Source organism: Pseudomonas zhanjiangensis (genome assembly GCF_041027545.1).
Classification (GTDB): Bacteria; Pseudomonadota; Gammaproteobacteria; order Pseudomonadales; family Pseudomonadaceae; genus Aquipseudomonas; species Aquipseudomonas zhanjiangensis.
Window position 1 is genome coordinate 1 of record NZ_JBFTEG010000014.1, and the last position, 108,399, is coordinate 108,399.

Consider the following 108,399-nt stretch of genomic DNA (forward strand, 5'->3'; position numbering starts at 1 on the left):
CATCGGCCACAACAAGGCGGCGGTGGCCCTGGCCAACAAGCTGGTACGGATCTGCTGGGCGGTGTGGTGTCACGAGCGACGTTTCAGTGGCGACTGGCAGAGCGTCAGGCCCGCCTGACGGCGGGGGTAATAAGAAGGGAATGAAGGTTTCCGGGTGGTTGTGGTGAGACGCGAGACTGTCGGAACAGGCGAGTCCTGCGACGGAGCAAGGCCGATAACAATGCTGATCTGCGTGATCGTTTGAACGCTTGGCCCCCGTCGTGCGAACTACAGAGTGGCCAGGGCGGCAACGCCCAACACAGGCCGGATATACGAATGCAACCGCACTGACGACAGGGCTGGAAAAGCTATGCTCGCCGCTTGTGGGGAGAGTCCATATATGCCTTGTTAGCAGTATTATTTCCCTGCCTTTAGTTTTGCAATGAACCCAAAGTAAGCACACACCAAAAACAAGATTGAGCACCAAACAATGGCAAAGTAAAACTTCACAGGGTTACTACTTGCGGTTACGGTTACTTCACTTCCCATAGAATTATAAGAAAAAGCACCAATAACTAATAATTTATACAAAAAAACAGCAAACGCTGCACCGAAGATACGAGCTATCAAACGTGATTTCTTATCGACAGTTTTCAATGAGTGCACCATATACTGCTAACGCCGCGCTCTGCGGCAAATTTGGAGCGCAGCGGAAAATTTGTCCGACAGCAGCGCTTTGTTAGCACTTGAAGTTTTGCCTGACACTATTAAGGTAGCTAAACTGAGTTGGGCACTTTGTCGCACCAGGCATAGCAATTGATTTAAATCCAACTACCACACCCGCGCTTGCCATGCCTAACAACAGCGGCGACATATGAATTAACGATGCCACACCTGCGGCTCCAAGGCCAACACCAATAATTCCAGAAAAATCCAAATTTATTGTATTTCGTAAATTTGTAACGACACGGCGCATACCACTTTCATTTAACACTTTATTTAAATCATTTATCGCCAGCTCTAGCTTCGCAATTTCAGTGTTCTTTGCTCTGGGAATATCTGCAGAACTAATTATTTTTTGATATATATCGTCTAAGTAGTTTCTAAACGCAATTAGCTCGTCTCTTCGTTGTACCTTGAACTCAAGGATATCCGCGAGGGGAGTATCTTCTGATGGTATAGGAAGCATCCCATAAAGCTCAAAATCAACTGCAATACCTGCATGTGATTGCGTATAAAAAGGTACGCCAGATACTTGAGCTATAGTCCAAGAACCGGGCTCATTTTTCTGATTTTCCATTAGGGCAGCTTCTTGTGCGGCAACAAAAAACTCTCCTTGGCCCGAGCTTACAGTTCCCTGGAAAACTACATTGGTCCTTTTTAAGGCCTTTGCTTTTTCCAAGTAGTCAATGTCTGGCGAAGAAATATGTATAAAGTTATTTGAGGGATAATCTATTTCATCCCAGTACATTAGATATTTTCTTAAATCCAGCGGTGACGGGTCTCCACCACATCTTATTCCTCCCGCTGGCAGCGGAGTAAAAGGGGGAGAAAGCACAATACCTTTTTTACTCATCGAGACTCCAATCTAAAGAGTGCTAACGTTTGGTTAAGGGGCGGGCTTTAGCCCGTCCCAGTGAGCGGAGCGAGCGATTTGAATACCATTTGTTAAGCGTTACTTGTTGAAGCTATTACATAATTGATAAAAGCTGAGCAACTTATTAACATAAAACGAGCATCGGCGCTTGTAAGGTTGCTTTCTTCCATGAGTGCATGACGAATACCGCCCGAATCGTTTGTATAGCCATATAGTGAACTAAACGCTGACTTTAGAGCGGGATGCATTAGACCTTTACTTTCCAAAGCCTTTAAAGCCGCCCCTAATGTAGCCTTTTCTTGGCCGCTAACGGTTCTACACAAGCTTTCAACTGCGGAAATTGATTCTTTGATCGAGTTTCTGTAGTCAGGATTTGCACGATCGCTCAGCATCGAGATTGCGGTACTCAGATGCTGTCGTACCCCGTAATAAGGTGTTGACTTGGATATTGCATCCTCAATCTCGCCAATCTCATCTGGCGAACTAATTTCAGCAATTTTTCCATCGACGAAGCGATATGCAGAGTTTTCTCTCTCAAGAAAGCTGTTGCATGCTGCAATGAAATCCGCTTTCTGTTGCTTTGGTCCGTATGCAGCAATAGATTCAATAAAGTCGTATATTTCATACCAATTAGCAGAGAAAAAATATTTTCTCAGAATTCCAAGCCCATCCCTTTCATCATAAAAGTACGTTGGTATGGTGTCGATTGGCTTCTTGAAATAATGCAACCATAGTGATGTGAACAATCCGTTTAAATTACTGCCTGAGATATAATCTGATCGCCTACCCATATCCCACTTATAGCGATCGAATTTCTCCCAGTAAAATGCCGTGAGAACACTCCATAAAGAATTCATCAATTCTTCATCAATAGAGTCGATCTGAAGTATTTTTCCTGTCGGGGTTAACCCTTTTCTTTGGGAAAATTTCAAGTCTCTCTCCGGCTTTGAGCTTAACTATTAATTAGACGACATCGCTGTCGCATAAAAGTCTGGGCCTGTCGCATAACCTGCTGGCGACACGCTTAACCTGTTGAAATTCTGGGTATCCGCCGTGAGAAACGCGACAGGCGGGGCAGGCAAACGCGACATCGGACCTTCCTTGTGAGTGCGTGATAGGCAGAAGCTAGCAGGGGGCAGGGCAGGCGTCCATGGCGCCGAGAGAAGTGCCCCCGATCGGCAGCCTAAGCTGGTGGGACGCTTCGAGCAGCGCCAATAGAGTGCCGGTACACCGCCCTGGAGTGACGGCGCAGCCCGCCAGCCATCAATCAATATCGACCATCCGGCCAGGCCGCTTAGCGGGCGTGCTCCAGGGCCCAGACCGCGGCTTCGACCCGCGAGCGCAGGCCGAGTTTGTGCAGCAGGTTCTTCACGTGCACCTTGACCGTGCCCTCGGTGATGCCCAGGCGCTTGCCGATCGCCTTGTTGCTGTGGCCGCCGGCGATCATCTTCAGCACCTGGCGCTCGCGTTCGGTGAGGTCGGCCTGGCTGGCGCCCTGGGGCGAGCGCAGGGCCTGGGCCAGCACCTGGGTCAGGCCCGGGCTGACCACCAGTGCGCCCTGCAGGGCCTCGCGCACCTGCTCGATCAGCCGTTCGGGCTCCATGTCCTTGAGCAGGTAGCCGTCGGCGCCGAAACGCATGGCGTCGCGCACGTCCTCCTCGGAATCGGACACGGTGAACAGCAGCACCTTACCGGCGAAACCCTGCTCGCGCAGGCGCTTGAGGGTTTCCACGCCGTTGAGCTGGGGCATGTTGTTGTCCAGCAGCACCAGCTGCGGCTGCAGCTGCTCGATCTGGTCCAGGGCCTGCTCGCCGTTGTTGGCCTCGCCGATGACGCTCAGGTCGTCTTCCAGCTCCAGCAACTGTCGGATGCCGCGGCGCATCATCGGGTGGTCGTCGACCAGGAACAGGGTGTGCGGGGTGGGGCTGCTCATAGCGGGGCCTCGAGTGGGTGGCTGGCCAGGAAAACCGGGCGGAAGTGGAGCTGGACGCGGGTGCCGCTCGGCGTGCGCGGGCCGATCTGCAGCTCACCGTGCAGGCTGCGCGCGCGCTCCTGCATGATGTTCAGGCCGTGGTGCTGGCGGCTGTCGAAACCCGGGGCGATGCCGCAGCCGTCGTCCTCGATCAGCAGCTCGACCTCTTCGCCGACCTGGCGCAGGTGCACCCAGGCCTGCTCGGCGCCGGCGTGGCGGGCGCAGTTGGACAGGGCCTCGCGGGCGATCTGCAGCAGGTGCACCTGTTCGGTGGCCGAGAGGCCGAAGGCCAGCGGTTCGCTTTCCAGCAGCACGCGCATGTTGCCGCGGGCGGCGAACTCCTGGGCGGTGTCGTCCATCGCCTTGTCGATGCCGCCTTCCTGGATCTGCAGGCGGAAGGTGGTCAGCAGCTCGCGCAGCTGGCGGTAGGCGCTGTTCAGGCCCTCGCGCAGCTCGTCGCTGACCTCGGTCAGCTGCTCGGCGCTCTCGCCGCGCTTGATCAGGGTCTGCAGGCGGCTGACCTGCAGCTTCATGTAGGTCAGGGCCTGGGCCAGCGAGTCGTGCAGCTCGCGGGCGATGGTGGTGCGCTCGTCGAGCAGCAGCAGGCGGTTGTCCTGTTCGCGCTGGCGTTCCAGCGACAGCGAGGTGCCGATCAGGTTGGCCAGGGCCTCGATCAGCTGGCCCTCCCAGGGCTTGGGCGCGTGGCCGTCGAGGTAGCGCGCGCGCAGCTCGCCGAGGGTGTTGCCCTGGCTGTTGATCGGGAAGCTCTGCAGGTTGGGCAGCTGCCGTTGCTCGCAGGAGGCGCAGTCGTTGCGCGAGCAGATTTCCCGCGACTGATCGCCGTGCAGGGCGATCAGGTGCTCGACCGGCTCGCTGGGGTTGCCGTGCAGGCACAGGGTCAGGCGCAGGCCGGGCAGGCGTTGCTGGAAGCTGTCGATCAGCTCGTCGAGCTGTTCGGCGTGGGCCGGCTGGCTGGCGAAGCCGCGGCTGCTCTGGTAGAGCAGTTCGAGGGCGGCGTTGGCCTGGGCCAGGCTCTGGGTCTTGTGCGCCACCCGGCTTTCCAGGGTGCGGTGGGACTCCTCGATGGCCTCGGCCATGGCGTTGAAGCTCAGGGCCATCTGCCCCAGCTCGTCCTCCGAGCGGTACGCCACGCGCGCATGCAGGTCGCCGGCGCGGAAGCGTTCGGCGGTGTCGACCAGCTCCTGCAGGGGGTTGATCACGCTGTTGTGCAGCTCGTACATGCCCACCAGCAGGATCACCACGGTCAGCAGCAGCGCCGCGCCCTGGATGCTCTGCTGCCAGCCCTGGCGCTGCTCGCTCTTCTTCTGCAGCAGGGTGACGAAGTGCTCGAGCTGCTCGACGAAGGTGTCGGCACGCCGCTGGAAGGCGCCTGCATCGCCACGGTCGAGGGCCGGGCGCATCTGCTCCTTCCACAGCATCTGGATGGCCCGGTAGGCCTGGCGCAGGGGATCGCCGGGGTGGTCGCTGACCAGGTGCTGCAGGTCGCCGCTGTCCAGGCGCCGCTGCAGGTCGTCGCGCAGGGCCAGGATCTGCGCCTCGGGCGCGCCGGCCTCCAGGTGCCAGCTCAGGCGGTAGGTGGCCATGCGCAGCGAGCCGGCGGTGTTGATGGCGGCGGCATCGTCCTCGCTGATCCAGGCGATCAGCCCGGCGCTCATCGCGCTGGACAGCGCCAGCACCGCGATCAGCACCACCGCCAGGCCGGCGCGGGCGGGGATCGAGCTTCTCAACCATTGCAGCATGGCGTACTACCCCCAAAGAGTTCGCAGGTGCCAGCGTGGCCGCCGGCGGTTCGATTGAATTACCTAAGGCACTGAAACTAAAGGACAAAATAGAGAAAAACCGGGCTACTACTTTAGTGGTAGGCGGGGCCAAGTCTAGGCGTTCGGCGCCTTCTGGCCGTTGACCTGAGTCAATTTCCGCCGGGACTTAGGCCCTAGTCTGCCGCCATGACAACCGACAGAGGACTGGTCATGGCGAGCCAAAAACTGCAGCAGGCACTGGTGCTGGGCATGAGCACCACGGCATTCACCATCTGCTTCATGGTCTGGATGATGTTTGCCGTGCTCGGCGTACCGATCAAGGAGCTCCTGCAACTCAACGAGACCCAGTTCGGCCTGCTGGCCGCCACTCCGGTGCTGACCGGCTCGCTGGTGCGCCTGCCGCTGGGCATGCTCACCGACAAGTTCGGCGGGCGCATCGTGTTCTTCGTGCTGATGCTGGCCTGCGTGCTGCCGATCTACCTGATCAGCTACGCCACCGAGTACTGGCAGTTCCTGGTCCTGGGCCTGTTCGTCGGCCTCACCGGCGGCTCCTTCTCGGTGGGCATCGCCTACGTCGCCAAGTGGTTCAGCAAGGCCAAGCAGGGCACCGCCATGGGCGTGTTCGGCGCCGGCAACGCGGGCGCGGCGCTGACCAAGTTCGTCGCCCCGGCGATCATCGCCGCCGCCAGCTGGCAGATGGTGCCCAAGGTCTACTCGGCGATCATGTTCATCACCGCGCTGCTGTTCTGGTTCTTCACCTACGAGCAGAAAGAGCACCGGGTCGCCAGCACCGTGTCCTTCTGGGATCAGCTGCGCACCCTGAGCGATCCCCACGTGTGGCGCTTCTGCCAGTACTACTCGATCGTCTTCGGCGGCTACGTGGCGCTGGCGCTGTGGATGACCAAGTACTACGTCCAGGAATACGGCTTCAGCCTGCAGAGCGCCGCCTTGCTGGCCGCCTGCTTCTCCCTGCCGGGCGGCATCCTGCGCGCCTTCGGTGGCTGGATGGCGGACAAGTGGGGCGCGCACAAGGTGACCTGGTGGGTGATGTGGGTGAGCTGGATCTGCCTGTTCCTGCTGTCCTACCCGCAGACCGAGCTGACCGTGCAGACCGTCAACGGCCCGCAGAACTTCCACATCGGCCTGAGCCCGACCCTGTTCACCGTGCTGCTGTTCGTCATCGGCATCGCCTTCGCCTTCGGCAAGGCCTCGGTATTCAAGTACATCTCCGATGACTACCCGCACAACATCGGCGCCATCTCCGGCATCGTCGGCCTGGCCGGCGGCCTCGGCGGCTTCGTCCTGCCGATCCTGTTCGGCGCCATGGTCGACCTCACCGGCGTGCGCTCCTCCTGTTTCATGCTGATGTACGGCGTGGTCTGGGTCTCCCTGATCTGGATGTACTTCAGCGAAGTTCGCAAGACCCCAATCATGGGCCAGGCCTCCCACGTCGCCGAGGGTTCCATGGCTCCCGCTTTGCTGCCCGTTGAAGGAGAAAGAGCATGACTGCAATCAAGAACCCGGCCCTCGGCCAGGGCCCCAAGGCGGGCCCGGTGATCGACGACTGGCGCCCCGAGGACCCGCACTTCTGGGCTTCGATCGGCAAGTCGGTCGCCACCCGCAACCTGTGGATCTCGATTCCCGCGCTGTTGCTGGCCTTCTCGGTGTGGATGGTCTGGAGCGCGGTGACCGTGCGCCTGAACAGCATCGGTTTCAGCTTCAGCACCGACCAGCTGTTCTGGCTGGCGGCCCTGCCCGGGCTGTCGGGCGCCACCTTCCGCATCTTCTACTCGTTCATGGTGCCGATCTTCGGCGGGCGCAAGTGGACCGCCCTGAGCACCGCCTCGTTGCTGATCCCGGCGCTGTGGATGGGCTTTGCCGTGCAGGACGTCAACACCCCCTACAGCGTGTTCGTGCTCATCGCCCTGTTGTGCGGCTTCGGCGGCGGCAACTTCGCCTCGAGCATGTCCAACATCAGCTTCTTCTATCCCAAGGCCCAGCAGGGCACCGCGCTGGGCCTGAATGCCGGCCTGGGCAACCTGGGCGTGTCGGTGATGCAGTTCTGCGTGCCGCTGGTGATCGGTGTCGGCCTGTTCGGCGCCGCCGGCGGCAATCCGCAGGAACTGGCCGACGGCAACCAGCTGTGGCTGCAGAACGCCGGTTTCATCTGGGTGCCCTTCATCGCCGCGGTGACCATCGCCGCCTGGTTCGGCATGAACGACCTGTCCAGCGCCAAGGCCTCGTTCAGCGAGCAGGCGGTGATCTTCACCCGCAAGCACAACTGGCTGATGTGCTGGCTGTACATCGCCACCTTCGGCTCCTTCATCGGCTACGCCGCCGGCTTCCCGTTGCTGATCAAGACCCAGTTCCCCGGCGTCGATCCGCTCAAGTTCGCCTTCCTCGGCCCGCTGGTCGGTGCCCTGGTGCGCCCGCTGGGCGGCTGGCTGGCGGACAAGATGGGCGGCGCCAGTGTCACCCTGTGGAACTTCGTGGTGATGATCGCGGCGGTGTTCGGCGTGCTCGCCTTCCTCCCGCAGGGCGGCGAGGGCGGCAACTTCTACGGCTTCCTGGCCATGTTCATGCTGCTGTTCATCACCACCGGCATCGGCAACGGCTCCACCTTCCGCATGATCCCGGTGATCTTCCGCACCCAGCACGAGCGCGCCAGCGCCGGGGCCTCGGCCCAGGTCAAGGAGGCGGCGATGAAGAACGCCGGCAAGGAGTCGGCCGCGGTGCTCGGCTTCAGCTCGGCGGTGGCGGCCTACGGCGCCTTCTTCATTCCCAAGTCGTTCGGCACCTCGATGGCGCTGACCGGCGGCCCGCAGATGGCCCTGTACGTGTTCATCGCCTTCTACGTCAGCTGCATCCTGCTGACCTGGTGGAGCTATGCGCGCAAGGGCGCCGAGATGCCTTGCTGAGCCATTACCGCTAATGACCGCACCGGGTGCGGGCCGCCGCCCACACCCGGCCTGAGAGGAAACAACGATGAGTCATATTCTCGACCAACTGCGCTTTTTCAACCGCAAGCAAGGCGAGTTCGCCGATGGTCATGGGGAAACCCGCATCGAGTCGCGCGACTGGGAGAACGTCTACCGTTCGCGCTGGCAGTACGACAAGATCGTGCGTTCCACCCACGGGGTGAACTGCACCGGCTCGTGCTCCTGGAAGATCTACGTGAAAAACGGCCTGATCACCTGGGAAACCCAGCAGACCGACTACCCGCGCACCCGCAACGACCTGCCCAACCACGAGCCCCGTGGCTGCCCGCGCGGCGCCAGCTACAGCTGGTACATCTACAGCGCCAACCGCCTCAAGTACCCGAAGATCCGCAAGCCGCTGCTCAAGCTGTGGCGCGAGGCGCGTCGCACCCTGGCGCCGGTCGAGGCCTGGGCGAGCATCGTCGAGGACCCGGCCAAGGCCCACAGCTACAAGAGCAAGCGCGGCATGGGCGGCTTCATCCGCTCCAGTTGGGACGAGGCCAACGAGATCATCGCCGCCGCCAACGTCTACACGGTCAAGCAGTACGGCCCGGACCGGGTGGTCGGCTTCTCGCCGATCCCGGCCATGTCGATGGTCAGCTACGCCGCCGGCAGCCGCTACCTGTCGCTGATCGGCGGGGTGTGCCTGTCCTTCTACGACTGGTACTGCGACCTGCCGCCGTCCTCGCCGCAGGTGTGGGGCGAGCAGACCGACGTGCCGGAGTCGGCCGACTGGTACAACTCCAACTACATCATCGCCTGGGGTTCCAACGTCCCGCAGACCCGTACCCCGGACGCTCACTTCTTCACCGAGGTGCGCTACAAGGGCACCAAGACCGTGGCCATCACCCCGGACTACTCCGAGGTGGCCAAGCTCACCGACCTCTGGCTCAACCCCAAGCAGGGCACCGACGCGGCGCTGGCCCAGGCGTTCAACCACGTCATCTTCAAGGAATTCCACCTCGATAAGCCGAGCGCCTACTTCACCGACTACGTGCGCCGCTACACCGACTTCCCGGTGCTGGTGCTGCTCAAGGATCACGCAGGCTCCGGAACTGAAGAGCGCAGCTACCAGCCGGATCGCTTCCTGCGCGCCGCCGACCTGGCCGGCAACCTCGGCCAGGACAACAACCCCGAGTGGAAGACCATCGCCCTGGACAGCGAAACCAACCAGCTGGTCTCGCCGCAGGGTTCGATCGGCTATCGCTGGGGCGAGAAGGGCAAGTGGAACATCGAGGCCCGCGAAGGCGGCGAGGGCCGCGAGGTCAAGCTGCAGCTGAGCCTGATCGGCGAAGAAGTCGCCGAGGTGGCCTTCCCGTACTTCGGCGGCCAGACCCACGAGCACTTCCAGCACGTCGCCGGCGAAGCGGTGCAACTGCGCCGCGTGCCGGTGCGCTCAATCACCCTGGCCGACGGCAGCCAGGCCAAGGTCGCCACCGTGTTCGACCTGTCGGCGGCGAATCTGGCCATCGACCGCGGCCTGGGCGGCGGCAACGTGGCCAAGGACTACGACGACGCCAGCGTGCCGGGCACCCCGGCCTGGCAGGAGCAGATCACCGGGGTCAGCCGCGAGAAGGCGATCCAGATCGCCCGCGAGTTCGCCGACAACGCCGACAAGACCAAGGGTCGCAGCATGATCATCGTCGGCGCGGCGATGAACCACTGGTACCACATGGACATGAACTACCGTGGCCTGATCAACATGCTGATGTTGTGCGGCTGCGTCGGCCAGACCGGTGGCGGCTGGGCCCACTACGTCGGTCAGGAAAAACTGCGTCCGCAGTGCGGCTGGCTGCCGCTGGCCTTCGGCCTGGACTGGAGCCGCCCGCCGCGGCAGATGAACGGCACCAGCTTCTTCTACGGCCACAGCTCGCAGTGGCGCCACGAGAAGATGAGCATGCACGAGGTGCTCTCGCCGCTGGCCGACAAGTCGCAGTTCCCCGAGCACGCGCTGGACTACAACATCCGCGCCGAACGCGCCGGCTGGCTGCCGAGCGCGCCGCAGCTCAACCGCAACCCGCTGCAGATCACCCGTGACGCCGCCGCCGCCGGCCTGTCGCCGGTCGACTACGTGACCCGCTCGCTGCAGGACGGCAGCCTGCGCTTCGCCTGCGAACAGCCGGACAACCCGGCCAACTTCCCGCGCAACATGTTTATCTGGCGCTCCAACCTGCTGGGCAGCTCGGGCAAGGGCCACGAGTACATGCTCAAGTACCTGCTGGGCACCAGGAACGGCGTGATGAACGAAGACCTCGGCCAGCGCGGCGGCTTCAAGCCGGGCGATGTCGAGTGGGTCGACGACGGCGCTATCGGCAAGCTCGACCTGGTCACCACCCTGGACTTCCGCATGTCCAGCACCTGCGTCTACTCGGACATCGTCTTGCCGACCGCGACCTGGTACGAAAAAGACGACATGAACACCTCCGACATGCACCCGTTCATCCACCCGCTGTCGGCGGCCATCGACCCGGCCTGGGAATCGCGTTCCGACTGGGAGATCTACAAGGGCATCGCCAAGCGCTTCTCGGCCATGGCGGTCGGGCACCTGGGCGTCGAGCACGACCTGGTCACCGTGCCGCTGCTGCACGACAGCCCCGGCGAGCTGGCCCAGCCGTTCGGCGGCAGCGACTGGAAGACAGCTGGCGAGGCGCCGGTGCCGGGCAAGAACTGCCCGAACATGACCGTGGTCGAGCGCGACTACCCGAACGTCTACAAGAAGTTCACCTCACTCGGTCCGCTGCTCGACAAGCTGGGCAACGGCGGCAAGGGCATCAACTGGAACACCGAGCACGAGGTCAAGTTCCTCGGCGAACTCAACCATAGCGTGCGCGAGGAGGGCGTGAGCAAGGGGCGGCCGCAGATCGAGTCGGCCATCGATGCGGCCGAGGTGATCCTCTCCCTGGCTCCGGAAACCAACGGCCACGTGGCGGTCAAGGCCTGGGCGGCGCTGTCCGAGTTCACCGGCCTGGACCACAGCCACCTGGCCCTGCCCAAGGAGCACGAGGCGATCCGCTTCCGCGACATCCAGGCGCAGCCGCGCAAGATCATCTCCAGCCCGACCTGGTCCGGCCTGGAAGACGAGCACGTCAGCTACAACGCCGGCTACACCAACGTCCACGAGTACATCCCGTGGCGCACCATCACCGGCCGCCAGCAGTTCTACCAGGATCACCCCTGGATGCAGGCATTCGGCGAACAGCTGATGAGCTATCGGCCGCCGATCAACACCCGCACCATCGACTACGTGAAGGGCAAGCGCGGCAACGGCAACACCGAAATCGTCCTCAACTGGATTACCCCGCACCAGAAGTGGGGCATCCACAGCACCTACAGCGACAATCTGATCATGCTCACCCTGAGCCGCGGCGGGCCGATCATCTGGCTCTCGGAGATCGACGCCAAGCGCGCCGGCATCGAGGACAACGACTGGGTCGAGTGCTTCAACGCCAACGGCGCGCTGACCGCCCGGGCGGTGGTCAGCCAGCGGGTCAAGGAGGGCATGGTGATGATGTACCACGCCCAGGAACGCATCGTGAACGTGCCGGGCAGCGAGACCACCAAGACCCGCGGCGGCCACCACAACTCGGTGACCCGCGTGGTGCTCAAGCCCACCCACATGATCGGCGGCTACGCCCAGCAGGCCTACGGCTTCAACTACTACGGCACCGTCGGCTGCAACCGCGACGAGTTCGTGGTGGTGCGCAAGATGGCCAAGGTCGACTGGCTGGACGGCAGCGACGGCGACGCCCTGCCACAACCCCTGCCACAAGATATCTGAGGATTGATGCCATGAAGATTCGTTCACCAATGGCGATAGCGCATGGTGCTTGCACCATGCCATCTCACGAGGTTCAGGTTGGGGTTCAGGTAGAGGAGTCGACACAATGAAAATTCGTTCACAAATTGGCATGGTGTTGAACCTGGACAAGTGCATCGGTTGCCACACCTGTTCGATCACCTGCAAGAACGTCTGGACCAGCCGCGAAGGCATGGAATACGCCTGGTTCAACAACGTCGAGACCAAGCCCGGGATCGGCTACCCCAAGGAATGGGAGAACCAGGACAAGTGGAAGGGCGGCTGGGTGCGCAACCCGGACGGCTCGATCAACCCGAAGATCGGGGGCAAGTTCCGCGTGCTGGCGAACATCTTCGCCAACCCGGACCTGCCCAGCATCGACGACTACTACGAGCCGTTCGACTTCGACTACCAGCACCTGCACACCGCACCCCTGGGCGAGCACCAGCCGACCGCGCGGCCGCGCTCGGTGATCAGCGGCCAGCGCATGCAGAAGATCGAATGGGGCCCGAACTGGGAGGAGATCCTCGGCACCGAGTTCGCCAAGCGGCGCAAGGACAAGAACTTCGACAAGATCCAGGCGGACATCTACGGCGAGTATGAAAACACCTTCATGATGTACCTGCCGCGCCTGTGCGAGCACTGCCTCAACCCGGCGTGCGCGGCGTCCTGCCCGAGCGGGGCGATCTACAAGCGCGAGGAGGACGGCATCGTCCTCATCGACCAGGAGAAGTGCCGCGGCTGGCGCATGTGCATCAGCGGCTGCCCGTACAAGAAGATCTACTTCAACTGGAAGAGCGGCAAATCCGAGAAGTGCATCTTCTGCTACCCGCGCATCGAGGCCGGCATGCCCACCGTCTGTTCGGAAACCTGCGTGGGCCGCATCCGCTACCTCGGCGTGCTGCTGTACGACGCCGACCGCATCCATGAGGTGGCCAGCACGCCGAACGAGCAGGACCTGTACCAGAAGCAGCTGGAGATCTTCCTCGACCCGCACGACCCCAAGGTGATCGCCCAGGCCCTGGCCGACGGCGTGCCGCAATCGGTGCTCGACGCCGCGCAGAAGTCCCCGGTGTACAAGATGGCGGTGGACTGGCAGCTGGCCCTGCCGCTGCACCCGGAATACCGCACCCTGCCGATGGTCTGGTACGTGCCGCCGCTGTCGCCGATCCAGAACGCCGCGCAAGCCGGCCAGGTCGGCATGAACGGGGTGATCCCGGATGTCGACAGCCTGCGCATACCGCTGCGCTACCTGGCCAACCTGCTCACCGCCGGCGACGAGAAGCCGGTCAAGCTGGCCCTCAAGCGCCTGCTGGCGATGCGCGCCTACAAGCGTGCCGAGCAGGTCGAGGGCGTGCAGGACCTCAAGGTGCTGGCCGAGGTCGACCTGAGCGTGGCCCAGGTCGAGGACATGTACCGCTACCTGGCCATCGCCAACTACGAAGACCGCTTCGTGGTACCCAGCGCCCACCGCGAGGACGCCATGAGCGATGCCTTCGCCGAGCGCTCCGGCTGCGGCTTCAGCTTCGGCAGCGGATGTAGTGGTGCGTCTGACACCAACATGTTCGGGGCGAAGAAGGCCAACCAGCGCGACATCCTGAAAACCGTGCAGCTGTGGGAGGACTGAGCATGCAGATTCTCAAGGTGATTTCCCTGCTGCTGGATTACCCGACCGAGCTGCTGCTCGACGGCCGTGACGAGCTGGACCAGGCCATCGCGGCCAGCCGCGAGATCAGCCCGGAGCAGCGTCAGGCGCTGCACGCGCTGCTCGAGCTGATCTGCGAACACGACCTGATGGATGGCCAGGAGCACTACGGTGCGCTGTTCGGCCGGGGTCGCTCGCTGTCGCTGCTGCTGTTCGAGCACGTGCACGGCGAGTCGCGCGATCGCGGCCAGGCCATGGTCGACATGCTGGCGCAGTACGAGGCCGCCGGCTTCGCCATCGGCGTCAAGGAGCTGCCGGACTACATCCCGCTGTACCTGGAGTTCCTCGCCACCCGCGACGACCTGGAGGCCCGCGAGGGCCTGGCCGACATCGCCCACCTGCTGGCGCTGCTGGCCACCCGCCTGGACGAGCGCGAGAGCGCCTATGCCGGCTGCTTCCGCGCGCTGCTGCAGATCGCCGGGGTGCAGCCGCAGACGGCGATGGCCGAGGTGCGCGAGCAGGTCGCCGCCGAGGTGCGCGACGACTCGCTGGAAGCCCTCGACAAGCTCTGGGAGGAGGAGGCCGTGGACTTCCTCAAGGCCGAGCAGCAGGACCGCTGCGGGGGCCAGGCCAGCGCACCGGGCAAGGTCCGCGAAGAGTCGGCGATTCCGCTGCACTGGGTCGATTTCAAACAGGATGGGTCGGCCGTCGAGCCGGTCCGGGAGGCACGTCATGTCTAAGTTGAATCTCTTGCTGTTCGGGGTTTATCCCTACATCGCCCTGGCCATCTGCCTGATCGGCAGCTGGGCGCGCTTCGACCTCTCGCAGTACAGCTGGAAGGCCGGCTCCAGCCAGCTGTTCGCCCGCAGCGCGGCCGAGCAGCGCTACATGCGCATCGCCAGCAACCTGTTCCACGTCGGCGTGCTGTTTGTCCTGGCCGGTCACTTCGTCGGCCTGCTCACGCCCGAGTCGATCTACCACCATGTCATCAGTACCGAGAACAAGCAGTTGCTGGCCATGGTCTCCGGCGGCCTGTTCGGCAGCCTGTGCCTGATCGGCCTGCTGATGCTGCTCAAGCGCCGCCTGAGCGACCCGCGCGTGCGCGCCAGCTCCAGCACCTCGGACATCATGATCCTGCTGGTGCTGCTGGCCCAGCTGGTGCTCGGCCTGCTGACCATCTTCGCCTCGACCGCCCACATGGACGGCTCGGTGATGGTCCTGCTGGCCACCTGGGCGCAGAGCCTGGTGACCCTGCAGCCGGTGGAAGCCGCGCAGGCGATCGCCTCGGTGGGGCTGATCTACAAGCTGCACGTGGTGCTCGGCGTGACCCTGTTCGTGTTGTTCCCCTTCACCCGCCTGGTGCACATCGTCAGTGCCCCGGTGTGGTACCTGGGCCGGCGCTACCAGATCGTCCGGCAGAAGGGCGTGCGCCCGGTGGCCGCGCGTCCTGTGGCGCGCCCGCAGGCCACCCCTGTGCGTCCGAGCCAGGCCCCGGCCGGTGGTTTCGCCGTGCCCGCCGCGCCGCTCAAGGAACGCTAACGCCGAAGGGTGGCGGCCGCCCTGGTGGCCGTCTCCCGCAACTATCAGCTGATCGAGGAAACCGAGATGGGATGTGGATGTGGTGGTGGCAATGCCGGGCAGGGCGGCTGCGGTGGGCAACAGGCGCCGCTCGCGCCAGCGCTCGAGGCGGCGGCGGTGCAGGAAGTGATGCCCGTGGCCCGGCCCTCGGCCGACGAGCCCGAGTCCTTTGTCGATGCAAGCGCGGCGGCGCCGTTGCTGATCGCCAGCAGCGAGCAGGACTGGCCGCGGGTGCGGGTCAACGGCGTGCTGATCAGCCCCGAGGCCATGGCCCAGGAGCTGCAGTATCACCCGGCCGAGGCGCGCGACGAGGCCATGTTCCTCGCCGCCCAAGCGTTGGTCATTCGCGAGCTGTTGCGCCAGCGCTGCAACGCCCTGGACCTCGAGATCGAGGCCGGCGCCGGCGAGAGCGAGGAAGAAGCGACGATCCGCAGCCTGATCGAGCGCGAGGTGCCGGTACCGCAGGCCGATGAAGCCGCCTGCCTGCACTACTACGAGAGCAACCTGGCGCGCTTCGTCAGCGCGCCCCTGCTGGCGGCGCGGCACATCCTGCTCGACTGCGCGCCGGACGATATCGAGGGGCGCAGCGAACGGCGCGAACAGGCCGAGGCCCTGCTGGCGCAACTGCAGCAGGAGCCGCAGCGCTTCGCCGAACTGGCCCTGGCCCATTCGGCCTGCCCGTCGAAGGAGCAGGGCGGCGCCCTGGGCCAGATCAGCAAGGGCCAGACCGTGCCGGAGTTCGAACGCCAGCTGTTTCGCCAGCCAGAAGGGCTGGTCGGCCAGCCGCTGGAAAGCCGCTACGGCTTCCACCTGGTGTTCGTCGACCAACGCATCGACGGCCTGCAACTGCCCTACCAGGCGGTGGTCCAGGATATCCGCCGCGAGCTGTACCAGCGCGTGTGGCAGAAGGCCGTGGCGCAGTACCTGCAGACCCTGGTCGGCGCCGCCGACATCCAGGGCATCCGCCTGGAGGGGGCGGCATCCCCGCTGCTGCAATAGACGTCGGGCGGAAGACGGCGAAGCCTCTTCCCCCAGAACAGAACAGGTGGATGAACCTCGTCCACCCGAAAGAGTCCCGCCATAGGAGCGACGATGACAAGCCCCCTGCAGGATGGTTTCGGCCGGCAGATCGACTACCTGCGCATGTCGGTGACCGACCGCTGCGACTTCCGCTGCGTCTACTGCATGGCCGAAGACATGCGCTTCCTGCCGCGCCAGCAGGTGCTCGGGCTCGAGGAGCTGTACCGCCTGGCGGCGCTGTTCGTCGGCCTGGGGGTGAAGAAGATCCGCCTGACCGGCGGCGAGCCGCTGGTGCGCAACGGCATCGTCGGCCTCTGTGAGCGCATCGCCGCCTTGCCCGGCCTGCGCGAGCTGGTGATGACCAGCAACGGCTCGCAACTGCGCAAGCTGGCCAAGCCCCTGGCCGCGGCCGGGGTCAAGCGCCTGAACATCAGCCTGGACAGCCTGGATGCGGGCAGGTTTCGCGGCATCACCCGCACCGGCAGCCTGCGCACCGTGCTCGACGGCATCGAGGCGGCGCGCGAGGCCGGTTTCGAGCGGATCAAGCTCAACGCGGTGGTGATGAAGGGGCGCAACTTCGACGAGGTGCTGGGCCTGGTCGACTACGCCATCGCCCGTGAGCTGGATATCAGCTTCATCGAGGAGATGCCCCTAGGCGATGTGGGCCGCTCGCGCGGCGAGTCGTTCTGCTCCAGCGAGCAGGTGCGCCAGCTGATCGCCAGCCGCCACGCGCTGCTCGACAGCGCCGAACACAGCGGCGGGCCGGCCCGCTATGTGCGCCTGAAGGACCACGCGGGCACCCGCATCGGCTTCATCTCGCCCAATTCGCACAACTTCTGCGCTACCTGCAACCGCGTGCGCCTGACCGTGGAAGGGCGACTGCTGCTGTGCCTCGGCCAGGAAAACGCCATTGACCTGCGCGCGCTGCTGCGCCGCTACCCGCTGGACGACCAGCCGTTGATCGACGCCGTGCAGCAGGCCCTGCAACGCAAGCCGTTGCGCCACGACTTCAGCCCGAGTGGCGAAGTGCAGATCCTGCGCTTCATGAACGCCAGCGGCGGCTGAACCTTATTACCCTCCCATTTGGCCGCCTTCGGGCGGCCTTTTTTTGTCGGCGCAAGCTTGCTGGCCGATGGACCCGGGTTACCTGGCCCGCCGCCCTGGCCCGGCGCAGTGCCGATAATTGAAAAACTGCGCGAGGCGCTGAGCGGGCTCGCCGCCGCCGGCCCCTGAGCAAACGCCGCCTTGCCGGCGCTGACCCGCCGAAGGCCTGCACCACGTCAGAGAGCGGCGACGGCGCAGGCGCTGGCATCCACCAACGGACCTCGCTAGGCTCGGTCGCAGAGCAGGGCGTTTAACAACAGGGAGATAGCGATGATCGATCATCTGAGCACCTACGCAACGAACTACGTGGCCACCAAGACATTCTATGAGCAGGCGTTGGCCGCCCTTGGCCACAGCCTGCAGATCGAGCTGGTTGCCGAGTGGAATCCGGCGTTTCCAACCCAGCGAATGTGCGCGTTCGGCCCCGAGGGAAAACCGGCGTTCTGGGTCATAGAGGTCAAGCAAGCCTACACGCCGAGGCATGTCGCGTTTTCCGCCGCCAGCAGGGCGGCCGTACAGGCCTTTCACCAGGCGGCCTTGGCAAGTGGCGGCAGCGATAACGGCAAGCCCGGTTTGCGCCCGCTTTACCATGAACACTACTTTGGCGCATTTGCCATAGATCCGGATGGCAACAACGTCGAAGCTGTGTGCCATTTGCCCGAAACAGGCCGCGAGTAAGCTGGCGCGCCTGGCACTTGGCTGTTCGGGCGAACAGAGCCCGCTGCGAGCCGGTCGTTCAGGCTTTCTCGCAGGAAGTAATTCGCTACGGCGACTGGCTAAGTAACGCATGCGGGATCATGGGGCAGGGCTATTTACCGGCCGGGTAACTCGACCTGCCGCCATGCTTCGCTCGAACTAGGGGACGGCCCGCGCGGGCGCAGCTACTGCAGCGCGGAGAGACGAATGCGACCGCCCTGGCGACAGGGCGGTTGCATGACTCGCTGCTTGTGGGGGGCATAGACGCGTTCTTGGGTTCAAAACCAACTCAGAATGCGCCTTTCCATTGCTCGGTGTCGATGAACCAGCGTTCCTCGTGGATTTTTCCATCCGTGAACTTGAACAGCACCGCCAACTGGGAAGCCGTCACCTTCTCGGACTTCCACTCGACAATGGAGACAACTTCATTGTCCCCTTCAATCTGACGCAATCCGGTGATTTCGAAGCCCGGAGGGAGGATGTTGCCAATACCATCTAGCGCAGCGCGAAACGCCTGCCGTCCCTGCAGCACGTCGGCCTGGCCCGGCATGACGAAGGTCATGTCCTCCACATAGTCGGCCACCAGGGTATCGAATTCTCCAGCACGAGCCGCTTCCCAACCGCGTTGTACTATATCTGCCAGGTTCATTGCTCTTATCCTTCTGTCGATAGTTAAGAAACTTGATCGCTAGCCCCAAAACAGTCTTGTTATTCTAATTTTGTACGGTTCAAGTATAGAAGCTTTTCGGTTGTGCAGAGCGTTCGTGCGTGTTGTTGTACGCGCTAATATAAACGGACTTCGACTTTGCTGGCCCCGGCAGAAAGACCAACCTCCATTAAACAGCGCTCCTCTATTTCAGATAACCCACCTTCGGTCATGCTTTGCGGAAGGATGATCAGGTGCGGCTTCCTTTTAAGAAGGCCAGTGGCGCCGATCTTTTGCAGGCCTTCTTTCAAACACTCGACGGCTGGCATAAATGTACCGATCAGCAGTCGTGTAGTAGTGAAAGGCTTTATTGCTTCAATGGTAACGGTATTTTCTTTCGCCGTTAGAAGCATTTTATTTTCAAAGATTTTTACAGTTACTTCCATGTTCGGCGGGTCTCTATGGTTAACGTAGTGATCAAGTGAATCGCAATTGATCTGGGGGCTGGTTCCCATTTTCGCGAGAGTAAAATGCCAGTGTTGACTGTAGGGCTGCCAGCGCAGAGTTCGGGCAAGGCCGGATATACGCACTAATTCACCTTGGAGAGAAGGCTTTCTCACCGCTTGAGGGAGAGTTCGTACGGTGCCTTAGGCAATCTTCCCAACAGCCATCAATACTGTCATGGCGCCTTTTGAACTGTTCATGACGAATGGTTTTTTTACTTGGATATTGATGAATTCGTTTGCGTTGAGTGCGCGTAACACCCTGTCTTCAGACAGCCCCGTCTCCGCGGCGTCATCGTCCGACAGCCAGTCAAACTGGATAAATACGCCGCCGCTTTTCAACAGTGACTTCAACAGCCCAAGCGTCGCTTCGTAGTCAGGCAAGAACCCACACACGGATGAGGCCACGATCAAGTCAAACCGATCGGCCAGGTGCGGATGGCTATCAATCAACTCCTGGCTCAAGAAGCCTGCAATGGTGGAAACATTGCCTAGGTTCTTCTCGCTCAAGAGTCTTATCATTTCTGATGAGCCATCCAGGGCAACGATGTTCTTTACTCTTGGGCTAAGAAGCCGGGTAAGGCTGCCAGTACCACAGCCAAAGTCGAACACGGATAGACCATCAACACCGATGAAATCTGAAAGCTCTGCAAACGCCTTGTTGGCATATTCTTGTACTGAGGCGTCGACATCCCAACCCTCGGCAAATTCGTCCCATTCATTGCTCATTACTGTTGCTCCTACAGGATTTCGGGTAGATCTGGTGATCGATTGAACGCTTGGTCCCCGTCGTGCGAACTACAGAGTGGCCAGGGCGGCAACGCCCAACACGGGCCGGATATACGAATGCAACCGCACTGACGACAGGACTGGAAAAGCTATTGCTCACTGCTTGTGGGGAGAGTCCATATACATTGTTAGGGCTCCACATTACTCAACCACTATTGTGTTGTCCGAAAAGGTAGCGCAAAAGGCTTCAGGCCCCGAATAATCTTGTGGTAAGAGAGATATTGAAATGGTGGAGCCATTTGAAAATCTAAGCTCAAAGCGTTGGCTTTCTTGAAATGAGACAGCGCAAACCTCTGAATTGATGATTTCTAATAGTTGTTTGCTTAGCGATACCGGGTTGAATGCGGCCAGTGTACAATCGCTAAATTGAAAGCCTGCACCATCCGCAGATACTTCAGCATCAAGCAGTTTCATGCCAACAAGCCGCTCAAGTGGGCGCATGTGGATCTCTATCGTTTGGTTAAGGGGCAGGCTTTAGCCCGTCCCAGTGAACGTAGCGTCCATATACGAGTTAGGTGCGTGCTCGATGCGGACGGAGATTAATGAAACGGCGAGATTACTCATAATGATGCTTCTATGTGCCTGACGCATTGATAAGTTGTTGGTAACGCTATTGCCTAAATAAATTTATTATTCCAGTTGTTAGGACTGATGCAAAAATTGTTGGAGCAAGCAGGAATGCATAATTCAAGTTTGGTTGGGGTTCCATAACTACACAAAATAATGTAGCTGCTAGCAGGCCAGCTGCTGCTGTTGAGGAATATAGCTTAATTTTGCTTGCTTTTCCCAACAATGCTCCATATGTGATTCCTGATGCTGCGGCGGGCAGCCAGCCAAAATAATATGAGAGTAGGCCCATGACCAAGAATATATTCAGAAATGAAGGGCTCGAAATTGAGGGGATAGAGCTTTCTGAGTCCATAAATAATGTTATGGGTATTGAAAATAGAAGCGAGCCAATAGGTGGACCTATCGCTATAAATGCTAAAACGTAGATGGCTGCTTTTCTGATGCTCATCTTATTACCTAACTATAAATAGACACCAAATGGTGCGTTTAAACGCACCATTTGGTGGATAACACTCCTTGTCGTCCTGACGGTCCTTGATCCGTTCCGAATCGGTCGCAGTAAGCGCGACAGATCCCGAGGGAAATTCGACAGGGGTGACGGCAAGCCCGGCTACCGGGCGATTCGCGCCGGCAGCGCCTCGGACGCTAACCATTTGCCAGCATTCTGTCCATCGCACGGCTGGGCTTGGCATTCTGGCGTCCCGGGTGCAGGCGCTTTGCGATCTGCGTGGGGCCCTGGAGCGGCATTTGGGGGCGCTGGCGGTTCTTGACCACAGTCAATAGCAGCCTGGCGCTTATCGCGTAACTTTCACTGCATCTTGTGTTTTGCGTAAAGAAAATGCCCATATGTAGTGTCAGGAGGTGATATGCCCAGCCCCGTAGCAGCCTTTACCCCGCAGCAACTGTGCAAGCGCGATGGCAGCATAGTCGCGTTCGATCTCGGCAAGATTCGCCAGGCGATCGCCGCCGCGGGCCAGGCCTGCGGCGAGTTAGAGCCGGCGGTGGCCGGGCAGCTGGCCGAGGCGGTGCTGGCGCGGCTGCTGGACCTGCCCAGCATCGACGTCGAACAGGTGCAGGACCGGGTCGAGCGGGTGCTGATGGAGGCCGGCTTCTATCGCACCGCGCGGGCCTATATCGTCTACCGCGAGCGCCATGGCCGGCTGCGCCGCGACCGCAAGGCGCTGGTGGATGTCGCAGCGTCGATGAACGAGTACCTGTCGCGCGAGGACTGGCGGGTGCGCGCCAACGCCAACCAGGGCTATTCCCTCGGCGGCCTGATCCTCAACGTCTCGGGCAAGGTCACCGCCAACTACTGGCTGGACGAGGTGTACAGCGAGGCGATCGGCCAGGCCCACCGCGAGGCCGACCTGCACATCCACGACCTCGACATGCTCGCCGGCTACTGCGCCGGCTGGTCGCTGCGCAGCTTGCTCAACGAGGGCTTCAACGGCATTCCCGGGCGGGTCGAGGCGGGGCCGCCCAGGCACCTGTCGAGCGCCTTGGGGCAGATGGTCAACTTCCTCGGCACCCTGCAGAACGAGTGGGCCGGGGCCCAGGCGTTCAGCTCCTTCGATACCTACCTGGCGCCCTTCGTGCGCAAGGACAACCTGGGCTTCGCCGAGGTGCGCCAGGCCATTCAGGAGTTCATCTACAACCTCAACGTGCCGTCGCGCTGGGGCACCCAGACGCCGTTCACCAACCTGACCTTCGACTGGGTCTGCCCGCAGGATCTGCGCGAGCAGATCCCCCATATCGGCGGCGAGGAGATGCCGTTCGCCTATGGCGAGCTGCAGGCGGAGATGGAGCTGATCAACCGCGCCTATATCGAGGTGATGCAGGCAGGCGACGCCATGGGCCGGGTGTTCACCTTCCCGATCCCGACCTACAACATCACCCACGACTTCCCCTGGGACAGCGAGAACGCCGACCTGCTGTTCGAGATGACCGCGCGCTATGGCCTGCCGTACTTCCAGAACTTCCTCAACTCGGACATGCAGCCCAACCAGGTGCGCTCGATGTGCTGCCGCCTGCAGCTGGACGTGCGCGAGCTGCTCAAACGCGGCGGCGGCCTGTTCGGTTCGGCCGAGCAGACCGGCTCACTGGGGGTGGTGACCATCAACTGCGCGCGCCTGGGCTACCTGTACCAGGGCGACACCCAGGGCCTGCTCAGGCGCCTGGACCAGCTGATGGAGCTGGCCAAGGAGAGCCTGGAGGTCAAGCGCAAGGTGATCCAGCACCACATGGATGCCGGCCTTTATCCTTATACCAAGCGTTACCTGGGGACTCTGCGTAATCACTTCTCGACCATCGGCGTCAACGGCCTGCACGAGATGCTGCGCAACTTCAGCGGCGACCAGGAGGGCCTGCACACCCCGGGCGGGCGGGCCTACGCGACACAGCTGCTCGACCATGTGCGGGCCACCCTGGTGCGCTTCCAGGAGGACACCGGCCACCTCTACAACCTGGAGGCCACCCCGGCGGAGGGCACCACCTACCGCTTCGCCAAGGAGGACCGCAAGCGCTACCCGGACATCCTCCAGGCCGGCAGCAGCGAGGCGCCGTACTACACCAACTCCTCGCAGTTGCCGGTGGGCTTCACTGACGACCCCTTCGAGGCCCTGGAGCTGCAGGACGAACTGCAGTGCAAGTACACCGGCGGCACCGTGCTGCACCTGTACATGGCCGAGCGGATCTCCTCGACCCAGGCCTGCAAGCAACTGGTGCGCAGCGCCCTGGGGCGCTTCCGCCTGCCGTACCTGACGATTACCCCGACTTTCTCGATCTGCCCGGTGCACGGCTACCTGGACGGCGAACACGAGTTCTGCCCGCGCTGCGATGAGGCGCTGTTGCAGAAACAGCAGGGCTGCAGCGCGCCGGCCTGTGGCTGATTGTGCGGCCCGATCGCGGCTGAAGCCGCTCCCACAGCGCCACCGATTCTGCGTTTCCCCCACAGCAAGGAGCGACACCATGCACAGCACCCAGCAACTCCCCGAAGACCAACGCCAGCGCTGCGAAGTCTGGACTCGGGTGATGGGCTATCACCGCCCGGTCACCGCCTTCAACCCGGGCAAGCAGTCCGAGCACCGCGAGCGCCAGCACTTCACCGAAGCGGCGGCGCGGGGCAGCGCCGCGTGAGCAGGGCGCTACGGGTCGGGGGCCTGGTGCCCCTGACCACCCTCGATTACCCCGGGTTGCTGGCCTGCGTGCTGTTCTGCCAGGGCTGCGCCTGGCAGTGCCGCTACTGCCACAACCCGGACCTGATGGCGGCGCGCGGCGAACAGGAGATCGCCTGGGCGCAGATCCTGGATTTTCTCCGCCGGCGCCAGGGCCTGCTCCAGGCCGTGGTCTTCAGTGGCGGCGAGGCGACCCTGCAGGGCGGCCTTGTGGCGGCGATGGAGCAGGTGCGCGAGCTGGGCTTCAAGGTCGGCCTGCACAGCGCCGGGATCAAGCCCTGGGCCTTCGCCCGGGCGGCCAAGGCGGCGGACTGGGTCGGCTTCGACATCAAGGCGCTGGCCGAGGAGGCCGAGCTGATCACCGGGGTGCGCGGCAGCGGCCAGGCCAACTGGCGCAGCCTGGAGCACCTGCTGGCCAGCGGCGCCGCCTACGAGTGCCGCACTACCGTGCACTGGCACCTGCTGGATGTGGAGCGGGTGTGGCGGATAGGCGAGCGCCTGCGCGCCTTCGGCGTCGAGCACTTCGCCGTGCAACTGGTGCGCAGCGCGCGCATGCATGACCCGACGCTGCCGCGGGTCGCGGCGCCGGTCGAGGTGGAGGATCTCTGGCAGCGCCTGGGCGAGCTGTTCCCGCACTTCGTTGTGCGCAAGGATTGATCGCGGTCAGGTGAAGGCGAGGCGCGGCGCCCTACAATGGCGCCCTGATTTCCACGCTATCAAGTGATCGAACATGGCCCAATCGCTGAGTTTCAATCGCGCCCTGGTCGAGAAGTACGATCGCCCGGGCCCGCGCTACACCTCCTATCCGACCGCGCCGCAGTTCCACCAGGCGTTCGCCATGGACGACTACTGCAGCGCCGCCGCGGCCAGCAACCAGGCGCCGCAGCCCAAGCCGCTGTCGCTGTACATCCACATCCCGTTCTGCCAGAGCCTGTGCTACTACTGCGCCTGCAACAAGATCATCACCCAGAAGACCCACCGCGCGGTGCAGTACCTCGACTACCTCAAGCGCGAGATCGCCATGCAGGCGGCGCTGTTCGACGGCTCGCGCAAGCTGACCCAGTTGCATCTGGGCGGCGGCACCCCGACCTACCTGACCAGCGAGCAGCTGGCCGAGCTGATGGACGCCCTGCACCAGGCGTTCGACATGGACGACAGCGACGCCCACGAATTCTCCATCGAGGTCGATCCGCGCACCATCAGCCCCGAACGCATCCACCAGCTGCGCGAGCTGGGCTTCAACCGCCTGAGTTTCGGCGTGCAGGATTTCGATCCCGAGGTGCAGGCGGCGGTCAACCGGGTGCAGAGCGAGGAGCAGATCTACCAGCTGGTGGCCAGCGCCCGCGAGGTGCGGTTCAAGTCGATCAGCGTCGACCTGATCTACGGCCTGCCGCTGCAGACCGTGGCCAGCTTCGACGTCACCCTGAGCAAGATCATCGCCCTGCGTCCGGATCGCATCGCCGCCTACAGCTATGCCCACCTGCCGGAACTGGTGCGCGCCCAGCGCCTGATCCGCCGCGAGGACATGCCGCCACCGGAGCGCAAGCTGGAACTGCTGGAGCTGACCATCGCCCGCCTGACCGCGGCCGGCTACGTCTATATCGGCATGGACCACTTCGCCCTGCCGGATGACGAGCTGGCCCTGGCCCGGGCCAACGGCACCCTGCAGCGCAACTTCCAGGGCTACTCGACCCATGCCGACTGCGACCTGATCGGCCTGGGCGTGTCCTCGATCGGCAAGGTCGGCGACAGCTACAGCCAGAGCGTCAAGGAACTCTCGCAGTACTACGCGCGGCTCGACCAGGGCCTGCTGCCGGTGCACCGCGGCTACCGCCTGAGCGCCGACGACCGCCTGCGTCGCGAGGTGATCAGCGACCTGATGTGCCACGGCCGGGTCGACTACGCCAAGATCGAGGCGGGCCACGGCATCGACTTCGCCGAGTATTTCGCCGAATCGCTGGCCAAACTCGACGAACAGGTCGCCGACGGCCTGGTCGAGATCCGCGACGACGCCCTGGTGCTGCTGCCCCAGGGCCAGCTGATGATGCGCAGCGTGGCCATGGCCTTCGACGCCTACCTGGGCGGAGCGCAGAAGGGCCGCTTCTCGCGCACGGTCTGAGCCAATGAGCTATTCGCTGTTACACGTGGTTCACCTGCTGGCGGCCATCGCCTTTATCGGCACACTGTTCGTCGAGGTGGTGATCCTCGCCAGAGTCAAGCCGCAGCTCGAGCCGGCGGCGGTCGGGCAGCTCGAGCAGGCCCTCGGCAAGCGCAGCCGCACGGTGCTGCACTGGGTGGTGCTGGTCGTCTACGGCGCCGGCATCGGCCTGGCCTGGCAGCACCGCCAGGCCCTGGCCGATCCCCTGGCCAGCAGCTTCGCCACCCTGCTGACGCTGAAGATCGTCCTGGCCGTCAGCGTCTTCTTAAGCTTCGGCCTGGTCGCCGTGCTGCTGCGCAGCGGCCGCATGACCCCAAGCCTGTACCGCAAGCTGCATTGGGCGGTGCTGGCGCAGATGCTCGGCATCGTCCTGCTGGCCAAGGGCATGTTCTATATCCACTGGTAGGCGGATCGGGTCCGACGCGGTTGTTCCGGTCCCGCAGCACATGCAACAGCGCTCCCGCAGTGCCTCCGGAATCTACCCGACGTGCTTCTGTAGGGTGGATGACGCTTCACCCATCCACCAATTGCGGTGGCGGTGGTGGATGAAAACAGCGTCATCCACCCTACCTGAATCCGAGGTTGCTGCTAGCAGCTTTGCCGCGGGCCGTGATGATCCCGGTCAAGTTTCGGCGGCGGCCGGGCGGGCGTGATTGGTCGCCGATTCAGGCGGTGGAAGATCCTGTGGTTTGTCCGCCGGGCTGGCTAGGGTAGGGCGTGTCCAATCCGCCGTCATCGACCGAGGTCCGCCATGCACTTTGCCTACAGCCCGCGCACCCAGGCGCTGCGTCAGCAGCTCCGCGCCTTTCTCGACCAGTACATAGTCCCGCGCATCGGCGCCTGGCATGAGGCGGTCGCCGCCGGCCAGTTCCCGGTGCCGTTCATGGCCGACCTCAAGGCCCTGGCGCGTTCCGAGGGGCTGTGGAACCTGTTCCTGCCGGCGCTGCGCGACGACGAGCCGGGCACCTGCCTGAGCAACCTGGAATACGCACCCCTGGCGGAGATCATGGGCCGGGTGCACTGGGCCTCGGAGGTGTTCAACTGCAACGCGCCGGACACCGGCAACATGGAGCTGCTGCACCTGTTCGCCACCCCGGAGCAGCGCCAGCGCTGGCTGCAGCCGCTGCTGGAAGGGGAGATCCGCTCGGCCTTCGCCATGACCGAGCCGGACGTGCCGTCCTCGGACGCCAGCAACATCCAGACCCTGATCCGCCGCGAGGGCGACGAGTACGTGATCAACGGGCGCAAGTGGTTCATCACCAACGCCTCGCACCCCGACTGCCGGCTGCTGATCGTGATGGGCAAGACCGACCCGGACGCCCCTGCGCACCAGCAGCAGAGCATGATCCTGGTGCCGTTCGACACCCCGGGGGTGCAGCTGCTGCGCAATATCCCGGTGCTCAACCACGTCGCTCCGGAGGGCCACAGCGAGCTGCTCCTGCGCGATGTGCGGGTGCCGGTCGGCAACCTGCTGGGCGAGGAGGGCGAGGGCTTCATGATGGCCCAGGCACGCCTCGGCCCGGGGCGCATCCACCACTGCATGCGTTCGATCGGCATGGCCGAGCTGGCCCTGGAACTGATGGTCGAGCGCAGCCAGGAGCGCAAGGCGTTCGGCCAGTACCTGCACCAGTACGCCAACATCGGCGACTGGATCGCCGAGTCGCGCATCGAGATCGAGCAGGCGCGGCTGCTGGTGTTGAAGACCGCCTGGATGATCGACGAAGTCGGGGCCAGGGCGGCGCGCAAGGAGATCGCCATGATCAAGGCGCTGGTGCCGGCCATGCACACCCGGGTGGTCGACCGCGCCATGCAGGTCTATGGCGCCATGGGCCTGACCCCGGACACGCCGCTGGCCGATATGTGGACCACCGGCCGCGCGCTGCGCTTCGCCGACGGTCCGGACCAGGTGCACCTGCGCAGCGTTGCGCGCATGGAGCTCAAGGCCAGCGAGGCCCAGCGCGGGGCCAGTGCCGCCTACCTGACGCCGCCCGAGAACCGCTGACGGGCGGCCTGCCGGGGCGGAAATTGTCGAGCGTGCCGGAAAGCTGATCGCGGTCAAGTCGCCGGGCAGCCCCTTGCCTGTAGAAAGACGGCATCCGCGGAGCAATCGAGCGCCGCGGCGGCCCCCGAGTGGGGGCGCTCGCGTTTCTCAGGAGGTCTGCAGTGAATGTCATCGACCGCGCTAAAGCCTTGAGCATTCCGCCCCTCTGGCGCCTCGCCTTTCGCCCGTTCTTCCTCGGCGCCAGCCTCTATGCGCTGGTCGCCATCCCCTTGTGGGTAATGGCCTGGCTCGGTCTGTTGGGCGACTGGCAGCCCAGCGGCGGCTGGCTGGCCTGGCACCGCCACGAGATGCTGTTCGGCTTTGCCATGGCGATAGTCGCGGGCTTTCTGCTCACCGCGGTGCAGACCTGGACCGGCCGGCCGGGGTTGTCCGGGCGGCCGCTGATGCTGCTGGCCGGGGTCTGGCTGGCGGCCCGGCTGGGCTGGCTGCTGGGCCTGCCGCCGGTGCTGCTGATCCCGCTGGAGCTGGCATTCCCGCTGGCCCTGGCCGCGCTGATGGCGCGCATGCTGTGGGCGGTGCGGCAGCAGCGCAACTACCCGATCGTGCTGGTGCTGAGCCTGCTGGCCGGCGCCGATGGCCTGCTGCTGAGCGGCCTGGCCGAGGGCGATGACGGCCTGCAGCGGCGCGGCGCCATGGCCGGCCTGTGGCTGGTGGCGGCGCTGATGGGGCTGATCGGCGGTCGGGTGATCCCGTTCTTCACCCAGCGCGGCCTGGGCCGGGCCGAGGCGGTCAAGCCCTGGGTCTGGCTGGACATCGCCCTGCTGGCCGGCACCGCGCTGATCGCCGTGCTCTATGCCGCCGGGGTGGCCTTGCAGGCCCAGGCGCTGCTGGCGCCGCTGTTCCTGGCTGTGGCCGGCGGCCATCTGCTGCGTCTGGCGCGTTGGTATGACCCGGGCATCTGGCGGGTGCCACTGCTCTGGTCGCTGCACCTGGCGATGCTCTGGCTGGTGGTCGCGACCCTCGGCCTTGGGCTGTGGCATGCCGGCCTGCTGGCCAGTTCCAGCCCGGCCCTGCACGGCCTGACCATCGGCGCCATGGGCGGGCTGATCCTGGCCATGATCGCCCGGGTCACCCTGGGCCATACCGGGCGGCCGCTGCAACTGCCGGCCGGCATCGGCTGGGCCTTCGTGCTGTTCAACCTCGGCGCTGTGGCGCGGGTGTTCGTCTACCCGCAGGCGCCGCTGGCGGGGCTGGCCCTGGCCGCCGGCTGCTGGAGCCTGGCCCTGGCGCTGTACGCCTGGCGCTATGCGCCCATGCTGCTGCGCGCGCGGGTCGACGGCCATCCGGGCTGAGCGCCAACCCCTGTAGCACTCACTTCCATCGGCTCAACCACCGGCGGCGGCTCCTGAGGGAGCTCCGCCCTCAGGCCCGGCTTGCGCCGGGAAAAGGAGAAAGACCATGAAAAACGAGTTCGAGGGGCGCCTGGCGGTGATCACCGGCGCCAGTTCCGGCATCGGCCTGGCCCTGTGTTCGGCCTTGCTCCAGCGCGGCGCCCGGGTGCTGACGCTGTCGCGTTCGCCGGGCGGCCTGCCGGCGCTGCGCGAGAGTCACGGCGAGCGCCTGGTTTGCCTGAGCGGCGACGTGACCAACAGCGCCGACCTGCACGCGCTGGGCCGGCGCGCCGCGCAACTGGGGCCGGTCAGCTACCTGGTGCCCAACGCCGGCATCGCCGAGCTGGCAGACGGCCTCGACCTGGGCGCCTTCGACCGCCAGTGGGCGGTCAACGGCGCTGGCGCGCTGGGTACCCTGGCGGCGCTGCGCGACGAACTGGCCAAGCCCGCTTCGGTGGTGTTCATCGGCAGCTTCCTGACCCGTTCGAGCTTCCCCGGGCTGGCCGCCTATATCGCCAGCAAGGCGGCGCTGGCCGCCCAGGCGCGCACCCTGGCGGCGGAGTTCGCGGCCCTGGATGTGCGCATCAACCTGGTCTCGCCGGGGCCGACCGCCACTGCCATCTGGGGCAGCCTGGGCCTGAGTGACGCGCAGCTGGAGGAGGTCGCCGCCGGCGTCACCCGGCGTCTGTTGCCCGGGCATTTCCTCGACGCCGCGGCGGTGGCCAATGTCATCCTGTTCCAGCTGTCGCAGGGCGCCCGCGGCGTCTATGGCCAGGACTGGGTGGTGGATAACGGCTACACCCTGACCTGAGCCCGGCCTGTGTCGGCGCGCCGGCACCGGCTCGATGGTTCAATGCAAAACTATTGCTGACAAGGAGCAATACTATTCATTAGATAGATTTAAAGCGCTCGTCCACACTGCGCAGGCATCCGCGGATGCGCCGAAGGCCTGGAGCCTTCGGCTTCACCTCCACTTTCTTGTCGTGCCTGCCCAGACCATGCAAACACCGCTTCTCGATTGGTGCCGATCCCTGGCGCCGGCGCCGCTACAGGCCTCGCCGCAGGAGTGGCTGCGCGCCGCCGGCGGCGTGGCCCTGGTACTGCTGCTGACCCTGGCCACGGGCGCCTGGCTGTTCGACGCGCCGCTGACCCTGCGCCTGGCCGGGCCGGCGGCGGCCTCGGCGGTGCTGTTGTTCGCGGCCTCGTCCAGCCCCTTTGCCCAGCCCTGGCCGATCCTCGGCGGCAACCTGATCGCCGCCCTGATCAGCATCGGCCTGGGGCAGGCCGGTCTGCACGGGCTGCCGGCGGCCCTGTTGGCGGTGTGCCTGGTATTCGCCGTGCTTCTGCTGCTGCGTTGTCCGCATCCGCCGGCCTGCGCCCTGGCCGTGGTGATCGCCGGCGGCGGGCCGCGGATGGCCGAGCTGGGCTATGCGCTGCTCTACCCGGTACTGCTCAATGGCCTGCTGTTGCTGCTGGTCGCGCTGCTCTACGGTCAGCTGACCGGTCATGCCTACCCCAGGTCGCGCCAGCCGCGGGACAACCCCCACCACACCCGGGACCCGCTGCCCAGCGAGCGCCTGAGTTTCACCGACGAGGATGTGGACCAGGCCCTGCGCGAGTTCGGCGAGTACGTCGACGTCACCCGCGACGATCTGCAGCGACTGATCAAGCAGACCGAGAAACACGCCCTGCGCCGCAGCATGGGCGATGTCCGCGCCGCCCAGATCATGTCCCGCGACCTCTGCCGGGGCACCCCGGACACCCCCATCGAACACGCCCTGGCAACTCTCCGGCAGCATCGTTTGCGCGCGCTGCCGGTGGTGGACGATGGCGGCAGGCTGCTCGGCATCGTCACCCTGGTGGACCTGCTGCGGTACTTGCGGCCAGGCCCCGCCGACGGGCAGGGCGCCCGGTTGCGCGACATCATGAGCACGCCGGTGCAGGCGGTGCGGGCCGAGGCGCACATGGTCGAGCTGGTCTACCTGCTCAGCGACCGCGGCCTGCACTGCCTGCCGGTGGTCGACGGCGAGCAGCGCCTGCTCGGCATGCTCACCCAGACCGACCTGATCGCCGCGCTCTACAACCACTGGCTCAAGCAGCTGGCGGACTGACCCGATAGGTTCAGATCTCGTAGTACCAGCGCGACCAGTCGTAGTCGTCCTGAGCCACCTCGCGCAACAGTGCCAGGGCCTGCTGCAGCACGGCGGAGTCGGCCGTGCGCGGGTAGACCAGGTAGATCGGGTAGGAAAACTCCGGCGCCTTCTCCACGCGCTTGAGCACCCCCTCGTCAAGGTAGCGCTGCACCACCCGGGTACGGAAATAGCCGCGGCCGCCGCACTGCAGCAGGTACTGCAGGGCCAGGGGGCCGAGGCTGAAGGACAGGGCGGCGCGGCTGTGCTCGGGCAGCGCGCTGTCATGCTGCTGACGGAATGCCGGCCCCCAGTCGACGTACAGGTAGGGATCGGGGCTGGCGGTCTGCACCACCTGGATGAGCTTCTCCTCGAGCAGCTGCTCGACCTGCAGGCCCGGCCAGTACTCGGGCTGGTGCACCAGCGCGGCATCCAGCACGCCGAGGGCGAGGCGCTCCTGCAGCTGGCTGCCGTCGGCGACTTCGCTGCGTACTGCGTGGCTCGGCATGGCCTGGCGCAGGCGCTGCATCCAGGCGAGCATCAGCGGGTTGCTCAGGCTCACCTCTGAGCCCAGCGCCAGCAGGTCGCCGTAGCCCTGCGGGATGGGCAGGTCGCGGCGCGCCGCTTCCCAGGTCTGCACCAGCTGGGTGGCATAGCTGGCGAAGCGCTCGCCGTCGGCGGTGAGCCGGGCGCCGGCGCGGTTACGCACGAACAGCCGGCAGTTCAGCTGGCTTTCCAGGCTGCGGATGCGCGCCGTCACCGCGGTCTGGGTGATGTGCAGGCGTTCGGCGGTGGCGACGAAGCTGTTGCTGCGGATGATGTCCAGAAAGGTGCGGGCGAGATCGATGTCCAAGGCGAGCGTCCATCAATGAAATTGCTGGAAACACGCATTGTATAGCGGTCGTGTTGATGGAAACAGGCGGCTGGCCTTTGGGTGTTCCTGTCGTCTCGGCGAGCCGAGCTGGCGCCCTGGGGAGCAGCATCCCGGCGTCACGCGCACATCCTAAAGAAGCGGATTGGCCCGGCGCTTGACCGCAATCAAGAGTCGCCCGGATTCGCCTTGAGCCCGGCGCCGCGCCGCGGGTAGCGTGCAGGCCTGGTCAATCGCTCAGTGAGGTAACCGCCGTGAACGCGCCAGAAACCCTATTTGCCGCGCCAGAGATGGCGTCTGCGCCTTTCTATCAAGCCCAGGGCAACGAGCAGGCGCTGTTCGAGCAGGCCTGGCGCCACGGCATGCCGGTGCTGATCAAGGGGCCGACCGGCTGTGGCAAGACCCGCTTCGTCCAGTACATGGCCCACCAGCTCGGCCTGCCGCTGTACACCGTGGCCTGTCACGACGACCTGTCCGCCGCCGACCTGGTCGGCCGCCACCTGATCGGCGCCGAGGGCACCTGGTGGCAGGACGGGCCGCTGACCCGCGCGGTGCGCGAGGGCGGCATCTGCTACCTCGACGAGATCGTCGAGGCGCGCCAGGACACCGCGGTGGTCCTGCACCCGCTGGCCGACGACCGTCGCGAGCTGTTCCTCGAGCGCACCGGCGAGGCGCTGCGCGCGCCGCCCGGCTTCATGCTGGTGGTGTCGTACAACCCCGGCTACCAGAACCTGCTCAAGGGCATGAAGCCGAGTACCCGCCAGCGCTTCGTCGCCCTGCGCTTCGACTACCCGGCCGCGGCCGAAGAGGAGCGCATCGTCGCCCGCGAGGCGCAGGTGGATGCCGACCTCGCGGCGCGGGTGGTCAAGCTCGGCCAGGCCCTGCGCCGGCTCGAGCAGCACGACCTGGAGGAAGTGGCCTCGACCCGCCTGCTGATCTACACCGCGCGGATGATCGGCGCCGGCATGAGCCCGCGCGAGGCCTGCCTGGCGTGCCTGGCCGAGCCGCTGTCGGACGATGCGCAGACGGTGGCGGCGCTGATGGACGTGGTGGATGTCCACTTCGCCTGAGGCCCAGGCCGGCGCTCGGCGACTGCCCGGCGACCTGGCGATGTGGTGGTTCATCCTCGCCGAGCTGTCGCTGTTCGCCATCCTGATCCTGGTCTTCGCCGGCGCCCAGGCGATGTCTGCCGAGACGTTCGCCGCCAGCCGCCGGCTGCTGGACAACTCCACCGGCCTGGCGCTGACCCTGAGCCTGCTGACCGCCGGGCTGTGCGCCGCCCTGGCCCTGGAGCAGGTACGCCGCGCCCGGCCGCGTCGCGGCGCCTGGCTGCTGCTGGCGGCGCTGCTCTCGGCCAGTGGCTACGTGCTGCTCAAGCTCGGCGAGTACCGGCACCTGGCCAGCCGGGGCCTGGGCCTGGAGCACGACAACTTCTTCACCCTGTACTGGATCCTCACCGGCCTGCATTTCCTCCATGTGCTGCTGGGCATGCTGATCCTCGCCTGGATGGCCGGGCGCTGCTGGCGCCGGGCCTATCGCGCGAACGACTGCAGCGGGCTGGAGTCCGGGGTGCTCTACTGGCACATGGTCGATCTGGTCTGGGTGCTGCTGTTTCCCCTGGTCTATGTGCTGAATTGAGGAGCCCGGCATGACTGCCTCCGCGTGGCTGATCCTCTGCTGGCTGGGCCTGGCCCTGCTGTCGCTGGCCAGCGTGCAGGCTGGCAATAGTGGCGCCAGCACGTTGCTGGCCGCCGGGGTGCTGCTGGCGGCGCTGGTCAAGGCCTGGCTGATCGTCGAGCGCTTCATGGAGCTGCGCCACGCCCCACGCCTGTGGCGCGGCCTGCTGCTGGCCTGGCCGCTGTGCCTGGCGGCGGGGATTCTGCTGAGCCTGCGCGGCCTGGCCTGACCCGCCTGCGTCTTTGTCTTTCCATCGCTTCTGCTCTCGCGCCCGGCGGCGCGCGGCTCGCCCGCGACCTGGCCGGCGCTTCCCGCTACATACCCGACTGTGACGATTGGTCTTTCTTGATTGCCATCAAGCGGATTTCGATAGCCTGCTTCCTAGAATGGTCACGCCAAGCCACGAGGACGCGACCATGTCAGAGACCTTCACCAAGGGCATGGCCAGGAATATCTACTTCGGGGGAAGCCTGTTCTTCTTCCTGGTGTTCCTGGCCTTGACCTATCACACCGAGCAGACCTTCGCGCAGCGCAGCAACGAGTCGGAAATGACCGAGTCGGTGGTGCGCGGCAAGCTGGTCTGGGAGCAAAACAACTGCATCGGCTGCCACAGCCTGTTGGGCGAGGGCGCCTACTTCGCCCCCGAACTGGGCAATGTGTTCGACCGCCGGGGCGGCGAGGCGGCCTTCAAGCCGTTCCTGCATGCCTGGATGAAGGCCCAGCCGCTGGGCGTGCCGGGCCGGCGCTCGATGCCGCAATTCAACCTGAGCGAGCAGGAAGTGGACGATCTGGCCGAGTTCCTCGGCTGGACCTCGAAGATCGACACCAACAACTGGCCGCCAAACAAGGAGGGCTGATCGATGAGCATCGTTAATCCACATCTGAAATTCGCCTCGCAGGCCGTCGCCAAGCCGTACTTCGTGTTCGCCCTGATGCTGTTCGTCGGGCAGATCCTGTTCGGCCTGATCATGGGGCTGCAATACGTGGTGGGCGACTTCCTGTTCCCGCTGATCCCGTTCAACGTGGCGCGGATGGTCCACACCAACCTGCTGATCGTCTGGCTGCTGTTCGGCTTCATGGGCGCGGCCTACTACCTGATTCCGGAGGAGGCCGACCGCGAGCTGCACAGCCCGAAACTGGCGCTGCTGCTGTTCTGGGTGTTCGCCGCGGCCGGCGTGCTGACCATCCTCGGCTACCTGCTGGTGCCCTATGCGGGCCTGGCCCGGATGACCGGCAACGAGCTGCTGCCGACCATGGGCCGCGAGTTCCTCGAGCAGCCGACGATCACCAAGATCGGTATCGTGGTGGTGGCCCTGGGCTTCCTCTACAACATCGGCATGACCCTGCTCAAGGGCCGCAAGACCACCATCAGCATGGTCATGATGACCGGCCTGATCGGCCTGGCGGTGTTCTTCCTGTTCTCCTTCTACAACCCGGATAACCTGGCCCGTGACAAGTACTACTGGTGGTGGGTCGTGCACCTGTGGGTGGAAGGCGTGTGGGAGCTGATCATGGGCTCGATGCTGGCCTTCGTGCTGATCAAGATCACCGGGGTGGACCGCGAGGTGATCGAGAAGTGGCTGTACGTGATCATCGCCATGGCCTTGATCACCGGCATCATCGGTACCGGCCACCACTTCTTCTGGATAGGCGCGCCCGAGGTCTGGCTGTGGCTTGGCTCGATCTTCTCGGCGATGGAGCCGGTGCCGTTCTTCGCCATGGTCCTGTTCGCCTTCAACATGGTCAGCCGCCGTCGCCGCGAGCACCCCAACCGCGCCGCCGCGCTCTGGGCCATGGGCACCACAGTGACGGCCTTCCTCGGTGCCGGCGTGTGGGGCTTCCTGCACACCCTGGCGCCGGTCAACTACTACACCCACGGCTCGCAGCTGACCGCGGCGCATGGCCACCTGGCCTTCTACGGCGCCTACGCGATGATCGTCATGACCATGATCAGCTACGCCATGCCGCGCCTGCGCGGATTCGGCGAGGCGCCGGATGAGCGGGCGCAGACTGTCGAGATCTGGGGCTTCTGGCTGATGACCCTGTCGATGGTGGCTATCACCCTGTTCCTCACCGCCGCCGGGGTGATGCAGGTCTGGCTGCAACGCTGGCCGACCGATGGCACGGCGCTGTCGTTCATGGCCACCGCCGATCAGCTGCGGGTGTTCTTCTGGCTGCGCCTGGGCGCCGGGGTGGGCTTCCTGATCGGCCTGATCTGCTACCTGGTCAGCTTCAGGCAGCGCGGCCGGGTCACCCTGGCAGCGGCTGCCGCCGCGGCCTGAGGTCAGCACGCGGCACATCAATCGCGGCCCGGCTGATTCAGCGGGCCGTTGTCCATTGCGCCTTGTCCCGGGTCGGGCAGGGCCGCCGAACAGGGGGAACCCGCATGGCCTTCAGCGTCGAACTGGAAGAGTGGGTGGGAAGCGTCTGGCATCGGTTCATCACCCGTCGCGCCAGCCCGGATTTTCCCGAGGCACGGGTCGAGTTGAGCAGCATGCAGCGGCCCCTGGCCGTGCTGTTCCGCGCCATGGGCGGGGCCAGCGCGGTCGCTGTGGAAGCCGCCAGCGCCCGCGAGCTGGTGCTGCGGCGCAGCCTGCTGCAACAGGTCGCCGGCACCTGCCAGCAATTGCCGCTGGCCTGGTGCGACGCCAGTCACCTGCGCCTGCCGCCGAGCCTGGCGGTGTATCCCGAGGTCGCCCTGAACCGCGAGCTGTACCGCTGGCTGGCGCTGCTCGCCGCCGAGGCGGGGGAGATGCGCCACTGGGCGCGTGACAACCAGCGCTGGACCCGGCAGTTGCTGCAGCGCTACCCGGCGTTGCGGCCGCGCTACCAGCGCCTGGTCGAGGCCCTGCTGCCGTTGCGTCCGGACCCGAGCCAGCTGGGCAAGGACGAGGCCGCCCTGGAGCTGGCGCTGCGCAAGGCCCTGGGCGAGCCGGGCAGCGTCGAGCGGTTCCCGCGCAGCGAGCGTGCCCCTTGGCCGCTGCCGCTGTGGCTGTACCCGGCAGAGTGCCTGGGTGAGCCCCAGGCCAGCGACTTGGGCGAAGAAGCCGAGGGCAACCTGCAGGCGCCCAGCGCCGAGCAGCAGGTCGCGCGCAAGCGGGCCAAGCGTGTCGAGGAAAGCACCAGCAAGGGCGGCCTGTTGCTGTTCCGCCTGGAGAACCTGTTCAGCTGGGCGGAGCATGTCGACCTCGACCGCTGCGGTGACGACAGCGAGGATATCGACGCCGCCAGGGTTGCCGAGGATCTCGACGAACTGGCGCTCTCCAGGCAACGCCAGCGCAAGGGCGGTGGCCTCAAGCTGCACCTGGACCTGCCGCCGGCCGACAGCGACGACGTGCCGCTCGGCGCGGGGATCAAGCTGCCCGAGTGGGACTACCGCCGGCAGTGCCTGCAGGAGGACTTCGTCAACCTGCAGCCGATGCTGCCCCAGGGCAGCGCCGCGCAGCCGCTACCGCCGCGCCTGGCGCCCCTGGCCCGGCGCCTGCGCCGCCAGTTCGAGCACCTGCGCACCGATCGCCAGTGGCTGCGCCAGCAACCCCAGGGCTCGGAGCTGGATATGCAGGCCTGGCTGGATTTCCACGTCGAACGCCAGCATGGCCAGTGCGCCGAGCGCGGCCTGTTCCTCGAGCAGCGGCAGAACCGCCGCGACCTGGCCTGCCTGCTGCTGGCCGACCTGTCGATGTCCACCGATGCCCACCTGGACAACGAGCACCGGGTGATCGAGGTGATCACCGACAGCCTGTTGTTGTTCGGCGAGGCCCTGGCGGCGGTGGGCGACGAGTTTGCCCTGTACGGATTCTCCTCGCTGCGCCGCCAGCAGGTGCGCATGCAGGAGCTCAAGACCTTCGCCCAGCGCTACGACGACGTCACCCGCGGGCGTATCCAGGCCCTCAAGCCGGGCTACTACACGCGCATGGGCGCGGCCATTCGCCAGGCCACCCGGCTGCTCGGCGCCTGCAAGCAGCGGCGCAAGCTGCTGCTGCTGGTGACCGACGGCAAGCCCAACGACCTGGATCTCTATGAAGGCCGCTACGGCGTCGAGGACACCCGCCAGGCGGTCCTGGAGGCCCGCCAGCAGGGCCTGCTGCCGTTCTGCATCACCATCGACCGCGAGGCCGGCGACTACCTGCCGTACATGTTCGGCGCCAACGGCTACACCCTGATCCGCCAGCCGCAGCAGTTGCCGCTGCGCCTGCCGCAGCTGTACCGGCAGCTGACCCAGGCATAGATATCTGGAAAAGCAAGGCGGCGCGCTTTTCTTGGGGCATTGCTGCGCGCGGCCCGCGCGCCCTACGGGGAGCCCTGCCGGGTGCGGGAGGCGCGGGTTAGGGGGCGCCCTGCGCACCGGCTATCGAGGCGGGTTCAGGAAATGCTGCGCGGCAACCAGAGGATCATCAGCGCGCAGAACAGGCTCAGGCCGATGCAGAACCACAGGAAGCGGCGCTGCTTGCGCTCGCCGGCGCGCTCGGCCAGGGCGGGCAGAGGCATGCCGCAGTTTAGGCAGTCAGCCTCCTGGGCAGGGTTGTCTTGCTGGCAGTACAGGCAGCTGGGCATGCGGGCTCCTGGTTATTCGAACTGTTCCAGGCGCGGGCGATCGAGCACGACGATCTGCCGGCCTTCCTGGCTGATGATGCCTTCGTCGATCAGCCGGCGGATGATCCGCGAGAAGGTTTCCGGCTGGATCGACAGGTGGCCGGCGACCAACTGCTTGGCCATCGGCAGTTCGAAGCGACTGCCGCCGTCCGCCAGGTGGGCCAGCTGGGTCAGCAGGTAGCGCACCACGCGGTGGGTGGCGTTCTTCAGCGACAGCGTCTCGATCTCGTTGACCCGCTGGTGCAGGCGCACGCAAAGCTTGCCGAGCAACGCGAAGGGCAGGCGGCTGTTGCTCTCGAGCAGGCGCATGTAGGTCGCGTTGGACAGGCGGTAGACCTGGGTCGGGCCGACCGCCTCGGCCGAGGCCACGTAGTTGGGCGTGTCCATCAGCATCATCGCCTCGGCGAAGGTCTGCCGGTTGCCGATCACCTCGAACACCTTCTCCTGGCCGTCGGGGGTCAAGCGATAGATCTTCACCGCGCCGCTGATCACGAAGTAGAACGAATGGGCCGGCTCGCCCTGGCGAAACAGCGGCTCACCCTTGTCGATGTTGAGCAGCTGGCTGGCGTTCATCAGCTCGTCCAGCTGCTCCTCGTTCAAGGGTTCGAACAGGTGGTGGCTGCGCAGGATCTGGTGGTGTACGCGATGAAGCACCATGGGCGTTGTCCTTAGTGGTAGGGGCGATGTCAGAAGGGCCCGGTGGCGAGGTCCAGGGCGACGCTGCTGGCCATGGCCAACAGCGAGACGAGCAACAGGTAGCAGGCCAGGGGTTCGAGGGCGCGTTTCATGCTGACTCCGGCATGGCTTGTGGATGACTACCACCCAGCAATCCCTGTGCCATGGGCAACCCATTGATCCATAAGCTTTACCAGTTTGTTTGGTCACAATGACCAACTGCTTTCGTGGTCATAAATACCGTTCAGGGTGAATATGACCCACCGGGAGTTGCGCTCGAGCCGCTGGGCCGCCGTGCGCTTCGATCGTCGCCAGGCTTTAGTTCCAGCCCCAGAACTGCAGCCACCAGCCATAGCCGATCAGGCCGCTGGCCAGCAGCAGGCAGGCGAAGGCGCTGAGGCGGCGCAGGCCGCTGGCGCCGTGCCGGCCAATCACTCGCCAACCCAGCCACAGGCTCCAGGCGATGGCCGCGCCGAGCAGCGCGCCGCGGGCCGGCTGCGCCCAGGCCAGGGCCAGGCCCTCGTAGCGCAGCAGCTTGACCGTGGTGGCGGACAGGCCGAGGAACAGCCCGGCCGCGCCCAGCGGGGTCAGGCTCAGGCACAGGTGTTCGAACACGCCGCCGGCACGGCCCATGGCGCGCACCGCGAGCTGTAGCAGCAGCCATAGGGCACCGCCGAGCAGCAGGCCGGTGCCCAGCAGGTAGGCGAGGATCAGCAGGCCGTCGAGCCAGCTGAAGCTGTCGTTGACCTGCGGGTAGTGGGTCAGCAGCCACCAGGGCGCCTCGGCCTGCAGCAGCCAGTAGCTGTCATGGTCCACCAGCCAGCCGGCGGTGGCCTGCTTGAGGGCGATGAACCAGGGGCTGACCGTCCACTGGAAGGCGCCCATGGCCAGGCCGATCACGCCGAACAGCAGCAGCCTGGCGTCCCATGGGTTGCCGGCCTGGCTGCCGACGATGAGGATCTCCGCGCTGGGCGAGCGGCTGCTCAGGCGCACCGCGCCGCGCTGGCCGCTGCAGCGACCGCAGGCATGGCAGTCGCGCGCGCCCTGCAGGCGGCGGATGTCCAGCAGCGGCGCGCAGTTCGGCGGCGGCAGGTGCGGCGGCGGGTTGGCCAGCCAGCGCTGCTCGTCGACCTTGAAGTGCAGCGGCGCCAGGCGCGCGAGCAGGCCGAACACGCCGCTGACCGGGCACAGGTAGCGGCACCAGACCCGCTTGCCGCGGCCATAGAGATAGCCCACCAGCAGCGCCGCCAGGGTCGAACCGCCGAGGATCAGCAGCGCCGCCTGGGCGTAGTCGTAGACGCTGATCAGCTGGCCGTAGACGGTGGTCAGGATGAACCCCAGGGTCGGCCAGCCGCCCCAGCGCAGCCACCTGGGCGTGCCGCGGCCGAGGCCGCGCCAGCTGATCCATTCGCTGAGCGAGCCCTCGGGGCAGAGCAGGCCGCACCAGAGCCGGCCGAACAGCACGATCGACAGCAGCACGAACGGCCACCACAGACCCCAGAAGATGAACTGCGCCAGCAGCGTCAGGTTGTCGAGGATGCGCGCCTGGCTGGGCGGCAAGGGCAGCAGGGCAGGCAGCACCAGCAGCAGCCCGTAGCCGGCCACCACCAGCCATTGCACGGCGCGGATCAGCCGGGCGTGACGGCGCAGGCCGTCGCCCAGCCCGGCCAGGCGCCGGTTCAGGCCGGACATGGCCGCACTCGCGCTGGCCGCCGGCGCAGCCACAGCAGGACCAGGCTCCAGTACCCGGCGAGGGCGGCGACCGTCGCCGCCGAGGGCATGGCCCGGTAGCCGGCGAAATCGGCCAGCACCGCGCCCGGGCCGCTGCCGTCGTCGAGCAGCGCGGCGGTGTCCCAGAGCGCGTCGCCGAACCAGGCGTAAAGCGGCGCGGGCAGCTCCATGGCCATCAGCTGGCCGCTGATGCGGTCAAGTCCGGCCACCAGCAGGGCGGCGCCGAGGAGCAGCAGCAGGGTTTCGCTGAAGACGAAGAAGTGCCGCCAGGAAAACAGCCGGCTGCCGGCCTGCAGGGCGAAGAAGGTCAGCACGGCCAGGCCCAGGCCGAGCGCGCCGCCGAGGGCGAACTGCCAGAGTTCGGCGCCGTGCTTGGCCAGGCCGAGGCCATAGAGGAAGACCACGGTCTCGCTGCCTTCGCGGCCGACCGCAAGCATGGCCAGCAGGAGCAGGCCGAGGCCGCCATTGCCATCGAGGTGGCTGTCGGCCGCCTGCAGCAGGTTCTGCCTGAGGCTGCGGCCGTGCCGGCGCATCCAGCCGACCATCTGCAGGATCAGGCCGCTGGCCAGCAGCACCAGGCCCGCCTGGAACCATTCGCCGGCGGCGCCCGCGAGCCAGTCGCCGGCGCCGAGGATGGCGACCGCCAGCGTGGCCGACAGCAGCAGGCCGAGGGCCACGCCGCCCCACAGGCAGGCCAGGGCCCGGCTGCGGCGGGGCTGCTGGCTGATCCAGGCGTGCAGGATGGCGATGATCAGCAGGGCCTCGATGCTTTCGCGCCAGACGATGAACAGCGACTGATTCATTCAGGACTCCCGCTGCGGTTTCATTGGGCGTGGATGGCGCCTTCGGCCAGTTCGCGGTGGAACTCGTCGAAGAACGGATAGCGCCCCGGCCGCAGCGGGTGGATCACCACGAACGAGCGCGCGCCGGGCGACAGCACCTTCTCCACCCGCAGCGGCGTGCTCTCGAACTCCGCCGGACCCTGGCCCTGGTTGTCCAGCACGATCTTGAAGCGCTGGCCGGCGGGCACCTCGAGGAGCGCCGGGATGAAGTGGCCGTCGCGCATCTGCAGGTGATAGGTCGGCAGGCTGGCGCCGACGGCGGCCAGGGACAGGCCGAGGGCTGCGGCCAGCAGGACGGACAGGAAACGGGGCATGGCGTTCTCCCTGGGCTCAGTAGCCGCCTTTCTTGCCGATGCCGGCGTAGGTGAACTGGTAGTGCAACTCGCAGCGCTCGAACCAGGGGGCGACGCCGGTTTCCTTGTCGGTATGGCGGCCGAACAGGGCGTGGTCGCCGGCTGGCGGCAGGATCCGGAAGGTCAGCTGGTACTTGCCCGGGCCGAACAGCTTGAGGTTGTCGCCATAGTGCGGGCCGTCGTTGGCGACCATGGCGTGCAAGCCGCCGCTGAGCTGCTGGTCGCTGCCCAGCTTGCGCACTTCGAAGGCGACATTGAGGTAGGGCACGAAGCTGCCTTCCTGGAAGCCGTTGCGGTTGTCCTGCAGGGCGCTGATGTCGGCCTCCAGGTGCACGTCCGAGTCGGCGGCCGGGCGCATCATGCCCGGCGGGTCCATCTCGATCGGCTGCAGGTACACCGCGCCGACCTCCAGGCCGGCGCAGTGCTGGGGTTCGCCGATGGGGTATTCCTTGGCCAGGGCCTGGCTGGCGAAGGCCAGTGCGGCCAGGGGCAGGACAAACTGTGTGCGCATCTGTGCAATCCTCTGAGCGTGTGGAGAGTGGGCGCAGCTTAGGCAGCATCGCTGCTAACAATAATGATTCGCGTCAAGTTTTGGCGGGAAGGGCTGCGGCGATACCGCGCGACCGAGGTCACCTGGTAGGCAGGTACTACCCATCAGGAGGTATGGCGAGTCAGGCCCGGCTGGGCGAGCCTATGGCGCCTGCGTACGGGTACCGTGCGCCACAGCCACCGGCGAGGGGAGAAGCACCATTGGACGAACAGCAACTGCAGGCCGCGACCCTGGCGCGCCTGCATCAGAACCAGGTCGCTCTGGCGGAGGCGGTATGGCTGCTGGCCCAGTGGATCGGCCAGCGCGGCTCGACCGATGTGGCCGATGGCGTGCGCCAGCAGCTGCAACTGCTGGCGAACAACTCGGCCTCGATCAACCAGGCGCTGAGCGAGCTTTGCGGCTAGGCCGGCAAAGCTGTCGAGCGTGCAATAGGGCAAATCGTTAATCGAGATCAAAGAAATTGCTGGCAGCCGGGTTCATCTTCAAGGCATCGCTCAGACGAGGGCACTGAGATGAACACAGACCCAACCATGCCCGTGCCCATCCCCGACCGGGTGACTGCCGGCCGGGCGCTGGCCGAGTCGCTGGGCCACTACCGCGCGCGCCCGCAGGCGATAGTGCTGGCCCTGCCCCGAGGCGGGGTGCCGGTGGCCTATGAGATCGCCAGCAGGCTGCAACTGCCGCTGGACCTGATGCTGGTGCGCAAGCTCGGGGTGCCCGGCCATGCGGAGCTGGCCATGGGCGCCATCGCCAGTGGCGGGATACGGGTGCTCAATCGCGGGGTGCTGGCCTCGTTGTTTATCGACCAGGCGGCCATCGAGGCGGTGGCCGAGCGCGAGGCCGAGGAGCTGCAGCGGCGCGACCGCGCCTACCGTGGCGAGCGCCCCTACCCGCAACTGCGCGATCGCGAGGTGATCCTGGTCGACGACGGCCTGGCCACCGGGGCGACCATGCAGGCGGCGGTCAAGGCGGTGCGCCAGCACGGCCCCGCGCGCATTGTGGTGGCGGTGCCGGTGGCGCCGCCGGAAACCGTCGCCGAGCTGCGTAGTCAGGTCGACGAGGTGGTCTGCCCGTGCATGCCCGACAGCTTCGTCGCCATCGGCCGCTGGTACCTGGATTTCTCCCAGACTTCCGACCGCGAGGTGCAGGAGTTGCTCCAGCGCGCCTGGCAGGAGCAGGGTGACAGCGATGCCTGAACCTCGCGCGCAGTCACTCACGCTGAACCTGTCCGATGCCCGGTTGGCCGCCGACCTGCGGCTGCCGAGCGCCGCCGAGGGACTGGTGGTGTTCGTCCATGGCAGCGGCAGCAGCCGCCTCAGCCCACGCAACCGCCAGGTTGCCGAGTACTTCAACGGCCGCGGCCTGGGCACCCTGTTGTTCGACCTGCTGACCATCGAGGAGCACGTTCAGGACCAGATCACCCGGGAATACCGCTTCGATATCGCCCGGCTCAGCCGGCGCCTGGTCGAGGTGATCGACTGGATCGGCACCGATGCCGAGCTGCAGCAGCTGGCGGTCGGCCTGTTTGGCGCCAGCACCGGCGCCGCCGCCGCCCTGATCGCGGCAGCGCAGCGACCGCAGGCGGTCCAGGCGGTGGTCTCCCGCGGCGGGCGTAGCGACCTGGCCGGACCGGCACTCGGCGCGGTCGAGGCGCCGACCCTGCAGATTGTCGGCGCCGCAGACGCCGTGGTGCTGGAGCTGAACCGCGACGCCAGTCGCCAGCTGCAGTGCCAGCAGCACCTGGAAGTCGTGGCCCATGCCACTCACCTGTTCGAGGAACCGGGGGCGCTGGAGGAGGTGGCGCGGCTGGCCGGCGACTGGTTCGAGCGCTACCTGGTCGCGCCCGCGGCATAGCCTGGCGGCGTCGCGCTCAGCGTACGCCCCCGTGGCGCAGCACATCGATACGGAACTGCTCTTCGTAGGGCGGCACGTTGCACTCGACGATGTCATCGGGGGCGACCTGCAGGCGCATCCCGACCACATCGGCATGCACCGGGCGGACGCAGACGCAGCGATCGACCAGCACCGCGCAGCGCAGCTCGCGGGCGCCCAGCTGGGCCAGGTAGGCGCAGGTGCGCAGCAGCGAGTGGCCCTGGTAGAGCACATCGTCGACCACCAGCAGGCGGGTGTCGGCCAGGTCCAGGCGGGCCAGCTCGGGGCTCTCGGTCAGTTGGGTCTGCGCATGCAGCAGGCTCAGGTCATCGCCGTAGCGCTTGACCTTGAGCGGGTAGAGCGGCAGTTCGCGGTAGCCGGGCAAGCGTCCCAGTCGCTGTTGCAGCATGCGCGCCAGGGGCAAGCCGCGGCGCAGGATGCCGACCAGGGCGGCGTTTTCGGCGGGCAGCAAGGCGGCCACCTGATGGGCCATGGCGTCGAGCACGGCGTCGAGCTCGGCCGTGTCGTACAGGCAGATACGCTGTCGCTTGCCGCTGTGTGGCATGGCCGCTGGCCCTGCTAGCCGGCCTGCAGCCCGCTTGGGGTCGTATCTGCCGGCGTCGCGCACAGCCCGCACAGGGCCTTGACGTCGAGCAGGTGCACCTCGCGGCCCTGGCTATCGATCAGGCCCTGTTGACGGTAGCGGGTGAACAGGCGGCTGATGGTCTCAGTGGTCAGGCCCAGGTAGTTGCCGATTTCGCCGCGGCTCATCGGCAGGATGAAGTTGAGGGCCGACAGCCCGCGCTTGCTGAAACGACTCGACAGGTTGAGGAGGAACAGCGCCAGGCGCTGCTCGGCGCTTTCGTGGGTGTGGCTCAAGTGTTCGTGCTCTTCATGCAGTTCCCGGCCGAGGATATTGAGCAGCTGCTTGCGCAGGTTGGGGATGGCGCCGGCCAGTTCTTCCAGCTCGGCCAGCGGAATGGTGCAGGCCATCGAGGTTTCCAGGGCCATGGCATAACCCGGGAAGGTGCTGCGGCCAAAGCCATCGATGCCGACCAGCTCGCCCGGCAGGACGAAGCCGGTGATCTGCTCGGTGCCGTCCTGATCCAGCAGGTAGTTCTTCAGCGAACCGCTGCGCAAGGCATAGATCTGCTGCACGGGCTCGCCGGCGCGAAACAGGTGTTCACCCTTCTGCAGCGGCCGGTTGCGCCTGATGATGCGCTCCAGCCGAGCGACTTCCTCCTCGCCCAGGCGGGCCGGCAGGCAGAAATGTCTGAGCGGGCAGTCATGGCAGGTCATCTGGGCCTTGTGCGCCATGCCGGATAGCGGCAGGTCACCGGCAGAGGACATGATGTGCCTCCTTGATGCGAGAAATTGCAATGAAAGCTGAGCTACATCAATAACATTAGACGCCTGGCGTGGATGGCCTGGATTAATGCCGGTATTTTGACTGCAGTTGGTCGGAAAGATGCACCGCCGCAGACCCGGGGGCTGGCGTTTGCAGCATCCCCCTGGGCCGCGGGCATCGTGATGGAGCGAACTGGCAGGGACGCTCGCGGATGAGCGCAGAGCTGGCCGGGCCTGGGTTTCCGGTCATGCCGCCCTGCAGGCAGGCCCGCCATTCTCGCCCGGTCCTGCCTGATCCCGACTGGCAGGCGAGAGCGGGAACGACCATGGCCCCGAGCAAGCTTCGCCTGCGGCAGAGTGAACACCCGGCGTCGTCGGACGCTCATCACCTGGCCCGGGACAAGATCCAGAGCCTGTTGCAACTGGCCGGTATCAGCCTGGATGGCCAGCAACCCTGGGACCTGCAGGTGCACGATGCGCGGCTCTACGAGCGCGTCTTGTCCCAGGGCACGCTGGGCCTGGGCGAGGCCTATATGGACGGCTGGTGGGATTGCCAGTGCCTCGACCAGTTCGTCTTCCGCGCCCTGCGCGCCGGCTTGCGTGAGCGCGTCGGGGTCAGCGCCTACGAGGCCTGGCTGGCCCTGCGCGGGGTGGTCGCCAACCTGCAGTCGAAGGCGCGGGCCAGCATCGTCGGCGAGCACCACTACGACCTCGGCAACCAGCTCTACCGCTGCATGCTCGACTCGCACATGACCTACACCTGCGGCTACTGGCGCACCGCCGAGGATCTCGAGCATGCCCAGCAGGACAAGCTCGACCTGGTGTGCCGCAAGCTCGACCTGCAGGCCGGCCAGCGGGTGCTGGACATCGGCTGCGGCTGGGGCAGCTTCGCCGAGTTCGCCGCGCGCCGCTATGGCGCCGAGGTGGTCGGCATCACCATTTCCCAGGAGCAGGCCGAACTGGCGCAACGGCGCTGCGCCGACCTGCCGGTGGAGATTCGCCTGGCGGACTATCGCACCCTCGACGAGAGCTTCGACCATGTGGTGTCGCTGGGCATGTTCGAGCATGTCGGCTGGAAGAACTACCGCACCTACATGCAGGTGGTGCGGCGTTGCCTGAGCGACCATGGCCTGTTCCTGCTGCACACCATCGGCAGCAACCAGAGCGGGGTGCACGGCGATCCCTGGATGGACAAGTACATCTTCCCCAATGGCGACCTGCCCTCGATCGCGCAGATCGGCAAGGCCATCGAGCCGGATTGGGTGATGGAGGACTGGCATAATTTTGGCGCCGACTACGACCGCACCCTGATGGCCTGGCACGCCAACTTCGAGCAGCATTGGGAGCAGCTGGCGGTCGACTACGACCTGCGCTTCCAGCGTATGTGGCGCTACTACCTGTTGAGCTGCGCCGGTGCCTTCCGCGCGCGCAAGAACCAGCTCTGGCAGATCGTCCTGTCCAAGCACGGGGTGCACGGCGGCTACCGCTCGCTACGCTGAGCCCGCACGGGGCGGCTGCCAGGACAGGGACGACAGGCAGGGCGGCGGCGATCAGCCGTCTTGCCCAAGCGTGCCAGCTGTTTCGGCCCAAGCGCGCTCGCTATGGCTCAGGTGGCCGGCGGCCAGACCAGGGCGAAGCTGTTCTCGCTGGTGGGCCTCAGCGAGCAGCCGAAGGGCGCGCATTCGCGGCGCAGGCAGTCTTCCAGCCAGCGCCGGTCGGCGCCGGTGGCCCGCTGGATGCTCATCTGCCGCTGGCGCGTGGGCACCAGCTCCAGTCCCTGCAGACGACCGTCGTGGGCCAGGTCGGCGAAGTACAGCAGACCCAGGTCGGCGCGATAGTCGGCGTGTCCCTCGATGCCTTCATAGTCATCGAGCAGGTCGCCGCAGCCATAGATGATCAGACGCTCGCGGTAGACCTCCAGGCCCTTGATGTGGTGCGAGGAATGGCCATGCAGCAGGTCCACCCCGGCCACGTCGATCAACGCATGGGCGAAGTCCTGCTGCTGCGCGGAGACGGCGAAGCCCCAGTTGCCGCCCCAGTGCAATGACACCAGCACGCGGTCGCCGGCCTGCCGGGCCGCCTCGATACAGCGGGCCACACGCTCGACGCTCCGGGCCGAGAGGTCATCCAGCCGGGCGACCCCCGGCTGCTGTTCGCCAGCGGCCCAGCCCGGCGGTACGCCGCAGTCGCCGGTGGCGAAGGCGAACACCAGCAGGCGCCGGCCGCGGTCCAGTGTCAGGATCGCCGGGGCTTCGGCCTCGGCGCGCGCCAGGCCGGCGCCGGCGTGGGCGATGGCATGGCTGTCGAGGTGGGCGAGGGTATCGGCCAGGCCGGCCTCGCCCCAGTCCAGCAGATGGTTGTTGGCCAGCACGCAGCAGTCGATGCCGGCGACATCCAGTACCGGCAGGTTGGCCGGGTTCATCCGGTAGTTGATGCCCTTGGGCTGCGGCCAGCCCTGGTGGGTCACCGCGCACTCCAGGTTGACCAGGCGCACGTTCGGCCGGCGCTGGCGCAGCAGCTCCAGCGCCGCGCCCCAGACGTAGGCGAAGTCGACCGGTTGGGCGAAGGCGCCATTGCGCCGCTCGGCCAGCTGCACATAGTCGCGGGCATCCTTGACATAGGCTTCATACAGGCGCGGATCGCCCGGGTGGGGCAGGATCTGGTCGATGCCACGCGCGCACATCAGGTCGCCGGCGAGAAACAGGCGCAGGTCGGGTGCGTGGTTGGGCATGCTCAGCTCCCTCGGGCATGGTGTTCTGCCAGCATGCGCGTACCGAGCGGGAGGTTTTTGATCTGCATCAGTCGCAGGCCATGCGGCATGGCGTTAGCCTGCAATTAGCCCAGGCTGGCGCAGCGCCCTGCGCCAGGAGGAGGTTCCATGCCGTTCGCCCAGCCCCACCTCGCCGCTCCCAGTGCTCTGCTCACCGATCTCTACCAGCTGACCATGCTGCAGGGCTACTTCGACCACGACCTGCAGGACACCGCGGTATTCGAGTTCTTCGCCCGCAAGTTGCCGGGCTGCCGCCACTTCTACCTGGCGGCCGGCCTGGAGCAGGTGCTCGATTATCTGGAACAGTTGCGCTTCACCCCGGCCGAGCTGGACTGGCTGAGCCGCCAGGGCCTGTTCAAGCCGGCCTTTCTCGATTACCTGGGCCGGCTGCGCTTCGACGGCGAGGTGCATGCGATGGCCGAGGGCACGCCGTTCTTCGCCGACGAGCCGATCCTGCGCATCACCGCGCCACTGCCGCAGGCGCAGCTGATCGAGTCGCGGCTGATCAATCTGCTGCATTTGCAGACCCTGATCGCCAGCAAGGCCGCGCGCATCGTCCAGGTCGCAGCGGGCAAGCGCCTGGTGGACTTCGGCCTGCGTCGCGCGCATGGCGCGGAGGCCGGGCTGCTGGCGGCCAGGGCCAGCTACCTGGCCGGCTTCGACGCCACCGCCACGGTGCTCGCCGGCGCCCAGTTCGGGGTTCCGCTGGCCGGCACCATGGCCCATTCGTTCGTCCAGGCCCACCTCGACGAAGCCCAGGCCTTCGCCCATTTCGCCCATAGCCTGCCGGCCGCGGTGGTGCTGTTGATCGACACCTACGACACCGAGGCGGCGGCGCAGAAGGTGGTGGAGCTGGCACCGCAGCTGGCCCAGGCCGGCATCGACATCCAGGGGGTGCGCATCGACAGCGGTGATCTCGGCGTGCATGCCCGTCTGGTGCGGGCGATTCTCGACCGCGGCGGCCTGAGCCAGGTCAGCCTGTTCGCCAGTGGCAACGTCGACGAATACCTGATCCAGCGCCTGGTCGAGGAGGGCGCGCCTATCGACGGCTACGGCGTCGGCACCCACCTGGCCACCTCCAGCGATGCGCCGGCCCTGGATTGTGCCTACAAGCTGCAGGAGTACGCCGGTACGCCGCGGCGCAAGCGCTCGGAAGGCAAGGCCACCTGGCCCGGGCGCAAGCAGGTCTACCGGCGCTACGACGCCGACGGGCTGTGCCTGGGCGATACCCTCACCAGCGTCGACGACAGTGCCGAGGGGCAGGCGCTGATCCAGCCGGTGATGCGCCAGGGCCGGCGCCTGCAGCCCTCGCCGACGCTGCCGCAGGTGCGTGAGCATACCCGCCAGCAGCTGGCCAGCTTGCCGCCGGCGCTGCGTGCGCTGCAGCCGGCTGACGCTTACCCGGTGTGCATCGCCCCGGCCCTGCATACCCTGGCGGCGGCGGCCGATGGCTTGAGCGGGCTGGGCTGAAGCGCTCAGGGCGTGCTGCCTTCGCGGATCTGTACCCCGGCCTTGTGCATCGCCGTCAGCGCCGCGGCCAGCGAGCCGTCCAGGTTCAGGCCGCGGCAGGCGTCCAGCAGCACCACCACCTCGAAGCCTGCGCGGCGCGCGTCGAGCGCGGAATACTGCACGCAGTAGTCGGTGGCCAGGCCGACCAGAAACAGTCGCTGCAGGCGGCGCTCGCGCAGGTAGCCGGCGAGGCCGGTGGGGGTGCTGCGGTCGTTCTCGTAGAACGCCGAGTAGGAGTCGATCTCGCTGCGGTAGCCCTTGCGCAGGATCAACTCGGCATGGGGGATATGCAGCTGGCCGTGCAAGGCCGCACCGGGGCTGTCCTGCACGCAGTGGTCGGGCCACAGGGTCTGGGCGCCGTAGGCCAGCTGAATGGTGTCGTAGGGCTGGCGGCCCGGATGGCTGCTGGCGAAGCTCTGGTGATGCGGCGGATGCCAGTCCTGGGTCAGTACCACGTGGGCGAAGCGCGGTGCCAGGCGGTTGATCGGCGCCACCACCTGCTCGCCATCGGGCAGCGCCAGGGCGCCGCCGGCGCAGAAGTCGTTCTGCACGTCGATCACCAGCAGCAGGTCGTGCTCGCCGGGTTGCAATTGGGCGTTCATGGGCGCTCCTCCTCCAGGCTCAGGCCATACTCCTCGGCCAGCAGCGCCGCCACCGCCAGGCTGGTATCGAGGATGTCGATGCGCCGGGCCACCAGTGCCGGCGGCAGGCGAAACGGCGGCACGCTGTCGCCGATCACCAGACGCTCGAGCAGCGGGCTGTCGAGCAGCGCGCTGCCACCGGTGAACAGGCCATGCACGGCGGCGGCGAAGATCCGCGTGGCGCCGGCGGCGTGGCAGGCCTGGGCGGCGCGCAGCAGGGTACCGCCGGTGCTGATCAGGTCATCGACGATGATCGCGGTCCTGCCCTGGACCTGGCCGACCAGCAGGGTGCCGCTGACGACATCGTTGCTGCGGTATTTCTCCATGAAGGCGCTGGTCACCGGCCGTTCGATGCGCCGTTCCAGGGCCAGGCGAAATTGCTCGGCACGCTTGGCCCCGCCGGCGTCCGGGGACACCGCGACCAGCTCGCGGCCATCGTCCAGCCCGGCGAAATGCGCGGCGAACAGCTCGGCGCTGGCCAGGTGCTGGGTGGGGATGCGGAAGGCGTTGTCGAAGGCGGCCAGGTTGTGCACTTCCAGGGCCAGCACGCGGTCGACGCCACTGGCCTCGATCAGGGCGGCGACGTAACGGCTGATGATCGGGTCCTGGTACTGGGTGCGTCGCTCCTTGCGCGCATAGCACAGGTAGGGCGCTACCAGGTGCACGCGGCGGGCGCCGGCGTCCTTGAGCGCGGCACAGAAGAACAGCAGGCGGCAGAGCTTGTCGTTGACGCTGTGCGTGGCGTCGCCGTAGAGCGAGTGAATGACCACCACCTGGCGACCATTGACCGCCTGCAACGGCCGGCTCTTGTGTTCGCCGTCCTCGAACTCGCGCTCCTCGTGGCGGGCCAGTGGGCAACCGAGACGCCCGGCGACCCGGGTGGCATAGTCCTGGCTGCCTTCCAGGGCGAACAGCAGCGGGGCATCGGTTGGCATGGTCGCTCTCCTTTTCAGGGGCTATGGATTCAGCATCGTCCTTGGCGGACGGAGGTCAAGAGTGGGCTGTCGCCGTACAGGTCGGCCTTGGCCTGCTGCAGCAGCGCGCGCGCCTGGCGCGCCTTGCGCTGGGCATCCAGGGGCGTGCGCTGACGCATGGCACTACAGGCCAGGGTGTAGCAACGGGTGGCTGCGCGCAGCGAGAGGAACAGCGGCAACGGCCGGCAGTCCTCGGGCGCGCCGCTGTGCCTGAGGTAGCTGTCGAGCAGCCGCGCACCCAGCTCCACCTGCTCGTGGTGTTGCAGGTCCATGAGCAGGAAGGCCAGGTCATAGAGCGTGTCGATGCAGGCAATGCGCTCACAGAACTCGACGCCGTCGAACAGGGTCGGCTGCCCCTCGAACAGGCAGATATTGGCCAGGCGCAGGTCGCCGTGGCAGCGCCGCACCCGCCCTTGGTCACGGCGCTGATCGAGCAGCCTGGCTTGGCCTTCGAGTGCGCTGTGGCTGGTGTGGTAGAGCGCCCGCACCGCCGCAGGCGGGAGCAGGCGAGGGTAGCGGCAGAGTTCCTGGTGATTGTCTTCGATGGCCTGGCGGATACCGGCTGCGCCACCGAAGTTCGGCGTGACCTCGGCCTCGGCATGGAAGCGGGCAATCCGCGCACCGAGGTCCTCCATCAGGGCCGTGCTCAGGCGTCCGCTGGCGGCCATGCGTTCGAGCAGCGCCTGCTGGGGAAAGCGGCGCATCACCACCACCCAGTCGATCACCTCGCCGGCGCCGTCGAAACGCAGCTGGCCATCGGCGCCACGGGTGATCGAGCGCACCCCCAGGTAGAGGTTCGGGGCGGTGCGCCGGTTCAGGTGCAACTCGGCGAAGCAGGCCCGCTCGCGGCTCGCCAGCGAGAGGTAGTCGAGGGCGGCGTAGGCGATCGCGCGCTTGAGCTTGTAGGCGCATTGGCCATGCAGGAAGATCAGCGAGCCGTGGGTCTCGATGCACTCGACCTGGCCCAGCGGATCGCCATAGCTTGCCGCGCGAGAAAGAAAGTCGATGACCGGCTGCTGCTCGCTCATGCGCGCCTCGCTGTCGCCTCGCGGCGCCGCGGGCCCTGGCAGCAGGGCATTGTGGCGAGTGGCATCGGCCTTGTCCTCCGATTCCGGTTGGCATGCCCATCACCCGTGCATCGCGGTATCGGGCGACGGCCATGTATGCAGGATGAACCGCCGGCAGGCGATTGCGATTGATGTCGATCAAGCCGGGTGTCCTCCGGGCTTGATGCACGTCAATACGCTGGCCGCTGGGCGGGCGCAGCCTGTTCACTGTGCTGCGCTGGCCGCGCACAGGTGCCAGGACCCGGTACTGGCAAGACCCACTGCGGAGGTGCCCCATGAGCCAGTACCAACGTGTGTTGCTCATCGCCGATCCAGCCATGCGCCATTCGCCAGCCCTGCAGCGGGCCGCCGCGCTGGCCGAGGCCACGGGGGCGTCGCTGCACCTGAGCGCCTTCGTCGAACCCTTGGCGACCCTGCCGCTGCTGGACAAGGGCATTCAGGAGGAAACCCGCGAGCGTTGCTTGCAGGAGCGCCGCGAATGGCTGGCCGACGAGGCCGCGCTGATGGCTTCCAAGGGCGTGCATGTGACCCGCGAGGTGGTCTGGACCCAGCAGGTGCGCGAGGAAATTCTCTCCCACGTCAGGGAAATGCAGCCGGACCTGCTGGTCAAGGACCTGCAGCACGAGCCGCTGCTCAAGCGCGCCTTTATCACCCCGCTGGACTGGCACTTGCTGCGCGATTGCCCGGTGCCGGTCCATCTGGTCAGCCAGGCCGCCAATCCACTGCCCAAGCGGGTGCTGGCGGCGGTCGACCCGTCGCAGCCGCAGACCCAGATCAGCGGCCTCAACCAGCGCATCCTGGCGGCCGCCAATGGCCTGGCCCTGCAATGCAACGCCGAGCTGCACCTGGTGCACACCTACGACCTGATGCCAGCCTACCTGGGCAGTGTCGGCGCCGGTGCGGCAGGCTGGAGTGGCGATCTGGTCGAAGAACTGCGCCAGTCCCAGCACTGGGCCTTCACCGCTCTGGCCGACGATTTCGGCGTGCCGGCCGAGCGTCGCCATTTCATCCCGGGCTCGCCGATCGGCGCCATCGCCGACTTCGCCGCCCAACAGCAGATGGATGTGATCGTGATGGGTCGGGTCCACCGCCAGGGCCTGAGCAAGCTGATCGGCAGTACCACCGAACACATTCTCAACCATGGGCCGAGCAGCATCCTGGCGATCAGCTAGCGGTGATCTCCCGGCCTGCGCCTCCTGTGCGCAGCGCTGCCCTGGGGCATCGTCATATAGAAAAGGCCCCTGCCATAGGGTCAGGGGCCCTGTCGAAGTCGGGGTCAGCCGTTTTTCACCGGGATGCGTTTTTCCGGTTTGATGGCCTCGGGCTTCTTCGGCATGCTGATGGTCAACACGCCCTTGCTGAAGCGCGCCTCGATGTTGTCTGGGTCTACTCCCTGGGGCAGGTTGAACATACGTTCGAACGAACCGTAGTGGCGTTCGCTCAGGTAGTAGTCTTTCTTCTTCTCCTCTTTCTCTTCCTTCTTTTCGCCCCTGATCACCAGGTTGCCGTTGCTCAGGTTGATCTCGATATCCTTCTCATCCATGCCCGGCAGTTCTGCTGTGATCTCGAAGCTGCGTTCCTTCTCGGCGATATCCACGGCCGGAACGGCCTTGCCCAGCAGTTCGCGGCGCAGGAACGGCTCCACATCCAGCCGGCGACGACCGAACGGCAGGCGTAGCGAGCCGTGAGAGAAGTCCTCGAACAGGCTGTCGACCTGCTGGCGCAGGGTTTCGAACGGATGCCAGGGCTCCGTCAGCTCGGTGCGTTCTTGGCTCTCTTGCTCGGTCTTCTTGATCGGCATTTTCTTCGCGCTACCAACCATTTTTTGTCCCTCCATTCAGGGCGTCCAGAAATGGACAAATAGATTGTGCGCCCCGCTCGGGCCCCAACTTTGATCAAGATCAAAGCGCCTGTATGGCTTGCGGACTGCGCTTCCCGAAACATTGATCAAGATCAACCCCGGCGCATGGGCCGCGCTCTAGCCTGAAGCTCAGAGGATGGTGCGGGGATCTCCTGATGCGCGTGACACCGAGCATTTGCACCTTTTGTGGAGTCGGCTGCGGCATCGGCCTGCGGGTCGAGGAAGGTTGGGTGATCGGCGTCGAGCCACAGCCCGGGCATCCGGTCAGCCAGGGCCAGTTGTGCGCCAAGGGCTGGTCGAGCAGCTTCGCGGTCGATCCTGGCAACCGCCTGACCACGCCCTTGATCAAGGAGCATGGCCGCTTTCGCCCCGCCAGTTGGGACGAGGCGTTGCAGCGGGTCGCCGATGAGTTCGGCGCGGCACTGCAGGCCTTGGGGCCGCAAGGGGTCGGGGTGATCAGCTGTGCCCGCGCCACCAACGAGGACAACTACGCCGCGCAGAAATTCGCCCGCGCGGTGCTCGGCACCCACAACGTCGACCACTGCGCGCGGATCTGCCACAGCCCGTCGGTGGCCGGCCTGGCGCGCACCCTCGGCTCCGGGGCAATGAGCAACAGCATCGCCGACATCGACCTGGCCGAGGTGATCCTGGTGATCGGCGCCGACGTCACCGAAAACCACGCCATGATCGGCGCGCGCATGCTGCGCGCCCAGGCCCGCGGCGCCAAGCTGATCGTCGTCGATCCGCGCAAGACGCGCCTGGCCCGCCTGGCCGATCTGCACCTGCAGCTGCGCCTGGGCAGCAACATCGCCCTGCTCAACGGCCTGTTGCAGATCATCCTGGCCAATGGTTGGGAAAACAGGGCCTTTCTCGCCGCGCGCTGCGAGGACATCGAGCCGCTGCGCCGCCACCTGGCCGGGGTCACGGTCGAGCAGACCAGTGCCCAGACCGGCATCGCCGCCGCCGACCTGGAACGGGTCGCCTACCTGTTCAGCCACGCGAAGACCGCCTTCACCGCCTACGGCATGGGCATCACCCAGTTCCAGAGCGGCACCAACAACGTCATCGCGGTTTCCAACCTGGTCCTAGCCTGTGGTCAGATCGGCCGCCCCGGCACCGGCATCAACCCGTTGCGCGGCCAAAACAACGTGCAGGGCGCCTGCGACATGGGCTGCCTGCCCAACGTCTACCCCGGCTACCAGGCGGTCAGCGACCCGGCGGTACGGGCCAAGTTCGCCGCCGCCTGGGGACGCCCCCAAAGCGACCAGTCGGGCCTGACCTCGCTGGGCATGACCAAGGCCGCGCTGGCCGGTGAGCTGCGCGCGCTGATGATCATGGGCGAGGAGCCGGTACTCACCGACCCGGATCAGAACCATGTGGCCAGCGCCCTGGCGGCCCTGGACTTTCTGGTGGTGGTGGAGCTGACCCTGACCGAGACCGCCAGGATGGCCGACGTGGTCCTACCGGCGGTGGCCTTCAGCGAGAAGCATGGCACCTTCACCAACTGCGAACGCCGGGTGCAGCGCATCCGTCCGGCCATCGCGCCACCCGGCACGGCGCGCGGCGACTGGCAGATCCTCGCCGAACTGGCCACGCGCCTGGGCTGCCGTGGGCTGGACTGGGCGGATGCCGAGGCGGTGTTCGATGAAATGGCGCAGCTGACCCCGAGTTTCTCCGCCATGACCTATGCCGGCCTGGACCTGCACCAGGGCCTGCAGTGGCCGTGCAATGCCGCCAATCCGCAGGGCTCGCCGGTGCTGCATGTCGAGGCCTTTCCGATCGGCCGGGCGCGGCTGCTGCCGGTCAGCCAGGTCGAGCCGGACGAGCTGCCGGACGCCGAGTACCCCTTCGCCTTCACCACCCATCGCCTGCACTTTCACTACGGCGGCGGCTCGATGACCCGCAAGTCGCCGCTGCTCGAACGGGAAACCCCGGCGGCGCTGCTGTTCATGCACCCCGAGGACGGCATCGCCCTGGGCCTGCGTGACCAGCAGGCGGTGGGCGTGCGCTCGCGCCGGGGCTATCTGGAGACCCGCGTGCACCTGACCGACGATGTGCCGCGCGGCACCCTGGCGATGCCCTATCACTTCCGCGAGGCGCCCTGCAATCGCCTGACCAACGGCGCCCAGGACCCGGTCAGCAAGATGCCGGAACTCAAGGCCTGCGCGGTGGCGGTGGTGCCGCTTGCCGTCGGCGTGGCCCCGCGGGCACAGGCCGGGGCCTGGCAGGAGAGCGCGCATGCAAGCCTATAGCCTGGATCGCCCGGAACGCCTGCGCGCCCACCTGGCCCGCGAGCGCCAACTGTATCAGGTGCAGCCGGACGGCCAGGGCGGGAGGCACTGGCAGCTGACCAGCGCCGGCAGCCTCTGTGACTTTCAGGCCGACGCCGAACCGCCGCCATTTTCCGCCAAGAGCTTCTTCTTCGCCGAGCGCGAACTGCTGTTTCGCTTCGACGGTGGCCACTTCTATTCGGCCCTGCCGGACGTCGCCGCGCAGGTGTTGTTCGGCCTGCATGCCTGCGACCTGGTGGCGGTGGCCTACCAGGACCAGTTCTTCGCCGGCGACCCGCATTACCAGGCGCGCCGCCAGGCAACCCTGCTGGTCGGCCTCGACTGCCTGCACAGCTGCGCCGGCGGCTTCTGCAGCACCCTGGACAGTGGCCCGGCGGTTCGGCCCGGGAGCGCCGACCTGATCCTGCTGCCGCGCGAGGCCGAGGAGGCCGACTGGCTGCTGCTGGTCGCGTCCGAGGCCGGCCGCGACGCCTTGGTCGGGCTCAGCCTGGACCCGGCCAGCGCGGACTGGCAGGCCGAGCGCGAGGCCAACAGCGCCCGGGTGGCGCGCGAACAGGGCGAGCAGCGCGACGTCGTCGAGGGCATCGCGGCGCTGAACGCCGGGCGGATCGACGCGGCCACCTGGGAGGAACTGGGCTTGCGCTGCCTGGCCTGTTCCGGCTGTACCTCGGTGTGCCCGACCTGCTCCTGTTTCGCCCCGCGGGAGCAGGCCGACGAGCACGGCGGCGTGCAGCGCGAGCGGGTCTGGGACAGTTGCCTGTACGAGAGCTTTCAGCGCGAGGCCAGCGGCCACAACCCCAGCGCCACTGCCGGGCTGCGGGTCCAGCGCTTCTGGGCGCACAAATTCGGCGACGATTTCAAGGCCAGTTTCAATCGCTATGGCTGCGTCGGTTGCGGCCGCTGCGATCGCGTCTGTCCCGGCGGCATAGGCGTGCATGGGGTCATGCACAGGGTGGTGCAGCGATGATCGAGGCGACGCCACGCAGGTTGCACCTGCTCGAGCACTATGCCGACGGTGAGGACGCTCGCCACTTCAGTTTTCGCATCGAGGCGCCGGCGGCGGCCGACCTGACGGTGATTCCCGGGCAGTTCTTCATGCTCGCGCTGCCGGGCCATGGTGAGGCGCCGTTCACCTATGTCAGCCGGCCCGACCGCACAGGCCTGTTCAGTGCCCTGATCCGGCGCATGGGCCGCCTTACCGACGCCTTGTTCGAGCTGAACAATGGCGCCGTGCTGGGCTATCGCGGGCCCTTCGGCAGGGGCTGGCCGTTGTTCTTCAGCGCCCAGCGGGTCATCGCCGTGGCCGGCGGCTGTGGCCTGGCACCCCTGGCCGGGGTGATCCAGGAGGCCACCAGCAATCGCCTGCCCGTACAGTTGAGCGTGCTCTACGGTGCGCTCCACAGCGCCGCCCAGGTGCTCAGCCGCGAACGCGAGCAGTGGCGCCAGGCGCTGCCGCTGATCGAGACCTTCGACCGAGCGACGGTGGGGCAGCGCCAGGGCACACCGCTCGAGCACCTCGACGAAGTCTTTGCCGCGCACTCACCCGAGGCGCTGCTGTGCTGTGGGCCTGAGCCGCTGATGCTGGCCACGGCCGAGCAGTGCCTGCGCCGGGGCATGGCCGCCGACAAGATCTGGCTGTCGCTGGAGCGGCGCATGCACTGCGCCGATGGCCTGTGCGGCCATTGCTATGTCGGCGCCAGCTACGCCTGCCAGGACGGCCCGACCTACCGCTACGACCGCTATCTGCACCTGCTGGCGAATACCCGGCAGCCAGCGGTCGGCCAGGATCTACGTTTCTGTTGATGGATTGAGCAAGGGGTACGCCATGCGTGGGCCGATCATCGAGAAATACCCCAGGGACCTGCGCGTCGCGCCCAACTGGCTGGATACCGAGCAGGCGCGCGAGGCGTTCTCCTGGGAGGCCGAGGCCAAGGCGCTAAGCGGTCTGCCCGATGGCGGCCTGAACCTGGCCTACGAGGCGGTCGATCGGCATGCCCAGGGCCGCCGCCGGCGGCATGTGGCGCTGCGTATCCTCGATCGCAACGGCGGCCGCTGCGACCTCAGCTATGCGCAACTGAGCAGCCTGAGCAACCGCTTCGCCAACGTGCTCAAGCGCCTCGGCGTCGCGCCCGGCGAGCGTCTGTTCGTCCTCTGCAACCGCGGGCTGGAGCTGTACCTCGGGGTGCTCGGCGGCCTGAAGAACGGCTGCGTGGTCTGCCCGCTGTTCTCCGCGTTCGGCCCGGAGCCGATCGAGACCCGCCTGCGCCTCGGCGAGGGCAGCGTGCTGCTGACCAGCGAAAGCCTGTACCGGCGCAAGGTGGCCGGCATCCGCGAGCGCTTGCCGGCGCTGCGCCATGTGCTGCTGTACGAGGAAAATGGTGGTGCGCTCGAGTGCCCGGCGGGCACCGAGAGTCTGCCGCGCCTGCTGGCCGAGGCCGACGAGGACTTCGCCATCGCCGCGACCACGGCCGAGACGCCCTCGCTGCTGCACTTCACCAGCGGCACCACCGGCACCCCCAAGGGCGCCCTGCATGTGCACGGCGCCGCGCTGACTCACCTGGTCACCGGCAAGTACGCCCTGGACCTGCACGACGACGACCTCTACTGGTGCAGCGCCGATCCCGGCTGGGTCACCGGCACCTCCTACGGCATCCTCGCGCCGCTGCTGCTAGGCGTCACCAGCGTGGTCGACAGCGGCGAGTTCGACGCCGAGCGCTGGTACGGGATTCTCGAGAAGCAGCGGGTCAGCGTCTGGTACACCGCGCCGACGGCCATCCGCCTGCTGATGAAGGCCGGCGCCGAACTGGCCAGCCGGCACAATTTTTCCCAGCTGCGCTTCGTCGCCAGCGTCGGCGAGCCGCTCAATCCCGAGGCGGTGTGGTGGGGCAAGGAGGTGCTCGGCCTGCCGATCCACGACAACTGGTGGCAGACCGAGACCGGCGGCATCATGATCGCCAACACCCCGGCGATGCTGATCAAGCCCGGCTCCATGGGCAAGCCGCTGCCGGGCGTCGAGGCAGCGATCGTTGCCCGGCGCGACGACGGCGGCCTGCAGTTGCTGGAGGACGAGGTGGTCGGCGAGCTGGCCCTCAGGCGCCCCTGGCCGGCGATGTTCCGCACCTACCTGGGCCAGGAGGAGCGCTACCAGCGCTGCTTCGTCGGCGACTGGTACCTCAGCGGCGACCTGGCCCGGCGCGATGCCGACGGCTACTACTGGTTCGTCGGCCGCAGCGACGACGTGATCAAGTCGGCCGGCCACCTGATCGGCCCGTTCGAGGTGGAAAGCGCCCTGCTGGAGCATCCGGCGGTGGTCGAGGCGGCGGTGATCGGCATGCCCGACGAACTGCTCGGCGAGACGGTCAAGGCGTTCGTCGCGCTGAACAGCGGCTTCGAGGCGAGCGAGGCGCTGCACGACGAATTGCTCGGTCACGCGCGCAAGCGCCTGGGCGCCGCGGTGGCGCCCAAGGCCCTGGCGTTTCTGCCGAGCCTGCCGCATACCCGCAGCGGCAAGCTCATGCGCCGGCTGCTCAAGGCCCGCGAGCTGGGCCTGCCCGAAGGCGACACCTCGACCCTGGAGAATCCGACATGAGCGCGCAGCCAGTGCCTTATGAATCGCCGTTCGCGCTGCGCCTGCTGCATGACATGCTGCGCATCCGCCGCCTGGAGGAGCGCGCCGCCGAGTTGTACGGCGAGGGCAAGATCCGCGGCTTCCTGCACCTGTATATCGGCGAGGAGGCGGTGGCGGTCGGCGCCCTGCACGCCCTGGCGCCGGACGATGCGGTGGTCGCCACCTACCGCGAGCATGGCCATGCGCTGATCCAGGGCGTGCCGATGCAGGCGATCATGGCCGAGATGTTCGGCTTGCAGCAGGGCTGCTCGCGCGGACGCGGTGGCTCGATGCACCTGTTCGATGCCAACACCCGATTCTTCGGCGGCAACGCCATCGTCGCCGGCGGCCTGCCGCTGACCGTGGGCCTGGCCCTGGCCGAGCGCCTGCAGGGCGGCACGCGCATCGCGGTGTGTTTCTTCGGCGAGGGGGCGATGGCCGAGGGCGCCTTTCACGAGGCGCTCAACCTGGCGGTGTTCTGGCAGTTGCCGGTGCTGTTCTGCTGCGAGAACAACCTCTACGCCATGGGCACTGCACTAGCCCGCTCGCAATCGCAGACCGACCTCTGCGCCAAGGCCGCGGCCTACAAGGTGGCAACCCAGGCGGTGGACGGCATGGACGTGGTCGCGGTGCACGAAGCCAGCCGCGCCGCGGTCGAGCAGGTGCGGGCGGGGCAGGGGCCGTATTTCCTCGAGATGCAGACCTACCGCTTCCGCGCCCACTCGATGTTCGACCCCGAGCTGTACCGCGACAAGGCCGAGGTCGAGCAGTGGAAGGCCCGCGGACCGATCCTCAGCTATACCGCGCGGCTCAGGGCCCAGGGCCTGCTCGACGACGCCGGGCTGGTGGCCCTCGAGGCCGAGGTCGAGGCCGAGGTGGAGGCGGCGGTGACCTACGCCCAGGCCGGCAGCCTGGAGCCGGTGGCCGACCTCTGCCGCGACGTCTATACACCGCAGGTGAGCCCATGAGCACGCCTACCACCTACCGCGAGGCGGTGCGCGAAGCCCTGCGCGAAGCCCTGCAGCGCGACCCGCGGGTGTTCCTGATGGGCGAGGACGTCGGCCGCTACGGCGGCACCTATGCGGTGTCCAAGGGCCTGCTGGAGGAGTTCGGCGAGCAGCGCGTGCGCGACACGCCCTTGTCCGAGCTGGGCTTCGTTGGCGCCGGCATTGGCGCGGCCCTGGGCGGCATGCGGCCGATCGTCGAGGTGATGACGGTGAACTTCAGCTTGCTCGCCCTCGACCCGCTGATCAACACCGCGGCGACCCTGCGGCACATGTCCGGCGGGCAGTTCTCGGTGCCGCTGGTGGTGCGCATGGCCACCGGCGCCGGGCGTCAGCTCGCGGCCCAGCACTCGCACAGCCTGGAGGGCTGGTACACGCATATCCCGGGGCTGAAGGTCCTCGCCCCGGCGACGCTGGAGGACGCCCGCGGCATGCTCTGGCCGGCGCTGCAGGACCCCGACCCGGTGCTGATCTTCGAGCATGCCCAGCTGTACAACCTGGAAGGCGAGCTGGAGCCGGGCCAGGTGGTCGACATCCACTCGGCGCGGGTGCGCCGCGCGGGTAGCGACCTGAGCCTGATCACCTACGGCGGCACCCTCGGCAAGGCCCTGGCGGCGGCCGAGCAACTGGATGCCGAGGGCATCAGCGCCGAGGTCATCGACCTGCGCGTGCTGCGTCCGCTGGACGACGCGACCCTGCTGGCCTCGGTGCGCAAGACCCGCCGCGTGCTGGTGGTCGACGAAGGCTGGCGCAGCGGCAGCCTGGCCGCGGAAATCATCACCCGGATCATCGAGCAGGGCTTCTTCGAGCTGGACGCGCCGCCGATGCGTCTGTGCAGCGCCGAGGTGCCGATCCCCTACGCCAAGCACCTGGAGGACGCCGCCTTGCCGCAGCTGGCGTCGATAGTGGCGGCGGCCCACCAGGTCTGCGGTTGATCCGGGAGTGCCGGCATGATCGAATTCAAGCTGCCCTCGCTGGGCGCCGATATGGACGAGGGCACCCTGCTGGAGTGGCGGGTGCAGCCCGGCGATACGGTCAGGCGTGGCCAGGTGGTCGCCGTGGTCGATACCGCCAAGGCTGCGGTGGATGTCGAATGCTGGCACGACGGCGAGGTCTTCGAGCTGCTGGTCGAACCCGGCCGCAAGCTGCCGGTCGGAACCCCGATCGCCACCCTGCTGGAACCCGGTGAGAGTGCCGCGAGCGCCAGGCGCATGGCCCCCTCGGCCGCGCCCACGGCGCCCACAGCCGCAGCGGCCGCCAGCCTGGTCCCTGTGGAAATGCCGGCCAGCCGCGCCAAGGTCTCCCCGGCGGCGCGCAAACGTGCCGCCGAACTGGGCCTGGACCCGACGGTGCTGCACGGCAGCGGGCCCCATGGCGTGATCACCCTGGACGATGTCGAAGCCGCCGGCCGCGTCGCCGCGCCGACCGAGCGGGAAGCGCCAGTCAGCGGCCCGACCGATCGCGGCCCGACCGAACGCGGCCCTACCGATAAGCAGGCGGCCATGCGCCAGGCCATCGGCGCCGCCATGAGTCGCTCCAAGCGCGAGATTCCCCACTATTACCTGAGCGAGAGCATTGCCCTGGGCAACGCCATGGCCTGGCTGCGGGCGCACAACGCCTCGCTCGATCCGGAGCAGCGCCTGCTGCCGGCGGTGCTGCTGCTCAAGGCGGTGGCCCTGGCGCTGCGCGATTACCCGCAGCTCAATGGCTACTGGCTCGATGGCGCCTTTAAGCCGGCCGGGGGCAGCCACCTGGGCGTAGCCATCGCCCTGCGCCAGGGCGGACTGATCGCCCCGGCGCTGCACGACGTCGCCGACAAGCCGCTGGGCCAGCTGATGAGCGAATTCGCCGACCTGGTGCAACGCGCACGTAGCGGCTCACTGCGCAGCAGCGAACTGAGCGACGCCGGCCTGACCGTCACTCAACTTGGCGATCAGGGCGTGGACAGCGTGTTGGGCGTGATCTATCCGCCGCAGGTGGCCCTGGTCGGCTTCGGCTGTATCCGCGAGCGGGCCTGGGTCGAGGACGGCAAACTCGGCGTGATGCCGAGCGTGGTGGCCAGCCTGGCGGCCGACCATCGCGCCAGCGATGGCCATTACGGCGCGCGCTTTCTCGGCGTCCTCGACCACCTGCTGCAAAGCCCCGACAACCTCTGAGGAACACAGCCATGGATCAGCAGCAAATGCGCCGCGAGGTACTCGAGGCGCTCAAGGGCATCGCCCCGGAGGTCGACCCGGACAACCTGCGCGGCGATCGACCGCTGCGCGACGAGGTCGACCTCGACTCGATGGACTGGCTGCGCTTCATCAGCGCTCTGCATCGGCGCCTGGGGGTGAACATCCCCGAAGCCGACTACCAGCGCCTGCATAGCCTGGATGCGTTGCTGGCCTACTTGGCGCAGCGGCAACAACGCTGAAACGGCCGGGCGACGCGGCACCGCTCAGTCGCGGTGCCAGTGAATGCCGACGTGACGCTCGTCCTCGCTGTAGCTGTACTCGATGCGCCCCTTGTAGGCCGCGCTGAGGGCATGGCCGATGCGGTTGGCCAGGTGCACCCCGGTGGTGGTGACCTGCACCGAGCCTTGCTCTTCGCTGACCTTGAGCAGGCGCTCGAGGGCGTGCTGGGCTTTCTCCGCCGCTTCGGTGTTGTGGATCAGGTTGAGAATCTCGTCGCGGTGTTCGTCGAGAAAGTCGCCTGAGAGCTGCAGGGTACCGGCGGGCTCACCGTCGGCGATACGCTGGCAGGCCGGGCAGGCGAGGCTCTGCGCCTCGGCCGGCGGCGAGTCCTGCCAGGCCCAGCGGCCCTGCTGGTAGACGGCGCCACACTGCGGACAGAGTGCCGAGCCGCTGCTCGGCGGCTTGAGGTAGGGGTCGCCATGGTGAGTGGTGTAGAGCTGGTTCTTCTGACTCTGCTGTTGCTTGTCCATGTCCTTCTCCTGGAAGTCTATGGTCGCCTGCAGGTTGTCGGCTGAAGGGGCTGGACGGCTAAAGCGCCAGGCCGGCCGACGATATCCTGCTCCTGTCCTGTCTGTGCGCCAAGGCGCCGCTGGCTGGGTCCCTATCAACCAGTCTAGTTTGCTGCCTGGCCGGCGCTCAGGGTGCCAGGGGCTGCGCCAGTGGGCGCAGGGCGGGAAAATCCTCCGGGGTCAGGGTTTCCCTTTCCAGGAGCAGGCTGGCGCCGCGCTCGAGGTCGTCGCGGCGTGTCTCCAGCAGGCGCTTGGCGCGAGCGTAGGCCTCGTCGATCAGGCCCTTGATGCACAGGTCGACCTCGCGCGCGGTTTCCTCGGAATAGTCCTTCTCGCGCAGGCTGATCGCCTGATCGCCCAGGTAGCTGGAACTCTGTTTCTCCAGCACCGCCTGGCCGACCTTGCTCATGCCGAAGCGGGTGACGATCTGCCGGGCGATGTCGGTGACCTTGGCCAGGTCATCGGCGGCGCCGGTAGAGATCTCACCGAAGATCAGCTCCTCGGCAGCGCGGCCGGCCAACAGCACGGTCATGCGGTTCTTGAGTTCCGGCAGGGTGATCAGGAAGCGGTCTTCGGTGGGGCGCTGCAGGGTATAGCCGAGGGCGCCGACCGAGCGGGGGATGATCGAGACCTTGTGCACCGGGTCCATGCCGGCCAGGCTGGACGCGGCCAGGGCGTGGCCCATCTCGTGGTGCGCCACCACCTGGCGCTCGTGGGGCAGCAGCAGGCGGCCTTGCCGCTCGCTGCCGACCACGATGCGCTCCACCGCGTTGGTGAAGTCGGCCATGCCGACGGTCTCGGCGCCGCGGCGGGTGGCGAGAATCGCCGCCTCGTTGACCAGGTTGGCCAGGTCGGCGCCGGAAAAGCCGGTGGTGATGCCGGCGACCTTGTCGAGATCGAGGTCGGCGCTGGCCTGGATGCGCTTGACGTGGACCTTGAGGATGGCGGTCCGGCCATTGCGGTCCGGCCGGTCGATGACGATCTGGCGGTCGAAGCGACCGGCCCGCAGCAGGGCCGGGTCGAGCACTTCCGGGCGGTTGGTGGCGGCCAGCAGCACCACGCCCTCACGGGTGTCGAAGCCGTCCAGTTCGGCCAGCAGCTGATTGAGGGTCTGCTCCTTTTCGTCGTTGCCGCCATAGGCGCCCACCCCGCGCATCTTGCCCAGGGCGTCCAGTTCGTCGATGAAGATGATGCAGGGCGCGGACTTGCGCGCCTGCTCGAACAGGTCGCGGACTCGGGCGGCGCCGACGCCGACGAACATCTCGACGAACTCCGAGCCGGAGATGGAGAAGAATGGCACGTTGGCCTCGCCGGCCACCGCCTTGGCCACCAGGGTCTTGCCCGTGCCCGGCGGGCCGACCAGCAGGATGCCCTTGGGAATGCGTGCGCCGAGCCGGTTGTACCTGGGCTGGTCCTTGAGGAAGGACACCACTTCCTGCAGTTCGGCCTTGGCGTCGTCGATGCCGGCGACGTCGTTGAAGGTCACCCCGGTATCGTGCTGGACGAAGACCTTGGCCTTGGACTTGCCGACGCTGACCATGCCGCCCAGGCCCTGGCCACCCATCATGCGGCGCAGCATCAGGCTCCAGAAGGCGAAGATCAGCAGAAACGGCAGCAGCCAGCCCAGCAGGTTGGTGAACAGGCCGCCCTGGCGGGTACCACTGAAGCTGACCTGCGAGGCGTCCAGCGCCTCGGCCAGCTCCGGCTCGACCCGAATGGTGGTGAACTGGGTGCGGTTGTTGATCGGCTCCTTGAGCGTACCGCTGATCTGCTGTTGCTCGATGCGCAGGTCGCTGACCTTCTGCTCCTTGAGCAGCCGCATGAACTCGCTGTAGGGCAGCTGTTCTACGGCGGTACGCGAGGCCCACCAGTCCTGCGCGACCAGCAACAGGCTGAAGGCAACCAGGAAGTACCAGAGAGACCACTGCTGATGCTTTTCCAAGGGCCTGTCCTCGTTGCCGGCCGTTGCAGTTCTAACTCGAACGCCGGCGGCTGGCATTGATACCGATCAACCCACAGGCTTCGGCCGGGCGCTGGGGCGGGAGCGGCCGCTAAACTCAAAGGATAGAGCAGGATGGAGAACCACCATGGCGATTCGTGACGGTTTTATCGGCACCATTGGCGACACGCCGCTGATCCGACTCGGCAAGCTCAGTGCCGAGTGCGACTGCGAAATCCTCGCCAAGGCCGAGTTTCTCAATCCCGGCGGTTCGGTCAAGGACCGCACGGCCCTGGGCATCATTCTCGACGCCGAGCGCAATGGCCGCCTGGCGCCGGGCGGCACCGTGGTGGAGGGCACTGCCGGCAATACCGGTATCGGCCTGGCGCATATCTGCGCGGCGCGCGGCTACCGCTGCATCATCGTGATCCCGGACAACCAGTCCCGGGAGAAGCTCGAACTGCTGCGCCAGCTCGGCGCACAGGTGCGTGCGGTGCCGCCCAAGCCCTACAGCGACCCGGACAACTATCAGAAGGTCGCCGCGCGCCTGGCCGCGTCGATACCCGGCGCCGTGTGGGCCAACCAGTTCGACAATACGGCCAATCGCGAGATTCACTACCGCACCACCGGCCCGGAAATCTGGCGCGACACCGAGGGCCGGGTGGATGCCTTCGTCTGTGCCACCGGCACCGGCGGTACTCTGGCCGGCGTGGCGCGCTATCTCAAGGAGCGCAAGCCCGAGGTGCGTATCGTCCTGGCCGACCCGATGGGCAGCGCGCTTTACCATTGGGTGTTGGAGGGCGAGTTGTGCGCCGAGGGCAGTTCGATCACCGAAGGCATCGGCACCAGCCGGGTCACCGCCAACCTGGAGGGCACGCCGATTGATTCGGCCCTGCGCGTGGACGACCAGCAATGCCTGGACATGATCTACCGGTTGTTGCGCGAGGAAGGCCTGTTCGTCGGCGGTTCCAGCGGCATCAACCTGGTCGCTGCGCTGCAGTTGGCCCGCGAGATGGGCCCGGGACACTGCATCGTGACCCTGCTCTGCGACCGTGGCGGCTTGTACGCCGGGCGCCTGTTCAATCCTGACTGGCTGCGTGAGGCGGGCCTGCGGGTACCGGTGTGAGGGCCACGGGCGCCGGCGGGTCGAGCAATGGCTTCAGCACGGCGTGCATGTTGCGCCAGTGACTGCCCTGCCAGAACAGTCGATCGCAGCGTTCGCAGCGCATGAACTGCTGGTAGCTGCAGCCGATGCGGGAGGGCAGGCGTTCCCGGGCTTCCTCCAGCTCCACCGGCTGCAGCGGTACGTTGCAGTGCAGGCAGAGACTGAATGGGCGCGCGCTGCCTGCCAGGTCGAGGCGCTGAAACAACTCGCGCAGCTGCTGCTCCGACTTGAGGGCGCGCACATAGCAGCCATGGTCGATCACCCGTCGCTTGAGCAGTTCGCGGTCGCGGGTCAGGACGATGCGGCCCTGCTGCGCGGCGATGGCGGCGATCTCCTGATCGTCCAGGGTCTTGGCGTAGAGGGTGTCGAAGCCGCACATGCGCAGCAGCCGGGCCAGGCCGCCGAGGTGGGCGTCGGCGATGAAGCGCAGGGTGCGCAGCGGTCGTTCGCGCACCTTGAGCAGGCTGCTGATGTCCAGGCTCTCGAACTTGGGATAGACCGCCACCCGGTCGTCCTCGGCCAGCAGCCGATCGAAGCCGACCGACTCGCCGTTGACCAGCAGCAACTCGACCTCGGTGTGGGGCACTCCGAGCGCTTCGATCATGTGCTTGGTGGTGGCGGCCTGGGCGCATTCGCAGGAGAAGGCCCGCTGCCGCCGCTCGGTGGGCAGGAAATCGTTGAGTTCCTGATAGAAGCGAAAAGTGGCCCGGACCATGTGTCAAGTCTAGCCGACTCAGCGGGCGCGGAAGTTCTTCAGCTGCCAGGGGTCGTCCAGGTCGAGGTCCTCGGGAAACAGGCCGCGGCGGGCCTTCAGCGGTGTCCAGTCGCTGTAGACCCCGCTGACTTCGCCCAGGTAGGGCAGGCACAGCGGCAGGATCTGGTCATGGGGAATCTCGTCCGGCTCGACGATGCCGCAGTCGGGGTGCCGTATGGCCCAGACCACCCCGGCCATCACCGCCGCGGTGACCTGCAGGCTGGTGGCATTGTTCTGCGGGCAGAGTGCTCGCGCCTGTTGGATCGACAGGCGCGAGCCATACCAGTAGGTCCCGCGGGGGTGGCCCATGAGCAGCACGCCGAGCGCGTCGACGCCGTCGACGATGTCGTTCTCCAGCAGACGCTGGCGGCGTTGCGGCCGCCAGTTGCACCCCGCCAGCTCGTGCAGCGACAGCACCGCCGCATCGCAGGGATGGTAGGCGTAGAGCACCGTCGGGCGATAGTCGGGGGCATCGGTATGGCCCAGGGTGAAGTAGTCGGCGATTGAGATCGATTCGCTATGGGTGACGAGAAAGCCCAGTTGCGCGCCGCCCACCGGCGTCCAGCTGTGCACCCGGGTGGCTGCCCCGGGCCGGGTCAGGTAGATGGCCGCCTGGCAACCGAAGGCATGACGGCAGCCATCGTCGGGCATCTCCCGTTCATGGCTGCCCCAGCCCAGTTCGGCTGGCTGGCAGGCCTCGCTGAGGAAGCCGGGTACCGACCAGGTGTTGACGAACTCGCCCATGGCCTTGGGCGCCAGGGCATATTGCGAGTCGCGTTCGGCGATATGGATGCTGCGGATACCCAGGGTCCGCGCCAGCTTGGCCCAGTCTTGTCGCGTGGCGGGCACCGGCACATCGCGCTCACCGTCAGCGGCCAGCTCGAGCAGCGCCTGCTTGAGCAGGTGGGAGATCAGCCCTGGGTTGGCCCCATGGGTAACGACCGCCGTTGGACCTGGCGCGGCTGGCCTGCGCAGGGCCAGCACCGCTTCGCGCAGGGCATAGTTGGAACGCTCGGAGAGCGACAGGTGGGGATCGTCATAGCCGCCAGGCCAGGGCTCGATGCAGGTGTCCAGGTAGAGCGCGCCGCGCTCGCGACACAACTGGATCAGCGCCAGGCTGGAGACATCGACCGACAGGTTGAGCAGGAAGTCGCCCGCAGCCAGTCGTTCGCCGAGGACCTGCCGGTAGTTGTGGGGCGTCAGTTCGACATGGAGCAGCGCGATGCCGTGCTTGCGGGCCAAATGCTCGCCCCAGTGATCGGGACTGATGATCAGCACTTGCCGGGGCTTGAGATCGAGGTGGCGCAGCAGCAACGGCAGAACGCCCTGACCGATGCAGCCGAAGCCCAGCATGACCAGGCGTGCGCTGAAACGTTGGGGCTTGGCGGCCTTGCCCATGCTGTTCCTCCGCAAATGGCCCGGCCCTGTCGAGGGAAGCGCGAGCGGCGGATGTGGCGCTGCGCGTTGAACCCGCCGCCGCGGCTGTTCAAGGTTTTTTCGGCTCACGCCACTTGAACCTCGACAGACGGGTCAGTTCGTCGATGCTCAGGAGCTTGTGGTGGCGCTCGCCGCGGATGATCCAGGTCGGGTAGCTGTTGATCTGGGCGCTGAGGCAGGCCGGAGCCAGCAGGCCGTTGCGGCCGTTGGGGGTGCACTCGATGTAGGGCAGACGCTTGGCGGAGCTGCCGAACAGGTGCTTCTGCTCCTGGCAGGTGCCACACCAGTAGGCGCCATAGAACCTCGCGCCGCTGTCGCGCAGGTGGCTGGCCAGGGCCTGCAACCGCGGGCTCTCGCGGGGGGCGAACATGTCGCTGTAGTAGAGGTGCAGTGCACCCAGGGCGATGGCGGCGGCGACGGTGCTATTGATCAACCAGGGTTGCCAGCCGATGCCTGGCGCGGACTTGGGGCGTATGAGTGTCACCCGGACGAAGATCGCCGCCAGCAGTGCCAGGGACAGCAGGCACCAGGCACAGAACGCTTCGAGTTCTATCCAGCTGACCAGGGTCAGGTAGAGGCTGATGCACAGGCCGAAGAAGGCGGACAACCAGAGTCGCCGCCAGCGCAGCAGGCGTGCCGGCAGGCGCCAGGCGTTGTAGGCCAGCAGGGCGTAGAGGGCGAAGCCCCAGAGCGCCAGCGGCAGCCCCAGGACCCTCGACCAGCGGCTGTGCTGGATCAGCTCGCAGTCCGAACCCTCGGCGCAGAACGCCGGGATACCTTCGCGCCAGGCGACGAAGCTCAGGTAGCCGGTCACCAGCAGGCCCAGGGCCGCCAGCCCCAGTACCAGCCATTCGGGCTCGCGCACGCGGCTTTTCTTCAGGCTGCTCTGGGTAGGAACCGTTGCTCGACTGCTGCTCATGGCGGTAGGCCCTCGGCTTCGATGGCGCCCGATCAGTCATCGCCTGCACCGGGCAAAAGGACGCAGGCGCCTGTACTGATCATCCGACTACAGTCTAGAAACTAGCAGTAAAACGCCGGTTCGGCAGAAACCTAGAAGTGGATTTCGGCGTTCTTCAGGCCGAGCTCGCGGAGTGTTTCGATCAGTGTGTCGAGGTGGGCGAAGGACTCGACCTCCTCACGCTCGTCCACCAGAAAGTAGCTTCTGCCGGCCTCCTTCTTGAAGAACACGATCCACTCTTTGGTATCGGTCGGGTTCGCGATCACGTGGGTATCGAAGATGGCGCCTTCGGCCTGCTTGGCTTTGATGTCGTTACGGTTCACTCGCTTTACCCCTGCGGAGCGCCTGTGCAGGGGTAGCCCCTGTACGCAGGCAGGTCGATGTTTTGCTGCTGACAGGGTCAAAGGTTAACATCTGATGATAATACTACGCACATATGACCTGCACAGGAGCACGTCATGATCGCCATCCGTGAAGCCTGGAGAGCCGGTCTGCTGGGGCGTGCCCATTGGTGGCGCAACCTGCTCGCCGGGGTGATCGTCGGGGTCGTGGCACTGCCGTTGGCGATGGCCTTTGCGATCGCCTCGGGCGTCAAGCCGGAGCAGGGGATCTACACCGCCATCGTGGGTGGCCTGCTGGTTTCGCTGTTTGGCGGTAGTCGTCTGCAAATCGCCGGGCCAACCGGGGCGTTCATCGTCATTCTCGCCGGGGTGACGGCCCAGTACGGTGTGGACGGCCTGCAGCTGGCGACCATGATGGCCGGCGTCATCTTGCTGCTGCTGGGTGTCACCCGCCTCGGCGCGGTGATCAAGTTCATCCCCGACCCGGTGATCGTCGGTTTCACCGCCGGGATAGGGGTGATCATCTGGGTCAGCCAGTGGCAGGATTTCTTCGGCCTGCCGGCGGTCAAGGCCGGGCATTTCCATGAGAAGCTCTGGCAGCTGCTCAAGGCGCTGCCGCACTTGCACCTGGCGACCACCCTGCTGGCACTGGCCAGCCTGGCCGTGCTGATCGTCGCCCCGCGTCTGGTCTGGCTCAGACGCGTACCGGGACCACTGCTGGCGATGGTGGCGATTACCCTGATCCAGTCGCTGTTCCAGTTCGAAGGGGTGGCCACCATCGGCAGCGCCTTTGGCGGCATACCTCAGGGGTTGCCGGCACTGGGGTTCCCGGAAGTCAGTCTGCCGCGGGTGCTCGAGCTGATCGGCCCGGCGTTCGCCATCGCCATGCTCGGGGCCATCGAGTCGCTGCTCTCGGCAGTGGTCGCCGATGGCATGGCCGGGACCAAGCACGACTCCAATCAGGAACTGATCGGCCAGGGCATCGCCAATCTGGTGACCCCGCTGTTCGGCGGCTTTGCCGCGACCGGCGCGATTGCGCGCACGGCCACCAATATCCGCAATGGTGGCAGCGGCCCGCTGGCCGGAATCGTCCATGCGCTGACCCTGGTGCTGATCCTCCTGTTCTTCGCGCCGCTGGCGGCGAACATTCCCCTGTGCGCGCTGGCGGCAATCCTGTTCGTGGTCGCCTATAACATGAGTGAGCTGCAGCACTTCACGCGCATGCTGCGGCGGGCTCCGCGGGCCGACGTGGCGATTTTGTTGATCACCTTCGGCCTGACGGTCTTCAGCGATCTGGTGATCGCGGTGAACATCGGGGTGATTCTGGCCATGCTGCAGTTCATGCGGCGCATGGCCGCTTCGGTGGAGGTGCAACAGCTTGTCGAGCAGGAGTTGCTGGGCGAGTTGCGGCTCGGCGGCCACAGCCAGCTACCTCCAGGTGTGCTGGTGTACACCATCGAAGGCCCCTTGTTCTTTGCCGCCGCCGAGACCTTCGAGCGCGTCCTGGGGCAAACGCAAAGCGACCCGCAGGTGCTGGTGATTCGCCTGAAACGCGTGCCTTTCATGGATATCACCGGGTTGCAGACGCTGGAAGAAGTCATCCAGCAGCTGCACAAGCGCAACATCGTGGTCAAACTCTGTGAAGCCAACGACAAGGTTCTGGGCAAGCTGCGTCGGGCCGGCATCCTGCAGGCCTTGGGGCAGGGGCATTATCACGGGGAGTTTCAGGCCGCGCTGAGGGCCGCCGACGAACTGCAGGGCGATTGATCGGACAGGCTCACGGCCTGCTGCTTGGGGCCATGGGATTCTTGGTCGAATAACTGACACCGTGGCTGTCGAGGTAGTCGCGAATCAGTTGGCGAACGACCTGTGAAGGCGTCAGGTCCTGGGCGGCGCAGAGTTCCTCGAAGGCTTTTTTCTTGACTGGATCGATGAGTACGGTGAGCCGCGCTGTCTTGCTTTCCATGGGATTGGTTTGCTTCGTGGTCGTCTAATGATAATCAAATTGTAATGCTGGCATCCGTTGCTGTCAGCGCAAGCGTTTTCTTGATCATGATGAGCGACCGTTTATCGAATTAGCCAGGTGGACCGTAACATTCACCCTGCTCGCCTCTCTAAGTTCCGTATGGGGAAATTGGAGGATACGAGGATGAAAACGTTACTCGGTAGTACAGCGCTCGGTGGCCTGCTCGTCATTGTGGCAGCCACGGCATCGGGCCAACCTCTCGGCACGCCATTCGCGGACCAAGGCTTCAGCCCCAGCATTACAGTGGCGGAAGGCGGTAGTAAGGCTCTACAGCAACACCACCGAATGTTCCGCGATGAAATAGTGCAACGTTCTGATGACAGCCAGCGCTTCACCCGGATGCTCGAAGAGCAACCGACCGCTGCCGGCCCACGGCCAGGTGCGGAGGAGCGCGAGTCGATGGATCAGCCCCAGTACCGCACACCGCTTGAGCGGGACAGGGCCGAATACGGTTGGCATTGATACAGAAGGGCTGCCGATTGCCGCGAGGCGGGCTTGGGCGTGAGGGCGGAGAGATCCGCCCTCGACCGTTGCATAAGCCGATGGGGATCAGATTGGCAAGCAAGGAGGGTGGCAGCATCGCTTGAGTTCTTGCGTCGAGTGGGGCTACCTTGGAAAGGTAGCCATGCCCCGGGCCCCGGCGATGAACAGGATTCGCTCGATTCCATAGCGCTGTCGCGCTCATGTCAGGATGATCCGCAGAGGCATAACGCGTCCAATGGAGGCCCTTGCTAGTGCGACATCATGTCTCCCGCTCCAGATACAAGGCGGCTTTGTGGCGACTGGTCGCCGTCTCGACGCTCAGCACTGGCCTGTTGTGGGGGACCGCCGAGGCCAAGATCAACTGGAGCTTCGATCAGGTCATCCGCAAGGCGGAGAAGCGCTATGGTCGCCAGGGACAGGCCAAGGAGCGCCTGCTGTCCTGGAGCGCGATGGTCGAGGATTACCGGGGTCTGTCTGAGGCCGAGAAAGTCGAGGCGGTCAATCGCTATTTCAATCGCCATGTGCAGTTCCGTGAAGACATCGCCTTGTGGAAGCAGGCCGACTACTGGGCGACGCCGGTGGAGACCCTGGTCATGGGCGCCGGCGACTGTGAAGACATCGCCCTGGCCAAATACTTCACCTTGCGTCTGCTCGATGTTGCCGAGGAAAAACTGCGTATCACCTACGCCAGGGTGCTGAACCCGCAGCAAGCGCATATGGTCATGACCTACCTGCCCGAGGCCGGCGCCGAGCCGATGGTGCTCGACAACCTCACCGAGGACATACTTCCAGCGTCTGCCCGTGACGACCTGCAACTGCTCTATGCCTTCGATGACCGAAGCATGTATGCCTTCGACGGCCGGGCCATGCGCCGCATCGGCGAGTCGCAGCAGATACCTTGCTGGCATGAACTGCTGAGCCGGCTAAGCAAGGATGGCTTCATGCCCAACCAGGGCTGATTCAGTCGTTAGTGTCCCGCTTTGGTCCGGTTGCGTCAGCATCGACGAGGTGCCTGCGGTCCGACGGCCATTACATGCCATTGGCGAAGGCCGAAATGCTCAGGTCGATGCGCTCGCGTAGCGGTTTCAGGGCCCGGGCATACTGCTCGAGGATTTCCAGGTCGTAGTCGATGCGCGCAGGCCAGCGATGACCAGCCTGCGCGGCAAGAGATGTAGCCTGGCCCAATTCAGACGCGAAACTGGTCCATCAGGCTCTGCTGGTGGTTGGCCAGGCGGTTGAGGTCCTGGCTGACCTGGGCCGACTCGTCGGCCTGGCTGGAGATCGACTCGGTGACATCACGGATCGAGGCGACGTTGCGGTTGATCTCCTCGGCCACCGAGCTCTGTTCCTCGGCCGCGCTGGCGATCTGCAGGTTCATGTCGGTGATCACCCCGACCGCCTGGCTGATGCGTTGCAAGGCGGCGACCGCCTGTTCGACCTGCTCGACGCTGCCTTGGGCCTGGCGCTGGCTGGTCTGCATGCTGCTGACCACCTCGCGGGTGCCGTGCTGCAGGCCCTCGATGACCTGACGGATCTCTTCCACCGAATCCTGGGTGCGCTTGGCCAGGTTGCGCACCTCGTCGGCGACCACGGCAAAGCCGCGTCCCGCCTCGCCGGCGCGGGCTGCCTCGATGGCCGCGTTGAGCGCCAGCAGGTTGGTCTGCTCGGCAATGGCACGGATTACCTCCAGCACCGAGCCGATCTGCTCGCTGCTGCCGGCCAGGCCCTCGACCTCCTGCATGGCCCGGTCCATCTGCCTGGCCAGTGACTCGATACTGCTGGTGGTCTGGTCGATCACCCCGAGGCCCTCGCGACTGGCCTGGTCGGCACTACGCGCCGCCTCGGCGGCCTGAGCGGCGTTGTGGGCGACGTCATGGGCGGTGGCGCTCATCTCCTGGAAGGCGGTGGCCACCTGGTCGACCTCGCGGAATTGCTGTTGCATGCCGGCGCTGGTCTGGCTGGCAATGGCCGCCGACTGGTCGGCGGTGCCGCGGGCGTCCTGCACGCTGCGTTTGACGTCGGCAATGACCGGTTGCAACTTGTCGAGCAGGCGATTGAACCAACCGGCCAGCTCGCCGAGCTCGTCGGTCTTGGCGTAGTCCAGGCGGCGGGTCAGGTCGCCTTCGCCGCTGGCGATGTCCTTGAGCATGGCGGCCACGCCGAGAATCGGTCGGGTCACCCCGCGGGCGGTCAGCCACATCAGCAGCAGGCCGGCGATCACCGCCGCCAGGCCAATCGACAGCGCCATGACGCTGTCGGCGGTGCGCCGCTGGTCGAGCTGGCTTTCCAGGGCGATGGACGGTCCCAGCAGGACTTGCTCGGGTACTTCCAGCAGCACGCTCCAGGGTTTGGCCTCGGGGATGGGCTTGAACGGCTGCAATACGCGCAGCATCTCGCCGTGTTGCAGCACCGCAGCCTCGCCACTGCCGATCAGGGGGCGCAACATGCTGGCATGCTCGGCGAAGGCCTTGTCTACCGAGCCGCTGAGCAGGCCGGCATCACGGCTGTGCCCGGCCAGCAGCGCCGCCGGGCTGAAGATGCTGACGTGCCCCGCGCCGTCGTAGAGGTCGCGGTTGGCTTGCACGCTTAGCTGCTGCAGGTTTTCCAGGCGAATGTCCACGCCCATCACGCCTATTACCTTGCCATTGAGTTCGAGCGGGAAGGCGATGCTGGTCATCAATACCTGCTGACCGGCGACTTCGTCGAAGTAGGGTTCCAGCACGCAGGCCTGGCGGCCGTCGCGTGGGCAGGTGTACCAGGCGTTGTAGGGATCGCCGCTGGGCCCGGTTTTGGTGTCGCCGAGCATCGACTCGGGCAGGGCCTCGGCCTCCAGCTCACCGGGTCTGGCCTGCGACCAGTACAGGGCGAAGCGGCCCTGCTCATTGCTGCCCAGCTCGGCCTGTTCGGTAAACAGCTCATCCTTGCCGTCCAGGGCGTTGGGCTCGAACACCAGGTACAGGCCGAGCAGCGATGGATTGGCTTCCAGGCTGCTGCGTACCTGGCGGGTCAGGTCTTCGCGCAGGTCGAAGGCGTCGAGAAAACGCTTCTCGGCCTGATCGCGCAGGAACAGGATCTGCCGGGAGAAGCCCTTGCCGTACTGGTAGGCGTCCATGAAGTAGCGCTGGATGCGGATCGCCTGCAATTCGGCGCGTGCCTGCAGGCGCAGCTTGGCGCTATCGGCCAGCATGCTGCTGCTCGAGCTGCGCACCAGCTCGGCGCTGCGGGTCGACTGGTACAGCGAGGCGCCGACCAGCAGGGTGACGATGGCCAACAGGCACAGGCCGGCGAGCAGGGTGATTTTCCACTGGATGGAAAGGCGGCTGAACAGCATGGGCGCTCCTTACTTCGATGCACGGCTAATGGTCCCTATCGGCGCGCGCCGGGATTTCTTGATGGAATTGCTCTGCCGGGGGGCGATGGCGCGAGAGCCAGGGCTCTCGAACGGCAAGTGGATGTGGATTATGCACGGGTGATCGAAATATCGCACGGGCCGGTTGTGACAGACCTGGTCCATGCGGTTGGAGATGCGCATTCTTTCTGGGCCGCGGCCCTGGCGTGGGGGCGGCCGGCAACCGCTGTTCGGAAAATTGTTTGGCAGCCAGCCGGGCTGGTTCAGCCGAGGTTGACGCTGCTGAGCATCGCCAGCAGTGGTTGCGGGTAGATGCCGAGCACGAAGGCCAGAATCGCCACCACCAGCAGCATCACCCCACCGGCCCGCTGGCCCCAGTCGAACGGCGCGTCATGCCGGCGCAGGTTGGGCTCGACCATGAACAGGGTGACCATCACCCGCAGGTAATAGAACACGCCGATCGCGCTGCCCAGCACCAGGGCGCCGAGCAGCCACCAGAGTTCGGCCTGCACGCCCACGGCGATGATGTAGAACTTGCCGATGAAACCGGCGGTCAGCGGAATCCCGGCCAGCGACAGCATCATCACGGTGAGTACCGCGGTCAGGTAGGGGCGGCGCCAGAACAGCCCGCGGTACTCGTAGAGCGCATCGCAATCGCGTCCGCTGTAGGGAGTCGACATCAGGGTGATCACGCCGAAGGCGCCGAGGGTGGTCAGCACATAGGTCGCCAGGTAGACGCTGACGGCCTCGACTGCCAGGCCCTGACTGGCCACCAGGGCAATCACCAGGTAGCCGAAGTGGGCGATCGAGGAATAGCCGAGCAGGCGCTTGAGGTTGTTCTGCAGCAGTGCCAGCAGGTTGCCGACCAGGATAGAGGCGACCGCGATGATCGCCAGCAGGTGGTGCAGCGCAGGCGTCGAGGCGGCTGGCAGGAACTGGAACAGCCGCAGCAGCACGGCAAACACCGCCACCTTGCTGGCCGTGGCGAGAAAGGCCGCCGCCGGCGCCGGCGCCCCTTCGTAGACATCCGGCGTCCACAGGTGGAACGGCACCAGCGACAGCTTGAAGGCCAGGCCAACCAGGAGCATGCCCATGCCCAGTTGAATCAGTGCAGCAGGATGCGCATCGGCCATGAATCTGTCGCCCACCCCGGCGAAGCTCAGGCTGCCCGTGTCGGCGTAGAGCAGGGCGATACCGAACAGCAGAAACGCCGAGCCGGCGACCGACAGCACCATGTGCTTGATCCCGCCTTCCAGCGAGCGCCTGTTGAAGAAGGCATAGGCCACCAGTCCGTAGGTCGGCACCGACAGCAGCTCCAGGCCGATGAACAGGCCGGCCAGGTGCTGGGTGCTGACCAACACCAGGCCGCCGGCGGTGGCCAGCAGCATCAGCAGATAGAGCTCCTCGCGGTTGCCGGGATAGCCCTTGCCTTGCTGTTCGCCGAGATAGGCGTGGGCCAGGGTCACGCAGGCGATGCTCGCCAGCAGTATCAGGGCCATGTAGAAGCAGGCGAAACGGTCCACGGTCAGCAGCGCGGTGACGCTCTGCGGCGAGCTGTGCAAGGCCGCCGGCAAGGACAGCAAGGCGGCGCCAAGGCCGAGTACCGAGAGCAGGTAACTCTGACTATGGTTGCGCTGCCAGGCGATGCCGAGCATGACCAGCACCGCCGTGGCGCAGGTCAGCAGCAGGGGTAAGAGGACGATGAAATGGTGCGCTGTCAGGTCCATAACACTACCGGGCCGAGATCAGTTGGGAAAAGGCCGCCGCCAGCCACTGCTGGACGCCGTCCATGCTGGCCAGCGAGGTGTCCAGCACCGGCTGCGGGTAGATGCCCAGCAACACCAGCAGGCCGATCAGGCTGAGCACCATGGCCTGTTCGCGGCGGTCCAGGCCCGGCAGCACGCCATCGGCCTTGGCCGGGCCGTAGAAGGCGCGCTGGATCATGATCAACGAGTACACCGAGGCCAGCACCAGGCCGACACTGGCCAGCACGGCGATCAGCGGGGCCACCTTGAAGGTGCCGAGCAGGATCAGGAACTCGCCGAGGAAGTTGCCGGTGCCAGGCAAACCCAGGGAGGCGGCGGCGAAGAACAGCATCACCCCGGGCAGGTAGTTGAGGCGCCCCCATAGGCCGCCCATCTCGCGCAGGTCGCGGGTGTGCAGACGCTCGTAGAGCTGCCCGCAGAGGATGAACAGGGCGGCGGCGGACAGCCCGTGGGCGAGCATCTGGATGACCACGCCCTGCAGGGCGATCTGGCTGCCGGAGTAGATGCCGACCAGCACGAAGCCCATGTGCGACACGCTGGTGTAGGCGACCAGGCGCTTGATGTCGGTCTGCGCGAAGGCCAGCAATGCACCATAGATGATGCCGAGCACGCCCAGGCCCATGGCGATGGGCGCGAACTCGGCCGAGGCGTTGGGGAACAGCGGTACGGCGAAGCGCAGTAGACCATAGGCCGCGGTCTTCAGCAGGATGCCGGCCAGGTCCACCGAGCCTGCGGTCGGCGCTTGGGCGTGGGCATCCGGCAACCAGGAGTGCACCGGCACCACGGGCAGCTTCACCGCGAAGGCGACGAAGAAACCCAGCATCAGGATGTACTCCACCGACGGCGCCAGGCGCGCCTGTAGCAGTTTGGCGTAGTCGAAGGTCAGCTCGCCCGAGTTGTGGAAGTTGACGAACACCAGACCGAGGATCGCCACCAGCATGATCAGGCCGCTGGCCTGGGTGTAGATGAAGAACTTGGTGGCGGCGTTGATGCGCGAGGTTCTGCCGTCCGCCGCGCTGTGCCCCCACAGGGCGATGAGGAAGTACATCGGCACCAGCATCATTTCCCAGAAGAAGAAGAACAGGAACAGGTCCAGGGCCAGGAACACCCCGACCACGCCGCCGAGAATCCACATCAGGTTGAGGTGGAAGAAACCGACGTGCTTCTGGATCTCCTGCCAGGAGCAGAGTACCGAGAGCAGGCCGAGCAGGCCGGTGAGCAGGATCATCAGCAGCGACAGGCCATCCAGGGCGAGGTGGATGCTGATGCCGAAGCGTTGGATCCAGATGTACTTGAACTCCAGCTCCCAGGCCGGCGGACTGCCGGCAGCGGGTGCCAGCTGGAAGTCGCCCTGGTGCCACAGCCAGAGACCGAGCAGCAGTTCCAGGCCCATGGTCAGCAGCCCCAGCCAGCGCGGCAGGCTGCTGCTGTAGTGCTCGGCCACCCAGCAGAGCAGACCACCGATAAAGGGAATCAGGACCAGCCAGGGCAGAATCACGGTGTCGTGCTCCTTGCTTGCTTCATCAGACCACCTTCAATACGCCGAGCAGCAGCACGGCTCCGCCGACCAGGGACACCGCATACCAGCGTAGCTGGCCGGTCTGACTGCGACTGAGCAGCAAGTGCAACCCACGGGCCAGGCGCGGCAACAGGCCGATGCTGCGGTCGAAAGGATCACGCCCGAGCAGGCGGCAGGCCAGCAGGTAGGGCCGCACGAACAGCTTGTCGTACAGCCAGTCGAAGCCCCAGGCGGCAAACCACCAGGCGCCGAAGAAGCGCCCCGGCGCCGTCAGCGACAGCCGGCGCACGGCATCGCGGCGGCCGAGGAAGAGCACGGCGGCCAGGCCGATGCCGATTACCGCGATCAGCCCGGAGAGTATCTCCAGGTTGTGTTTGGCCGCTCCGCCGGCATGGCCGACGCTGTCGGGCAGTACGCCGGCCAGTGGTGGCTGGATGAGCGCGCCGACGAAGGTCGACAGCACCAGCAGCAGCGCCAGCGGCAGCCAGTAGGCCAGGCCCTTGCCAGCATGGGCCTGGTTCTGTGCCGGACCGTGAAAGGTGATGAAAATCAGGCGGAAGGTGTAGAGCGAGGTGAGCAGCGCTCCTATCAGTCCGGCCAGCAGCAGCAGCTGATGACCACTGGCGTAGGCCTCCCAGAGAATCTCGTCCTTGGAGTAGAAGCCGGCGCTGACCAGTGGCAATGCGGCCAGCGCCGAGCCGCCGACCAGGAAGCAGGCATAGGCAAGCGGCAGCGGTTTACGCAGGCCGCCCATCCTGAAGATGTTCTGCTCGTGGTGGCAGGCGACTATCACCGCGCCGGCGGTGAGGAACAGCAGCGCCTTGAAGAAGGCGTGGGTCATCAGATGGAAGATCGCGCCTTGCCAGGCGCCGACGCCCAGGGCCAGGAACATGTAGCCGATCTGGCTCATGGTCGAGTAGGCGAGGATGCGCTTGATGTCTGTCTGCACCAAAGCGGCGAAGCCGGCCAGCAGCAGGGTCAGGGCGCCGACCACTCCGACCAGCTCCAGGGTGAGGGGGGTCAGGCTGAACAGGCCGTGGCAGCGAGCGATCAGGTAGACCCCGGCGGTGACCATGGTCGCCGCGTGGATCAGCGCCGAGACCGGGGTCGGACCGGCCATGGCGTCGGCCAGCCAGGTCTGCAACGGCAGCTGCGCCGACTTGCCCACGGCGCCGCCGAGCAGCAGAAGGGTGGCGGCGGTCAGCAACGGATCGCCGCTTTCGAAGCGCTGCGGCGCCAGGGTCAGCAGCGCCTGGATATTCAGGGTGGCGAAGGCATGAAACAGGATGAACAGGCCCAGGGCCATGAAAACGTCGCCGACGCGGGTGACGATGAATGCCTTGAGGGCCGCCGCACCGTTGCTCGAGGTGCGGTAGTAGAAACCGATCAGCAGGTAGCTGCACAGGCCCACGCCTTCCCAGCCGAAGTACAGCAGCAGCAGGTTATCGCCGAGCACCAGCAGCAGCATGCTGGCCACGAACAGGTTCATGTAGGCGAAGAAACGGGAATAGCCCTCTTCGCCGCGCATGTACCAGGAGGCGAACAGGTGGATGAGCAGACCAACCCCGCTGACCACCCCGAGCATGGTCAGCGACAGGCCATCGAGGTGCAGGCTGACGCTGGCGCTCAGGTCGCCGACCGCCAGCCATTGCCACAGCTCCTGGGTATAGACCCCGCCGCTCGGTGGCGTGGCCAGGAACTGCCAGCCGAGCCGCAGGCCGACCAGGGCGGCCAGGGCGACCGAACCGACGCCGATCAGCGCGGTTAGGTTTTCGCTCAGGCGTCCGCGGGAGAAGGCCAACAGGCAGAAGCCGAGCAGAGGGAACAGCACTGTCAGATAGAGAAGGTTCATCCGTGCATCTCGCTGGCTGCGTCGATGTCGAGGGTGCGAAAGCGCCGGTACAGCTGCAGCAGGATCGCCAGGCCGATGCTGGCCTCCGCCGCCGCCAGGGTGATCACCAGAATGAACATCACCTGGCCATCGGCCTGGCCCCAGCGGCTGCCGGCGACCACGAAGGCCAGGGCCGCGGCGTTCATCATGATCTCCAGGCTCATCAATACGAACAGGATGTTGCGCCGCACCATCAGGCCGATCAGCCCCAGGCAGAACAGTACGGCGGCCACGCCCAGGCCGTGCTCCAGCGGAATCGATCCGATCATGTCTTCGCCTCCGGACGACCGAGGTGAAAGGCCGCGACCAGTGCCGCCAGCAGCAACAGCGAGGCCAGTTCGACCGCCATCAGGTAGGGACCGAACAGGCTGATGCCGACGGCCTTGGCCGAAACCGTCTGAGCGCCAAGCCCGGCGCCGCTGTCATGGCCGAGCAGCAAGTAGAGCAACTGGGCCAGCAGCAGCGCGGCGAGAATCGAGGGGCCCAGCCAGATGCCGGGGGTGAGCCACTGGCGTTCCTGCTCCATGGCCGCCGGGCCGAGGTTGAGCATCATCACCACGAAGACGAACAGCACCATGATCGCTCCGGCATAGACGATGATCTCCAGGGCGCCGGCGAAGGGGGCGCCGAGGGCGAAGAAGCACATCGCCACCGCCAGCAGGGAGATGATCAGGTAGAGCAGGGCGTGCACCGGGTTGGTGTCGGTGATCACCCGCAGGGTGGCGAGTACCGCAATGGCGGCGGCGGAGTAGAAGGCAAATTCCATCAGCGGCTCCTCGTGCTCATGGCAGCAGGCCCTTGACGTTGATCGGTTCTGCTTCGTTCTGCGCCGCGCCCTTGGGCTTGCCGGCAATGGCCAGCCCGGCGACCCGGTAGAAGTTGTAGTCGGGGTACTTGCCCGGGCCGCTGATCAACAGGTCGGCCTTCTCGTAGACCAGTTCCTGGCGATCGAACTCGCACATCTCGAAGTCCGGGGTCAGCTGGATCGCCGTGGTCGGGCAGGCCTCCTCGCACAGGCCGCAGAAGATGCAGCGCGAGAAGTTGATCCGGAAGAACTCCGGGTACCAGCGGCCGTCGGCGGTTTCCGCCTTCTGCAGGGAGATGCAGGCCACCGGGCAGGCCACCGCGCACAGGTTGCAGGCCACGCAACGCTCCTCGCCGTCGGGGTCGCGGGTCAGCACGATGCGGCCGCGGTAGCGCGGCGGCAGGTACACAGGCTCCTCCGGGTACTGCAGGGTGTCGCGCTTGCGCCCGGCGTGCGCGCCGATCATCAGCAGGGTACGCAGCTGGGTGAAGGTGCCGTAGAGGATGTGGAGAATTTGCTTGAGCATCGACGTTCTCCTCAGTTGGCGGCGGCCAGCACCAGGGCGCCGGTCAGCAGCAGGTTGAGCAGGGTCAGCGGCAGGCAGAAGCGCCAGCCGAACTCCATCACCTGGTCATAGCGTGGCCTTGGCAGCGAGGCGCGCAACAGGATGAACAACATGACGAACAGGGCGGTCTTCAGTGCAAACCAGAAAAACGGCGGTAGCAGCGGGCCATGCCAGCCGCCGAAGAACAGGGTGACCAGCAGCGCGGAAACCAGCAGGATGCCGATGTATTCGCCGACGAAGAACATGCCCCATTTCATCCCGGCATATTCGATGTGGTAGCCGTCGGCCAGCTCCTGTTCGGCCTCGGGCTGGTCGAAGGGATGACGGTGGGTCACCGCCACCCCGGCGATCAGGAAGGTGGCGAAGCCGAGGAACTGCGGAATGATGAACCACAGGTGCTGGTGCTGGTACTCGACGATCTCGCGCAGGTTGAAGGTGCCTGCCTGGGCCACCACGCCCATCAGTGCCAGGCCCATGAACACCTCGTAGGAAATGGTCTGGGCCGAGGCGCGCAAGCTGCCGAGCAGGGCGTACTTGTTGTTGCTCGACCAGCCGGCAAACAGCACGGCGTAGACCGACAGGCCGGCCATGGCGAAGAAGAACAGCAGGCCGATGTTGAGGTCGGCCACCCCCCAGGTCGGGGTGATCGGCACCACGATGAAGGCCACCAGCAGGGCGCTCATGGCCACCACCGGCGCCAGGGTGAAGATGAAGCAATCGGCGAAGGGCGGGGTCCAGTCTTCCTTGAAGAACATCTTGATCATGTCGGCGGCGATCTGGAAGGCGCCGAACGGGCCGACGCGGTTGGGCCCATAACGATCCTGCCAGAGGCCGAGCAGGCGCCGCTCGACCCAGCTGAGCAGGGCGCCACAGATCACCACCGCCAGCAGGATGGCGATGGCCTTGAGCACGGCGACGATGATCGCCAGCAGTTCTGGGCTCAGCCAACTCATGGCTTCACCTCCTGCACTGCATCGACCGTCTGGGCGAGCCACGGCGGCGGTAGACCCGGCAAGCCGACTGGCAGGCCGAGCAGGCCGCGGGCCAGTACACCGCTGATGCGTAGCGGCAGCTGCAGCTTGTGCTCGGCCAATTCCAGGCTGAGCAGGCTACCCTCGCTCAGTCCCAGGCGCGCGGCATCCTTGGCGCCGAGCAGGGCATAGGCGGCGGGCATGCGGGCCTGAATCGGGGCGGCATAGCCGCTGTTTTCCTCGCTGCCGAACAGGTGGTAGCAGGGCACCAGCTGCCAGCGATCCGCAGTCGGGGCGAATGCCTCTGGAATTTGCGCGAACCAGCTCAGGCGGTCGCCCTGCGGCTCGATCAGGCGCACGCCCGGATCGCCGGCGCGCAGATGGCCGCCGACCTCGTCCTGGAACTTGTTCCAGGACTGTGGCGAGTTCCAACCTGGCGACCAGGCGAAGGGCACCTGCTGGCGCGACTCGAGCGAACCGGCATAGCCCTCCATCGAGAAGGCGAAGGCGCTGTCTGGATCCTGCGGAGTGCGTGGTTCATGCACGCTGATGTTGGCGCGCATCGCCGTGCGGCCGCTGTAGCGGTGCGGCTCGCGGGCCAGCTTGAGGCCGTGAACCCGGAAGCCGGCATTGGGCGCGGCGTCGACGATGGCTGCCAGGGCAGGAATGCTGGCCGCGCAGGCTGCAGTGACCTGATCGAGCTGGCTCCAGTCCAGCGCCTTGCCGAGCAGGGTGCTGTGCACGGCGTGCAACCAGCGCCAGCTCTCGCGAACGCAATTGCTGGGATCGTAGTAACTGGGTTCGAACACCTGAAAAAAGCGCTGGGCGCGGGCTTCCTGGCTGACCAGGGTGCCATCGGCCTCGGCGAAGCTGGCGGCCGGCAGGAGCAGGTTGGCCCGGGCGGTTGTCGCGCTGTTGTGGTGATCGACGACGACCAGCGTCTGCACCCGTTGCAGGGCGCGGTCGATCCGTTCGGCCGCGGCGCGGCGATACAGGTCGTTCTCCAGGATCATCACGGCATCGGCCTGGCCGGCTTCCATCAGGCGCAGCGCGGCATCCAGCGAGTCGCCGCCGAGCATTGCCAGGCCCAGGCTGTTTGCCTCGCCCAGCACCAGGCTGAGCGAACCGCGCTGGCCGCGTCGATGCAGCGCCTTGGCGACATTGGCCGTGGCCTCGAGCAGCGCCCGGCTACCCAGGGAGGTGCCGCCGATGACCAGCGGCCGCTTGGCGGCAAGCAGGCTGGCGGCGATGCGCTCGGCCAGGGCGCCGGTCTGCGCGTCCAGGTCCGCCACTGGCGGCGCGCCGGCATCCAGGGCGTGGGCCACGGCGAAACCGAGGCGGGCCAGGTCGTCCGGGGCGGCGTGGAGGCACTGCTCGGCTACATCGTCCAGCCGGGTAGCATCCACACTGGCGATGAACAGCGGGTAGCGCTCATGCTGGCCGATGTTCTGCACCGCGGCGTTGAGCCAGGGCTGGATTTCCAGGCTGGCGGCGTGCGCGCGGGCCTGGCCCTTAACTGCCTGGCGCAGGGCCAGGGCGATGCGCGCGGCGGTCTGGGTCAGGTCCTCGCCGAGTACCAGCACCGCGTCGTGGCTTTCCATCTCACGCAGCGAGGCGATGGGCAAAGGGCTGTTGCGCAGCACCTCGAGCGCCAGGCGCAGGCCGTCCAACTCGGTGGCGACGACACCGCTGAAGAAGGCGTCGGCGCCCACCAGTTCACGCAGGGCAAAGTTGCTTTCCAGGCTGGCACGTGGCGAGCCGATGCCGATCACGCGCTGGCCATGGAGCATCTCGGCGGCCCGGTCCAGGGCTGCATCAATGTCCAGCGCACGGCGCTCCAGTAGCGGCTGGCGCGGGCGATCCGGGCGATTGACATGGCCATAGCCGAAGCGCCCGCGGTCGCACAGAAAGTAGTGGTTGATGGCGCCGTGATAGCGGTTCTCGATCCGGCGGATTTCCCCGTAGCGCTCGCCCGGGCTTATGTTGCAGCCCACCGAGCAGCCGTGACAGATGCTCGGGGCGAACTGCAGGTCCCATTTGCGGGTGTAGCGCTCGACATGGGTCTTGTCGGTGAATACCCCGGTGGGGCAGACCTCGGTGAGATTGCCGGAGAACTCGCTTTCCAGCACGCCGTCCTCGACGCGGCCGAAATAGAGATTGTCATGGGCGCCGTAGACGCCCAGGTCGCTGCCGCCGGCATAGTCCTTGTAGTAGCGCACGCAGCGATAGCAGGAGATGCAGCGATTCATCTCGTGCTCGATGAAGGGGCCCAGGTCCTGGTTCTGGTGGGTGCGTTTGCTGAACCGGTAGCGCCGCCGGCTGTGCCCGGTCATTACCGTCATGTCCTGCAGGTGGCAGTGGCCACCTTCGGCGCACACCGGACAGTCATGCGGGTGGTTGGTCATCAGCCACTCGATCACGCTGGCGCGGAACTGGCGGGCCTCGTCATCGTCGATGGCGATCCAGCTGTTGTCGCTGGCCGGGGTCATGCAGGCCATGACCAGGCGGCCGCGCGTGTCGTCCTCGTCCTTGAACTGCTTGACCGCGCACTGCCGGCAGGCGCCGACGCTGCCCAGCGCCGGGTGCCAGCAGAAGTAGGGCACATCCAGGCCCAGCGACAGACAGGCCTGCAGCAGGTTGTCCGCGCCATCGACCTCGTATGCCTTGCCGTCTACGTGGATAGTGGCCATGGTCCGGTCTTCTTGTGGTTTTGGGGCGGGTGCATCGATCAAATCTCCAGTGCCTGGCTCAGGGGTTGGGCGATTCCCGCCTCGAACTCGCCGCGGAAATACTTGAGGGCGCTGGCCAGCGGCTCGACGGCCCCCGGCGCATGGGCGCAGAAGGTCTTGCCGGGGCCGAGGAAGTTGCACAGTTGCTCCAGCGTCTGCAGGTCCCCGGGCTGGCCCTGGCCCTGTTCCAGTGCCCGCAGCAGCTTGACGCTCCAGGGCAGGCCATCGCGGCAGGGGGTGCAGAAGCCGCAGGACTCGCGGGCGAAGAACTCTTCCATGTTGCGCAGCAGGCCAACCATGTTGACGCTGTCGTCTACCGCCATGGCCAGGCCGGTGCCCATGCGCGTGCCGACCTTGCCGATGCCGCCGGCATACATGGCCGCATCCAGATGTTCCGGCAGCAGGAAGCCGGTGCCGGCGCCGCCGGGCTGCCAGGCCTTCAGGCGATAGCCGGCGCGCATGCCGCCGGCATAGTCCTCGAACAGCTCGCGGGCCGGGATGCCCAGCGGCAGCTCCCAGAGGCCCGGGTGCTTGACCCGGCCGGAGAAGCCCATCAGCTTGCTGCCCATGTCTTCGCTGCCGCGCCGGGCCAGGCCTTTGTACCAGTCGACGCCGTTGCCGATGATGGCCGGCACGTTGCACAGGGTTTCCACGTTGTTGACGCAGGTTGGCTTGCCCCAGACCCCGACGGCCGCGGGGAACGGTGGCTTGGAGCGCGGGTTGGCCCGGCGGCCTTCCAAAGAATTGATCAGGGCGGTTTCTTCCCCGCAGATGTAGCGTCCGGCGCCGGTGTGGACGAACAGCTCGAAGGAAAACTCGCTGCCGAGGATGTGCTGGCCGAGCAGGCCAGCGCTTCTGGCCTCATCGATCGCGCCGAGCAGATGGCGGGCGCAGTCGACGTATTCGCCGCGCAGGAAGATGTAGCCGCGGTAGGCCTTGAGGGCGTAGGCGCTGATCAGCATGCCCTCGATCAGCAGGTGTGGCAGCTGCTCCATCAGCAGCCGGTCCTTGTAGGTGTTGGGCTCCATCTCGTCGGCGTTGCACAGCAGGTAGCGCCGGTTCAGCAACTCGTCATCGGGCATCAGCCCCCACTTCACGCCGGTGGGGAATCCGGCGCCGCCGCGGCCCTTGAGGCCGCTGTCCTTGACCCGCTGGGTGACCTCCTGCGGGCTGAGCTGGGTGAGCGCCTGGCGCGCCGCGGCGTAGCCATCCTGGCGCTGGTACTGCTCAAGCCAGACCGGCTTGCCGTCATCGCGCAGGCGCCAGGTCAGCGGATGGGTTTCGGCCCGGCGCGGGCTGTGGTTGGCGGTGCTGTAGGACACGCAGCTCATGGATAGGCCTCCAGCAACTTGGCCACATTGGCGGCGTCCAGGTGACTGTAGGTGTCATCGTCGATCATCAGCGTCGGCGCCTTGTCGCAGTTGCCCAGGCAGCACACCGGTAGCAGGGTGAAGCGGCCGTCGGCGCTGGTCTCGCCCAGGCCGATACCCAGTTCCCGTTGCAGTGCGGCCTGGATCGCTTCGTGTCCGTTGATGTAGCAGACCATGCTGTCGCACAGGCGGATCAGGTGGCGGCCCACCGGCTGGCGGAAGATCTGGCTGTAGAAGGTGGCCACTCCCTCGACGTCGCTGGCCGGGATGCCCAGCACCTCGGCCAGCGCGTCGATGGCGCCGTCCGGCACCCAGCCGTGGGCCTTCTGCACGATCTTCAGGGCCTCTATCGAGGCCGCGCGCGGGTCCTCGTAATGCTGTTTCTCATGCTCGATGGCCCGGCGCTCGCTGTCGCTCAGGGTAAATCGGTCGGTCTGAATCAGCCTGTCGGTCATATCAGCGGTCCACGTCGGCCATGACGAAGTCGATACTGCCCAGGTAGGCGATCAGGTCGGCGACCATGCTGCCCCTGATCACCGCGGGGATCTGCTGCAGGTGGGGGAAACTCGGCGTGCGAATGCGCGTGCGGTAGCTCATGGTGCTGCCGTCGCTGGTCAGGTAGTAGCTGTTGATGCCCTTGGTCGCCTCGATCATCTGCAGCGCCTCGCCGGCGGGCATCACCGGCCCCCAGGAGACCTGGAGGAAGTGGGTGATCAGGGTCTCGATGTGCTGCAGGGTGCGCTCCTTGGGCGGTGGCGTCGTCAGCGGGTGATCGGCCTTGTACGGGCCTTCGGGCATGTTGCGCAGGCATTGCTCGATGATCCGCAGGCTCTGGCGCATTTCCTCGACGCGGATGATGCAACGGTCGTAGGCATCGCCATTGGCGGCCAGGGGAATCTCGAAATCGAAGTGCTGGTAGCCCGAGTACGGCCGCGCCTTGCGCAGGTCGAAATCCAGGCCGGTGGCCCGCAGGCCCGAGCCGGTGACGCCCCACTCCAGTGCCTGGGCGGTGTTGTAGGCGGCCACACCGAGGGTGCGTCCGCGCAGGATGCTGTTCTGCAGGGCCGCCTTCTCGTATTCGTCGAGGCGCCTCGGCAGCCAGTCGACGAACTCCTGCACCAGTTTGTCCCAGCCGTTGGGCAGGTCGTGGGCCACGCCGCCGATGCGGTACCAGGCCGGGTGCATGCGAAAGCCGGTAATGGCCTCGATCACCCGGTAGGCGCGCTGGCGATCGCTGAAGGTGAAGAACACCGGGGTCATGGCGCCGACGTCCTGGATGTAGGTGCCGAGAAACAGCAGGTGGCTGTTGATGCGGAAGAACTCGGCCAGCATCACCCGGATGAAGTCGACCCGGTCCGGCACGCTGATGCCGGCCAGTTTCTCCACCGCCAGCACGTAGGGCAGGTTGTTCATCACCCCGCCGAGGTAGTCGATGCGGTCGGTGTAGGGGATGAAGCTGTGCCAGCTCTGGCGCTCGGCCATCTTCTCGGCGCCGCGATGGTGGTAGCCGACTTCCGGCACGCAGTCGACGATCTCTTCGCCGTCCAGTTGCAGAATGATGCGAAAGGCGCCGTGGGCCGAGGGGTGGTTGGGGCCCAGGTTGAGGAACATGAAATCCTCGTATTCGCTGTGGCGTTGCATGCCCCAGTCCTGCGGATCAAAGCGCAGGGCCTCCTGCTCCAGATCCTGCTTGGCCGCGGACAGGCTGAACGGGTCGAACTCGGTGGCGCGGGCCGGGTAGTCCTTGCGCAGCGGGTGGCCCTGCCAGGTGGGCGGCATCATGATCCGGGTCAGGTGCGGGTGGCCGTCGAACTGGATGCCGAACATGTCCCAGACTTCGCGTTCGTACCAGTTGGCATTGGGCCAGATCCGCGTACAGCTGGGCAGCCGCAGGTCGTCCTCGCGCAGGGCGACCTTGAGCATGATGTCGCTGTTTCGCTCGATCGACAGCAGCTGGTAGAAGACGCTGAAATCCGCCGCCGGCAGCCCACGGCGCTGGGTGCGCAGGCGCTCGTCCATGCCGTGCAGGTCATAGAGCATCACATAGGGCCTGGGCAGGTGGCGCAGGTAGTCGAGCACCTGCAGGAGAATGTCGCGCTCGATCCAGAGCACCGGCATGCCGGTGCGGGTGTCCTGCCAGATCAGGCTCTCGGCGGTGAAGCGCGCCTGCAACTCGGCGACCACATCATCGGCGGCGGGCTGCGGTGGTGTCTTCAGGGCGCTTGGTGCAGTCATGGCTTCGCTCGTTGTCCGTCAGCGGGAAAGCTCGGTTCAGACGTCGTCGGGGCTGCGCAGGTTGGTCACTTGAATTCGTCGGCTGTGGTGATGTTGGCGTTGCGAGGGCATTTCAGCCCGGTATATGCCTTGATCGCCGACCACCCAGGACAACGGACGGCGCTCTTTGCCAATGGACTCCTGCAGCAGCATCAGGCCCTGCAGGAACGCCTCGGGCCGGGGCGGGCAACCGGGCACGTAGACGTCCACCGGGAGAAACTTGTCGACCCCCTGGACCACCGAGTAGATGTCATACATGCCGCCTGAGTTGGCGCAGGAGCCCATGGAGATGACCCATTTGGGTTCGAGCATCTGTTCGTAGAGGCGCTGGATGATCGGCGCCATCTTGATGAAGCAGGTGCCGGCGATCACCATGAAATCGGCTTGGCGCGGCGAGGCACGGATCACTTCGGCGCCGAAGCGGGCGATGTCGTGGGGGGCGGTGAAGGCGGTGGTCATTTCCACATAGCAGCAGGACAGGCCGAAGTTGTAGGGCCACAGGGAGTTCTTGCGTCCCCAGTTGACCGCGCCATGGAGCACCTCTTCGAGCTTGCCCATGAAGATGTTGCGGTGGACCTGGCCTTCGAGCGGATCACCGACGCGCTCACGCTCGCCAATCGGATACTTCAGGTTGGGCGCGTCAGGGTCGATGCGGGTCAGCGTGTATTGCATGCCGTAACCTCATGGATTGCGCTTGTTGGCGAGGCGTCTGCGTCGCGCTTCCGGCGCCCAGTCGAGGGCGCCGATGCGAACCAGGTAGAACAGTCCCGCCAGCAGGATGGCGATGAAGATCAGTGCCTCGATAAACCCGGCCCAGCCGCTTTCGCGCAGCGAGACGGCCCAGGCGAAGAGAAACAGGGCTTCGACATCGAAGATCACGAACAGCACCGCCACCAGGTAGAACTTGGCGGAAAAGCGCAGGCGCGCGCCACCGGTGGAGACGATGCCGGACTCGAAAGGCTCGTTCTTGCTACGCCCCCAGGCTTTGCTCCCCAGCAGGCTGGAGACCCCGAGCATAAAGGCGCATAAACCCGCGACGCCCAGAAGAAAAACTGCCACCCCCCAATGGTGGGACAGACTCGATACCGCATCCGGCATGCCGTACTCCTCGCTTGGGAAGGGTATTGCTCGCTCATCACTCCCTGTGACTCGGTCACAGCGGTTAGTTCAATACTAGGCGTGCTTCGGCAGGTGCGTAGGGTTGAGGCGAAAAAATTAGCGCAAGGCGGTGCCGACGGCACGGGCTGGCGGCGCCAACCAGCGGAGTTTGCAGCAGGCGCCTGGCAGCGCAGCCGGCACCAATAAGAAACCAATAAAAAAACCCCGGCATCGCTGCCGGGGTTTTCGTACACCAGGTTCGCTCGGGCGTCGTGGACCCGAACGAGTGGCCAGTCGCTATCAGCTGAACTGGTTCATGGTGTTGTCTTTACCGCTTGCCTTCAGAGCAGCTTCGCCGGCGAAGTACTCCTTGTGGTTGTCGCCGATGTCGGAGCCAGCCATGTTCTGGTGCTTGACGCAGGCGATACCCTGACGCAGTTCCTGACGCTGCACGCCCTTGACGTAGGCCAGCATGCCCTGGTCGGCGAAGTAGCCCTTGGCTAGGTTGTCGGTGGACAGTGCGGCGGTGTGGTAGGTCGGCAGAGTGATCAGGTGGTGGAAGATGCCGGCGTGGGCCGAACCGTCGCGCTGGAAGGTGCGGATCTTCTCGTCGGCAACCTGGGCCAGTTCGGTTTCGTCGTACTCCACGCTCATCAGCTTGGCGCGATCGTAGGCGGAAACGTCCTTGCCTTCGGCGACGAACGCATCGAATACCTGCTGGCGGAAGTTCAGGGTCCAGTTGAAGGACGGGCTGTTGTTGTAGACCAGCTTGGCGTTCGGGATTTCCTTGCGGATCTCATCGACCATGGCAGCGATCTGACCGACGTGAGGCTTCTCGGTCTCGATCCACAGCAGGTCGGCGCCGTTGCGCAGCGAGGTGATGCAGTCCAGCACGCAGCGCGCTTCGCCGGTGCCTTTGCGGAACTGGAACAGGTTGCTCGGCAGACGCTTGGGACGCAGCAGCTTGCCTTCGCGCTTGATAACCACGTCGCCGTTGCCCAGTTCGGCTTCGGAGATCTCTTCGCAGTCGAGGAAGGCGTTGTACTGGTCGCCCAGGTCGCCCGGCTCTTTGGTCACGGCGATCTGCTTGGTCAGGCCGGCGCCCAGGGAGTCGGTACGCGCAACGATCACGCCGTTGTCGATGCCCAGCTCGAGGAACGCGTAGCGAACGGCAGCGATCTTGGCGAGGAAGTCGGCGTGCGGAACGGTCACTTTGCCGTCCTGGTGGCCGCACTGCTTCTCGTCGGATACCTGGTTCTCGATCTGGATGCAGCAAGCGCCTGCTTCGATCATGCGCTTGGCCAGCAGGTAGGTCGCTTCCGGGTTACCGAAACCGGCGTCGATGTCGGCGATGATCGGCACGATGTGGGTTTCGTGGTTGTCGATCTGCGACTGGATCTCGGCAGCCTTGGCGTGGTCGCCGGCTTCACGAGCGGCGTCCAGGGCGGTGAACAGCAGGTCCAGTTCACGCGAGTCGGCCTGACGCAGGAAGGTGTACAGCTCTTCGATCAGGTCGGAGACTGCAGTCTTCTCGTGCATCGACTGGTCCGGCAGTGGGCCGAAGTCGGAGCGCAGGGCGGCGACCATCCAGCCCGACAGGTAGAGATAGCGCTTGTTGGTGGTCTTCAGGTGCTTCTTGATCGAAATCAGCTTCTGCTGACCGATGAAACCATGCCAGCAACCCAGCGACTGGGTGTAGACGGAGGAGTCGGCGTCGTACTCGGCCATATCCTTGCGCATGATATCGGCGGTGTACTGGGCGATTTCCAGACCGGTCTTGAAGCGGTTCTGAGCGCGCATACGGGCGACGGATTCCGGGTTGATAGCGCTCCAGCTGCTGCCGAACGTCTCTTTCAGCGCGGCGACTGCCTTGATGTCGTTTTGATATGCGGACATGGTCAATCCTTCAATGTAAGTGTTTGGTTGAGCACCGACTTTCCCACTCAAAACCTGCGAAGCGAAGGTAATGGTTGCGGGGCTCACTGCAGCACTTCGAGAAAGTGACCGGGACGGCGTTGGGGCCGGGAGGAGGGGGTACGAGACGAACCGAGCTTCGACGTTCACCTGGCGCTTGCCGGCTCGTGGATGCCGTTGGGCGACGCGGTGGTTACGACTGTCTGCTGGCTGATGCCTAAAACGCTTCCCCGTCCCTCAGGACAACTTCGTTCCAGTCGCAATCTCGTCGAACTGCCTTGTGGGCTTTACAACACAGGTCGCCTCGGGCGGTAAGCTGGAGGGCGACCCGGAGACCCTTTCCAGGGCCCCTGATTAGCGGGAGCGAGGCCATCATGCCTTTGCCAAAAGGGTTCGTCAAACGTTTTGTAGTGGTTTTTCGTGACTACTACATAAGTCTTACGACGACCGGCCAGTCACGCTTGCGCGGGTTTTAGTCGACGACTTCGACCTTGACCCGCAGCGTCATATCGTCGCGGCCCTGGGTCGAGCGGCGCTGGAGGAAGCCGCTCTGGTCGGCCTGATCGTGCTGGTCGACGCCACCGATAGTAATCCATTCGCCGAGTCGGCCGCTGACGCGGGTATCGGTGCCTTGCACATCGATGACTCCCGGTTGGAACTGGCTCAGGCGGTCGCGGTTGCTGCTGATGCTGATATGCACGATATCGCCGCTCAGACTGGCCGTGACGTAGAAGCCCTGGGTGACGTTGCGATACTCGGTATGGCTGTAGCGCTGGCCATAGACGTCGCGGCCGCTGCTGGTCAGCGGCACGCTCTGGCCGACCTGGATCAGCGCCGGATAGCCTTCGCTGGCCTGTACCTGCTGGGTACCCCCGGCGCGACTGTCGGTGCTGCGGCGGATGATCCGCACCTGATCGCGGCCATTGATCTCGCCGCGGCCGATCTGCGCCTGGGCATCACCGGCACTGATGGAGCCATCGACCCGATAGCCACTGTCGCGCTGGTAGCTCGCATCGCTACTGGCGACGCTGATCAGCAGCCGGCGTGGGCGGGTGTCCAGCTGTTCGAGGAGCTGGCGGACCTCGGCGATCTTGTCCGGGGTGGCATTGACGATCAGCTGGTTGCCATAGGGGCTGACGCGGCCGTCGTTGCCGAGCACCGACTGCACGACCGGCAGCACCTCGTCGGCGCTGCGGTAATTCAGGGCGATGACTTCGGTGGCGGCGCTCAGCGGCAGGCTGAGGCCAAGGAGCAAGGCGGCGAGCAGGGCGCGTGGGCTCATAGCAGGAAACTCCGCAAGTCGGGATCGCTGATACTGGTTTGCCAGGCCTGGTCGAACTGCGTCTGGCGCAGGCGCACGCGGGCCGGATCCTGGTACAGGGCGTAGCCGGCGCATTGCTGTGGCTGCGGCCGCAGCAACAGGCCGTGCCCATCGGCCAGGAGGAAAGCGATGTCCTCGGCCGGGTAGTCCGGGTGCAATTTGCGAATCTGCAGGCCGCTGGGCAGTCGGTGCGACAGCGCCACCAGGCGATGGCCCGCTCTTACGGCCGGGGTGACCTGGCGAAGCAGAATGCGCAGGCGGTTCTTGCCGCTGGCCAGGAGAAAGCGCGTGCACGCCTGCTGCACACTGCTGTGGTGATACAGCCAGGGTTCGAGGTCGTCGCTGTAGATGCACAGGCTGCGGCTGGCCTGCTGGAGCAGGGCGAGGGCATGGGCGCGGGCCTCGCCGGGCTGGTCGAAGCGCTCCATGGCCGGGTGTTCGCCCAGGATGAAGGGCGCAGGCTCGGCGCGCGGGTGGTCGGCCAGCGCAGGCGCCGGGTTGTGCACGGCAAAACGCCCCGGTGAGTGGAACTCGATGCTGGCAAGCGCTGCTGGCTCGTGGCTATCGGTTGCAGTTTCCGGGGCGTCTTGTTCGTTCATTACGGCCTCTAGGTGCTGGTACGCACCATGTCGACGTGGGGAATGCCGGCGTCGAGGTATTCGCCACTGACGATGGCAAAGCCTAGCCTTTCATAGAAGGGCGAGGCGTGCACCTGGGCGCTGAGCATTTGTTGGCGCAGACCACGTTTTTCCGCTTCGGCGATGACCGCACGGATCAATGCATCGCCGACCTTGAGGCCGCGCCAGTCCTTGAGCACCGACACCCGGCCGATATGACCGTCTGACAACAGGCGCGCCGTGCCGATCGGATAGTCGCCTTCGTAGGCGAGAAAGTGCACGGCCTCGGCGTCTTCGGCGTCCCACTCGAGCTCCGGCGGCACCGCTTGCTCGGCGATGAAGACGGTTTCACGGATGCGCCGTAGCTCGGCGTTGTCTTTGTGCCAGTCGGCCAGACGCACATGGATTTCACTCATCGGCAAACTCCAGACTCCCTTGTTTGACCAGTTCGAGCAGCAGATTACGCCCTTCGTCATCCGCCAGCCATTGGCCCAGGTTGTCGATATGCAGCGCATCGGCCGAGCAGATCAGCTTGAGCAGTTCACGCAGCCCGGCCGACAGCAGGCGGCTCTGGCCGCTGGCGAACAACACGAGGTCCGTGCCGACCTCGGACCAGGCCAGGCGTGCGCTGGGGTTGCGCACCAGCACCGCGCCATCTTCCAGGCTGGCGAGCAGACCCTCTTCCTCGATCTCGATGCCGGCGATCAGTTCCGGGTAGCGCGGCTCGGTCATGAACTGGCCGAACCAGGTCATCAGCAGGCGCTCGTCGCCCATGTGCTCGTTGAGCAGGGCTTTCAGGCGGTCCAGGGCGTCGCGCTGGATCTGGTGCGGATCGCTGGCCGGCTGCGCGTCGGCGTCGCTGTAGCGCTCTTCGTCGGGGAGAAACTGGCCGAGAAAATCGGTGAAATGGGTCAGAACTTCGGCGGCGCTCGGCGCCCGGAAGCCTACGGAATAGGTCATGCAATCATCCTCAGCGGTACCACAGTGGGCCAGGAGCGGCGGCAGATAAAGCATATCGCCGGGTTCCAGTACCCATTCTTCAGTTGGCGCGAATTCGGCCAGGATCTTCAGGTCCGCATGATCCAGCAGCGGACTGTCGGAGTCGCACAGCTGGCCCAATTGCCAGCGGCGCTTGCCATGTCCCTGCAGCAGGAACACGTCGTAATTGTCGAAGTGCGGGCCCACGCCGCCGCCGGGCGCGGCGAAGCTGATCATCACGTCGTCGATCCGCCACTTGGGCAGGAACTTGAACTGCTCGAGCAGCTCGGCCACATCCGGGACGAACTGATCGACGGCCTGCACCAGCAGGGTCCAGTCGCGTTCCGGCAGGTTGGCGAAGGCGTCTTCGGCAAAAGGACCGCGGCGTAGCTCCCAGGGACGTTCGCCGTGCTCGATGACCAGGCGCGATTCGATCTCTTCTTCCAGGGCCAGCCCTGCCAGCTCATCCGGCGAGATCGGAGTCTCGAAGCCGGGGATGGCCTGGCGCACCAGCAACGGCTTTTTCTGCCAGTAGTCGCGCAGGAAGGCACGCGCGGTCAGGCCGCCCAGTAGTTGCAGCGGAGTATCAGGATTCATCTTTAAGCCCTTGATATAAATAAAAGCCTCCAAATAAAAACGCCCGGCACAGCCGGGCGTCTGGAGGGCTGTTGCCGCTTAGATGCGTTTGGCCTGGGCAACCGCGTTGCCGATGTAGCTGGCCGGGGTCAGCAGTTTCAGCTCGGCTTTGGCCGCCTCGGGCATTTCCAGGCCGTCGATGAACTCGAGCAGGGCTTGCGGGCTGATGCCCTTGCCGCGGGTCAGCTCCTTGAGCTTCTCGTAGGGGTTCTCGATCGCGTAGCGGCGCATCACCGTCTGGATAGGTTCGGCCAGCACTTCCCAACAGGCATCCAGGTCTTCAGCAATGCGTTGAGCATTGAGCTCCAACTTGCTGATTCCCTTGAGGCTTGCCTCGTAGGCGATAACGCTGTGGGCGAAGCCGACGCCGAGGTTGCGCAGTACGGTGGAGTCGGTCAGGTCGCGCTGCCAGCGCGAGATCGGCAACTTGCTGGCCAGGTGCTGGAACAGCGCGTTGGCGATACCCAGGTTGCCTTCGGAGTTCTCGAAGTCGATCGGGTTGACCTTGTGTGGCATGGTCGAGGAGCCGATCTCGCCGGCGATGGTCTTCTGCTTGAAGTAGCCGAGGGAGATGTAACCCCAGACGTCGCGGTCGAAGTCGATGAGGATGGTGTTGAAGCGGGCGATGGCATCGAACAGCTCGGCGATATAGTCGTGCGGTTCGATCTGGGTGGTGTAGGGGTTCCACTGCAGCCCCAGGTCGCCTTCGATGAACTGGCGCGCATTGGCCTCCCAGTCGACCTGCGGGTAGGCGGACAGGTGCGCGTTGTAGTTGCCCACCGCGCCGTTGATCTTGCCCAGCAGGGGCACGGCCGCCACTTGGGCGATCTGCCGCTCCAGCCGGTAGACCACGTTGGCCAGCTCCTTGCCCAGGGTGGTCGGCGAGGCCGGTTGACCGTGGGTGCGCGAGAGCATGGGCACGTTGGCGAACTTCACCGCCAGCTCGCGGATGGCGCCGGCGATCTGGCGCATCAGCGGTAGCAGGACTTCATCGCGGCCTTCGCGCAGCATCAGGGCGTGGGACAGGTTGTTGATGTCCTCGCTGGTGCAGGCGAAGTGGATGAACTCGCTGACCTTGTCCAGTTCCGGCAGCTTGGCGGCCTGTTCCTTGAGCAGGTATTCCACGGCCTTGACGTCGTGGTTGGTGGTGCGCTCGATCTCTTTCACGCGCTCGGCGTGTTCGACGGCGAAGCTCTCCGCCAGTTCGTTGAGAACGCTCTGGGCCTCGGCGGAGAAGGGCGCGACTTCGGCGATGCCTTCATGGGCGGCCAGGCGCTGCAGCCAGCGCACTTCGACCAGGACGCGAAAACGGATCAGGCCGTACTCGCTGAAAATAGGGCGCAAAGCGCTGGTTTTGCCGGCATAGCGGCCATCGACGGGGGAAACCGCGGTGAGCGAGGAAAGCTGCATGGGAGGCGTTCTCGGACAATCGGGCATTGAAAAGGGCGCATATCATACATGAAATCGTGGCGCAGGCCGTAGCCTGAAGGTTGCCCTTGCGGAACAACCGTCGCTGGTCGTGCCGTTTCACGAAGATGCAGCCGGGAGCAGCGGGCATCCGCCCAGACGTGAGCTCCCTGCTTGGCAGCGCAAAGCGGCCGGGAGGGTTCGATCTCTCCCGGCCGTCAAGCCTTAGCGGCGTAGTTTGTTGCCCTGGTAGTTGAGTGCGTCAGCGGACTGCCTCGCCTTGTCCGAGCCCTTGTCGGTGCCGTTGACCGACGAGCTGGTCATCGCGAAGGTGTAGAGCGCATGAGCCGCAGCATCGGCCATCTGCCCCAGCGCCTCGTCATTGTTGTTGTCATAGGTGTCGCAGGCCAGGTGGTAGCAGGGGTCAAACGGCTCGCCGGCGATACCGCCGTAGATTGCCTGCTGCTCGGGGGTTTTGATGTCCTCGGCACCGGTGAAGAGGCCGCCGGCCGGAATGCCCACCGCGATGAAGGGGCCATAGTCGGAGCGCCCATCGAAGGCCGTCGGTTCGACCGGCAGTCCCTGGTCGGCAAAGTACTTGAGGAATACCTGCTCGATATTGCCGGAGCCGTTGGGGCCTGCCGTGCCGGTCGCCGAGCCGTCGCCATCGTAGACGAAGCGCGCGAAGTTGGGCGAGCCGATCATGTCGAAGTTGAGGTTCACCGCGATGTCCTTGATATCGCGTTTGCTCAGGCTGTCGACGTAGGCCTGGGAGCCATGCAAGCCGGCCTCCTCGGCGCCCCACCAGGCGAAACGCACCTGATTGACGGGGGCGAGGCCCATTTCGGCCAGTCGCAGTGCCATTTCGAGCAGCGCCGCCGAGCCGCTGCCGTTGTCATTGATGCCAGGGCCTTCCGCCACTGAGTCGAGATGCGCGCCGATTACCACCACGCGGTCGTCCCGGCCGGCCGGGGTCTCTGCGATCAGGTTGGCAGTGCTGCGGATTTCCGATATGGCGTCGACGAAGACGCGGGCCACCACCCCGCCCGCCACCAACTCCTGGCCAACCGCGAAGGCCGCGCCGACCACCGGTATGCCGACGGACGGCTCGCCGAGGGTGCCGTTGAAGGCGTCGGTACGTCCCTCCTGGCCCTCATTGAATATCACCACGCCGCTCGCTCCCGCCGCCTCGGCATTCTGCGCCTTCACCAAAAAGCTGCAGCTGCCACGCTGAATGATGGCGATATTGCCGGGCGTGAAGCTGGCAAAGTCGTCTGCTTCGCAGCCACTGGTCGAGCTGTTGGCCGTCGCGCCTGGAGGTAGCTGCAGATCGACGGCTTCGGCAGTGCCGGTTACTGCGCCGGCGCCGGAGTATTCCATGGTGACGAAACCGGCTGCATCGTCGTAGGGGTATACCACCGGCACTGGTGACAGCTGGTCGAGTTCCGCTGGCGACTGTTCCTCGAAGTAGGGGAAATCAAAGGGTTGTACCGTCACCACATAGCCGGCTGATTCAACCAGCACCTTGATATGCTCGAGGGAGGCATCGTAGCCCGCTGTCGTTGCGGCGCGCGTCCCCCCCATTGGCATCGGCGATAAATTGAAGTTCAAGTTGATGCGCGCGCACACCGTCTGCCGTAATGGCCGCGCGAAAGGCCTCGGTATCGACCGGGACGGCGGCGGTGCTCTGCTGAGCGGTGAGGAGGGCTGTCATCAGCAGCGTCAGCTTCGTCGTTCTCATGAGGTTCTCCTGTGCGGAAAATGTCACCGAAGACAACGCCTTTGAGCACTTCAGTGGCCGTAGTGGCCTGGCCGACTGCCTGCTTTGTTTCAACAATATCCGTGTCAGGCTGTTTCGAAAGCGTAGAGCAAATCCTGGCTGCCGCTAGCCGGGCTGGCGGCGCTGCGGCCAATGGCAGCTGCCAGGGGCGGCAGCGGTTGGTGTCTGTCTGCTGGCGCGGCTCACGGCCTTCAGCCTGGGGATGAGGTATCGGACGGCGCGCGGAATGACTGGCGGGTGCGGGCCGAATGCCCCTTGTGGCTGCGGAGAGATTGCAGGTCCGGCATTCAGCGCTGTCGATTCTCGATTGTCCTGGTTGCCGTTCGGCCGGGGCGGCGGCGAAGCGACAGCAGGCTGGCGGAAAAGATCAGTGCGGCGCCGAGCAGGGAGGTCGGATCCGGGGTTTCGCCCCAGCGCAGCCAGGCGATCGCCCCGGCGAAGACAATGGCCAGGTAGGCGAAGGGCCCTATCAGCCCTGGCGGCGCCAGGCTATAGGCCGTGGACATGATGATCTGGCTGATGGTCGCGAGCAGGCCTATGACCAGCAGCAGGCCCAGTTCCCGCTCGCTAGGTGGTTGCCAGCTCCAGCTCAGGGGAACGGCCGAAGCCAGGGCGCTGAACAGCGAGAAATAGAAGACCATGCGAAACGCCGGTTCGCTGTCGCTCATCTCGCGGATCGAGACGAAGGCAAAGGCGGCCAGGACACTGGCGGCCAGGCCGATCAGGGCCTGGCCGCCGAACAGCGCGGCCGACGGCTTGGCCACCAGCAGCACACCGAGCAAGCCGATCGCGGAGGTCGCCAGCATGCGTCTGTTCAAGGGTTCCTTGAGCCACCACCAGGCGATCAGCGGCGTGAACAGCGGCGCCGAGTAGGTGAATAGCATGGCGTCGGCGAGCGGCAAATGGGCGATGGCGTAGAAGAAGCAGTACATCGCCGCCAGGCCGAATCCGGTGCGCCACAGATGGGAACGCAAGCGCGTGGTCTTTAGTGGCCGCAGGCCCTTGAGCAGGATAAGCGGCAAAAAGAACAGCACCCCGACCAAGTTGCGGAAGAACACCACCGCCTCGTTGTTGACGCTGGCGGACACTTCGCGGATGCCGACGCCCATCAGGGCGAACAGCAATGCCGAAAGCGCCAGCAGTGAGGCGCCCTGCAAGGGTTTGTCCAGACGCATCAGCCGCGCAGCAGTGGGTAGAGTTCCCGAAGCAGCTTGCCGCGGCTGAACACCAGCTGCCAGCGGTGGCCGCCGAGTTGGCGCCACAGGCGCGCGGCACGGATACCGGCGAGCAGCAGGGCGCGAATCCGCGAGGCATTGCTGGCTTGCTGCAGGTAACGCATGTCGCCTTGCACCTGAATGCGCTGGCGGAAGGTGCTGATGGTGTCCTGGTACAGGCTACCGCAGGCGGCTATGACGTTCTCATGGACCAGGCCGAAGTGCTCGACCTGCTGCTGGATCTGGTCGAGGCGGCTGCCCATGATCTGCAGCAGGTCGTCGCGCTTGGCCAGCTGGCGCTCCAGGCCAAGCAGGGCGAGGGCATAGCGCAGTGGCTCGCGCTGCAAGGCGGCCGGGTCGCGTTCGAGTGCGCCGATCAGCGCGCGATAGCCGTCGCGCAGGTTGAGATCATCGCCGCCATAGACGTCCAGGGTGTTCTGCGGGTCGCGCACCAAGAGGCTGCCGAGCATGCAGCTCAGGGCCGGTTCGCCGACCTGGCCGGTCCTGGCCAGCTTGTCCACCAGCACGGCGGATTCGAATACCGCGCCGAGGGCGACCAGTTGCTCCTGGGTTGGGCTCATGGGCGTTGGTCCTTGCTGGTCCAGGGCTCGGCGGATTCGATCACACCACCACCCAGGCAGACGTCGCCGTCATAGAACACCACCGACTGGCCCGGAGTCACGGCGCGCTGCGGCATGGCAAAGCTGACGCGGAAGCCCTCTGCGGTTCGCTCCAGGGTGCAATCCTGGTCGCTCTGGCGGTAGCGCACCTTGGCCGTGAGCTGGCGTGGTCGGCTGAGGTCGATGGGGTTGACCCAATAGATCTGCGAGGCGAGCAGGGCGCGGGAGAACAGCCAGGGATGGTCGTTGCCCTGGCCGACCACCAGCACGTTGCGCTGGAGATCCTTGTGCAGCACGTACCAGGGCTCGTCGCCGGCATCCTTCAGGCCGCCGATTCCCAGGCCCTGGCGCTGGCCTATGGTGTGGTACATCAGGCCGTGGTGGCGGCCGATGACCTCGCCTTCGGTGGTCTCGATATCGCCGGGCTGGGCCGGAAGGTATTGCTTGAGGAAGTCGCTGAAGCGCCGTTCGCCGATGAAGCAGATGCCGGTGGAGTCTTTCTTCTTGGCGGTGGCGAGCTGGTACTTTTCGGCAATGGCACGTACCTGGGGTTTTTCCAGCTCGCCGACCGGGAACAGGGTCTTGGCGATCTGCTCGCCGCCGACCGCGTGCAGGAAGTAGCTCTGGTCCTTGTTCGGATCCAGGCCCTTGAGCAGTTCGGTGCGTCCGTCGCTATCGCGCCGGCGTACATAGTGGCCGGTGGCAATCAGGTCGGCGCCGAGCGCCAGCGCGTAGTCCAGGAAGGCCTTGAACTTGATCTCGCGGTTGCACAGGATGTCCGGGTTGGGGGTACGGCCGGCCTTGTACTCGGCGAGGAAGTGCTCGAATACGTTGTCCCAGTATTCCGCGGCGAAGTTGGCGGTGTGCAGCGGGATGCCGATCTTGTCGCATACGGCCTGGGCGTCCGCCAGGTCGTCCATGGCGGTGCAGTATTCGGTGCCGTCGTCCTCGTCCCAGTTTTTCATGAACAGGCCTTCGACCCGATAACCCTGCTCCAGCAGCAGCAGGGCGGAAACCGAGGAGTCGACACCGCCGGACATGCCGACGATTACACGCTTAGCAGTTGGATCTTGCATGGGGGCCATGTGCACGGATGTGAAAAGAGCGCGATTCTAGCAGGGCAGCCGCCTTGCGGCGAACGTCTCGCCGGTCAGGCGGGGTCGCGGATCAGGCTCAAGGGAAACAGCTCGCCGGTCAGGTAGTCATCGATGCAGCGCGGCACCAGCTCGCTGCGCCAGCGCTGCGGCTGGGCAGCCAGCTCGTCGCGGGTCAGCCAGCGGGGGGCGATGATGCCCTCATCAAGTGGCCGTGCGGGGTGCTGCTGCAGCGCCTTGCCGGCGAAGCACACGCGCTGGTAGGTCACGCCATTGCTCGGCGCGGTATACAGGTAGATGCCGATGACGCCCGTGAGCTGCACATCCCAGCCGGTTTCCTCGAGGGTTTCGCGAATAGCCGCCTGCAGGAGGCTTTCGTTGGCCTCCAGATGGCCGGCCGGCTGGTTGAGGACCGTTCGACCCTCGGCCAGCTCTTCGACCAAGAGAAATCGGCCCTGATCTTCGATGACCGTGGCCACGGTGATGTGAGGTTGCCAATGCATAGAGAACGCTACCTGTATGGGAAAGGGCGATCATAACAGCGCGCAGCGTGCTGTTTCGCCGGTCTGAAATGCGCAAACCCCGACACGGGGCCGGGGTTTGCGTTGCTCTGGCGCGCCGCGCGGCGAACCTGGCGGCTTATGCAGTCAAGGCGGCGATTGCACCGTTGAAGGTCGGGCTCGGGCGCATGACCTGACTGGTCAGCTGTGGATTGGAGCGGTAGTAACCGCCGATGTCCACCGGCTGGCCTTGGACGGCTGCGAGTTCGGCGACGATGCTTTCCTCGTTGTCGGCCAGGGTCTTGGCCAGCGGGGCGAACTGCGCCTGCAGTTCAGCGTCCTCGTTCTGAGCGGCCAGTTCCTGGGCCCAGTACAGCGCCAGATAGAAGTGGCTGCCACGGTTGTCCAGCTCACCGGTTTTGCGCGACGGCGACTTGTCGTTGTCCAGCAGCTTGCCGGTGGCCGCATCCAGGGTCTTGCCCAGCAGCTTGGCCTTCGGGTTGTCGGTCTTGATCCCGGTCTCCTCCAGCGACACCGCCAGGGCCAGGAACTCGCCGAGCGAGTCCCAGCGCAGGTGGTTTTCCTCGATCAGCTGCTGTACGTGCTTGGGCGCCGAGCCGCCTGCACCGGTTTCGTACATCCCGCCGCCGGCCATCAGCGGCACGATCGACAGCATCTTGGCCGAGGTGCCCAGCTCCATGATCGGGAACAGATCGGTCAGGTAGTCGCGCAGGACGTTGCCGGTGACGGAGATGGTGTCCTGACCGCGGATCAGGCGCTCCATGCTCACGCGTATGGCTTCGTTGTAGCCCATCATGCGGATGTCCAGGCCGCTCAGGTCGTGCTCCTGCAGATAGGTCTCGACCTTCTTCTGCAGCTCGCGATCGTGAGCGCGCTCGGGGTCCAGCCAGAAGATCGCCGGGGTGTTGGACTGGCGGGCGCGGGTCACAGCCAGCTTGACCCAGTCGCGGATCGGCGCGTCCTTGGTCTGGCAGGCGCGCCAGATGTCACCGGCTTCGACCTGGTGCTGCATGAGCACGGTGCCGTCGGCCAGCACCACGCGCATGGTGCCATCGGCGGTCATTTCGAAGGTCTTGTCGTGGGAGCCGTACTCCTCGGCTTTCTGCGCCATCAGGCCGACGTTCGGTACGCTGCCCATGGTGGTCGGGTCGAAGGCGCCGTTGGTCTTGCAGAAGTTGATCATCTCCTGATAGATGCGCGCATAGGTGCTTTCCGGCATGACGGCCTTGGCGTCTTTCAGCTTGCCGTCCTTGCCCCACATCTGCCCGGAGCTGCGGATCATCGCCGGCATCGAGGCGTCGACGATCACATCGCTGGGGATGTGCAGGTTGGTGATGCCCTTGACCGAGTCGACCATGGCCATTTCCGGGCGGCCGCTGTAGCAGGCGTGGATGTCCTGGAGGATCTCTTCCTGCTGCGAGGCCGGCAGCGCCTTGATCTTGTCGTAGACGCTGCTGATGCCGTTGTTGGGGTTCACGCCCAGCTCTTTGAACAGTTCGCCGTACTTGTCGAACACATCCTTGTAGTAGACGCTGACCGCGTGGCCGAAAACGATCGGGTGGGAGACCTTCATCATGGTCGCCTTGACGTGCAGCGACCACATCACGCCGGTTTCCTTGCAGTCCTGCAGGGTCTTCTCGAAGAAGTCGCGCAGCTTGCGGCAGCTCATGTACATGCTGTCGAAGACTTCGCCTTCCTGCAGGGCGAGCTGCTTCTTCACTTCGACCTGGCCGTCCTTGCCGACGAATTCGATGCGCACCTCACCGGCCTGGGGCATGGTGATCGACTGCTCGCTGGAGAAGAAGTCGCCCCCACGCATGTAGTCGGCGTGGGATTGCGAGGCCATGCTCCACTTGCCCATCGAGTGCGGATGCTTGCGGGCATAGGCCTTGACCGCGGCGGGTGCGCGGCGGTCGGAGTTGCCTTCGCGCAGGACGGGGTTGACCGCGCTGCCGAGGACCTTGGCGTAGCGCGCGCGGGCTTCTTTTTCCGCGTCGGACTGAGGATCTTCGGGGAAGTCGGGGACGTTGTAGCCCTGCGCCTGCAACTCGGCGATGGCGCCCTTGAGTTGCGGCACAGAGGCGCTGATGTTCGGCAGCTTGATGATATTGGCATCTGGCGTGGTGGCCAGGTCGGCCAGCTTGGCCAGGTCGTCTTCGGTCTGTTTGTCGGCATCCAGCTGATCGGCGAAGCTTGCAAGGATGCGCCCTGCAAGAGAGATGTCGCGTGTTTCGACGGCGATGCCAGCAGAGGCGGCGAAGGCTTCTACAATTGGGAGAAGCGAGTAGGTGGCGAGGGCTGGGGCTTCGTCGGTGAAGGTGTAGATGATCTTCGAGCGGGTGGACATTGGGGTTAACTCTCTTCTTCGCTGAGCGTGCACAGTCCCTCGAGATGCGCGGGTAGGCGCCCTGGCTCGTTGGGTGGCCGAGCCGGGAATCGAAGACTTGCCGCTGTGAGGTTGGATGCACCAGTAGAGTGTTGAGCACTTCGAGCCGCCAAACCGAGGTAACAATTCGGCGGTTTCAAGAGGCAGCTATCTCGATCAAGACCAGCAACCCCTTATGACTCGTTAGTCACCTAAGCAGTATACCACTGCGACCTGGGGTCGCAGAATGCCCTCGTGCATAAGACCAACGAACATATGGTTTCACCCGAATCAACTGAGTTACTCTCGGGCGATGTGCACTGTTTAACCACAAGACGGAGTCCAGCATGGGATACCAAAAGATCCAGGTGCCAGCTACCGGTGACAAAATCACCGTCAATGCCGATATGTCCCTGAATGTACCGAACAACCCGATCATTCCTTACATCGAAGGCGATGGCATCGGTGTCGACATCAGCCCGGTCATGATCAAGGTCGTCGATGCGGCGGTCGAGAAAGCCTACGGTGGCGAGCGCAAGATCTCCTGGATGGAAGTGTACGCCGGCGAGAAGGCCACTCAGGTTTATGACCAGGACACCTGGCTACCCCAGGAGACCCTGGATGCCGTCAAGGATTACGTGGTTTCGATCAAGGGCCCGCTGACCACGCCGGTCGGCGGAGGCATTCGCTCGCTCAACGTGGCCCTGCGCCAGCAGCTGGACCTTTACGTGTGTCTGCGCCCGGTACGCTGGTTCGAAGGCGTGCCAAGTCCGGTCAAGAAGCCCGGCGACGTCGACATGACCATCTTCCGTGAGAACTCCGAAGACATTTATGCGGGCATCGAGTGGAAGGCCGGTTCGCCGGAAGCCAACAAGGTAATCAAGTTCCTCAAGGAAGAAATGGGGGTCACCAAGATCCGCTTTGATCAAGACTGTGGCATTGGTGTTAAGCCCGTCTCCCAGGAGGGCACCAAGCGCCTGGCCCGCAAGGCATTGCAGTACGTGGTCGACAATGACCGTGACTCGCTGACTATCGTGCACAAAGGCAACATCATGAAGTTCACCGAGGGTGCCTTCAAGGAATGGGCCTACGAGGTTGCCGCTGAAGAGTTCGGCGCCACCCTGCTGGACGGCGGCCCTTGGATGCAGTTCAAGAACCCGAAAACCGGCAAGAATGTGGTGGTCAAAGACGCCATTGCCGATGCCATGCTGCAGCAGATCCTGTTGCGTCCGGCCGAGTATGACGTGATCGCCACCCTGAACCTCAATGGCGACTACCTATCCGATGCCCTGGCAGCAGAAGTGGGCGGTATCGGCATTGCGCCGGGGGCCAACCTGTCCGACACCGTGGCCATGTTCGAGGCCACTCACGGCACTGCGCCGAAGTATGCGGGCAAGGATCAGGTAAATCCTGGGTCGCTGATTCTTTCCGCCGAAATGATGCTGCGTCACATGGGCTGGGTCGAGGCGGCAGACCTGATTATCAAGGGCACCAATGGCGCTATTTCGGCCAAGACCGTGACCTACGATTTCGAGCGGCTGATGGATGGCGCTCAGTTGCTTTCGTGTTCGCAGTTTGGCGACGCCATGATCTCCCATATGTGAGTTCATCGGCGTAAGTAAGCGGGGGCCGGTCATCTGATGACCGGCCTTTTTTTAGGCTATGTCCCAATAGCGTGTTGCGCGGTGCGTCCTACCGCCTCCTGGATGCAGTGAACTGGCCGAATGCTTTGCTGGTAGCGCTCAAGCATGCGGCGCCAGCCCAGGTAATTGGGGAGGTAGCGGG

101 protein-coding genes and 2 pseudogenes are annotated in these 108,399 nt (G+C 65.6%); 44 read left to right on the plus strand and 59 right to left on the minus strand.

The genetic code is table 11. The annotated features are described in order from the left end of the window. Positions 1 to 118 (plus strand): annotated as a pseudogene (locus tag AB5S05_RS16370) (IS110 family transposase); the annotation flags it as partial. A 278-nt stretch (positions 119 to 396) separates the two neighbouring features. On the opposite strand, the gene AB5S05_RS16375 reads toward AB5S05_RS16370, so the two are convergent. The 5 genes from AB5S05_RS16375 to AB5S05_RS16395 form a co-directional block, all read right to left on the minus strand. Then, complete coding sequence (locus AB5S05_RS16375; RefSeq protein WP_369288586.1) at positions 397 to 636, minus strand: hypothetical protein; 240 nt, start codon at positions 634 to 636, stop codon at positions 397 to 399. Positions 637 to 718: 82 nt separating this feature from the next. Further along, entirely contained in the window at positions 719 to 1,555 is an 837-nt protein-coding gene (locus tag AB5S05_RS16380; RefSeq protein WP_369288587.1) for a DUF6236 family protein, read from the minus strand. A gap of 92 nt (positions 1,556 to 1,647) precedes the next feature. Continuing rightward, positions 1,648 to 2,508, minus strand: coding sequence for an AbiJ-NTD4 domain-containing protein (locus tag AB5S05_RS16385; protein ID WP_369288588.1), 861 nt, complete (start codon positions 2,506 to 2,508; stop codon positions 1,648 to 1,650). A gap of 362 nt (positions 2,509 to 2,870) precedes the next feature. Next, positions 2,871 to 3,509, minus strand: coding sequence for a two-component system response regulator NarL (narL, locus tag AB5S05_RS16390; protein WP_369288589.1), 639 nt, complete (start codon positions 3,507 to 3,509; stop codon positions 2,871 to 2,873). Further along, positions 3,506 to 5,308: a histidine kinase gene (locus tag AB5S05_RS16395; RefSeq protein WP_369288590.1), complete on the minus strand. Its 1,803-nt coding sequence runs from the start codon at positions 5,306 to 5,308 to the stop codon at positions 3,506 to 3,508. Before AB5S05_RS16395 ends, narL begins: the two co-directional genes overlap by 4 nt. A gap of 231 nt (positions 5,309 to 5,539) precedes the next feature. On the opposite strand from AB5S05_RS16395, the gene AB5S05_RS16400 reads away from it, so the two are divergent. The 9 genes from AB5S05_RS16400 (at position 5,540) to AB5S05_RS16440 (ending at position 18,128) form a co-directional block, all read left to right on the plus strand. Next, positions 5,540 to 6,835 carry an MFS transporter gene (locus AB5S05_RS16400; RefSeq protein WP_369288591.1) on the plus strand — a complete coding sequence of 432 codons (1,296 nt, stop codon included), beginning with the start codon at positions 5,540 to 5,542 and terminating at the stop codon, positions 6,833 to 6,835. Then, entirely contained in the window at positions 6,832 to 8,247 is a 1,416-nt protein-coding gene (locus tag AB5S05_RS16405) for a NarK family nitrate/nitrite MFS transporter (protein WP_369288592.1), read from the plus strand. The genes AB5S05_RS16400 and AB5S05_RS16405 overlap by 4 nt, the downstream gene beginning before the upstream one ends. Before the next feature lie 67 nt (positions 8,248 to 8,314). Next, positions 8,315 to 12,085 (plus strand): nitrate reductase subunit alpha, encoded by a 3,771-nt coding sequence (locus AB5S05_RS16410; protein ID WP_369288593.1) that lies wholly within the window; start codon positions 8,315 to 8,317, stop codon positions 12,083 to 12,085. Positions 12,086 to 12,191: 106 nt separating this feature from the next. After that, complete coding sequence (gene narH / locus AB5S05_RS16415) at positions 12,192 to 13,730, plus strand: nitrate reductase subunit beta (RefSeq protein ID WP_369288594.1); 1,539 nt, start codon at positions 12,192 to 12,194, stop codon at positions 13,728 to 13,730. 2 nt (positions 13,731 to 13,732) lie between these two features. After that, on the plus strand, positions 13,733 to 14,488 hold the full coding sequence (narJ, locus tag AB5S05_RS16420) for a nitrate reductase molybdenum cofactor assembly chaperone (protein WP_369288595.1): 756 nt from the start codon (positions 13,733 to 13,735) through the stop codon (positions 14,486 to 14,488). Continuing rightward, entirely contained in the window at positions 14,481 to 15,287 is an 807-nt protein-coding gene (gene narI, locus AB5S05_RS16425; RefSeq protein WP_369288596.1) for a respiratory nitrate reductase subunit gamma, read from the plus strand. Before narJ ends, narI begins: the two co-directional genes overlap by 8 nt. 168 nt (positions 15,288 to 15,455) lie before the next feature. Next, complete coding sequence (locus tag AB5S05_RS16430; RefSeq protein WP_438943590.1) at positions 15,456 to 16,325, plus strand: peptidylprolyl isomerase; 870 nt, start codon at positions 15,456 to 15,458, stop codon at positions 16,323 to 16,325. A gap of 93 nt (positions 16,326 to 16,418) precedes the next feature. Continuing rightward, positions 16,419 to 17,411 (plus strand): GTP 3',8-cyclase MoaA, encoded by a 993-nt coding sequence (gene moaA / locus AB5S05_RS16435; RefSeq protein WP_369288597.1) that lies wholly within the window; start codon positions 16,419 to 16,421, stop codon positions 17,409 to 17,411. A 309-nt stretch (positions 17,412 to 17,720) separates the two neighbouring features. Then, positions 17,721 to 18,128 (plus strand): VOC family protein, encoded by a 408-nt coding sequence (locus AB5S05_RS16440; RefSeq protein WP_369288598.1) that lies wholly within the window; start codon positions 17,721 to 17,723, stop codon positions 18,126 to 18,128. Positions 18,129 to 18,435: 307 nt separating this feature from the next. On the opposite strand, the gene AB5S05_RS16445 is transcribed toward AB5S05_RS16440, so the two are convergent. The 5 genes from AB5S05_RS16445 to AB5S05_RS16465 all read right to left on the minus strand — a co-directional run bounded on the left by AB5S05_RS16445 (position 18,436) and on the right by AB5S05_RS16465 (position 21,102). Continuing rightward, complete coding sequence (locus AB5S05_RS16445; RefSeq protein WP_369288599.1) at positions 18,436 to 18,795, minus strand: nuclear transport factor 2 family protein; 360 nt, start codon at positions 18,793 to 18,795, stop codon at positions 18,436 to 18,438. A gap of 134 nt (positions 18,796 to 18,929) precedes the next feature. After that, on the minus strand, positions 18,930 to 19,238 hold the full coding sequence (locus AB5S05_RS16450; protein WP_369288600.1) for a hypothetical protein: 309 nt from the start codon (positions 19,236 to 19,238) through the stop codon (positions 18,930 to 18,932). 201 nt (positions 19,239 to 19,439) lie between these two features. Next, positions 19,440 to 20,024, minus strand: coding sequence for a class I SAM-dependent DNA methyltransferase (locus AB5S05_RS16455; RefSeq protein WP_369288601.1), 585 nt, complete (start codon positions 20,022 to 20,024; stop codon positions 19,440 to 19,442). Between the two features lie 201 nt (positions 20,025 to 20,225). After that, on the minus strand, positions 20,226 to 20,525 hold the full coding sequence (locus tag AB5S05_RS16460; RefSeq protein WP_369288602.1) for a hypothetical protein: 300 nt from the start codon (positions 20,523 to 20,525) through the stop codon (positions 20,226 to 20,228). Positions 20,526 to 20,694: 169 nt separating this feature from the next. Next, on the minus strand, positions 20,695 to 21,102 hold the full coding sequence (locus tag AB5S05_RS16465) for a hypothetical protein (protein ID WP_369288603.1): 408 nt from the start codon (positions 21,100 to 21,102) through the stop codon (positions 20,695 to 20,697). A 418-nt stretch (positions 21,103 to 21,520) separates the two neighbouring features. Here AB5S05_RS16465 and AB5S05_RS16470 point away from each other — a divergent pair, with 418 nt between their 5' ends. The 9 genes from AB5S05_RS16470 (at position 21,521) to AB5S05_RS16510 (ending at position 31,489) form a co-directional block, all read left to right on the plus strand. After that, on the plus strand, positions 21,521 to 23,542 hold the full coding sequence (locus tag AB5S05_RS16470; RefSeq protein ID WP_369288604.1) for a ribonucleoside triphosphate reductase: 2,022 nt from the start codon (positions 21,521 to 21,523) through the stop codon (positions 23,540 to 23,542). A 79-nt stretch (positions 23,543 to 23,621) separates the two neighbouring features. Next, the gene (gene nrdD / locus AB5S05_RS16475; protein WP_369288605.1) at positions 23,622 to 23,789 is read left to right on the plus strand and encodes an anaerobic ribonucleoside-triphosphate reductase; all 168 of its coding nucleotides are present in this window, start codon (positions 23,622 to 23,624) and stop codon (positions 23,787 to 23,789) included. Then, complete coding sequence (locus AB5S05_RS16480; RefSeq protein WP_369288606.1) at positions 23,786 to 24,484, plus strand: anaerobic ribonucleoside-triphosphate reductase activating protein; 699 nt, start codon at positions 23,786 to 23,788, stop codon at positions 24,482 to 24,484. The genes nrdD and AB5S05_RS16480 overlap by 4 nt, the downstream gene beginning before the upstream one ends. Before the next feature lie 73 nt (positions 24,485 to 24,557). After that, positions 24,558 to 25,946 carry an oxygen-independent coproporphyrinogen III oxidase gene (gene hemN / locus AB5S05_RS16485; RefSeq protein ID WP_369288607.1) on the plus strand — a complete coding sequence of 463 codons (1,389 nt, stop codon included), beginning with the start codon at positions 24,558 to 24,560 and terminating at the stop codon, positions 25,944 to 25,946. A 4-nt stretch (positions 25,947 to 25,950) separates the two neighbouring features. Then, positions 25,951 to 26,391, plus strand: a complete 441-nt coding sequence (locus AB5S05_RS16490; RefSeq protein WP_369288608.1) for a CopD family copper resistance protein — start codon at positions 25,951 to 25,953, stop codon at positions 26,389 to 26,391. Positions 26,392 to 26,736: 345 nt separating this feature from the next. Continuing rightward, on the plus strand, positions 26,737 to 27,987 hold the full coding sequence (locus tag AB5S05_RS16495) for an acyl-CoA dehydrogenase family protein (protein WP_369288609.1): 1,251 nt from the start codon (positions 26,737 to 26,739) through the stop codon (positions 27,985 to 27,987). Positions 27,988 to 28,148: 161 nt separating this feature from the next. Continuing rightward, positions 28,149 to 29,339, plus strand: coding sequence for an NnrS family protein (locus tag AB5S05_RS16500; protein WP_369288610.1), 1,191 nt, complete (start codon positions 28,149 to 28,151; stop codon positions 29,337 to 29,339). Between the two features lie 106 nt (positions 29,340 to 29,445). After that, on the plus strand, positions 29,446 to 30,189 hold the full coding sequence (locus AB5S05_RS16505) for an SDR family NAD(P)-dependent oxidoreductase (protein WP_369288611.1): 744 nt from the start codon (positions 29,446 to 29,448) through the stop codon (positions 30,187 to 30,189). Positions 30,190 to 30,376: 187 nt separating this feature from the next. Then, positions 30,377 to 31,489: a CBS domain-containing protein gene (locus AB5S05_RS16510; RefSeq protein ID WP_369288612.1), complete on the plus strand. Its 1,113-nt coding sequence runs from the start codon at positions 30,377 to 30,379 to the stop codon at positions 31,487 to 31,489. Between the two features lie 10 nt (positions 31,490 to 31,499). On the opposite strand, the gene AB5S05_RS16515 is transcribed toward AB5S05_RS16510, so the two are convergent. Then, positions 31,500 to 32,360, minus strand: coding sequence for a LysR family transcriptional regulator (locus tag AB5S05_RS16515; protein ID WP_369288613.1), 861 nt, complete (start codon positions 32,358 to 32,360; stop codon positions 31,500 to 31,502). 308 nt (positions 32,361 to 32,668) lie between these two features. Between AB5S05_RS16515 and AB5S05_RS16520 the strand changes: the two genes are divergently transcribed. The 6 genes from AB5S05_RS16520 to AB5S05_RS16545 all read left to right on the plus strand — a co-directional run bounded on the left by AB5S05_RS16520 (position 32,669) and on the right by AB5S05_RS16545 (position 38,283). Then, a complete protein-coding gene (locus AB5S05_RS16520; protein ID WP_369288614.1) occupies positions 32,669 to 33,448 on the plus strand; it encodes a CbbQ/NirQ/NorQ/GpvN family protein in 780 nt (259 codons plus the stop codon). Next, positions 33,432 to 34,016 (plus strand): cytochrome c oxidase subunit 3, encoded by a 585-nt coding sequence (locus AB5S05_RS16525; RefSeq protein ID WP_369288615.1) that lies wholly within the window; start codon positions 33,432 to 33,434, stop codon positions 34,014 to 34,016. The genes AB5S05_RS16520 and AB5S05_RS16525 overlap by 17 nt, the downstream gene beginning before the upstream one ends. Positions 34,017 to 34,026: 10 nt before the next feature. Continuing rightward, the gene (locus AB5S05_RS16530; protein WP_369288616.1) at positions 34,027 to 34,284 is read left to right on the plus strand and encodes a cytochrome C oxidase subunit IV family protein; all 258 of its coding nucleotides are present in this window, start codon (positions 34,027 to 34,029) and stop codon (positions 34,282 to 34,284) included. A gap of 187 nt (positions 34,285 to 34,471) precedes the next feature. Further along, complete coding sequence (locus AB5S05_RS16535; protein ID WP_369288617.1) at positions 34,472 to 34,912, plus strand: c-type cytochrome; 441 nt, start codon at positions 34,472 to 34,474, stop codon at positions 34,910 to 34,912. 3 nt (positions 34,913 to 34,915) lie between these two features. Continuing rightward, positions 34,916 to 36,337: a cbb3-type cytochrome c oxidase subunit I gene (locus AB5S05_RS16540; RefSeq protein ID WP_369288618.1), complete on the plus strand. Its 1,422-nt coding sequence runs from the start codon at positions 34,916 to 34,918 to the stop codon at positions 36,335 to 36,337. Between the two features lie 104 nt (positions 36,338 to 36,441). Next, entirely contained in the window at positions 36,442 to 38,283 is a 1,842-nt protein-coding gene (locus tag AB5S05_RS16545; protein WP_369288619.1) for a nitric oxide reductase activation protein NorD, read from the plus strand. Between the two features lie 134 nt (positions 38,284 to 38,417). Here the strand turns inward: AB5S05_RS16545 and AB5S05_RS16550 are convergent, their stop codons facing one another. The 6 genes from AB5S05_RS16550 to AB5S05_RS16575 all read right to left on the minus strand — a co-directional run bounded on the left by AB5S05_RS16550 (position 38,418) and on the right by AB5S05_RS16575 (position 42,760). Next, a complete protein-coding gene (locus AB5S05_RS16550; protein WP_369288620.1) occupies positions 38,418 to 38,609 on the minus strand; it encodes a DnrP protein in 192 nt (63 codons plus the stop codon). 12 nt (positions 38,610 to 38,621) lie between these two features. Further along, complete coding sequence (locus tag AB5S05_RS16555) at positions 38,622 to 39,305, minus strand: Crp/Fnr family transcriptional regulator (RefSeq protein ID WP_369288621.1); 684 nt, start codon at positions 39,303 to 39,305, stop codon at positions 38,622 to 38,624. Between the two features lie 336 nt (positions 39,306 to 39,641). Then, positions 39,642 to 41,015, minus strand: coding sequence for a 4Fe-4S binding protein (locus AB5S05_RS16560; protein ID WP_369288622.1), 1,374 nt, complete (start codon positions 41,013 to 41,015; stop codon positions 39,642 to 39,644). Beyond that, positions 41,003 to 41,857 (minus strand): FTR1 family iron permease, encoded by an 855-nt coding sequence (locus tag AB5S05_RS16565; protein ID WP_369288623.1) that lies wholly within the window; start codon positions 41,855 to 41,857, stop codon positions 41,003 to 41,005. Before AB5S05_RS16565 ends, AB5S05_RS16560 begins: the two co-directional genes overlap by 13 nt. Before the next feature lie 20 nt (positions 41,858 to 41,877). Further along, entirely contained in the window at positions 41,878 to 42,210 is a 333-nt protein-coding gene (locus AB5S05_RS16570) for a cupredoxin domain-containing protein (protein ID WP_369288624.1), read from the minus strand. Positions 42,211 to 42,226: 16 nt separating this feature from the next. Continuing rightward, positions 42,227 to 42,760 (minus strand): iron transporter, encoded by a 534-nt coding sequence (locus AB5S05_RS16575; RefSeq protein WP_369288625.1) that lies wholly within the window; start codon positions 42,758 to 42,760, stop codon positions 42,227 to 42,229. A gap of 239 nt (positions 42,761 to 42,999) precedes the next feature. Between AB5S05_RS16575 and AB5S05_RS16580 the strand changes: the two genes are divergently transcribed. The 3 genes from AB5S05_RS16580 to AB5S05_RS16590 all read left to right on the plus strand — a co-directional run bounded on the left by AB5S05_RS16580 (position 43,000) and on the right by AB5S05_RS16590 (position 44,653). Next, positions 43,000 to 43,203 (plus strand): hypothetical protein, encoded by a 204-nt coding sequence (locus tag AB5S05_RS16580; protein WP_369288626.1) that lies wholly within the window; start codon positions 43,000 to 43,002, stop codon positions 43,201 to 43,203. Positions 43,204 to 43,311: 108 nt separating this feature from the next. Beyond that, positions 43,312 to 43,995 carry a phosphoribosyltransferase gene (locus AB5S05_RS16585; protein WP_369288627.1) on the plus strand — a complete coding sequence of 228 codons (684 nt, stop codon included), beginning with the start codon at positions 43,312 to 43,314 and terminating at the stop codon, positions 43,993 to 43,995. Further along, positions 43,988 to 44,653 carry a dienelactone hydrolase family protein gene (locus AB5S05_RS16590; RefSeq protein WP_369288628.1) on the plus strand — a complete coding sequence of 222 codons (666 nt, stop codon included), beginning with the start codon at positions 43,988 to 43,990 and terminating at the stop codon, positions 44,651 to 44,653. The genes AB5S05_RS16585 and AB5S05_RS16590 overlap by 8 nt, the downstream gene beginning before the upstream one ends. 16 nt (positions 44,654 to 44,669) lie before the next feature. Here AB5S05_RS16590 and AB5S05_RS16595 read toward each other — a convergent pair whose 3' ends face one another. Together AB5S05_RS16595 and fnr are read right to left on the minus strand one after the other, a co-directional pair. After that, the gene (locus AB5S05_RS16595; protein WP_369288629.1) at positions 44,670 to 45,236 is read right to left on the minus strand and encodes a phosphoribosyltransferase family protein; all 567 of its coding nucleotides are present in this window, start codon (positions 45,234 to 45,236) and stop codon (positions 44,670 to 44,672) included. Positions 45,237 to 45,250: 14 nt separating this feature from the next. Further along, positions 45,251 to 46,021 carry a fumarate/nitrate reduction transcriptional regulator Fnr gene (fnr, locus tag AB5S05_RS16600; RefSeq protein ID WP_369288630.1) on the minus strand — a complete coding sequence of 257 codons (771 nt, stop codon included), beginning with the start codon at positions 46,019 to 46,021 and terminating at the stop codon, positions 45,251 to 45,253. A 323-nt stretch (positions 46,022 to 46,344) separates the two neighbouring features. On the opposite strand from fnr, the gene cfa reads away from it, so the two are divergent. Further along, positions 46,345 to 47,517 carry a cyclopropane fatty acyl phospholipid synthase gene (gene cfa, locus AB5S05_RS16605; RefSeq protein ID WP_369288631.1) on the plus strand — a complete coding sequence of 391 codons (1,173 nt, stop codon included), beginning with the start codon at positions 46,345 to 46,347 and terminating at the stop codon, positions 47,515 to 47,517. 107 nt (positions 47,518 to 47,624) lie between these two features. Here cfa and AB5S05_RS16610 read toward each other — a convergent pair whose 3' ends face one another. Further along, complete coding sequence (locus tag AB5S05_RS16610; protein ID WP_369288632.1) at positions 47,625 to 48,749, minus strand: CapA family protein; 1,125 nt, start codon at positions 48,747 to 48,749, stop codon at positions 47,625 to 47,627. Positions 48,750 to 48,896: 147 nt separating this feature from the next. Here AB5S05_RS16610 and AB5S05_RS16615 point away from each other — a divergent pair, with 147 nt between their 5' ends. Then, the gene (locus AB5S05_RS16615; RefSeq protein WP_369288633.1) at positions 48,897 to 50,258 is read left to right on the plus strand and encodes a nicotinate phosphoribosyltransferase; all 1,362 of its coding nucleotides are present in this window, start codon (positions 48,897 to 48,899) and stop codon (positions 50,256 to 50,258) included. Positions 50,259 to 50,263: 5 nt separating this feature from the next. Here AB5S05_RS16615 and pncA read toward each other — a convergent pair whose 3' ends face one another. The 3 genes from pncA to AB5S05_RS16630 are packed head-to-tail and all read right to left on the minus strand — an operon-like array spanning position 50,264 to position 52,940. Further along, positions 50,264 to 50,899 (minus strand): bifunctional nicotinamidase/pyrazinamidase, encoded by a 636-nt coding sequence (gene pncA / locus AB5S05_RS16620; RefSeq protein ID WP_369288634.1) that lies wholly within the window; start codon positions 50,897 to 50,899, stop codon positions 50,264 to 50,266. Further along, a complete protein-coding gene (locus tag AB5S05_RS16625; protein WP_369288635.1) occupies positions 50,896 to 51,873 on the minus strand; it encodes a ribose-phosphate diphosphokinase in 978 nt (325 codons plus the stop codon). Before AB5S05_RS16625 ends, pncA begins: the two co-directional genes overlap by 4 nt. A gap of 29 nt (positions 51,874 to 51,902) precedes the next feature. Further along, positions 51,903 to 52,940: a phosphotransferase gene (locus tag AB5S05_RS16630; protein WP_369288636.1), complete on the minus strand. Its 1,038-nt coding sequence runs from the start codon at positions 52,938 to 52,940 to the stop codon at positions 51,903 to 51,905. A 314-nt stretch (positions 52,941 to 53,254) separates the two neighbouring features. Here AB5S05_RS16630 and AB5S05_RS16635 point away from each other — a divergent pair, with 314 nt between their 5' ends. After that, positions 53,255 to 54,151 carry a universal stress protein gene (locus AB5S05_RS16635; RefSeq protein WP_369288637.1) on the plus strand — a complete coding sequence of 299 codons (897 nt, stop codon included), beginning with the start codon at positions 53,255 to 53,257 and terminating at the stop codon, positions 54,149 to 54,151. Positions 54,152 to 54,255: 104 nt separating this feature from the next. Here the strand turns inward: AB5S05_RS16635 and AB5S05_RS16640 are convergent, their stop codons facing one another. Then, positions 54,256 to 54,801: an Hsp20/alpha crystallin family protein gene (locus tag AB5S05_RS16640; RefSeq protein ID WP_369288638.1), complete on the minus strand. Its 546-nt coding sequence runs from the start codon at positions 54,799 to 54,801 to the stop codon at positions 54,256 to 54,258. 194 nt (positions 54,802 to 54,995) lie between these two features. Between AB5S05_RS16640 and fdhF the strand changes: the two genes are divergently transcribed. The 8 genes from fdhF to AB5S05_RS16680 are packed head-to-tail and all read left to right on the plus strand — an operon-like array spanning position 54,996 to position 64,158. Further along, positions 54,996 to 57,092 carry a formate dehydrogenase subunit alpha gene (gene fdhF / locus AB5S05_RS16645; RefSeq protein ID WP_369288639.1) on the plus strand — a complete coding sequence of 699 codons (2,097 nt, stop codon included), beginning with the start codon at positions 54,996 to 54,998 and terminating at the stop codon, positions 57,090 to 57,092. Further along, complete coding sequence (locus AB5S05_RS16650; RefSeq protein WP_369288640.1) at positions 57,079 to 58,098, plus strand: 4Fe-4S dicluster domain-containing protein; 1,020 nt, start codon at positions 57,079 to 57,081, stop codon at positions 58,096 to 58,098. Before fdhF ends, AB5S05_RS16650 begins: the two co-directional genes overlap by 14 nt. Further along, complete coding sequence (locus tag AB5S05_RS16655; RefSeq protein WP_369288641.1) at positions 58,095 to 58,934, plus strand: FAD/NAD(P)-binding protein; 840 nt, start codon at positions 58,095 to 58,097, stop codon at positions 58,932 to 58,934. The genes AB5S05_RS16650 and AB5S05_RS16655 overlap by 4 nt, the downstream gene beginning before the upstream one ends. Before the next feature lie 22 nt (positions 58,935 to 58,956). Next, positions 58,957 to 60,720 carry an acetate--CoA ligase gene (acsA, locus tag AB5S05_RS16660; RefSeq protein ID WP_369288642.1) on the plus strand — a complete coding sequence of 588 codons (1,764 nt, stop codon included), beginning with the start codon at positions 58,957 to 58,959 and terminating at the stop codon, positions 60,718 to 60,720. Further along, the gene (pdhA, locus tag AB5S05_RS16665; protein ID WP_369288643.1) at positions 60,717 to 61,706 is read left to right on the plus strand and encodes a pyruvate dehydrogenase (acetyl-transferring) E1 component subunit alpha; all 990 of its coding nucleotides are present in this window, start codon (positions 60,717 to 60,719) and stop codon (positions 61,704 to 61,706) included. Before acsA ends, pdhA begins: the two co-directional genes overlap by 4 nt. Continuing rightward, the gene (locus AB5S05_RS16670) at positions 61,703 to 62,677 is read left to right on the plus strand and encodes an alpha-ketoacid dehydrogenase subunit beta (RefSeq protein WP_369288644.1); all 975 of its coding nucleotides are present in this window, start codon (positions 61,703 to 61,705) and stop codon (positions 62,675 to 62,677) included. Before pdhA ends, AB5S05_RS16670 begins: the two co-directional genes overlap by 4 nt. Positions 62,678 to 62,692: 15 nt before the next feature. Further along, positions 62,693 to 63,898 (plus strand): dihydrolipoamide acetyltransferase family protein, encoded by a 1,206-nt coding sequence (locus AB5S05_RS16675; protein ID WP_369288645.1) that lies wholly within the window; start codon positions 62,693 to 62,695, stop codon positions 63,896 to 63,898. A gap of 11 nt (positions 63,899 to 63,909) precedes the next feature. Beyond that, complete coding sequence (locus tag AB5S05_RS16680; RefSeq protein ID WP_369288646.1) at positions 63,910 to 64,158, plus strand: acyl carrier protein; 249 nt, start codon at positions 63,910 to 63,912, stop codon at positions 64,156 to 64,158. Positions 64,159 to 64,182: 24 nt separating this feature from the next. Here AB5S05_RS16680 and AB5S05_RS16685 read toward each other — a convergent pair whose 3' ends face one another. Together AB5S05_RS16685 and ftsH are read right to left on the minus strand one after the other, a co-directional pair. Beyond that, positions 64,183 to 64,668, minus strand: a complete 486-nt coding sequence (locus AB5S05_RS16685; RefSeq protein WP_369288647.1) for a BCAM0308 family protein — start codon at positions 64,666 to 64,668, stop codon at positions 64,183 to 64,185. Positions 64,669 to 64,834: 166 nt separating this feature from the next. Further along, a complete protein-coding gene (ftsH, locus tag AB5S05_RS16690) occupies positions 64,835 to 66,649 on the minus strand; it encodes an ATP-dependent zinc metalloprotease FtsH (RefSeq protein WP_369288648.1) in 1,815 nt (604 codons plus the stop codon). Between the two features lie 145 nt (positions 66,650 to 66,794). Between ftsH and AB5S05_RS16695 the strand changes: the two genes are divergently transcribed. Continuing rightward, entirely contained in the window at positions 66,795 to 67,772 is a 978-nt protein-coding gene (locus tag AB5S05_RS16695; protein ID WP_369288649.1) for a cysteine synthase A, read from the plus strand. On the opposite strand, the gene AB5S05_RS16700 is transcribed toward AB5S05_RS16695, so the two are convergent. The 4 genes from AB5S05_RS16700 to AB5S05_RS16715 all read right to left on the minus strand — a co-directional run bounded on the left by AB5S05_RS16700 (position 67,726) and on the right by AB5S05_RS16715 (position 71,283). Beyond that, complete coding sequence (locus tag AB5S05_RS16700; protein WP_369288650.1) at positions 67,726 to 68,526, minus strand: Mut7-C RNAse domain-containing protein; 801 nt, start codon at positions 68,524 to 68,526, stop codon at positions 67,726 to 67,728. The two genes, AB5S05_RS16695 and AB5S05_RS16700, sit on opposite strands and share 47 nt — an antisense overlap. A gap of 18 nt (positions 68,527 to 68,544) precedes the next feature. Continuing rightward, entirely contained in the window at positions 68,545 to 69,963 is a 1,419-nt protein-coding gene (locus AB5S05_RS16705) for a homospermidine synthase (RefSeq protein WP_369288651.1), read from the minus strand. Positions 69,964 to 70,051: 88 nt separating this feature from the next. Next, complete coding sequence (locus AB5S05_RS16710) at positions 70,052 to 70,921, minus strand: vitamin K epoxide reductase family protein (RefSeq protein WP_369288652.1); 870 nt, start codon at positions 70,919 to 70,921, stop codon at positions 70,052 to 70,054. Positions 70,922 to 71,052: 131 nt separating this feature from the next. Next, positions 71,053 to 71,283 (minus strand): hypothetical protein, encoded by a 231-nt coding sequence (locus AB5S05_RS16715; RefSeq protein ID WP_369288653.1) that lies wholly within the window; start codon positions 71,281 to 71,283, stop codon positions 71,053 to 71,055. A gap of 135 nt (positions 71,284 to 71,418) precedes the next feature. Here AB5S05_RS16715 and AB5S05_RS16720 point away from each other — a divergent pair, with 135 nt between their 5' ends. Then, positions 71,419 to 73,068: a SulP family inorganic anion transporter gene (locus AB5S05_RS16720; RefSeq protein WP_369288654.1), complete on the plus strand. Its 1,650-nt coding sequence runs from the start codon at positions 71,419 to 71,421 to the stop codon at positions 73,066 to 73,068. A 10-nt stretch (positions 73,069 to 73,078) separates the two neighbouring features. On the opposite strand, the gene AB5S05_RS16725 is transcribed toward AB5S05_RS16720, so the two are convergent. Further along, positions 73,079 to 73,267: a ribbon-helix-helix protein gene (locus AB5S05_RS16725; RefSeq protein ID WP_369288655.1), complete on the minus strand. Its 189-nt coding sequence runs from the start codon at positions 73,265 to 73,267 to the stop codon at positions 73,079 to 73,081. 183 nt (positions 73,268 to 73,450) lie between these two features. Here AB5S05_RS16725 and AB5S05_RS16730 point away from each other — a divergent pair, with 183 nt between their 5' ends. After that, on the plus strand, positions 73,451 to 73,789 hold the full coding sequence (locus AB5S05_RS16730) for a hypothetical protein (protein ID WP_369288656.1): 339 nt from the start codon (positions 73,451 to 73,453) through the stop codon (positions 73,787 to 73,789). Between the two features lie 311 nt (positions 73,790 to 74,100). Then, on the plus strand, positions 74,101 to 74,769 hold the full coding sequence (locus AB5S05_RS16735; protein ID WP_369288657.1) for a transglutaminase-like cysteine peptidase: 669 nt from the start codon (positions 74,101 to 74,103) through the stop codon (positions 74,767 to 74,769). A gap of 70 nt (positions 74,770 to 74,839) precedes the next feature. Here AB5S05_RS16735 and AB5S05_RS16740 read toward each other — a convergent pair whose 3' ends face one another. The 27 genes from AB5S05_RS16740 to AB5S05_RS16870 all read right to left on the minus strand — a co-directional run bounded on the left by AB5S05_RS16740 (position 74,840) and on the right by AB5S05_RS16870 (position 106,596). After that, a complete protein-coding gene (locus AB5S05_RS16740) occupies positions 74,840 to 74,995 on the minus strand; it encodes a hypothetical protein (RefSeq protein WP_369288658.1) in 156 nt (51 codons plus the stop codon). A gap of 1 nt (position 74,996) precedes the next feature. Continuing rightward, on the minus strand, positions 74,997 to 77,141 hold the full coding sequence (locus AB5S05_RS22310; RefSeq protein ID WP_369288659.1) for a methyl-accepting chemotaxis protein: 2,145 nt from the start codon (positions 77,139 to 77,141) through the stop codon (positions 74,997 to 74,999). A 281-nt stretch (positions 77,142 to 77,422) separates the two neighbouring features. After that, positions 77,423 to 78,886 (minus strand): NADH-quinone oxidoreductase subunit NuoN, encoded by a 1,464-nt coding sequence (gene nuoN / locus AB5S05_RS16750; protein ID WP_369288660.1) that lies wholly within the window; start codon positions 78,884 to 78,886, stop codon positions 77,423 to 77,425. 4 nt (positions 78,887 to 78,890) lie between these two features. Further along, complete coding sequence (gene nuoM, locus AB5S05_RS16755; protein WP_369288661.1) at positions 78,891 to 80,423, minus strand: NADH-quinone oxidoreductase subunit M; 1,533 nt, start codon at positions 80,421 to 80,423, stop codon at positions 78,891 to 78,893. A gap of 25 nt (positions 80,424 to 80,448) precedes the next feature. Continuing rightward, the gene (gene nuoL, locus AB5S05_RS16760) at positions 80,449 to 82,296 is read right to left on the minus strand and encodes an NADH-quinone oxidoreductase subunit L (RefSeq protein ID WP_369288662.1); all 1,848 of its coding nucleotides are present in this window, start codon (positions 82,294 to 82,296) and stop codon (positions 80,449 to 80,451) included. After that, positions 82,293 to 82,601: an NADH-quinone oxidoreductase subunit NuoK gene (gene nuoK / locus AB5S05_RS16765; RefSeq protein ID WP_369288686.1), complete on the minus strand. Its 309-nt coding sequence runs from the start codon at positions 82,599 to 82,601 to the stop codon at positions 82,293 to 82,295. Before nuoK ends, nuoL begins: the two co-directional genes overlap by 4 nt. Beyond that, positions 82,601 to 83,101: an NADH-quinone oxidoreductase subunit J gene (gene nuoJ, locus AB5S05_RS16770; protein WP_369288663.1), complete on the minus strand. Its 501-nt coding sequence runs from the start codon at positions 83,099 to 83,101 to the stop codon at positions 82,601 to 82,603. Before nuoJ ends, nuoK begins: the two co-directional genes overlap by 1 nt. A 16-nt stretch (positions 83,102 to 83,117) precedes the next feature. Further along, entirely contained in the window at positions 83,118 to 83,666 is a 549-nt protein-coding gene (gene nuoI / locus AB5S05_RS16775) for an NADH-quinone oxidoreductase subunit NuoI (RefSeq protein WP_369288664.1), read from the minus strand. Between the two features lie 11 nt (positions 83,667 to 83,677). After that, the gene (gene nuoH, locus AB5S05_RS16780) at positions 83,678 to 84,658 is read right to left on the minus strand and encodes an NADH-quinone oxidoreductase subunit NuoH (protein WP_369288665.1); all 981 of its coding nucleotides are present in this window, start codon (positions 84,656 to 84,658) and stop codon (positions 83,678 to 83,680) included. Then, a complete protein-coding gene (gene nuoG, locus AB5S05_RS16785) occupies positions 84,655 to 87,366 on the minus strand; it encodes an NADH-quinone oxidoreductase subunit NuoG (RefSeq protein WP_369288666.1) in 2,712 nt (903 codons plus the stop codon). The genes nuoH and nuoG overlap by 4 nt, the downstream gene beginning before the upstream one ends. Before the next feature lie 38 nt (positions 87,367 to 87,404). After that, entirely contained in the window at positions 87,405 to 88,736 is a 1,332-nt protein-coding gene (gene nuoF / locus AB5S05_RS16790; RefSeq protein WP_369288667.1) for an NADH-quinone oxidoreductase subunit NuoF, read from the minus strand. Continuing rightward, complete coding sequence (nuoE, locus tag AB5S05_RS16795; protein WP_369288668.1) at positions 88,733 to 89,230, minus strand: NADH-quinone oxidoreductase subunit NuoE; 498 nt, start codon at positions 89,228 to 89,230, stop codon at positions 88,733 to 88,735. Before nuoE ends, nuoF begins: the two co-directional genes overlap by 4 nt. Before the next feature lies 1 nt (position 89,231). Further along, positions 89,232 to 91,010: an NADH-quinone oxidoreductase subunit C/D gene (nuoC, locus tag AB5S05_RS16800; RefSeq protein ID WP_369288669.1), complete on the minus strand. Its 1,779-nt coding sequence runs from the start codon at positions 91,008 to 91,010 to the stop codon at positions 89,232 to 89,234. 36 nt (positions 91,011 to 91,046) lie between these two features. Continuing rightward, positions 91,047 to 91,721 carry a NuoB/complex I 20 kDa subunit family protein gene (locus AB5S05_RS16805; RefSeq protein WP_369288670.1) on the minus strand — a complete coding sequence of 225 codons (675 nt, stop codon included), beginning with the start codon at positions 91,719 to 91,721 and terminating at the stop codon, positions 91,047 to 91,049. A gap of 9 nt (positions 91,722 to 91,730) precedes the next feature. Then, positions 91,731 to 92,147: an NADH-quinone oxidoreductase subunit A gene (locus tag AB5S05_RS16810; RefSeq protein WP_369288671.1), complete on the minus strand. Its 417-nt coding sequence runs from the start codon at positions 92,145 to 92,147 to the stop codon at positions 91,731 to 91,733. Between the two features lie 300 nt (positions 92,148 to 92,447). Continuing rightward, the gene (locus AB5S05_RS16815) at positions 92,448 to 94,043 is read right to left on the minus strand and encodes an isocitrate lyase (RefSeq protein WP_369288672.1); all 1,596 of its coding nucleotides are present in this window, start codon (positions 94,041 to 94,043) and stop codon (positions 92,448 to 92,450) included. A 490-nt stretch (positions 94,044 to 94,533) separates the two neighbouring features. Continuing rightward, entirely contained in the window at positions 94,534 to 95,343 is an 810-nt protein-coding gene (locus AB5S05_RS16820) for a secretin N-terminal domain-containing protein (RefSeq protein WP_369288673.1), read from the minus strand. Next, on the minus strand, positions 95,340 to 95,981 hold the full coding sequence (locus AB5S05_RS16825; RefSeq protein ID WP_369288674.1) for a DUF7931 domain-containing protein: 642 nt from the start codon (positions 95,979 to 95,981) through the stop codon (positions 95,340 to 95,342). Before AB5S05_RS16825 ends, AB5S05_RS16820 begins: the two co-directional genes overlap by 4 nt. Before the next feature lie 8 nt (positions 95,982 to 95,989). Further along, positions 95,990 to 96,415 carry a GNAT family N-acetyltransferase gene (locus tag AB5S05_RS16830; RefSeq protein ID WP_369288675.1) on the minus strand — a complete coding sequence of 142 codons (426 nt, stop codon included), beginning with the start codon at positions 96,413 to 96,415 and terminating at the stop codon, positions 95,990 to 95,992. Next, on the minus strand, positions 96,408 to 97,574 hold the full coding sequence (locus AB5S05_RS16835) for a ribosomal protein uL16 3-hydroxylase (protein WP_369288676.1): 1,167 nt from the start codon (positions 97,572 to 97,574) through the stop codon (positions 96,408 to 96,410). Before AB5S05_RS16835 ends, AB5S05_RS16830 begins: the two co-directional genes overlap by 8 nt. 78 nt (positions 97,575 to 97,652) lie before the next feature. Continuing rightward, positions 97,653 to 99,023, minus strand: a complete 1,371-nt coding sequence (gene purB, locus AB5S05_RS16840) for an adenylosuccinate lyase (RefSeq protein WP_369288677.1) — start codon at positions 99,021 to 99,023, stop codon at positions 97,653 to 97,655. A gap of 222 nt (positions 99,024 to 99,245) precedes the next feature. Beyond that, positions 99,246 to 100,649 (minus strand): M20/M25/M40 family metallo-hydrolase, encoded by a 1,404-nt coding sequence (locus AB5S05_RS16845; protein ID WP_369288678.1) that lies wholly within the window; start codon positions 100,647 to 100,649, stop codon positions 99,246 to 99,248. Between the two features lie 438 nt (positions 100,650 to 101,087). After that, entirely contained in the window at positions 101,088 to 101,975 is an 888-nt protein-coding gene (locus tag AB5S05_RS16850) for a DMT family transporter (RefSeq protein ID WP_369288679.1), read from the minus strand. Further along, a complete protein-coding gene (hflD, locus tag AB5S05_RS16855) occupies positions 101,975 to 102,595 on the minus strand; it encodes a high frequency lysogenization protein HflD (protein ID WP_369288680.1) in 621 nt (206 codons plus the stop codon). The genes AB5S05_RS16850 and hflD overlap by 1 nt, the downstream gene beginning before the upstream one ends. After that, positions 102,592 to 103,710 carry a tRNA 2-thiouridine(34) synthase MnmA gene (mnmA, locus tag AB5S05_RS16860; RefSeq protein WP_369288681.1) on the minus strand — a complete coding sequence of 373 codons (1,119 nt, stop codon included), beginning with the start codon at positions 103,708 to 103,710 and terminating at the stop codon, positions 102,592 to 102,594. The genes hflD and mnmA overlap by 4 nt, the downstream gene beginning before the upstream one ends. A gap of 74 nt (positions 103,711 to 103,784) precedes the next feature. Beyond that, positions 103,785 to 104,231 carry an NUDIX hydrolase gene (locus AB5S05_RS16865; protein ID WP_369288682.1) on the minus strand — a complete coding sequence of 149 codons (447 nt, stop codon included), beginning with the start codon at positions 104,229 to 104,231 and terminating at the stop codon, positions 103,785 to 103,787. A gap of 136 nt (positions 104,232 to 104,367) precedes the next feature. After that, positions 104,368 to 106,596 (minus strand): NADP-dependent isocitrate dehydrogenase, encoded by a 2,229-nt coding sequence (locus AB5S05_RS16870; RefSeq protein WP_369288683.1) that lies wholly within the window; start codon positions 106,594 to 106,596, stop codon positions 104,368 to 104,370. A gap of 365 nt (positions 106,597 to 106,961) precedes the next feature. On the opposite strand from AB5S05_RS16870, the gene icd reads away from it, so the two are divergent. Beyond that, positions 106,962 to 108,218 carry an NADP-dependent isocitrate dehydrogenase gene (icd, locus tag AB5S05_RS16875; protein ID WP_369288684.1) on the plus strand — a complete coding sequence of 419 codons (1,257 nt, stop codon included), beginning with the start codon at positions 106,962 to 106,964 and terminating at the stop codon, positions 108,216 to 108,218. A gap of 56 nt (positions 108,219 to 108,274) precedes the next feature. Here the strand turns inward: icd and AB5S05_RS16880 are convergent. Then, positions 108,275 to 108,399 (minus strand): annotated as a pseudogene (locus AB5S05_RS16880) (IS1595 family transposase); the annotation flags it as partial.

Excerpts from the sequence above, each read along its gene's own strand:
- AB5S05_RS16430 (WP_438943590.1), top strand. The coding sequence starts at position 15,456 with ATGCCCGTGGCCCGGCCCTCGGCCGACGAGCCCGAGTCCTTTGTCGAT.
- AB5S05_RS16865 (WP_369288682.1), bottom strand. The coding sequence starts at position 104,231 with ATGCATTGGCAACCTCACATCACCGTGGCCACGGTCATCGAAGATCAG.
- AB5S05_RS16405 (WP_369288592.1), top strand. The coding sequence starts at position 6,832 with ATGACTGCAATCAAGAACCCGGCCCTCGGCCAGGGCCCCAAGGCGGGC.
- AB5S05_RS16700 (WP_369288650.1), bottom strand. The coding sequence starts at position 68,526 with ATGGTCCGGGCCACTTTTCGCTTCTATCAGGAACTCAACGATTTCCTG.
- AB5S05_RS16805 (WP_369288670.1), bottom strand. The coding sequence starts at position 91,721 with ATGCAATACACGCTGACCCGCATCGACCCTGACGCGCCCAACCTGAAG.
- AB5S05_RS16810 (WP_369288671.1), bottom strand. The coding sequence starts at position 92,147 with ATGCCGGATGCGGTATCGAGTCTGTCCCACCATTGGGGGGTGGCAGTT.
- nuoN (WP_369288660.1), bottom strand. The coding sequence starts at position 78,886 with ATGGACCTGACAGCGCACCATTTCATCGTCCTCTTACCCCTGCTGCTG.
- pncA (WP_369288634.1), bottom strand. The coding sequence starts at position 50,899 with ATGAACGCCCAATTGCAACCCGGCGAGCACGACCTGCTGCTGGTGATC.
- icd (WP_369288684.1), top strand. The coding sequence starts at position 106,962 with ATGGGATACCAAAAGATCCAGGTGCCAGCTACCGGTGACAAAATCACC.
- AB5S05_RS16590 (WP_369288628.1), top strand. The coding sequence starts at position 43,988 with ATGCCTGAACCTCGCGCGCAGTCACTCACGCTGAACCTGTCCGATGCC.
- AB5S05_RS16545 (WP_369288619.1), top strand. The coding sequence starts at position 36,442 with ATGGCCTTCAGCGTCGAACTGGAAGAGTGGGTGGGAAGCGTCTGGCAT.
- AB5S05_RS16520 (WP_369288614.1), top strand. The coding sequence starts at position 32,669 with ATGGCGTCTGCGCCTTTCTATCAAGCCCAGGGCAACGAGCAGGCGCTG.
- AB5S05_RS16575 (WP_369288625.1), bottom strand. The coding sequence starts at position 42,760 with ATGCGCACACAGTTTGTCCTGCCCCTGGCCGCACTGGCCTTCGCCAGC.
- hemN (WP_369288607.1), top strand. The coding sequence starts at position 24,558 with ATGGCCCAATCGCTGAGTTTCAATCGCGCCCTGGTCGAGAAGTACGAT.
- AB5S05_RS16550 (WP_369288620.1), bottom strand. The coding sequence starts at position 38,609 with ATGCCCAGCTGCCTGTACTGCCAGCAAGACAACCCTGCCCAGGAGGCT.
- AB5S05_RS16465 (WP_369288603.1), bottom strand. The coding sequence starts at position 21,102 with ATGAGCATCAGAAAAGCAGCCATCTACGTTTTAGCATTTATAGCGATA.
- AB5S05_RS16705 (WP_369288651.1), bottom strand. The coding sequence starts at position 69,963 with ATGGGCAAGGCCGCCAAGCCCCAACGTTTCAGCGCACGCCTGGTCATG.
- AB5S05_RS16675 (WP_369288645.1), top strand. The coding sequence starts at position 62,693 with ATGATCGAATTCAAGCTGCCCTCGCTGGGCGCCGATATGGACGAGGGC.
- nrdD (WP_369288605.1), top strand. The coding sequence starts at position 23,622 with ATGCACAGCACCCAGCAACTCCCCGAAGACCAACGCCAGCGCTGCGAA.
- AB5S05_RS16835 (WP_369288676.1), bottom strand. The coding sequence starts at position 97,574 with ATGAATCCTGATACTCCGCTGCAACTACTGGGCGGCCTGACCGCGCGT.
- moaA (WP_369288597.1), top strand. The coding sequence starts at position 16,419 with ATGACAAGCCCCCTGCAGGATGGTTTCGGCCGGCAGATCGACTACCTG.
- AB5S05_RS16650 (WP_369288640.1), top strand. The coding sequence starts at position 57,079 with ATGCAAGCCTATAGCCTGGATCGCCCGGAACGCCTGCGCGCCCACCTG.
- AB5S05_RS16560 (WP_369288622.1), bottom strand. The coding sequence starts at position 41,015 with ATGTCCGGCCTGAACCGGCGCCTGGCCGGGCTGGGCGACGGCCTGCGC.
- fdhF (WP_369288639.1), top strand. The coding sequence starts at position 54,996 with ATGCGCGTGACACCGAGCATTTGCACCTTTTGTGGAGTCGGCTGCGGC.
- AB5S05_RS16680 (WP_369288646.1), top strand. The coding sequence starts at position 63,910 with ATGGATCAGCAGCAAATGCGCCGCGAGGTACTCGAGGCGCTCAAGGGC.
- nuoL (WP_369288662.1), bottom strand. The coding sequence starts at position 82,296 with ATGAACCTTCTCTATCTGACAGTGCTGTTCCCTCTGCTCGGCTTCTGC.
- narL (WP_369288589.1), bottom strand. The coding sequence starts at position 3,509 with ATGAGCAGCCCCACCCCGCACACCCTGTTCCTGGTCGACGACCACCCG.
- AB5S05_RS16395 (WP_369288590.1), bottom strand. The coding sequence starts at position 5,308 with ATGCTGCAATGGTTGAGAAGCTCGATCCCCGCCCGCGCCGGCCTGGCG.
- AB5S05_RS16625 (WP_369288635.1), bottom strand. The coding sequence starts at position 51,873 with ATGCCAACCGATGCCCCGCTGCTGTTCGCCCTGGAAGGCAGCCAGGAC.
- AB5S05_RS16640 (WP_369288638.1), bottom strand. The coding sequence starts at position 54,801 with ATGGTTGGTAGCGCGAAGAAAATGCCGATCAAGAAGACCGAGCAAGAG.
- AB5S05_RS16830 (WP_369288675.1), bottom strand. The coding sequence starts at position 96,415 with ATGAGTGAAATCCATGTGCGTCTGGCCGACTGGCACAAAGACAACGCC.
- AB5S05_RS16445 (WP_369288599.1), bottom strand. The coding sequence starts at position 18,795 with ATGAACCTGGCAGATATAGTACAACGCGGTTGGGAAGCGGCTCGTGCT.
- AB5S05_RS22310 (WP_369288659.1), bottom strand. The coding sequence starts at position 77,141 with ATGCTGTTCAGCCGCCTTTCCATCCAGTGGAAAATCACCCTGCTCGCC.
- nuoF (WP_369288667.1), bottom strand. The coding sequence starts at position 88,736 with ATGAGCTGCGTGTCCTACAGCACCGCCAACCACAGCCCGCGCCGGGCC.
- fnr (WP_369288630.1), bottom strand. The coding sequence starts at position 46,021 with ATGTCCTCTGCCGGTGACCTGCCGCTATCCGGCATGGCGCACAAGGCC.
- AB5S05_RS16495 (WP_369288609.1), top strand. The coding sequence starts at position 26,737 with ATGCACTTTGCCTACAGCCCGCGCACCCAGGCGCTGCGTCAGCAGCTC.
- AB5S05_RS16870 (WP_369288683.1), bottom strand. The coding sequence starts at position 106,596 with ATGTCCACCCGCTCGAAGATCATCTACACCTTCACCGACGAAGCCCCA.
- AB5S05_RS16555 (WP_369288621.1), bottom strand. The coding sequence starts at position 39,305 with ATGGTGCTTCATCGCGTACACCACCAGATCCTGCGCAGCCACCACCTG.
- AB5S05_RS16720 (WP_369288654.1), top strand. The coding sequence starts at position 71,419 with ATGATCGCCATCCGTGAAGCCTGGAGAGCCGGTCTGCTGGGGCGTGCC.
- AB5S05_RS16455 (WP_369288601.1), bottom strand. The coding sequence starts at position 20,024 with ATGAGCAATGAATGGGACGAATTTGCCGAGGGTTGGGATGTCGACGCC.
- AB5S05_RS16565 (WP_369288623.1), bottom strand. The coding sequence starts at position 41,857 with ATGAATCAGTCGCTGTTCATCGTCTGGCGCGAAAGCATCGAGGCCCTG.
- nuoJ (WP_369288663.1), bottom strand. The coding sequence starts at position 83,101 with ATGGAATTTGCCTTCTACTCCGCCGCCGCCATTGCGGTACTCGCCACC.
- acsA (WP_369288642.1), top strand. The coding sequence starts at position 58,957 with ATGCGTGGGCCGATCATCGAGAAATACCCCAGGGACCTGCGCGTCGCG.
- AB5S05_RS16850 (WP_369288679.1), bottom strand. The coding sequence starts at position 101,975 with ATGCGTCTGGACAAACCCTTGCAGGGCGCCTCACTGCTGGCGCTTTCG.
- AB5S05_RS16380 (WP_369288587.1), bottom strand. The coding sequence starts at position 1,555 with ATGAGTAAAAAAGGTATTGTGCTTTCTCCCCCTTTTACTCCGCTGCCA.
- AB5S05_RS16490 (WP_369288608.1), top strand. The coding sequence starts at position 25,951 with ATGAGCTATTCGCTGTTACACGTGGTTCACCTGCTGGCGGCCATCGCC.
- AB5S05_RS16525 (WP_369288615.1), top strand. The coding sequence starts at position 33,432 with ATGTCCACTTCGCCTGAGGCCCAGGCCGGCGCTCGGCGACTGCCCGGC.
- nuoH (WP_369288665.1), bottom strand. The coding sequence starts at position 84,658 with ATGAGTTGGCTGAGCCCAGAACTGCTGGCGATCATCGTCGCCGTGCTC.
- nuoG (WP_369288666.1), bottom strand. The coding sequence starts at position 87,366 with ATGGCCACTATCCACGTAGACGGCAAGGCATACGAGGTCGATGGCGCG.
- AB5S05_RS16820 (WP_369288673.1), bottom strand. The coding sequence starts at position 95,343 with ATGAGCCCACGCGCCCTGCTCGCCGCCTTGCTCCTTGGCCTCAGCCTG.
- AB5S05_RS16595 (WP_369288629.1), bottom strand. The coding sequence starts at position 45,236 with ATGCCACACAGCGGCAAGCGACAGCGTATCTGCCTGTACGACACGGCC.
- AB5S05_RS16440 (WP_369288598.1), top strand. The coding sequence starts at position 17,721 with ATGATCGATCATCTGAGCACCTACGCAACGAACTACGTGGCCACCAAG.
- cfa (WP_369288631.1), top strand. The coding sequence starts at position 46,345 with ATGGCCCCGAGCAAGCTTCGCCTGCGGCAGAGTGAACACCCGGCGTCG.
- AB5S05_RS16685 (WP_369288647.1), bottom strand. The coding sequence starts at position 64,668 with ATGGACAAGCAACAGCAGAGTCAGAAGAACCAGCTCTACACCACTCAC.
- AB5S05_RS16585 (WP_369288627.1), top strand. The coding sequence starts at position 43,312 with ATGAACACAGACCCAACCATGCCCGTGCCCATCCCCGACCGGGTGACT.
- AB5S05_RS16825 (WP_369288674.1), bottom strand. The coding sequence starts at position 95,981 with ATGAACGAACAAGACGCCCCGGAAACTGCAACCGATAGCCACGAGCCA.
- AB5S05_RS16630 (WP_369288636.1), bottom strand. The coding sequence starts at position 52,940 with ATGAGCGAGCAGCAGCCGGTCATCGACTTTCTTTCTCGCGCGGCAAGC.
- mnmA (WP_369288681.1), bottom strand. The coding sequence starts at position 103,710 with ATGCAAGATCCAACTGCTAAGCGTGTAATCGTCGGCATGTCCGGCGGT.
- AB5S05_RS16635 (WP_369288637.1), top strand. The coding sequence starts at position 53,255 with ATGAGCCAGTACCAACGTGTGTTGCTCATCGCCGATCCAGCCATGCGC.
- AB5S05_RS16670 (WP_369288644.1), top strand. The coding sequence starts at position 61,703 with ATGAGCACGCCTACCACCTACCGCGAGGCGGTGCGCGAAGCCCTGCGC.
- AB5S05_RS16540 (WP_369288618.1), top strand. The coding sequence starts at position 34,916 with ATGAGCATCGTTAATCCACATCTGAAATTCGCCTCGCAGGCCGTCGCC.
- AB5S05_RS16710 (WP_369288652.1), bottom strand. The coding sequence starts at position 70,921 with ATGAGCAGCAGTCGAGCAACGGTTCCTACCCAGAGCAGCCTGAAGAAA.
- nuoE (WP_369288668.1), bottom strand. The coding sequence starts at position 89,230 with ATGACCGACAGGCTGATTCAGACCGACCGATTTACCCTGAGCGACAGC.
- AB5S05_RS16450 (WP_369288600.1), bottom strand. The coding sequence starts at position 19,238 with ATGGAAGTAACTGTAAAAATCTTTGAAAATAAAATGCTTCTAACGGCG.
- AB5S05_RS16535 (WP_369288617.1), top strand. The coding sequence starts at position 34,472 with ATGTCAGAGACCTTCACCAAGGGCATGGCCAGGAATATCTACTTCGGG.
- AB5S05_RS16655 (WP_369288641.1), top strand. The coding sequence starts at position 58,095 with ATGATCGAGGCGACGCCACGCAGGTTGCACCTGCTCGAGCACTATGCC.
- AB5S05_RS16695 (WP_369288649.1), top strand. The coding sequence starts at position 66,795 with ATGGCGATTCGTGACGGTTTTATCGGCACCATTGGCGACACGCCGCTG.
- narH (WP_369288594.1), top strand. The coding sequence starts at position 12,192 with ATGAAAATTCGTTCACAAATTGGCATGGTGTTGAACCTGGACAAGTGC.
- AB5S05_RS16470 (WP_369288604.1), top strand. The coding sequence starts at position 21,521 with ATGCCCAGCCCCGTAGCAGCCTTTACCCCGCAGCAACTGTGCAAGCGC.
- AB5S05_RS16570 (WP_369288624.1), bottom strand. The coding sequence starts at position 42,210 with ATGCCCCGTTTCCTGTCCGTCCTGCTGGCCGCAGCCCTCGGCCTGTCC.
- AB5S05_RS16530 (WP_369288616.1), top strand. The coding sequence starts at position 34,027 with ATGACTGCCTCCGCGTGGCTGATCCTCTGCTGGCTGGGCCTGGCCCTG.
- purB (WP_369288677.1), bottom strand. The coding sequence starts at position 99,023 with ATGCAGCTTTCCTCGCTCACCGCGGTTTCCCCCGTCGATGGCCGCTAT.
- narI (WP_369288596.1), top strand. The coding sequence starts at position 14,481 with ATGTCTAAGTTGAATCTCTTGCTGTTCGGGGTTTATCCCTACATCGCC.
- AB5S05_RS16730 (WP_369288656.1), top strand. The coding sequence starts at position 73,451 with ATGAAAACGTTACTCGGTAGTACAGCGCTCGGTGGCCTGCTCGTCATT.
- AB5S05_RS16725 (WP_369288655.1), bottom strand. The coding sequence starts at position 73,267 with ATGGAAAGCAAGACAGCGCGGCTCACCGTACTCATCGATCCAGTCAAG.
- AB5S05_RS16410 (WP_369288593.1), top strand. The coding sequence starts at position 8,315 with ATGAGTCATATTCTCGACCAACTGCGCTTTTTCAACCGCAAGCAAGGC.
- AB5S05_RS16610 (WP_369288632.1), bottom strand. The coding sequence starts at position 48,749 with ATGCCCAACCACGCACCCGACCTGCGCCTGTTTCTCGCCGGCGACCTG.
- AB5S05_RS16510 (WP_369288612.1), top strand. The coding sequence starts at position 30,377 with ATGCAAACACCGCTTCTCGATTGGTGCCGATCCCTGGCGCCGGCGCCG.
- AB5S05_RS16505 (WP_369288611.1), top strand. The coding sequence starts at position 29,446 with ATGAAAAACGAGTTCGAGGGGCGCCTGGCGGTGATCACCGGCGCCAGT.
- pdhA (WP_369288643.1), top strand. The coding sequence starts at position 60,717 with ATGAGCGCGCAGCCAGTGCCTTATGAATCGCCGTTCGCGCTGCGCCTG.
- AB5S05_RS16615 (WP_369288633.1), top strand. The coding sequence starts at position 48,897 with ATGCCGTTCGCCCAGCCCCACCTCGCCGCTCCCAGTGCTCTGCTCACC.
- AB5S05_RS16400 (WP_369288591.1), top strand. The coding sequence starts at position 5,540 with ATGGCGAGCCAAAAACTGCAGCAGGCACTGGTGCTGGGCATGAGCACC.
- nuoC (WP_369288669.1), bottom strand. The coding sequence starts at position 91,010 with ATGACTGCACCAAGCGCCCTGAAGACACCACCGCAGCCCGCCGCCGAT.
- narJ (WP_369288595.1), top strand. The coding sequence starts at position 13,733 with ATGCAGATTCTCAAGGTGATTTCCCTGCTGCTGGATTACCCGACCGAG.
- AB5S05_RS16815 (WP_369288672.1), bottom strand. The coding sequence starts at position 94,043 with ATGTCCGCATATCAAAACGACATCAAGGCAGTCGCCGCGCTGAAAGAG.
- nuoI (WP_369288664.1), bottom strand. The coding sequence starts at position 83,666 with ATGCTCAAGCAAATTCTCCACATCCTCTACGGCACCTTCACCCAGCTG.
- hflD (WP_369288680.1), bottom strand. The coding sequence starts at position 102,595 with ATGAGCCCAACCCAGGAGCAACTGGTCGCCCTCGGCGCGGTATTCGAA.
- AB5S05_RS16460 (WP_369288602.1), bottom strand. The coding sequence starts at position 20,525 with ATGCGCCCACTTGAGCGGCTTGTTGGCATGAAACTGCTTGATGCTGAA.